Source organism: Sphingomonas sp. FW306-05-A (genome assembly GCF_058782275.1).
Genome location: NZ_JBYSXN010000001.1, coordinates 1141519 through 1255123, shown reverse-complemented (window position 1 = coordinate 1255123; position 113605 = coordinate 1141519). Strand labels below are relative to the sequence as shown.

The following is a 113605-nucleotide window of genomic DNA, read 5'->3' as shown; positions in this document are numbered from 1 at the left end:
CCTGCGCGATCTGCGCACGCCGCGCGGCGATGTCGTTGGCGGCGGCTTCGTAATTGGTCTCGGCCTGGCGCACGACCAGCTCGGACTGAACCCCGATGCGGAATTGCGCACGGGTCAGCTGGAGCGACTGCTCGAAGCTCGCCAGCGTTTCCTGCGACACGCCGAGCAGCTCCTGATCGGACGCGAGCGTGAGATAGGCGGAGGCGATCTCCGAGATCAGGCTGATCCGGGTCGAGCGTTGCGCTTCCTCGGTCGCGAAATACTGCTGAAGCGCGCTTTCGCTGAGGTTGCGCAGGCGGCCCCACAGGTCGAGCTCGAACTGCGAGATACCGACATTCGCCGAGTAGAATTCGATGTTGGAGCTCGTGGTCGTGCCGACGCCGGTGCCGACACCAGTGCCTGTGCCGGTTCCGGTACCCGTTCCGGTTCCGGTTCCAGTGCCAGTACCGGTCCCGGTCCCCGTCCCCGTCCCGATACCACCGCCGCCAATACCGCCGCCGCCGATACCACCACCGCCGCCAGCCGTCGCCGCGCCCAGCGCATTCGAATAGAATGCCGTTCCGTTAGCAGAGATGGCGGGCAGCTGACCCGAGCGCTGGACGCGATATTGCGCGCGCGCTTGCTGCACGTTCGCCGCCGCGAGGCGCAGGTCGCGGTTGTTCTCCAGCCCCAGCGCGATCACGTCGCGCAGCTTGGGGTCGGTGAAGAACGTCCGCCAGCCGATCTTGGTCACGTCCGGCGCGTCGCTCGGCGCGACCGGATAGGGTCCGCCCTGCGGCAGCGCGACGGGTACGGCGCCCTGCGGACGGACGTAGTTCGGCGCCATGTTGCACCCTGCGAGAGCAGCCGTCGCCAGCAGCACCGCGACGGTGCGGATCGTCGTCGTCATCTTCATGCTCCCTGGGGCGCGCTATTGGGGGCGGGCGGACCCATCGGGGCGGCGTCACGATCGTCGCCAGCCCTGGGGGTCCCGTCGCTGTTCTTCTTCTTGCGACCTGCGAACACCGCGCGGACGACGACGAAGAACATCGGGATGAAGAAGATCCCGAGGATCGTCGCGGTCAGCATCCCGCCGACCACCGCGCGACCGATCGCATTCTGCCCGCCGGCACCCGCGCCGGTCGAGATCGCGAGCGGCAACACGCCGAAGATGAACGCGAGGCTGGTCATCAGGATCGGTCGCAACCGGGTCTTCGCGGCTTCGATCGCGGCGTCGAAGGCGGTCATGCCTTCGCGCATCCGTTCCTCGGCGAACTCCACGATCAGGATCGCGTTCTTCGCCGAGACGCCGATCGTGGTGATCAGGCCGACCTGCAGATAGATGTCGTTGTTGAGCCCGGTGATCAGCGCGGCAAGCAACGCACCGACCACACCGAGCGGCACCACCAGCAGCACCGAGATCGGCACCGACCAGCTTTCGTACAGCGCGGCAAGACACAGGAACACGATCAGCAGCGACAGCCCGTAGAGCGACGGTGCCTGACCGCCCGACAGCTTTTCCTCATACGACAGGCCGGTCCATTCGAGATCGGTGCCGGGCGGAAGCTTGGCGTGGATTTCCTGCATCGCTTCGAGCGCGGCACCCGTGCTGAGCCCCGGCGCCGAACCACCCTGCAATTCCATCGCGGGCTGGCCGTTGTAGCGAGTCAGCTGGACGGGTGCCTGGGTCCAGCGCAGCGTTGTGAAGGCGCTGTAGGGGACCATCGCGCCGTTCGCGCCGCGGACGTAATATTTGTCGAGATCCTCGGGCTTGAGGCGGAACGGCGCATCGGCCTGGACGAACACGCGCTTGACGCGGCCGCGGTCGATGAAGTCGTTGACATACTGGCTTCCCCAGGCGGTCGAGATCGTCTGGTTGACTTCTCCCAGGTCGAGCCCGAGCGCACGCGCCTTGTCCTGATCGACGTCGATCTTGAGCTGCGGCGCGTCCTCCAGCGACATCGGGCGGACCTGCGCGAGGCGCTTGTCCTGCATCGCCATGCCCAGCATCATGTTGCGCATCTGGACGAGCTTTTCATGCCCCATGCCGACCGTGTCGACCAGCTGGAGGTCGAAGCCGGTCGCGTTGCCCAGTTCCTGGACCGCGGGCGGCACGATCGCGAAGATCATCGCGTCGTGGAACTGCGAGAACGCGCCCATCGCGCGCCTCGCGATCGCCTGCGCCTTGTTGGCAGCACCTGAGCGGTCCTCCCAGCCCTTGAGCGGGACGAACGCGAGACCGGCGTTCTGCCCCGCACCGGCGAAGCTGAACCCGCTGATCGTGAAGACGCCTTCGACGTTCGCTTTTTCCTTGTTCATGAAATAGTCGCGGACCTGCGCGAGCCCTGCGTCGGTGCGCGCGGTGGTGGCGCCCGATGGGCCCTGCACCAGCGCGATCACGGTGCCCTGATCCTCGTCGGGCAGGAAGCCGGTCGGCAAGCGAATGAACAGGAAGGCCATCAGCCCGGCGATCGCAAGGAACGCGATCATCGACCGGCCCCAGCGGTGCGCGGTGCTGCGCACGCCCTTCTCATACTTCCTCGTGCCGCGGTCGAACGTCCGGTTGAACCAGCGGAAGAAGCGCGACAGCGGGCCGTTGCCTTCCGCCTTGTCGGGATCGTGCGGCTTGAGGATCGTCGCGCACAAAGCCGGCGTCAGGATCAACGCGACCAGCACTGACAGCGCCATCGCCGAGACGATCGTGATCGAGAACTGGCGGTAGATCACGCCCGTCGACCCGCCGAAGAAGGCCATCGGCAGGAACACCGCGGACAACACAAGGCCGATGCCGACCAGCGCGCTGCTAATCTCGTCCATCGACTTGCGGGCAGCTTCGCGTGGAGAGAGATGTTCGGTGGTGATCAGGCGTTCGACGTTCTCGACCACGACGATCGCGTCATCGACGAGCAGACCGATCGCCAGCACCATGCCGAACAAGGTCAGCGTGTTGATCGAATAGCCAGCGACCGCGAGCACGGCGAACGTGCCGAGCAACACCACCGGAACCGCGATCGTGGGGATCAGCGTCGCGCGCCAGTTCTGGAGGAACAGGTACATGACGAGGAACACGAGAACGACCGCCTCGATCAGCGTGTGGACGACCTGTTCGATCGACAGACGGACGAACGGGGTCGAATCGTACGGATAGATGACCTTGACGTCCGACGGGAAGGTCTTGGACATCTCGCCGATCCGCGCCTTGACCGCATCGACGGTGGCGAGCGCATTCGCGCCCGGCGCGAGCTTGATCCCGATCCCGGCGGCGGGCTTGCCGTTGTAGAGCGTGCTGAAGCCATAGTCGGCCGCGCCGAGTTCGACCCGCGCGACGTCGTTGAGGCGCACGACGGCTCCGGTGGCGTCGGTCTTCAGACGGATGTTGCCGAACTGTTCGGGCGTGTTGAGGCGCGACTGGATCGAGACGGTCGCGTTGAGCATCTGGCTGGCGGGCGCCGGCTGCGCGCCGAGCTGGCCTGCGGAGACCTGCGCGTTCTGCGCCTGGAGCGCGGCGGTGACGTCCGCGATCGTCAGCTGGTAGCCGTTAAGCTTGAGCGGATCGATCCACACGCGCATCGCATATTGCGCGCCGAACAACTGCGTATCGCCGACGCCGTTGATGCGGCTGAGCGGATCCTGGACCTTGGACGCGAGCAGATCGGCAAGATCGGACGCGCTATGCCGCTCGTCCTGCGAATAGACGCCGATGATCAGCAGGAAGTTCGACGTCGCCTTGGCGACCTGGATGCCCTGTTGCTGGACTTCCTGCGGCAGCAGCGGAGTCGCGGCCTGAAGCTTGTTCTGGACCTGGACCTGCGCGATGTCGGGGTCGGTGCCCTGTTCGAAGGTCAGCGTGATCGTGACGGTGCCCGCCGAGCTCGACGACGACGAGAAGTAGCGAAGGTCGTCGATGCCCTTCATCTGCTGCTCGATGATCTGCGTCGTCGTATTCTCGAGCGTCTGCGCGTCGGCACCCGGATAGGTCGCGGTGATGCTGACCGACGGTGGCGCGATCGAGGGGAACTGCGCGATCGGCAGGCTGCGGATCGCGATGAACCCACCGACCATCAGGATGATCGCGATGACCCATGCGAAGATGGGTCGTTCGATGAAAAAACGCGACATGGGCGTTACTGTCCCTTGCCGGCGGCCGAAGCGTTGGCGGGTTGCTGGGCACCGGGCTTGGCGGCCTTGTCGGTCCACTGGACCGGCTTGACCGGGGTGCCGGGCTGGAGGTTCTGCGCGCCCTCGACGATCACGCGGTCACCCGCGGCGAGCCCTGCCGTCACCAGCCAGTTGTCGCCGATCGTGCGCGGTGCGGTCAGCGTCTTGGGCACGATCTTATTGCCCGGGCCGACGACCATGACGACCGCATTGCCCTTTTCATCACGGCTCACCGCGCGCTGCGGCACGAGCAAGGCGTTTGCCTGCGTGCCCTCGACGAACTGCGCGGTCACGTACATGCCGGGCAGCAGCAAGCGGTTGGGGTTGGAGAATTGCGCGCGGATCGTCTGGCTGCCCGTCGCCGGATCGACCGTGACGTCGGCGAACTTGACGATGCCCTCGACCGGATAGAGCGTGCCATCCTCGAGCTTCAGGCGGATCCGCGCGGCGTTGGCACCACGCGAAAGATTGCCTTCAAGCAATTGCTTACGAAGCCGCAACTGATCGACACTCGATTGCGTGATATCGACGTAAATCGGATCGAGACGCTGGATGGTGCTGAGCGCGGTGGTCTGCGACGCGGTGACCAGACCGCCCGTCGTCACGGCCGAGCGCCCGATCCGCCCGGAGATCGGCGCCTTGACCGTGGTGCGGCCGAGATCGATCGTCGCGGTGCGGAGTGCCGCCTCCTGCGCGGCAACGTCGGCGTGTGCCTGCTGTGCGGTGGTGATCGCGTTCTCGTAATCCTGCCGCGCGATCGCGTTGATCTTGACGAGTTCGCCATACCGGCGAGCCAGCGCGTCGTTCGAGGCAATCGCCGCCTTGGCGCGAGCGAGAGCAGCCCGCGCGCTCGCGACCTGTGCCTGATATGGCTGCGGGTCGATCCGGTAGAGCGGCTGGCCCGCGCGGACCTCGTCGCCTTCCTGGAACAGGCGCGCGGTGATCAGCCCGTTGACCTGCGGCCGGATCTCCGACGTCTCATAAGCGGCGGTGCGCGCCGCGAGTTCGGTGCTGAGCGTGACCGACTGTGGCGAGACTGTCACGAAACCCACCTGGGGTGTCGGCGGTGCCGGGGGTTGCTGCTGCTTTCCGCTGCCGCACCCGGCCAGAACAACCGCTGTGAGCACGATCAGAGGGGAGGATTTGCGCACGCTGCTTCCAATGTCTAATGTGTGAGCGATCGATCACTCACGTTTCGCTCGCGCCGCCTAGCTATCAAAAACGCGAAAAACAAGTTCTAAGGACAGGATGACAATGACAGCAGATCTCTTGGAATACGTTAAACCGCTGGAAAATCGTGCTTCCAAGGCAGACGAGCGTCGCGAACGAATTTTGGCCGCAGCACGAAACCTGTTCATGCGGCACGGTTTTCACGGCACCGGCGTCGCGCAGATCGCGCACGACTCGGGGGTGAAGGTCGGCCAGTTGTACCGCGACTTCGCGTGCAAGGAGGATATCGTCGCTGCACTCGTCGAGGCCGACGTCATCAGTTTCCTCGAACACCGAGCGTTGAGCGACGCGGTCGCGGCGCGCGACTTCGCGATGGTCCGCCGCTGGATCGAACGGTTCATGGAAGACGATCCCGAACTCGAGGACGATTGTGCGCTGATCGCGGAGACCATCTCCGAGGCAACACGCAACCCGCGGGTCGCCGAGATCGTCCGCGGGATCGACAAGCGCGTGCGCGACAGCATCCTGACCGCGCTCGACTTCCTCGCTCCCGGCGAGTCGAAAGCGCAGCGGCGGCGTCAGCTGGCCGATTTCATCATGGCGGTCGGGCACGGCGTATGGCTGCGCAAGATCTCCGACCCGCAGCTGGATTACGAACGGCTTGCAACCTATGTCGGTGATCTGATCGATGCCGAGCTGTCAAAGATCATCGCCGCCGACGCCTGATTCGGCGGATCCGGGCCGGGCGATCGATCGCCCCGGCCCCTGCCCCGTCCGCTCATCCGATGATGGGTTTATCGATCGTGCTGATCGAGACGATTTGTTACAGAAACGGGAACGCGGATCGCTATCGTTGCGTTCTGGCATTTGGAACACTGCGCGTACGCGGGCTCCGGGAGCATTTCACCTATTTCCGCCGTCCCTTCAGGACTGGCAGACATCATCTATTATCAGCAGCCGGGACATGGGTTCCGGCGCACGGACGGAGCTTTGCAATGAAGGATAGCGGATCACCCGAGATCTCGCGCCGGGGTATTCTTGCCGGTGGAGCGGCCGCTGTGGTGGTAACGCAGGTTCCCCTCGCCGAGGCACAGACCGCAGCACGCGCCGCGCAGGCACCGACTATTGCCAAGGTCGCAATGACCGTCAACGGCAAGCGCCAGACGATGGAGCTCGACACCCGAACGACGCTGCTCGATGCATTGCGTGAGCATCTGCACCTGATCGGCACCAAGAAGGGTTGCGATCACGGCCAGTGCGGTGCTTGCACCGTGATGGTCGATGGCAAGCGCATCAATTCGTGCCTCAGCCTCGCGGTCATGCACCAGGGCGACAAGATCACGACGATCGAGGGTCTCGGCACCCCCGACAAGCTGCATCCGATGCAGGCGGCCTTCATCAAGCATGACGGCTATCAGTGCGGTTACTGCACGCCGGGGCAGATCTGCTCGGCGGTTGCGGTGATCGAGGAAATCCGTGCGGGCGTTCCCAGCCATGTGACGGGCGACCTCAACGCCAAGACGCCGATCTCGAACGCAGAGATGCGCGAGCGGATGAGCGGCAACATCTGCCGTTGCGGTGCCTATTCGAACATCCTCGAAGCGATGACCGAAGTTGCGGAGACGCGCGCATGAAGCCCTTTACCTACGAACGCGCCACCTCCCCCGCCGCTGCTGCGGCTGCGGTCGCGCGCACCCCCGGCGCGAAGTTCATCGCGGGCGGGACCAACCTGCTTGATCTGATGAAGCTCGAGATCGAGACGCCGACGCATCTGATCGACGTGCAGGAGTTGAAGCTCGACAAGATCGAACCGACGCAGGACGGCGGCCTCCGCGTTGGGGCGTTCGTGTCGAACACCGCGCTTGCCTCCGACGCACGCGTGCGGCGCGATTACGGCGTGCTCAGCCGCGCGATCGTCGCGGGGGCCTCGGGCCAGTTGCGCAACAAGGCGACGACCGCGGGCAACCTGCTCCAGCGGACGCGTTGCCCGTATTTCTACGACACCAACCAGGCGTGCAACAAGCGCAAGCCCGGTTCGGGGTGTGCTGCACTTGGCGGCTATAGCCGCCAGCTCGGCATCATCGGGACGAGCGATGCGTGCATCGCGACCTATCCGGGTGACATGGCGGTCGCGATGCGGCTGCTCGATGCGCAGATCGAGACGATCAACCCGACCGGCCAGGCGCGGACGATCCCGATCGCCGACTTCCACAAGCTGCCCGGCACCACCCCGCACGTCGAGAACGCGTTGCAGCGTGGCGAGCTGATCACTGCGGTGACCTTGCCCAAGCCGCTCGGCGGGACGCATGTGTATCGCAAGGTGCGGGACCGTGCGTCCTACGCCTATGCGCTCGTCTCGGTCGCGGCGATCGTCCAGCCGGACGGCAGCGGTCGCGTCGCGATCGGCGGGATCGCGCCGCGTCCGTGGCGAATCGATGCCGCCGATGCGCAGTTGCGCAACGGATCGAAGGCAGTGGTCGCCCCGCTGCTGGCGGGCGCACGGCCGACCGAAGACAATGCATTCAAGGTCCCGCTGGTCGAGCGTACGCTCGCCGCGGTGCTGGCGGAGACACGCGCATGAAGTTCACGACCCCCGCAGGCCAGAATCCGATCGACCAGGGCAAGGTCGTCGGCAAGCCGCACGACCGCATCGACGGCAAGTTCAAGACCACCGGCACCGCGCCTTATGCCTATGAACGGCATGATGTCGTCGCCAACCCGGCCTATGGCTACATCGTCCACGCGGCGATCGCCAAGGGGCGGATCGGCGCGATGCATTTGGCGGAGGCGAAGGCCGCGCCCGGTGTCATCACGATCGTCACCGCTGCCGAAGCGGGCAAGCTGACCAAGGGCGATTTCAACACCGCGATGCTGCTCGGCGGGCCGGAGATCCAGCATTACCACCAGGCGATCGCGATCGTCGTTGCCGAGACGTTCGAGCAGGCGCGCACCGCGGCCAACCTCGTCCGGGTGGATTATGAGCGCGGCAAGGGTCGCTTCGACCTCGACGAGGCGCTCAAGACGGCGCCGCTCAAGGGCAATGACAGCGGCGAAGGCAGCAAAGCGCCGCCAGTCGACCGGGTCGGCGACTTCGAGGGTGCGTTTGCCAAGGCGGCGGTCAAGCTCGACGCGCGCTACACCACGCCCGATCACAGCCATGCGATGATGGAGCCGCATGCTTCGTTGGCGCGCTGGGACGGCGACAAGCTGACGGTGTGGACGTCGAACCAGATGATCGCCTGGGGCAAGGGCGACGTCGCCAAGACGCTCGGCATCCCCAAGGAGAACGTCCGGCTGATCTCGCCCTATGTCGGCGGTGGTTTCGGCGGCAAGCTGTTCGTCCGCACCGATGCGATCATGGCGGCACTTGGCGCACGCGCGGCGGGCCGTCCGGTCAAGGTCGCGCTCGCGCGGCCGATGATGTTCAACAACACGACGCACCGCCCTGCCACGACGCAGCGGATCCGCATCGGCACCGACCGCAGCGGCAAGATCACCGCGATCGCGCACGAGAGCGGTTCGGGCGATCTCCCCGGTGGCGGGCCCGAGACGGCGGTCTCGCAGACCAAGCTGCTGTACGCGGGCGCGAACCGGATGACATCGATGCGTCTCGCCGTGCTCGACTTGCCCGAGGGCAATGCAATGCGTGCGCCGGGTGAGGCTCCGGGGCTGATGGCGCTCGAAATCGCGATGGACGAAATGGCCGAGAAGCTCGGCATGGACCCGATCGCGTTCCGCATCGCCAACGATACGCAAGTCGACCCCGAGAAGCCCGAGCGGCGTTTCTCGCAGCGGCAGTTGATCAAGGCGTTGCAGGACGGCGCGAAGGCGTTCGGCTGGGACAAGCGCAACGCTAAACCAGCGCAGGTGCGCGATGGGAAATGGCTGGTCGGCATGGGCGTGGCTGCGGGCTTTCGCAACAACATGAACATGAAGTCCGGCGCCAAGGTCTCGATCGATCGCAAGGGGATCGTCACGGTTTACACCGACATGACCGACATCGGCACCGGCTCCTACACGATCATCGCGCAGACCGCTGCAGAGATGATGGGAGTGGATATGGACCGCGTCGTGGTGCGGCTCGGTGATTCGGACTCGCCGGTTTCGTCGGGTTCGGGTGGCCAATGGGGCGCGAACAGCTCCACCGCGGGTGTCTATGCGGCGTGCGTCAAGTTGCGGGAGGCGGTTGCGCAGAAGCTCGGGTTCAACTCGGGCGACGTCGAATTCGCCAACGGTAAGGTGCGTTCGGGCAACCGCAGCGTTGCGCTCGCCGAGGCGGCGGGCGACGCCGGACTGACCGCCGAAGACACGATCGACTATGGCGATCTGGCCAAGACGTATCAGCAGTCGACCTTCGCGGGGCATTTCGTCGAAGTGGGCGTCGACATGTATACGGGCGAAGTCCGCATCCGCCGGATGCTCGCGGTCTGTGCGGCGGGCCGCATCCTCAACCCCAAGTCTGCGCGCAGCCAGGTGATCGGCGCAATGACGATGGGTGTGGGTTCCGCGCTGATGGAGGAACTCGCGGTCGACAAGCGCTTCGGCTTCTTCGTCAACCACGACCTCGCGCAATATGAAGTGCCGGTGCATGCCGACATTCCGCATCAGGACGTGATCTTCCTCGAGGAGACCGACCCGACCACCTCGCCGATGAAGGCGAAGGGCGTGGGCGAGCTTGGGTTGTGCGGCGTCGGCGCGGCGATTGCGAACGCGGCGTATAACGCGACGGGTATCCGCATCCGCGACTATCCTGTCACGCTCGACAAGATGCTCGACAAGATGCCGCCGGTCGCCTGACTTCAGGCGTTCGGTTCGTGGCGAGCGGGTATGACGTGGTCATCGTGGGCGGCGGCGCGGCGGGGATCGCTGCCGCCCGCACGCTCGCCGGTGTCGGGCTGAGCGCGGTCCTGCTCGAGGCGGGACCGCGCCTTGGCGGGCGTGCGCATAGCGAGACGCATGATGGACATGCGCTCGATCTCGGGTGCGGATGGCTGCATTCGGGCGAGCGCAACGCCTGGACCGCGATTGCGGAGGAAGCGGGGGTTGCGATCGACCGCCGCCCGCCCGCCTGGGGGCAACAGTTCCACGACCTCGGCTTCGCACCTTCGGATCAACGCGCTGCGCGGGCCGCGTTCGAGGCGTGGATCGGACGGATGGAGGCATCGCCGCCACCGAGTGACCGTGCTTCCGACGCCTTGCTGCCGGACTGCGCGTGGAACGGTCACATCGCCGTGATGACCGGCTTTATCAGCGGGGTCGGGCCCGACCGGATCTCGGTCGCAGACTATCTGGCGTATGAGGCCGCCGCGAGTGAGTGCAACTGGCGGTTGCCCGATGGGTACGGCACGTTGGTGACGGACAGTTTGCCGCAAGGGTTTGCCGTTTTCCTGTCGACGCCGGTGGAGCGTCTGGCGCTGACGGCGGACGGCGTCACGCTGACGACGGCTTCGGGGGACATTTCGGCGCGGGCGGTAATCCTGACCGTTTCCACCGCGGTGCTGGCGGGCGAGACGATCGCCCTCCCCGCCGCGCTCGATCCGTGGCGCGGGGCGGCGGCGTGTCTACCGCTCGGGCGCAACGAGAAGCTGTTCCTTGCCATCTCCGGCAAAGGGCCGTTCGAGGACGAGACGCAGGTCCTGGGACGGCCGGGCGATCCTACCAGTGGGTCGCATTATATCCGGCCATTGGGTTGGCCGGTCATCGAATCCTTCCTTGGCGGGGACGGTGCGCGGATTGCCGAAGCGGAGGGGGCGGACGCGGCCTTTGCGCATGTGGTCGACGATCTAGTTGCACTGTTCGGGTCGGATGTGCGGCGGATGTTGCGCCCGCTGGCTGCTTCGGCGTGGAGTGCGGACGTTCGGATCGGCGGCGCGTATAGTTGCGCTTTGCCGGGGCACGCGGCGGCGCGGGGGTTGCTCGCGCTACCTTATGACGACCGCGTCTTCTTCGCAGGCGAGGCGACCAATCCGACCGACTTCAGCACCGCGCACGGTGCGCACGACAGCGGCGTGCGCGCGGCTCGGGAAACGATCGCGATGCTGGGATGCGGGGACTAGAAGATCGCCAACGTTCCCTTGACTGCGCTTCCCCGGCGAAGGCCGGGGCCCAGGAGTAGGGCCATGATTGGTTGCGCAGCGCGCAGTTTCAAAAACCTGTCCTCTTAGGCCCCGGCCTTCGCCGGGGAAGCGGCCAGAAGGACGGTTCGCCCAGCCTAAGCCGCGTCGGTAGGCTCCGGCAGCGCCGCCGTCTCGCCATAGCGCGCGAGCGCCTCGACCGGAGGAACGTCGTCGATCTCCCGCGCGGTGGTTTCGATGTTGAGATCGCGGAACTTGCGTCCGCTGACCAGCACGCGACTTTCAAAACTGGACACGAACGTGTTGTAATTGTTGACCGCGCTCGTCAGCCCACTGCCGACCTTGCGCAAGTCGCCCGCCGCCTTGGCGATCCGTTCGTACAATTCCTTGCCCAGTTCACCAATCTGCCGTGCTTCCTTGGCAAGCCGCTCCTGCCGCCACACCGCCGCCACCGTCCGCGCAATCGCGATAAGATTGGTCGGCGTCGCGAGCAGCACGCGCTTGTCGAACGCAAAGTCCCACAGCGTCGGATCCTGTTCGAGCGCCGCGGTCAGGAAATGCTCGCCGGGGACGAACATGATGACATAGTCGGGCGCATCGGCGAACTGGCTCCAATACGCCTTGTTGCCCAAACCGTTGACGTGCGCGCGCATTGCGGCGGCGTGCATCGCCAGCCCCTTGTTGCGCTCCGTCTCGTCGACCGCGCCGAACGCATCCTGATAGGCGTTGAGCGAGACCTTGGCGTCGATCACCAGGCTCCGCCCGCCCGGCACGGTGACGATCGCATCCGGCCGCAACCGCGCGCCTTCGTCGCCGACCGCTACCGATACTTCCGTCTGGAAATCGGTATGTTCTGATAACCCACAGGTTTCCAACACATTCTTCAGCTGCTGCTCGCCCCAGCGGCCGCGCGACTTGGGGGCGTTGCGAAGCGAATTGACGAGCTTGGCGGCTTCGGTCGACACCTTCTCCTGCCCGACCCGCAAGCCCTCGAGCTGCCCCTTCAACTGGTCGAACGCGCTCAGCCGTTCGCCCTCGACACGAGTCACCGCTTCCTCATATTTGAGCAGGCGATCGCTGACCGGCTGGAGCATCGACTTGAGGTTGTGCCCGGCGGTTTCCTCGGACTGGCGGAAACGTTCGTCTGCACGCTTGAGGAACACCTCCTGCGCATCATTAAGCAGCTTGTTCGAGACCTCGGCGAATTGCGTCGCGAGCAGGTCCTTCGCGTGGAGCAGTTCCGCCACGCGCGTGGCGTGCGCGTCGCCGACCATCTTCTCGCGCGCCGCCGTGGTCTGGTGGAGTTCGACGATCCGCGCTTCATAGGCATCACGATCCGCCTTCTGCCGCGCGTCGGCACTGGCCTGCAACTCGGCGAGACGGTTTTCAAACGCGACGCTCTGCGTCCTGAGCGCACTGTTTTCCAGCCGCGCGCCGTCGCGCTCGTCGCGGATGACGATGAGTTCGGCGCGCAGTTGATCGGCATCGCGCGCGCGCTGTTCGGCCCCGGCGAGATCGGTAATCGCACGGCGGAAGTCCGCCTCACGCGCAGTCGCATCCGCCCGCGCGGCGGCGACCGGGCGATTGCCGAGCACCCAGCCGATCGCAAGTCCGACCAGCATCGCGCCGATCGCAAGCAGAGAAATCATCAGGCCATTCATAACGGGTCTCGCTGGAACATTTCACGAACCTTACCCGCCGTGGCGCGTGCGGACAAGCGCACCCCGTCGCAAAGCGGGGCTGGTTCCGCCAGCTTTGTCCGCGCGTGCTCCTGCGAAGGCAGGAGCCCAGGGTTGCACGCGCCACCCAACGTTGGCTCGCGCGGCTCTGGGTTCCTGCCTGCGCAGGAACACGGCATCGCATTCGATCGCTGCTTACCCCTCCCCCTCGCCCACTTCTCCCGCTAAAGGCGCGATCATGCTCTCCGATATCGCGATCTCGCGCGCCGCCACCCTGCAACCCATCGGCGCCATCGCCAGCACGGCGGGCATTCCCGCCGAGGCGGTCGAGCCCTATGGCCATCACAAGGCGAAGATCGACCTAGCGCGCCTTCCGTCACCGACCAAGACCGGCAAGCTGGTCCTCGTCACCGCCATCAACCCGACGCCCGCAGGCGAAGGTAAGTCGACCACCTCGGTTGGCCTCGCCGACGCGCTCAACCGAACCGGGCGGCAGACGATGCTGGCGTTGCGCGAACCCTCGCTCGGACCCTGCTTCGGCACCAAGGGCGGCGCGACCGGGGGCGGCTATGCGCAGGTCGTGCCGATGGAGGACATCAACCTCCACTTCACCGGCGATTTCCACGCGATTACCTCGGCGCACAATCTGCTCGCGGCGATGATCGACAACCACGTTCATTGGGGCAACACGCTCGATATCGACGTACGGCGGATCGTGTGGCGGCGCGTGCTCGACATGAACGACCGCGCCTTGCGCGACATCGCGCAATCGCTCGGCGGCCCCGCGAACGGATATCCGCGCGAAAGCGGGTTCGACATCACCGTCGCGTCCGAAGTGATGGCGATCCTGTGCCTGGCGTCCGACCTCCACGATCTCGAAGCGCGGCTGGGACGGATCGTCGTTGCGTATACGCGCGACCGGCAGCCGGTGACCGCGAAGGACCTCAAGGCCGACGGCGCGATGGCAGTGCTGCTCGCGCAGGCGATCAAGCCCAACCTCGTCCAGACGCTCGAGGGCACGCCCGCGCTCATTCACGGCGGGCCGTTCGCCAATATCGCGCATGGCTGCAACTCGGTGATCGCGACGCGCACCGCGCTCGGGCTCGCCGATTATGTCGTGACCGAAGCGGGCTTCGGCGCGGATCTGGGGGCGGAGAAGTTCTTCGATATCAAATGCCGCCAGGCAGGGCTGAAGCCGGACGCGACCGTCATCGTCGTGACGGTACGCGCGCTCAAGATGAACGGCGGCGTGGCAAAGGGCGATCTGTCCGCGCCCGACGTCGATGCGGTGCGGCGCGGCGGGGTGAACCTTGCGCGTCATATCGAGAATGTCCGCGCGTTCGGGGTTCCCGTGGTGGTCGCGGTCAACCGCTTCGACAGCGACACGCCCGAGGAATTCGCGGCAATCCGCGAGATTGCGACCGCGCAAGGCTGCGAGGCGGTGCTGTGCACGCATTGGGCGGACGGTGGCGCGGGGGCCGAGGCGCTGGCGGACGCGGTCGTCGGTTTGTGCGATCGTTCGGTCGGGCAGTTCGCGCCGCTCTATGCCGACGATCTGTCGCTGTTCGACAAGATCAACACCGTCGCGACGCGGATCTATCGCGCCGAGGAAGCGATTGCCGATCCGTTGGTGCTCGCGCAACTCGCACGGTGGGAGGAAGCGGGGTTCGGCCATCTGCCGGTATGCATGGCGAAGACGCAGTACAGCTTTACCACCGACCCGTCGAAGCTCGGCGCGCCGACCGGGCATGTCGTGCCGGTGCGCGAAGTGCGGTTGAGCGCGGGCGCAGGGTTCGTCGTCGCGATCTGCGGGGAGATCATGACGATGCCGGGTCTCCCGCGCGTGCCGGCGGCGGAAGCGATTCGCTTCGGGGCCGGGGGCGAGATCGAGGGGCTGTTTTAAGGGCCTCGTAGGGCGCCCCTTCCCCCCACTGTTCTCCTGCGAAAGCAGGAGTCCAGGGTTACGAGTGCTGGTCTATGCAACTCTGGGCTCCTGCCTTCGCAGGAGCACTCAGAAGGCGGGTTTCAGCCCGCCTTGCGCATCTTGGTCAGCTTCTTCATCAACATGTCGCGCTTGAGCTTCGAGATGTGATCGATGAACAGCACGCCGTTCAAATGATCGATCTCATGCTGGAACGCGGTCGCGAGCAGCCCGTCCATATCGCCTTCCTGCACTCCCCCCTGTTCGTCGAGCCACGTCGCGCGGCAGCGCGCGGGGCGCTCGACATCGGCATATTGCTCGGGGATCGACAGGCACCCTTCGGCATAGACCGACATTTCGTCGCTCACCGACAGCAGCTCGGGATTGATGAAGACGAGCGGCTTGCGCACCGGCTTGGCGTCTTCGCCCTCGCCTTCGGGCTCCTGCAAATCGATCACGACGATCCGCTGCTCGATCGCGACCTGAGTCGCGGCGAGGCCGATGCCACGCGCGTCGTACATAGTGTCGAACATGTCGCGGACGATCGCGCGCACGGAATCATCCACGTGCTCGACCGGTTCGGCAACGGCGCGGAGACCGGGATGCGGTACTTCAAGAATTTCTAGGACAGCCATTCTCGCGAGCTAGGAAAGCCCGCGCGGTGCGTCAAGGTGGTGCCCTTCCTTCTTCGTGGCTTTGTGGCTTCGTGCGAGAAAGCTTTTTGCGCACAAAGGCACGAAGTCACAAAGATAAGAACGAGTTAGCCCTGAAAGCATAGTTCAGGCGACAGGCCGCCTTGCTCGCAGCGCCTGTGCCAGTGTGCCCTCGTCGAGATAGTCGAGTTCGCCGCCGACGGGCAGTCCGTGCGCAAGCTGGGTGATCCGCACCGGGAACCGCTCGATCCGCTCGGCGATGTAATGCGCGGTGGTCTGCCCCTCGAGCGTCGCATTCATCGCGAGCACGACCTCGTCGATCCCGCCATCCGCAATCCGCCGCACCAGCGAGTCGATTGCGAGATCCTCGGGGCGCACCCCCTCCAGCGCCGACAGCCGCCCGCCGAGCACATGGAAGCGTCCCGGAAACAGCCGCGAGCGATCGAGCGCCCATAGATCGGCGACCTCCTCCACGACGCAGAGGGCGCGCGGATCGCGGCGTTGGTCGGCGCACACGCCGCACGGGTCGGTTGTATCGACATTGCCACAAATTGAACAGGTTGCGAGGTTCTCCTCGACCGCCATCAAAGCATTGAGCAACGGCCCGAGCGCCGCCTCGCGCTTCTTGAGCAAATGCAGCACCGCGCGCCGCGCCGAGCGCGGACCAAGCCCGGGGAGCTTGGCAAGCGCCTGGGTCAGCGCGTCGATTTCGGGAGAGGCCATCGAGAACAGATAGGGGGTTGCCTTGCGCCTGCGCAAGCGGCCAGAGCATCGGGCTATGCGTATCATCTTCATGGGCACGCCCGACTTCTCGGTCCCGATCCTTCAGGCGCTGGTCGATGCGGGCCACGACGTCGTCGCATCGTACAGCCAGCCGCCGCGTCGATCGGGGCGCGGCAAGGCGTTGACGCCTACTCCTGTGCATGCCCGCGCGGAGTCGCTTGGGATCGCGGTGCGTACGCCCGTGACCCTGCGCGACCCCGAGGCACAGGCGGAATTCGCCGGTTTCGGTGCGGAGATCGCGGTGGTCGCCGCTTATGGCTTGATCCTCCCGCGCGCGGTGCTCGACGCGCCGACGCACGGGTGCCTCAACGTCCATGCCTCGCTCCTGCCCCGCTGGCGCGGCGCTGCGCCGATCCAGCGCGCGATCCTCGCCGGGGATGCCGCCACCGGCGTGTGCATCATGCAGATGGAGGCCGGGCTCGACACCGGGCCGGTCCTGTTGCGCGACGAGACGTCGATCGATCGCAAGACCGCAGGCGCGCTGACCGACGAACTGAGCGCGATGGGCGCGCGGCTGATGATCGCCACGCTCGCCGATCTCGCCGCGTTTGCGCCCGAACCGCAGCCGGACGACGGCGTCACCTATGCCGCGAAGATCGACAAGCCCGAGGCGCGGATCGACCTGACGCAGGATGCCGCCGCGGTCGAGCGGCAGGTCCGCGCGTTCAATCCGGTCCCCGGCGCGTTCGTCGAGATTGCGGGCGAGCGGATCAAGCTGTTGTCGGTGGAGGTGCTGCCGGAGGTTTCGGGCGCGCCCGGGACGGTGCTCGACGATCGGCTGACGATCGCGTGCGCGGACGGAGCGATCCGGCCGGTGGTGCTCCAGCGGGCCGGGCGTGGCGCGATGGCTGCCTCCGAACTGCTCCGCGGCTTCTCCGTCCCGGTTGGAACGGTGCTTTGAAACGCTTTGCTATTACAGTGGAATTCGACGGACGTCCGTTCATGGGGTGGCAGCGTCAGCACCACGGCCCGACCGTTCAGGCGTCGATCGAACGCGCGGTGAAGGCGATCACCGGGGAAACGGTCGCGGTCCATGCCGCGGGGCGGACCGACGCGGGGGTTCATGGCATCGCGATGCGCGCGCATCTCGATCTGGAACGCGATCTGACGCCGTTCCGGCTGATGGAAGCGCTCAATGCCAAACTGCGCCCCGACCCGGTCGCGATCACCGCGTGCGAGATCGTGGGCGACGATTGGCATGCGCGCTTCTCGTGCGTCGGGCGGCATTACGAATATCGCATCGTCCTTCGCCGCGCGCCGTTGACGTTCGAACGCGGGCTTGCGTGGCGGATCCCCAACGCCGTGGATGCGGGCGCGATGGCCGAGGGGGCCGCGCGGCTGGTCGGGCGGCACGACTTCACCACCTTTCGCTCGGCGCATTGCCAGGCGGACAGCCCGCTGCGGACGCTCGACCGGCTTGATGTGGTTGCGGACGGGGACCGGATCAGCGTGTTCGCCTCGGCGCGGTCGTTCCTGCATCATCAGGTGCGCTCGATGGTCGGGTGCCTGGCACTGGTCGGCGAAGGGAAATGGTCGCCGGACGATCTTTCGGCTGCGCTGGAGGCGCGCGACCGGACCGCGCTGGGGTTCAATGCGCCGCCTGATGGACTGTTTTTCCTGCGGGCGGATTATCCGTAGCGGCGGCATGGTTCGCACAGCGTGCCACAACCGCCGCGTAAGTTTCTGGTGCTAATCACTTTCTAACACCGTCACCCTAACTCGTTTCAGGGTCCACCGCGCGACAATGCGGACCGGGCTAGTTGAGCGGTGGATGCTGAAACAAGTTCAGCATGACGGCGTGTGGTGGTGGGGCGGCGGCGGCGACCCCCACCCCTCCAATCAAATCAGCCCCGCCAGCGGGCTCGACGGATCGGCGTAGCGCCGCATCCCCATCCGCCCCGCGCGATACGACAAACGCCCCGCCTCGACCGCGGACTTCATCGCTGCCGCCATCATGATCGGGTCCTTCGCTTCGGCGATCGCGGTGTTCATCAGCACCCCGTCGCAGCCAAGCTCCATCGCGACCGCGGCATCCGACGCCGACCCGACACCCGCATCGACCAGCACCGGGACGCTCGCGCCCTCGACGATCAGGCGGATCGTGACGCGGTTCTGGATCCCCAGCCCCGATCCGATCGGCGCGCCAAGCGGCATGATCGCGACTGCACCCGCATTCTCCAGCCGCTTCGCCGCGATGGGATCGTCGACGCAGTACACCATCGGCAGGAATCCCTCATTTGCGAGCACTTCGGTCGCGCGCAAAGTCTCGACCATGTCGGGATACAGCGTCCGGGCCTCGCCCAGCACCTCGAGCTTCACCAGATCCCAACCGCCAGCCTCGCGCGCTAGCCGCAGCGTGCGAATCGCCGATTCGGCATCGAAACAACCTGCGGTGTTCGGCAGATAGGTGACCTTCCTGGGATCGATGAAATCGGTCAACATCGGCGCGTTCGGATCGCTGACGTTGACGCGCCGCACCGCGACGGTGACGATCTCCGCGCCGGATGCCTCGAGCGCGGCGGCGTTTTGCGCGAAATCCTTGTACTTGCCCGTCCCGACGATCAGCCGCGACCGGAACGTGCGCCCCGCGACGGTCCAGGTATCCGCCGTAATCGCAGGCGCGTGATCGCCACCCCCGACGAAATGCACGATCTCCAGCTCGTCGCCATCCTCGACCATGACCTCCGCCAGCGTCGAACGCGGCACCACCGCCAGATTGCGCTCGACCGCGACCTTTTCCGGCATCAGCCCGAGATCCGCGGCGAGATCGGCGAGGCTCAGCCCCGCACGGACGCGGCGGTGCTCGCCATTGACCTGAATGCTGACAGTTCCATCGGTGTGCACGTGACAAAAACCTTCCGTTGCGCCGCTCTTGCCGCTCGCCTTGGCACCGATGTCTCGACTTCGCTCGGCACGAACGGGTAAGAACGGGTCACAGGGCGATATAAGCCCGGCCGCGCGACCCGCAACCGAAAGCCTGCTCCCGATGCCCGAAACGATTTTCGTCCTGAACGGCCCCAACCTGAATCTGCTCGGCACGCGCGAGCCGGAAATCTATGGCGACACCACGCTCGACGACATCGCGGGTCAGATGGAGGATCGCGCCCGCGAACTCGGCCTGGCGATTGATCTGCGGCAATCGAACCATGAAGGCCATCTGGTTGACTGGATCCACGAGGCGCAGGCATTGCCGGCCAAGGCGGTGATTCTCAACGCTGCGGCGTTCACGCATACGTCGGTCGCCGTGCTTGACGCGATCAAGGCGGTGCGCACGCCGGTGATCGAGGTCCATCTGTCCAACCCGCACGCGCGCGAGGCTTTTCGCCACGTCAGCCGTATCTCGCCTGGGGTAAAAGGGACGATCAGCGGGTTCGGCGCGTTATCCTATCTGCTGGCGCTTGAAGCCGCGGCGCGTCTCTGACAGGACGCACGCACGAAAAACTGGGAGCATAGGGGACTTATGCCCGACGATATTACTGCCGACGCAATGCGGATCGACGTCGATCTGGTTCGTCAGCTCGCACAATTGCTCGACGACACCTCGCTGACCGAGATCGAGGTCGAGGACGGCGGTCGCAAGATCCGCATCGCGCGCAAGGCGGCTGCCGCCGCTGCCGCACCGGTGCACTACGCGCCCGCACCCGCACCGACGCCCGCCGTGCCCAACAGCGCGCCGTCCGCCGAGATCGTCGCGGCTCCGCCGTCGATGGTCAATGCGGTCAAGTCGCCGATGGTTGGCACCGCCTATCTGTCGCCCAACCCCGAAGCGAAGGCGTTCGTCAACGTCGGCCATACGGTCGCAGCCGGTGATACGCTGCTGATCGTCGAGGCGATGAAGGTGATGAACCCCATTCTCGCGCCGAGCGCAGGCCGTGTATCGGCGGTGCTGGTGACGAGCGGGCAGCCGGTCGAGTTCGACCAGCCGCTGGTGGTCGTCGAATAATCATGGCCGACATCAAGAAGCTGTTGATCGCCAACCGCGGCGAGATCGCGCTCCGAATCCACCGCGCCTGCCACGAAATGGGCATTCAGACGGTTGCGGTCCATTCGACTGCGGATGCGGACGCGATGCACGTGCGGCTTGCCGATCAGGCGATCTGCATCGGCCCGCCGTCGGCGACCGAAAGCTATCTCAACATCCCGAACATCATCTCGGCGGCCGAAATCTCGGGCGCCGACGCGATCCATCCGGGTTACGGTTTCCTGAGCGAAAACGCCAAGTTCGCCGAGATTGTTGAAGCGCACGACATCATCTTCGTGGGCCCCAAACCCGAACACATCCGCACAATGGGGGACAAGATCGAGGCCAAGCGCACCGCTGGTGCCCTGGGTCTTCCGCTCGTTCCCGGGTCGGCCGGGCCGATCAGCGACCTCGCCGAAGCCAAGGAGATTGCGGCGGCGGCGGGTTATCCCGTCATCATCAAGGCGGCATCGGGCGGCGGCGGCCGGGGCATGAAGGTTTGCACCTCCGAGGACCAGCTCGAGACGCTGATGCAGCAGGCCGGGAGCGAGGCGAAGGCCGCGTTCGGCGATGCCACGGTCTATCTCGAAAAGTACCTCGGCAACCCGCGCCACATCGAATTCCAGGTATTCGGCGACGGCGAAGGCAATGCGATCCATCTGGGCGAGCGCGACTGCTCGCTCCAGCGCCGCCACCAGAAAGTGCTCGAGGAGGCCCCTTCGCCCGTGCTCGGTGCGGAAGACCGTGCGCGGATGGGTGGGATCTGCGCCAAGGCGATGGCAGACATGGGCTATCGTGGTGCGGGCACGATCGAATTCCTGTGGGAAAACGGCGAGTTCTATTTCATCGAAATGAACACGCGGCTGCAGGTCGAGCATCCCGTGACCGAGGCGATCACCGGGCTTGATCTGGTGCGCGAACAGATCCGCATCGCCGAGGGCCACGGCCTCACGCTGCGGCAGGAAGACGTGCAGTTCCGCGGTCATGCGATCGAATGCCGCATCAACGCCGAGGACCCACGTACCTTCGCGCCGTCGCCGGGGCTGGTGAAGGCCTATCACGCGCCGGGCGGGATGAACGTCCGCGTCGATAGCGGTCTGTACGCGGGTTACCGCGTCCCGCCGTATTACGATTCGATGATCGCCAAGCTGATCGTCTACGGCACCACCCGCGCCGGCGCGATCCGACGGTTGCGCCGTGCGCTCGAGGAAATGGTGATCGAGGGACCGACGACGACGATCCCGCTGCATCAGGCACTGATCGAGGATCCCGAGTTCCAGGCGGGCGACTATACGATCAAGTGGCTCGAGGAATGGCTCGCGCGCGAGGCGTGACGGCAGAAACAGGAGTTCAGGATTGCGCGGGCTGCCTCGCGTAACCCTGAACTCCTCCCTTCTCGAGCCCTGTGCGAAAATCGGTCTGGGACCCTTCGTCTGCTGTTTTCCCGCGAAGGCGGGAATCCAGGGTCAAGCAAGACAACGGCGTATAGTTCTCGAGCCCCCTGGACTCCCGCCTTCGCGGGAGAACAGCTTGGTTTCGCAGTGGCCAAGCCCGGAATGATGGAGGGTGCGACGGCACGCGTCAGATGCCCGCACCGCATCGCTTGCCAGCGGCTGTGAAACCGGCAATCTTTCCCCCGACATCGCCCGGACACAGGGCGGACACCGAAAGGGGGGCAAAGCAATGGTCTGGCGCATCATCGGCTATGGCGTGCTCGCCGTCGGCGCGCTGCTCACCACCCTGTTCTTCCATTATCGCACCCCCGATACCGACCCAGCCACAATGCGCGCCAAATACGGTGCGCCGCCCTCGCAGTTCGTCGACCTCGGCGAAGGCCTAAACGTCCACCTGCGCGACACCGGCCCCCGCGATGCGCCGGTGCTTATGCTGATCCATGGCTCGAATGCGTCGCTCCAAACGTGGGAGCCATGGGCGGAGCGGCTGGGCGCGCGGTATCGCATCATCCGCATGGATTTGCCGGGGCACGGCCTGACCGGACCCAGCCCACAGCGCGCCTATGACAACGCCGCCTATGCCGCGGTGGTTGAGCGACTTCGCGTGAAACTCGGCGTCGATCACATTGTGTTGGCAGGTAATTCTATGGGCGGCGGGGTGGCATGGCATTATGCGCTGGCGCATTCCGATCATGTCCGTTCGCTCGTCCTGATCGATTCGGTCGGCCAGCCCGAGCCGGGCAACAGCAAGCCGCCGCTCGCCTTCCGCATCGCACGCCTGCCCGTGCTACGCGACATCGCCGCCGCAATTACCCCGCGCAGCCTGATCGCGGACAGCCTGCCGGGCGTGTTCGGCAACCCGAAGCTTGCGGATGCCGCGATGGTCGATCGCTATTGGGAGTTGCTCCGCTATCCGGGTAATCGCGCCGCGACGCTCGACCGGTTCGCACTGCCGCCTGACAGCGCGACGGCGGCGCAACTGGCAGCGCTCAAGCTCCCCGTGCTGATCCTGTGGGGTGCCAAGGACCAGTTGATCCCGCGCAATTCAGGCGACTGGCTCCACGCGCGCATTCCGGGTAGCAAGCTGATCGTCTATCCCGGCACCGGGCATCTGCCGATGGAGGAACGCCCCGACGACAGCACGCGCGACCTGGACGCCTTCTTACAGGGTCTTCCGTTCAGAACAGGAGAAGCCCACAACCCGCGCCCAACTGGATCGCTGCGATGAGCATCAGCTCGGTCGAAAAAGGCTCCTTGCGCGTCTTGTGGCGAAAGAGCTTGCGCGCAGCGAACGCTCCCGGGGAGCCACCCATCAGGGCGAGGCCGAGCAGATTGGCTTCGGGTATGCGACGGGAACCGGCAATGGCGCGCTGCTTATCCTGCCAGAACCGTAGAACGGTCCAGCCATTTATCGCGACAATCCAGCAGAGCACGAGAGCGATCATTACCCTGTTGTGCGCAGCAGAGGTTAACGAGTGATGGCCACGAGCGGAACGGCCCCATGCGTTCTACCGGAAAAATGCGGTAACCCTATACGCGAGCGCCACGCGATGAGGTGACGGCGCCGCACCACCGCGTTAAAGGCTCAGGCCATGACCGACATCACCCCCGAGATCGTCGCCCAGCACGGGCTTTCCACCGAAGAATATGACCGCGTCCTCCACGCGCTCGGCCGCGAGCCCAATCTGACCGAGCTCGGCATTTTCTCGGTGATGTGGTCCGAGCATTGCTCGTACAAATCCTCGCGTATCCATCTGAAAAAGCTCCCCACCACCGGCCCGCAAGTGATCTGCGGCCCCGGCGAGAATGCCGGCGTCGTCGACATCGGCGATGGCCAGGCGGCGATCTTCAAGATGGAGAGCCACAACCACCCCTCCTACATCGAACCCTATCAGGGGGCCGCGACCGGCGTCGGCGGAATCCTGCGCGACGTCTTCACGATGGGCGCGCGCCCGGTCGCCAACCTCAACGCGCTGCGCTTCGGGCGGCCCGATCATCCCAAGATGCGTCACCTGATCTCGGGCGTGGTCCACGGGATCGGCGGCTACGGCAATTGCGTCGGCGTGCCCACGGTCGGCGGCGAGGTGAACTTCCACCCCGCCTATGACGGCAACATCCTCGTCAACGCGATGACGGTCGGCGTCGCCGAGACCGACAAGATCTTCTATTCCGCCGCCTCCGGGATCGGCAATTCGATCGTCTATGTCGGCTCCAAGACCGGCCGCGACGGGATCCACGGCGCGACGATGGCGTCTGCAGACTTCGGCGAGGATTCGGAGTCGAAGCGCCCGACCGTCCAGGTCGGCGATCCCTTCACCGAGAAGCTGCTGATCGAGGCGTGCCTCGAGCTGATGGCGTCGGACGCGATCGTCGCGATTCAGGACATGGGTGCGGCAGGCCTCACCTCCTCCGCGGTCGAGATGGCGTCCAAGGGCGGGGTCGGGATCGAGCTCAACATGAATGCGGTGCCGCAGCGCGAAACCGGCATGACGCCCTATGAGATGATGCTGAGCGAAAGCCAGGAGCGGATGCTCATGGTGCTCAAGCCCGGCCGCGAGGATTTCGCCGAAGCGATCTTCCACAAATGGGAGCTGGATTTCGCGGTGATCGGGCAGGTGACCGACACGGGCCACATGGTGCTCAAGTTCCACGGCGAAACGGTGTGCGACATCCCGCTCGCCCCGCTCGCCGACGAAGCCCCTTTGTACGACCGCCCGGCTGCGACGAAGAAAGAATATCGGGCCTGGGCCAAGGTCGCGCCGCTCGGCGAGATCCCGCAGACGCCGAACGTCGCCGCCGACTTGCTGACGCTGATGGCCTCCCCCGACGTCGCCTCGCGCCGCTGGATCTGGGAGCAATATGACACGCAGGTCGGCGCGGACACGATCCAGCGCCCCGGTGGCGACGCCGCGGTCGTGCGCGTCCACGGCACGCAGAAGGGGCTGGCGATGAGCACCGATTGCACCCCGCGCTATTGCTATGCCGACCCCTATGAAGGCGGCAAGCAGGCGATTGCAGAGTGTTATCGCAACCTCTCGGCAGTCGGTGCGACCCCGCTTGCCGTCACCAACTGCCTCAACTTCGCCAACCCGCAGCGCCCCGAAATCATGGCGCAGTTCGTCGGCTGTCTCGACGGCATGGGCGACGCCTGCCGCGCGCTCGACTTCCCGATCGTGTCGGGCAACGTCTCGCTGTATAACGAGAGCAAGGCGACTGGCGGTGGCTCGGCGATCCTGCCCACGCCGGCAATCGGCGCGATCGGCTTGCTTGCCGATTGGTCCAAGTCCGCGACGATCGCATTCAAGGGCACTGGCGACGTGATCGTGCTGATCGGTGAGCGCTCGGGGCATCTCGGGCAATCGCTGTGGCTGCGCGAAGTCCATGGCCGCGAGGAAGGCGCCCCGCCCCCGGTCGATCTCGAAGCCGAGCGCCGCAACAGCGAATTCGTCCGCGCGCATATCGCGACCGGCGCGCTGACCGCGGTGCATGACGTGTCCGACGGCGGCATCGCGGTGACGATCGCCGAGATGGCGCTCGCCGGGAATGTCGGCGCAATGATGCATGCGCCGCTGCCATGCGGCATCGCCTGCGCGTTGTTCGGCGAGGATCAGGGGCTGTACGTCGCGACCGTTGCGGATCACCTGCTGCTCGAGACGCTGACTGCGGCGGACGCCGCCGGGGTCGAGATCGAGCGGATCGGCCGGACGATCGCCAACCGGCTGATCTTCGAGCTGCCCGACGACGATCATGTCGTGACGCTGACCGAGCTGCGTACCGCCCACGAGGGCTTCTTCCCCAAGCTGATGGGCGACGTGGCGCCGGTCGAGAACTGATATTTTGAGAATGGGTCGCATTAATGCTTGCGACCCATTCTCATTAGCGATAGATCATCGGCATCCGAAGGGAGTGCTTATGGTCGTCTGCATCTGCAATGCTATCCGCGAACGCGACGTCCGCACCGCTGCCCGCAACGGGTCCCGCACGGCCTGCCAGGCCTATCGTACGATGGGCTGCGAGGCGAAATGTGGCCAATGCGTGCCCGTCGCCCGCGCCATCATCGACGAAGAGCGCGCAGTCGCCTAAGGTCGCCCGACGATTTCAATGTGAGGGGCGTTCCATGCAGGGCGATATCAAGGTCATCGAATACCTCAATCTGGCACTCAAGAACGAGCTGACCGCGGTTAACCAATATTGGCTGCATTACCGGCTGTACGACCATTGGGGCGTGCGCAAGCTAGCGGCGTTCGAGCGCGAGGAATCGATCGACGAAATGAAGCATGCCGACTGGCTGTCGGAGCGGATCCTGTTCCTCGACGGTCTGCCCAACTTCCAGCTGCTCGGGCGGTTGCGGATCGGCGAGACGGTCGAGGAAGTGCTGAAGGCCGATCTCGCGCTCGAGATGGAGGCGCTTCCGCCGCTGCGCGACGCGATCGAACATTGCGAGAAGGTCCGCGACTATGTCAGCCGCGATCTGTTCCGCCGCATCCTCGACAGCGAGGAAGAGCATGTCGATACGCTGGAACGCCAGTTCGAGATGATCGCGCGGATGGGGATCGAGAATTACGTTCAGCTGCAGAGCCGGCCTGCCGACGCGGAGGGGTAAGGGGTTTCCTTCCCCTACTGGCGCTTCCCCCTACTGCCCCTTCCCCGGCGAAGGCCGGGGCCCAGTAGCGAGGCAGACGTTTGCTGACCGCTGCGCCAAGTTACCTCGGCCATCGCTACTGGGCCCCGGCCTTCGCCGGGGTAGGCAAATATAAGGGGAAGCGCCGTTACAAAGGGAAGCGCGGTAAAAGGGAGCAAGCGCCCCTACTCCACGTCCTTCCACGCCCCCCAGAAATCCAGCATCTTCGGCGTCAGCCAGCCGTAGGTGAAGTTGAGCATATAAAGCCCCCACAACACGGTCGCCACGATCGTCACCCGCAGCGCGATCCGCCCCGCGCGAAACTCGTGCGGCGCGCTGTCGGCCTGGCCGGGCACGCGCTCGACGCCTGCCTCGTCGGCGGTCTTGACCCCGAACGGCAGGACGAAGAACACCGAAAACGCCCAGAACAGGAAGTAGATCGCCAGCGCCGAAGTCCACCGCATGCCGTTCTCCTTCCCGTCCCAGCGCCTGAGGTCAGGCTTCGATCAGCAACACGTCGACGATCGGCTTCTTGCCGGTCCAGCGCGTCGCGACCTTGCGGGTCGCCAGACGGATCTGCTCGCGCATCTTGTCGCGGTCACGCCCGCCCTGCTTGACCGCCGCGATCACCGCGCCGATCGTCTCGTCGAGGAACGGCTCGCGGTCTTCCTCGACCGGGATGCCCTGAATGCGGACCTGCGGCTGGCCGATCATCCCGCGCTGCCCGACCGCGACCGCGACCGAGATCTGACCGAACAGGCCGAGCTTGCGGCGCTCGTTGATCGTCGAGCCGTCGCCCGGCAGGATCACGTCGCCATCGAGCACGAGACGACCGACCGCGGCATTGCCGATCTTGGTCGGGTTGCCCGGCGCAAGGCGGATGATGTCGCCGTTGGTCTGCACCACGGCGCGCGGCACGCCCTCGGACAAGGCAAAGCGCGCCTGCTCCATCAAATGGCGCATTTCACCATGCACCGGCATCAGGATCTCGGGCTTCATCCACTTGTACATCTGGAGCAGCTCGGGGCGACCCGGATGGCCCGACACATGGACATGCGCCTGGCGGTCGGTGATCATGATCACGCCCTTGGCCGCTAGCTGATTCTGGATCCGCCCGATCGCGACTTCGTTGCCCGGGATCTGCTTGGACGAGAAGACAACCGTATCGCCCTGGTCGAGCGAAATCGGATGCTGGCCGTTCGCGACACGCGCGAGCGCCGCGCGGTCCTCGCCCTGCCCGCCGGTCGCGATGACCAGCACCTTGTCGCGCGGCAGCCGCATCGCTGCCTCTGCGTCGATCGTATCGGGGAAGTCCTTGAGATAGCCCGTCGCACGCGCGACCTTGAGGATGCGGTCGAGCGACCGCCCCTGGACCGACAATTTCCGCCCGGTCTCGATCGCGACCTTGCCGAGCGTGTGGAGACGCGCGGCGTTGGACGCGAACGACGTCACCAGCACGCGGCCCTTGGCCTTGCCGATCACGTCCATCAGGCCCGCCAGCACGTCGCTCTCGGAACCCGACGCGTCGTTATTGAACACGTTGGTCGAATCGCACACCAGCGCGAGCACGCCATCCTTGCCGATCGCCGCAAGCTGGTCGGGGGTCGCGGGGCTGCCGATGACCGGCCGCGCATCGAGCTTCCAGTCGCCGGTGTGGAAGATACGGCCGTACGGCGTATCGATCAGCAGTGCGCTCGCTTCGGGGATCGAATGCGACATCGGCACGAAGGTGATGCCGAACGGCCCGAGGTCGAACGGCGCATCCGGCTGGATCACGCGTAGCTTGACGCGGCTGGCGTTGCCTTCTTCCTCGAGCTTGCCGCGGATCAGGCCCGCGGTGAATGGCGTCGCATACAGCGGCACGCCGAGGTCCTCGGCAAGATACGGCAGCGCGCCGATATGATCCTCGTGACCATGAGTCAGCACGATCCCGATCAGATCGTCGAGGCGTTCCTCGATGAATTGCAGGTCGGGCAGGATGACGTCGATGCCCGGATATTGCGGATCGGCGAAGGTGATGCCGCAATCGACCATCAGCCACTTGCCGTTGCAGCCGTACAGATTGACGTTCATGCCAATCTCGCCCGACCCACCGAGAGCCAGGAACAGCAGTTCTTTCTTAGGAGTAGTCACTAACGCTTTGTTCTTTCAATTGGACGCCGCCAGCTTCACAAGCGGCGCAGGGAGGGTGCGCTGGTGAGGCGCGATGAATATCGTAGAGGTCTGGGAAGCGGGGCACCGAGGTCGGCGCACGCACGCATGGACTCTAGGCCTGTATATGGGCGCGTTCCCACAAAATCGCCAGCCCCTGAATGGTGAGATCGGGTTCGATCGCGTCGAACGCGTCGGTATGCTGTTCGAACAGCACCGCGAGCCCGCCGGTCGCAACCACGGTGCACGGGCGACTGACCTCCGCCTTCATCCGCGCGACCAGCCCCTCGATCATCGCGACATAGCCCCAGTAGATGCCGATGTGCATTTGCGTGACCGTATCGCGCCCGATAACGCTGGTGTCGCTGGGCGCCTCGATCGCGATGCGCGGGAGCTTGGCGGCGGCGGTAACGAGCGCGTCGAGCGACAGGTTGATGCCGGGGGCAATGATCCCGCCCTTATACGCGCCGGTATAGTCCACCACGTCGAAGGTCGCGGCGGTGCCGAAGTCGATCACGATCAGGTCGCCGGAATGCCGCGCGTGCGCCGCGATCATCGTGACGGCGCGGTCCGCCCCGACGCTCTTGGGCTCGAGCACGTCGAGCTGCATGCCCCATTCCACCGGGGCCTGGCCCGCGATCAGCGGCTCGCTGTCGAAATATTTGCGCGCGAGCGTCTGGAGGTTGTGGAGTGCGCGCGGGACGACGGTCGCGATGATGACGCCCGTCACTTGCTTGCGGTCATAACCTTCGAGGTTGAGCAACTGGCTGAGCCATACCGCATATTCGTCAGCGGTGCGGCGCGGATCGGTGGCGATGCGCCAGCGTGCCTTGATCGTCGTGCCTTCGAGCAAAGCGAAGACGATGTTGGTGTTCCCGGCGTCGATGGCGAGCAGCATGGCTGGAGAGAAGCCCTTCAGAGGAGGAACACGTCGCCCGCGTGAATGACACGCGCGGTGCCATCCGCCAAGCGCAGGATGAGCGCGCCGTCACTGTCGAGCCCGTTGAACAGGCCATCGGTCGCACTGCCGTCGGGGAGCCGCGCGGTGAGCGCAGTGCCGATCGGGTGCGCGCGTTCGAGCCAGCGGGTGCGTATTGGCGCGATGCCCTGCCCGCGCCAGATGCTCACCCAGCGGGCGAAGGTGTCCGCGAGAGTTTCGGCGAAGTCGGCCGGGTCGGGGGTTGCGCCGTGTATGGCGAGGCTGGTGGCGATGCGGTCTGTGTCGGTCGGGTGGTGCGCGAGGTTGACGCCGATCCCGACGACGATCGCATCGCCGGTGCGCTCTAGAAGGATGCCGGAAATCTTCGCGCCATCGATGAGGAGGTCGTTGGGCCATTTCAGGACCAACCCCTCCCCATTACCGCTTCCTCGGCGAAGGCCGGGGCCCTGGAGTGGAACGTTGGAAGGTCGATCGCTTCGGTCCGTTACATCGGCCAGCGCGACTGGGCCCCGGCCTTCGCCGGGGAAGCGTCGAGGAAGTGGGAAGTGCGAAGAGAGTGGGGAGTGCGGAGGGAGGTACGCCCGGACCACCTCTTCCAGCGCAACCGCAGCCACCAGCGCGAGTGTAGCCGCCGCAGGATCCCCGCCCCGCACGCGCACAACGCTAGACCCGTAGAAATTCCCGACCGGAGAAACCCAGAGCCGCCCTTGCCGCCCGCGTCCGCCGGTCTGCCGCTCGGCGCGCAGCCAGATCCCCTCGGGGATCCCGCTGCGCGCCAGCGCTAGCATGTCGGCATTGGTAGATCCCGTCTCCGCGACGGTACGAACCCGCTCGCTCAGAACAGCGCCTTTGCCGCAACCATCGTCGCGCCACCGAGGCTGGCGAGGCCAAGCCAGCCGAGCGGCGAGATCGCTGCCGCCATCACCGCGATCAGCCCGCCCTCAACCGGGTCGGTCCGCACTGCGAGTGGTGCGCCCTCAACCGTCTCAGCAGGCGCATCGATGTACATCACCTTGACGACGCGCAGGTAATAGAAGGCACCGATCACCGAAGCGACGAAGCCAACCACCGCCAGCGGGTACAGCCCGGCAACGATCGCCGCCTGGAACACCGCGACCTTGGCGTTAAAGCCGAGCATCGGCGGGATGCCTGCGAGCGAGAACATGAAGATCGCCATCGCCAGGGCCAGACCAGGCCGAGTCCGCGACAGGCCAGCGAGCGCGGTGATGCTCTCAACCGGCTGCCCGGCTGCATCCTTCATCTGAAGGACGATCAGGAAGCTGCCCAGCGTCATCACGACATAGACGGTCAGGTAGAACAGCACCGCCGCAACACCCGCCTGCGTGCCGGCCGCGAGACCGATCAGCACGAAGCCGACGTTGTTGATCGACGAATAAGCCAGCAGCCGCTTGATGTTGGTCTGCCCGATCGCCGCGACCGCCCCGAAGATGATCGACGCGAGGGCCGCGAAGATCACGATCTGCCGCCACTGGTCGGTCGCCGGACCCATCGCCTCGACTGCGACGCGGACCGACAAAGCGACCGCTGCCACCTTGGGGGCGGAGGCGAAGAAGGTCGTCACCGGGGTCGGCGCGCCTTCGTACACATCCGGGGTCCACATGTGGAACGGAACGACGCTCATCTTGAACGCGAGGCCAGCGAAGACGAACACGAGGCCGAAGGTCAGCCCAAGCGAACGGCCAGCGCCATAAGCGGTCGCGATCGACGAGAACATCGTCGTGCCGCTGAACCCGTACACCAGCGAGATGCCGTACAGCAGGATTCCGCTCGCGAGCGCGCCGAGCACGAAATACTTCAGGCCTGCCTCAGCCGAACGCGTGTCGCGCCGCATGAAGCTTGCGAGCACATAGGCGGCAAGGCTCTGCAGCTCGAGACCGACATACAGCGTCAGAAGGTCACCCGCCGACACCATCATGCTCATGCCTGCTGCGGAGAGCAGGATCAGCACCGGATATTCCGGACGGAGATCGTCGCCCCGGCCAGCCGCGAAGAAGCGCGGCGCGATCAGGATCGCAATGGCCGAAGCGCCGAAGATCAGGACCTTGGCAAACGCGCCGAACGCATCGGCGTTCACCAGCCCGCCGAATGCCGCACCGCCATAAGAGGCAGGCCCGGTCAGCGCGATCATCGCGCCCACAAGGACCGCAACCGCCGCGATCGACACCATCCTGGTCGATGCCTGGCCACCCCAAGCCGACACCAGCATCAGAGCAATCGCGCCCAAGGCGAGAATCGCCTCGGGAAGAACCATCAGCATCGACGAGTTCATGGCCGTGCCTCCGCATGATGGACGGGCAGCGCAATAGCCTTGCCCGGCGTCGGCAGCGAATCACCCGCCGGGGTGGCAAGCGAGATGCGCGCTTCCAGCGTGGCGACATCCTTGCGCATCGGCGCGAGGAAGCTCTCGGGATACACGCCCATCCACAGCGCTACCGCTGCAATCGGGGCAAGCAGCGCAATTTCACGCAGCGAAAGATCGGGCATTGCGCGCACATCGTCCTTGGTCAGATCGCCGAATACGACACGGCGGTAGAGGTAAAGCATATAAGCAGCCCCGAGGATGATCCCGGTGGTGCACAGTAGCGTGATAGCGGTCGAAACCTGATACGTCCCCGCCAGGCTGAGGAACTCGCCAACGAACCCGCTCGTGCCCGGAAGCCCGATTGATGCCATCGTGAAGAACAGGAACAGCAGAGCGTAGCGTGGCATGTTGATCGCGAGACCACCATAACGCGAGATCTCGCGGGTATGGAGCCGGTCGTAGATCACGCCGACGCACAGAAACAACGCGGCCGAAACGAGGCCATGCGACAGCATGACGATCATCGCGCCCTCGATCCCCTGGCGGTTGAACGCGAACAGTCCGATCGTCACGATCGCCATATGCGCGACCGAGGAATAAGCGATCAGCTTCTTCATGTCCGACTGCACGAGGGCCACCAGCGAGGTGTAGATCACTGCGATCGCCGACAGGCCGAGCACCAGCCACGTCAGCTGCGCCGACGCTTCGGGGAACATCGGTAGCGAGAAGCGCAGGAAGCCGTATCCGCCGAGCTTGAGCAGAACGCCCGCAAGGATCACCGAGCCAGCGGTCGGCGCCTGGACGTGCGCGTCGGGAAGCCAGGTATGGAACGGCCACATCGGCATCTTGACTGCGAACGACGCGAAGAACGCGAGCCACAGGAAGGTCTGCGCACGGACCGGGAAGTCGGTCTGGAGCAGCGTCGGGATGTCGCTGGTGCCTGCGAAATTCGCCATCCACAGCATCGCCACCAGCATCAGCACAGAGCCGAGCAGCGTGTAGAGGAAGAATTTGTACGAGGCGTAGATGCGGTTCACGCCACCCCAGATGCCGATGATCAAATACATCGGGATCAGGCCGGCTTCGAAGAAGATGTAGAACAGGAACAGGTCCTGTGCCGCAAAGGTGCCGATCATCAGCACTTCGGTGAACAGGAACGCCGCCATATATTCCTGGACGCGATTGGTCACCGCGACCCAGCTCGCCCCGATGCACACCGGCATCAGGAACACGCTGAGCATCACCAGCAGAAGCGCGAAGCCATCGAGGCCGAGCTTCCAGCTAAAGATGCCGAGGTTACCGGCATTCTCGACGAACTGCCACTGCGCCCCGCCGATATCGTAGCTGGTCCACAGCCCGATCCCGAGGACGAGATCGATCAGTGTCGCGATCAGCGCGATCCAGCGCGCGCCCTGCGCGCTGGTGAAGAGACAGGCCACGGCCGCGATCGCAGGGATCGCGAGCATGATCGAAAGGATAGGAAAGCCGCTCACTTGCTCGTCGCCCAGATGTTGATCGCCCAGGTCACGGCTCCGGTCAGACCGAGCAGCATGACGAACGCATAAGTGTAGACATATCCCGACTGGATCCGACCAGCGACACGCGAACTCCGCTCGACGATCCATGCCGAACCGTTCGGCCCGAAGCGATCGATCGTCTTCTCGTCACCACGGTGCCAGAAAAGGCGGCCGATAGCGAACGCCGGCTTCACGAACAGCAGATCGTACAATTCGTCGAAATACCATTTGTGGAGCAGGAAATCGTAGATCGGCGCGTAGGTCTCGGCGAGTTTCTGCGAAACACCCGGCGAGCGGATGTAGAAGATGTACGCACCGATCAGACCCGTCAGCATAGCGATCGTTGCCGACAGCTTCACCAGCAGCGGGACCTCATGCATTTCGTGCATCAGGTGCTCGCGGAAGGCGATCGCACCACGCCAATATTCCTCGCCGGCAGTGGGTTCGATGAACGCGCCGTGGAAGACGAACCCTGCCGCGATCGCGCCGATCGACAGGACAATCAGCGGGATCAGGATCGGGAACGGGCTCTCGTGCGGATGATAGCCACCCGTGCCGTCGCCCTTGGTCGTGAACACCGGGTGCAGCGGAACGGCATGACCGTGTGCACCGTGCGTATCGGGCTCGCTGCCCTGCCCTTCCTCTGCGGCTTCCCCGTGATGCGCGTGCGCAGCAGTGGTGCCGTGATCGTCATGGCCAGCATGGACCGCGTCATGGCCGTGGCCATGGGCGTCATGAATGGCGTGCTGGATATGCTCGGATTGCTCCCAGCGCGGCTTGCCCCAGAAGGTGAGGAACATCAGCCGCCACGAGTAGAAGCTCGTCAGTAGCGCAACGATGATCCCGACGATCGACGCGCCGTGATTGCCCGAAGCCCAGGCCGCCTCGATGATCGCGTCCTTCGAGTGGAAGCCTGCGAAACCGATCGCGAGCGTGTTGCCGAACACCGCGGGGATACCGACGCCGGTGATGGCCAGCGTGCCCATCATCATCCCCCAGAAGGTAATCGGGATGCTTTTCCGCAGGCCGCCATAATAGCGCATGTCCTGCTCGTGATGCATCGAATGGATCACCGAACCGGCACCAAGGAACAACAGCGCCTTGAAGAAGGCGTGCGTGAACAGGTGGAACATCGCCGCGCCATAGGCACCGCACCCCGCCGCGAAGAACATGTAGCCGAGCTGCGAGCAGGTCGAATAAGCGATGACGCGCTTAATGTCGGTCTGCACCAGCCCAACGGTTGCCGCGAACAGGCAGGTCGCAGCTCCGACCGTCATTACGACCGTCAGCGCGAACGGCGACGTCTCGAACATCGGCGACAGGCGGCAGACCATGAACACGCCCGCAGTGACCATCGTCGCCGCGTGGATCAGCGCCGACACCGGGGTCGGGCCTTCCATCGCGTCCGGCAACCACGTGTGGAGGCCGAGCTGTGCGGACTTGCCCATCGCGCCGACGAACAGCAGCAGGCACAGCACCGTCATCGTGTCGAAGCGGCCGCCGAAGAAGCCGATCGTCGAACCGGCCATCCCGGGCGCGAGCCGCAGGATTTCGGGGATCGAGACGGTGTTGAACACCAAGTAGGTGCCGAAGATGCCGAGCATGAACCCGAGATCGCCGACGCGGTTGACGACGAACGCCTTGATGGCTGCCGCATTGGCGCTGGGCTTGCGGAACCAGAACCCGATCAGGAGGTAGGATGCGAGACCCACGCCTTCCCAGCCGAAGAACATCTGAACAAGGTTGTCCGCGGTCACCAGCATCAGCATCGCGAAGGTGAACAGCGACAGATACGCGAAGAAGCGCGGCTGGTCCGGGTCTTCCTCCATATAGCCCCAGCTATACAGATGGACGAGTGCAGACACCGACGTGATGACAACGAGCATGACCGCGGTCAGCGCGTCGACGCGCAGCGACCAATCGATCACCATGTCGCCGGAATGGATCCAGTCGAGCACCGGCACGACCGTCGCTTCGCCACCACCGAGATAGTGGATGAAGATCGGCCAGCTCAGTGCGCACGACGCAAACAGCGCGCCGGTCGTGACGATCTTGGGAAGCGCGGTGCCGAAGCCCTTATTCGCAAACCCTGCGATCAGCGACGCGAGCAGCGGCAGGAAGACGATGAGAAGAATCGAATGCACGTAACTTACCCCTGCATCCGGTTGGCGTCGTCGACCGAGATCGTCCCGCGGCTACGGAAATAGATAACGAGGATGGCAAGCCCGATGGCCGCCTCACCCGCCGCGACCGTCAGCACGAACATCGCGAACACCTGGCCGACGAGATCGTGGAGATAGCCCGAGAAGGCGACGAAGTTGAGGTTCACCGCGAGCAGGATCAGCTCGACCGCCATCAGCATGACGATGAGGTTCTTGCGGTTGGCGATGATGCCAAGCACGCCGAGCGCGAACAGGATCGCCCCGACCACGAGATAATGGCCCAGGCCAATCACAGGTCGATCCCCTTACCGACGGTTGGTTGCATGTTGCGCGTGGCATCCTGCGGACGCCGCGCGTTCTGGCGCGAGACGTTCTGGGCGCGGGCACCCTTGCGTTCACGGTGCGTCAGTACGATCGCGCCGATCATGGCGACCAGCAGGACGAGGCCAGCCCCTTCGAACACGAACAGATAGCGCGTGTAGAGTACCATGCCGAGCGCCTGGATGTTCGAGATCGTCGTCGGCGTGGGTGCAGCCCGGCGCGCGAGTTCGATCGTGCCGGCACTCCAGGCACCGAAGGCGAGCATGATCTCGGCGGCAAGGCCAACCGCGAACACCGCGCCGATTGCCGCATAGCGCGCGAACCCGGCGCGCAGCTCGGCGAAATCAATGTTGAGCATCATCACGACGAACAGGAACAGCACAGCGACTGCACCGACGTACACGATGACGAGCAGCATCGCGATGAACTCGGCGCCGACGATCACCATCAGCCCGGCTGCGTTGAAGAAGGCCAGAATCAGCCACAACACGGCATGAACCGGGTTGCGCGAGGTGATGGTCAGCGCGGCTGACACGATCACGATCGCTGCGAAGAGATAAAAGGCGAGTGCCTGGATCACGGTTTTCTACGGCCCCTCAGAGTCGGTGCGGCGCTTAACGGTACGGTGCGTCGGCGGCAAGGTTTGCCGCAATGGCACTTTCCCACCGATCGCCGTTCGCGAGCAGCTTCGCCTTGTCATAAATCAGTTCTTCGCGCGTCTCGGTCGAATATTCGAAGTTCGGACCCTCAACCACCGCGTCGACCGGGCAGGCTTCCTGGCACAGGCCGCAGAAGATGCACTTGGTCATGTCGATGTCGTAGCGCGTCGTGCGGCGCGAGCCGTCGTCCCGCGGTTCGGCCTCGATCGTGATCGCCTGCGCGGGGCATACGGCCTCGCACAGCTTGCACGCGATGCAGCGTTCCTCGCCGTTCGGGTAACGACGAAGCACGTGCTCGCCGCGGAACCGCGGGCTGATCGGGTTCTTCTCGAACGGGTAGTTGATCGTCGCTTTCGCCTTGAAAAAGTATTTCAGGGTCAAGGCGTGCGCCTTGACGAATTCCCAAAGCGTATAGGACTTGATGATCTGGGCGACGCTCACGAGCGCTTCTCCATCTGGTTCACGGACGCGGCCTGGCACACGCCATCGGTTGGATAGCGCGGACGGCCATCATCGTAGAGATATTGCTTGGTATAGACCCGGTTCTCGGGAGCGCAGTCGGTACCGACGCGCGTGAACATCAGCACGCCCGACACCATGAACACCCAGAACAGCGACAGCGGGAGGAAAATCTTCCAACCCAGCCGCATTAGCTGGTCATAGCGATAACGCGGGACGGTCGCCTTCACCCAACTGAACAGGAAGAAGAAGAACAGCATCTTGGCGAACAGCCAGAGGATCCCCGGAACGACGTACAGCGGTGCCCAATCGAACGGCGGCAGATACCCGCCCCAGAACAACGTCGCATTGAGTGCGCACATCAGGATGACGTTGGCATATTCGCCAAGCCAGTAGAGTGCGAACGACATCGACGAATATTCGGTCTGGTACCCGGCGACCAGCTCGCTCTCCGCCTCGGTCAGATCGAACGGTGCCCGCTGCGTTTCCGCCAGCGACGAGATGAAGAACACCACCGCCATCGGGAACAGCAACGGGTTGAGGAAGAAGCCGTTGACCGGCGTCCCCAGCACGCTTTTCTGCGCTTCGACGATGTTGGTCAGGTTGAAGCTGCCGCTCCACAGCACGATCGAGATGAGCACGAAGCCGATCGCGACTTCGTACGACACCATCTGCGCCGCAGCGCGGATTGCCGAATAGAACGGGTACTTCGAGTTGGAAGACCAGCCGGCGAGGATGATGCCGTAAACGCCCAGCGACGACGCCGCGAGCACGTAGAGCAGCCCGACGTTGATGTCAGCAAGCGCCGCGCGCGCGTCGAACGGCACGACCGCCCAGACGATCAGCGCGACCGTAAAGGTGATGATCGGCGCGATCAGGAACAGCGTCCTGTTCGCTGCCGACGGGATGATGGTTTCCTGAAGGAAGACCTTGAGGCCGTCAGCGAACGACTGAAGCAGCCCGAGCGGACCGACGACGTTCGGGCCACGACGCAGCGCCATCGCAGCCCAGATCTTGCGATCGGCGTAGATGATCATCGCGACCGCGAGCATGAGCGGCAACGCGATCAGCAGGATGTCCATGAGCGTGGCGAGCGTCCACGCCCAGCCGTAGGGCAGGCCGAAGCGATAGGTGAAGAAAGAGGTCATGCTGCCAATTCCCCTTCCCCGACGCGGGCCGGGGCCCGGTCGGGAAGGTTGTCGTTACCGCGCGCTGTGTCCAGCCGATCGGCTGCCCACAATTGGGCCCCGGCCTTCGCCGGAGAAGAAGAAAGCGAAGTAGCAAAAGTCATTCCGCTGCCTCCGCGAATTCCTGCCCATGAACCAGTTCCGCCGAACACCGCTGCATCGTCGGGCTTGCCCGGCAGATCGCGTTGGTGAGGTAGAAGTCCTTGATGGGATAGCCGGTAAGCATGCCCGAGGCCGCTGCGTTGAGCGCAGGCGGTGCCCAGTCGAACGTGGCCAGGCCGAGCGTCGCAAGGGCGGGCGTATCGGTCGCCATGTTCGCGCGAAGCTGCTCGATCGTGTCGAAGGGCAGCGTTTTGCCCATCATGCCCGACAAGGCGCGCAGGATCGTCCAGTCCTCGCGCGCGTCGCCCGGCGGGAACACCGCACGTTCGCCACGCTGAACGCGACCCTCGAGGTTGACGTAGGTCCCCGACTTCTCGGCATAGCTAGCACCCGGCAAAACGACGTCGGCAGACGCCGCGCCCTTGTCGCCATGATGGCCGATGTACACCTTGAACGTGCCTTCGAACGCGCCAAAATCGACCTCGTCCGCGCCCAGGAAGAAGGCGAGCTTGGGCTTGGCAGCGACAACATCCGCGATGCCGCCCTTCTGCGCATAACCGAGCATCAACCCGCCCATGCGGCTCGCCGCCATGTGGAGCACGTTGAAGCCGTTCCACCCGTCCTTGACCAGACCCAGCGGCGAAACCAGCGCGAGCGCCGCACCCAGCGACTTGAGTGCCGCCCCGCCGACGATCATCATCGGACGCTCGGCCTTGGCGAACGCCTCGGTCACGGCCTCCGGCAGATTACCGAGCACGCCGAGATCCTCGCCGAGCCATTCGACCTTATAGGTCAGCTCGGTTTCCGGCCCGATCGCGAAGACCTTGGCCCCGCGCTTGATGGCTTTCCGAATCCGCGTGTTTACCAGCGGCGCTTCCCAGCGCACGTTGCTGCCCACGATCAGGATCACGTCGGCCTGTTCGGTGCCTGCGATCGTCGTGTTGAAATTGACCGCGGCCAGATTGGTCGTGTCGTAATCCATGCCGGTCTGGCGGCCTTCGAGCAGGGTCGACCCCAAGCTGCCCAGCAGCGCCTTGGCGGCATACATCGTCTCGCAATCGACCAGATCACCCGCGATCGCCGCAATGCTCGAACCCGCATCGACCTGCGAAATCGCGAGGAACGCGGCATCCCACGAGGCTTCGGTCAGGCGGCCGCCTTTACGGATATATGGCTTGTCGAGACGGCGACGGACCAGGCCGTCAACCGCATGGCGCGTCTTGTCGCTCGCCCATTCTTCGTTCACGTCCTCGTTGATCCGCGGCACGGCGCGAAGCACCTGGCGACCCCGGCTGTCGAGCCGGATGTTGGTGCCGACCGCGTCCATCACGTCGATCGTCAGCGTCTTGCGCAGTTCCCACGGACGCGCCTCGAACGCGTACGGCTTGGAGGTCAGCGCACCGACCGGGCAGAGATCGACGACGTTGCCCGACAGTTCGCTCGTCACGGCATGTTCGAGATAGGACACGATCTGCATGTCCTCGCCACGACCGATCGCGCCGATTTCCTCGACGCCCGCGACTTCCTCGGCAAAACGAATGCAGCGCGTGCACTGGATGCACCGCGTCATCACCGTCTTGACGATCGGCCCCATGTACTTCTCGGTGACCGCGCGCTTGTTCTCGTCATAGCGCGACTGGCCGCGCCCATAAGCGAGGCTCTGGTCCTGCAGGTCGCATTCGCCACCCTGATCGCAGATCGGGCAATCGAGCGGATGGTTGATCAGGAGGAACTCCATCACCCCTTCGCGCGCGTTCTTGACCATCGGCGAGTTGGTGAAGATCTCCTGCTTGTCCGCCGCCGGCAGCGCGCACGATGCCTGCGGCTTCGGCGGTCCGGGCTTCACCTCGACCAGGCACATGCGGCAATTGCCCGCAATGCTCAGGCGCTCATGATAGCAGAAGCGCGGGATTTCCTTGCCGGCGATCTCGCACGCCTGGAGCACGGTGGCACCAGCGGGCACTTCGACTTCGACGCCGTCGACTTTGACAATAGGCATTATTCAGCCGCTTCCATCATCGGGCTCAGCCCGCCGCCACGCTTCTCGGTGATCCGCCGCTCCATCTCGGGGCGGAAGTGCTTGATCAGGCCTTGGATCGGCCATGCCGCCGCATCGCCGAGCGCACAGATCGTGTGGCCCTCGACCTGCTTGGTCACCTGATACAGCGTATCGATCTCGGAAATGTCCGCGTCGCCGGTGCGCATCCGCTCCATCACGCGCCACATCCAGCCGGTGCCCTCGCGGCACGGCGTGCACTGGCCGCAGCTCTCATGCTTGTAGAAGTAAGAGAGACGGCTGATCGCGCGGACGATGTCGGTCGACTTGTCCATGACGATGATCGCCGCGGTGCCCAGACCCGAACCGACCTTCTTGAGGCCGTCGAAGTCCATCGGGCAGTCCATGATCTCGGCAGCCGGAACGAGCGGCACCGACGACCCGCCCGGGATGACCGCGAGCAGATTGTCCCACCCGCCACGGATCCCACCGCAATGCGTCTCGATCAGTTCGCGGAAGGTGATGCTCATCGCCTCCTCGACCACGCACGGCTTGTTCACATGCCCGCTGATCTGGAACAGCTTGGTGCCGCGATTGCCCTCGGCGCCGAAGCTCGCGAACCACTCGGGCGAGCGGCGCAGGATCGTCGGGACGACCGCGATCGACTCGACATTGTTGACCGTGGTCGGGCAGCCATAGAGCCCTGCCCCAGCCGGGAACGGCGGCTTGAGCCGCGGCTGGCCCTTCTTGCCCTCGAGGCTCTCGAGCATCGCGGTTTCTTCGCCGCAGATGTAGGCGCCCGCGCCGCGGTGGACGAAGACGTCGAAGTCATAGCCCGACCCGCTGGCATTCTTGCCGATCAGGCCCTTGTCATACGCCTCTGCGACCGCGGCGAAAAGGACTTCGGCCTCGCGGATGTATTCGCCGCGGATGTAGATGTACGCGGCGCGCGCGCGCATCGCATAGCCGGCGATCAGCGCGCCCTCGATGAGCTTGTGCGGATCGTGGCGAATGATCTCGCGGTCCTTGCACGAGCCCGGCTCGGATTCATCGGCGTTGATGACGAGGAAGTTCGGCCGGTCAGGCTTGGGCTCCTTCGGCATGAACGACCATTTGGTGCCGGTCGGGAAACCAGCACCACCACGGCCGCGCAAGCCCGATGCCTTGACCGCGTCGATCAGAGCATCCTGCCCGCGCGCCATCAGGCCCTTGGTGTCGTCCCAATCGCCACGCTTGATCGCGGCCTGGAGGTTCCACGGCTGGAAGCCGTAGACGTTGGTGAAAATGCGGTCCTTATCGGCGAGCATCAGGCCCACTCCCCCCGATAGTCATGGTTCTCGTCGACCATCGCGACGAGGTTGGTCGGGCCGCCTGCCGCGCAGCTGTCGCGCCGCCCGGTCTGCGATCCAGGCGTGACCGGCGTGCCGTTGGCAAGCGCCTCGAGCAAGGCGCTCGTCCGGTCGTAATCGAGATCTTCGAAATTATCGTCGTTGATCTGGACCATCGGCGCATTGGCGCAGGCGCCCAGGCACTCGACTTCGGTCAGCGTGAACATGCCGTCCGGGGTCGTGCGCCCCTTGATCAGCCCCTTGTTCTTGCAAGCCGCCAGAACATCGTCGCTGCCGCCGAGCAGGCATGGCGTCGTGCCGCAGACCTGGACGTGGAAGCGGCCAACCGGCGCCATGTTGAACATCGTGTAGAAGGTCGCGACCTCATAGACGCGCATGTACGGCACGCCGATCTGGCGCGCGACGAACTCGATCACCGGAACGGGCAACCAGCCCTGCGTCTGCGTCTCTTCGCCGACCTGACGCTGCGCCAGATCGAGGAACGGGATCGACGCGGATTGCTCGCGGCCCTTAGGATAGCGACCGAGGATCTCGTTCGCCTTCTTCTGGTTCTCGTCGTTCCACGCGAACGCGCCCCAGCGGGCGCGGGTCTCGGCTTCGTCGGGGATCTTGGGGGCTTCAGCCATTATCGGTCACATTCACCAAAAACGATATCCATCGCGCCGAGGATCGCCGTCGTATCCGCGAGCATGTGGCCCTTCGACATGAAGTCCATCGCCTGCAGATGCGAGAACGCCGTCGGGCGGATCTTGCAGCGGTACGGCTTGTTGCTGCCATCGGCGACCAGATACACGCCGAACTCGCCCTTGGGGCTTTCGGTCGCGACATAGACGTCACCCGCCGGCACGTGGAAGCCTTCGGTGTACAGCTTGAAGTGATGGATCAGCGCTTCCATCGACCGCTTCATTTCGGCACGCTTGGGGGGCACGACCTTGCGATCGAGCGACGCAATCGGCCCCTCGGGCATGTCGCGGAGGCACTGCTTCATGATCTTCGCGGACTGACGGACTTCTTCGACGCGCACCATGAACCGGTCATAGCAATCGCCCCGCGTACCGACCGGCACGTCAAACTCCATCCGGTCGTACACGTCATACGGCTGCGACTTGCGCAGATCCCAGGCGATGCCCGAACCGCGGATCATCGGGCCGGAGAAGCCCCATTTGATCGCATCGTCACGGCTGACCACCGCGATATCGACGTTGCGCTGCTTGAAGATGCGGTTGTCCGCGACGAGCGAAATCGCATCCTCGAACAAACGCGGCAGGCGCGTGTCGAGCCAGTCAGCGATGTCGGCGAGCAGCTTGACCGGTGCGTCCTGATGAACGCCGCCCGGCCGGAACCACGCCGCATGCATCCGCGCGCCCGAAATCCGCTCGTAGAAGTTCATGCAATCCTCGCGGATCTCGAACAGCCACAGGTTCGGGGTCATCGCGCCGACGTCCATGACGTGCGAGCCCAAGTTGAGCATGTGGTTCGAAATGCGCGTCAGTTCAGCAAACAGCACGCGAAGATACTGTGCGCGGATCGGCACTTCGAGATCGAGCAGCTTCTCGACCGCGAGCACATAGCTGTGCTCCATGCAGAGCGGCGAGCAATAGTCGAGCCGGTCGAAATACGGCAGCGCCTGCATGTAGGTCTTATATTCGATCAGCTTCTCAGTGCCGCGATGGAGCAGCCCGACGTGCGGATCGACGCGTTCGACGATTTCGCCGTCAAGCTCCATCACGAGACGAAGAACGCCGTGCGCGGCGGGATGCTGCGGTCCGAAGTTGATCGTGTAATTCTGGATCTCGACGTCGCCGACCTCGGGCTTTTCGCCGTCGGTGTGACGTTCGAGCTGATCGAGATACTCGCTCACTGGTTCTGTCCTCCACCAGATCCGCCGCCGCTGCCGGGGCTCGGCATGACGGCTGGATCGGCCGGCTTTTCACCTGCTCCGGGGCCGGACTTACCCGCGCCGGATTGGCTGGTGTTTTCGGTAACCTTCGGGTCGCTCGGCGCCTGAGTCGGCGATGATGCCGCATCGGCCTTGACGATGTCGTCAGCCTTTAGCGGCGTCGGGGCGCCCTTGGCCTCCGGAACCTTCGCCTTCTCGTCGCCCGGGAGCACGTATTCGGCGCCCTCCCACGGGCTCATGAAGTCGAAGCTGCGGAAATCCTGCGCCAGTGCAACAGGTTCATAGACCACGCGCTTGGCTTCCTCGGAGTAGCGCAGTTCGACATAGCCCGTCAGCGGGAAGTCCTTGCGCTGCGGATGCCCACGGAATCCGTAATCGGTCAGGATTCGACGCAAGTCCGAATTGCCCGAGAACAGCACGCCGTACATGTCGTACACTTCACGCTCGAGCCAGCCCGCGACCGGCCAGATGCCCGTGACGGAAGGCACAGGCTTCTCATCGTCGGTCTGGACGTGCACGCGGATGCGGTGGTTGCGCGTCAGCGACAACAGGCAATAGACGACCTCGAACCGCTCGACACCGCGGTCGGGATAATCGACGCCCGCGATTTCCATGAGCTGCTGATATTCAAGCCCCGGCGTGTCGCGCAGCGCGATCATCGTCTCGACCAGCGAGACGCGATCGACGTGCAGCGCGACTTCGCCAACCGCATCGAGCGAATGCAGCAGACGGCCACCAAGCGCCGCAGCCGCCGCATCGATCACGCCGTCATTGGCGACATAGGCAGGTGCCGGCGCCTTCATCGTTCGATCGTCCCGACGCGACGGATCTTCCGTTGCAACTGCATGATCCCATACAGCAACGCTTCCGCGGTCGGCGGGCAGCCGGGAACATAGATGTCGACCGGAACGATCCGGTCACAGCCACGAACGACAGAATAGCTGTAGTGGTAATAGCCGCCACCATTGGCACACGAGCCCATCGAGATGACGTACTTCGGCTCGGACATCTGGTCATAGACCTTGCGAAGCGCCGGGGCCATCTTGTTGCACAGCGTGCCCGCGACGATCATCACGTCCGACTGGCGCGGTGACGCGCGTGGCGCGGCGCCGAAGCGTTCGAGATCGTAGCGCGGCATGTTGACGTGGATCATCTCGACCGCGCAGCACGCGAGCCCGAAGGTCATCCACCACAGCGAGCCCGTACGCGCCCACTGGAACAGGTCCTCGGTCGACGTGACGAGGAAACCCTTGTCGCCAAGCTCGCCGTTCAGATCGTTGAAGAACGCGGCGTCGGGCTTGACCAGATCCTGGCCCGGCAGGCCAGTCGTCGGATGAGTGAGTTCTACTCCCATTCGAGAGCTCCCTTCTTCCACGCGTAAACAAGGCCGAGCGCGAGTTCGGCAATAAACAGCATCATCGAGCCCCACGCGACCCAGCCGAGCTGGAACACGCTGACCGCCCACGGGTATAGAAACGCCGCTTCGAGATCGAAGATGATGAACAGGATCGCGACCAGATAGAACCGAACGTCGAACTGGCTGCGCGGATCTTCGAATGCGGGAAAGCCGCATTCATATTCGGACAGTTTCTCCGCGGTCGGTTTGTGCGCCCCGGTCAGGCGCGCAACGAGCATCGGCAGAAACACGAACGCGCTGGACAGCACGAGCGCGACGCCGAGGAACAGCAGGATCGGCAGATATTGTGACAGGTCAACCAAGGGTGTTCTCGCATGTGCGAAGGGATGCCGAGGGCTTTAGGACCATGGGCTTTTAGGGGCAAGGGTTGCGGGTGTGAGAATGAATCGCAACAGGCGTTTGGAAGGGGTTTCTAACAGCGCCGTAACACCGCCGACTAACTTCCGTCATTCTCGCGCAGGCGGAAATCTCTTGATGCAGCGGCGGCAAGGGCGACCGAGGCCAGCGAGTATGGATCCCCGCCTGCGCGGGGATGACGGAGTCGGGGAGCGCAACCGCACCCCCGCCCCTCAGCGCAGCGCGCCGGCCAGCAGTTTGTGGAGCCGGGTTTGCAACCCGTCGTTCGCCGCGAGGAACTCGCTGCGTTCCATCATCTTCTCACCGCCGCGGAAGTCGGTGACGAATCCGCCCGCTTCCTTGACCAGCAACAAGCCGGCCGCAGCATCCCACGCCTTGAGACCCGATTCCCAATAGCCGTCGTACCGTCCGGCCGCGACCCAGGCGAGATCGAGCGCGGCCGATCCCATCCGCCGGATCCCGGCGACTTCAGGCGCGATCGCGCCGAAGATGCGCGACCATTCGGCGAAATTGCCGTGGCCGAGGAACGGGATTCCCGTCGCGATCAGCGAGTCGGCAAGGTCACGCCGTGCCGAAACGCGCAACCGCTGTTCCTGCACCCACGCGCCCCGGCCCTTCTCGGCCCAGAACGCTTCGTCTGTGATCGGCTGATAGACCATCGCCGAGGTGATCTCGCGCTTGCCGTTGGGCATCGGCTCCTCGACCGCAATCGAGATCGCGAAATGCGGGATGCCGTGGAGGAAGTTGGTCGTGCCATCGAGCGGATCGACGATGAAGCGCGGCTTGTTGGGGTCGCCGGCGACTTCGCCGCGCTCTTCCATCAGGAAGCCCCAGTCGGGGCGTGCGCGCGACAGTTCCTCGTAGAGCGTCTGCTCGGCGCGCTGGTCGGCGATCGTCACGAAATCGGCCGGGCCCTTGCGGCTGACCTGCAGCTGCTGAACCTCGTTGAAATCGCGGCGCAAGCGCGGGCCGGCCTTGCGGGCGGCGCGATCGATGACGGTCATCAGACCGGAATGGGAGGGCATATCTTTTTCTTTCTTCTCCCTCTCCCCGCTTGCGGGGAGAGGGTCGGGGAGAGGGGCAGTACAGTGCGGGGCGCTACGATACTGCCCCTCTCCCGTCCTCGCTTCGTTCGGCCACCCTCTCCCCGCATGCGCGGAGAGGGAGAAGCGTTATTCGGCGCGCTTCACATAAGTCTGTTCGTAGACATCGACGACGATCCGCGTCCCTGCGCCGATATGCGGCGGGACCATCACGCGGACGCCATTCTCAAGGATCGCGGGCTTGTAGCTCGACGAGGCGGTCTGCCCCTTCACCACCGCATCCGCCTCGACGATCAACGCCTCGATGGTGTCGGGGAGCTGCACCGAGATCGGGCGCTCCTCCCACAATTCCATCACGACATCCATGCCGTCCTGCAGGAATGCCGCCGCGTCCCCGAGAATGTCCGCGTCGAGCGTGATCTGCTCGTAATTGATCTTGTCCATAAAGGTCAGCGTGTCGCCCTCGCGGAACAGGAACTGGAAGTCGACCGTGTCGAGCCGGACCTTCTCGAGGCTCTCGGCCGAGCGGAAGCGGACGTTGTTCTTGCGGCCGTCGATCAGGTTTTTCAGCTCGACCTGCATATAAGCGCCGCCCTTGCCGGGCTGGGTGTGCTGGATCTTCACCGCACGCCAGATGCCGCCTTCATATTCGAGAATGTTGCCGGGACGGATTTCGACCGCGTTGATCTTCATGGGGTGAGCCTGCGTTGCAAAGAGCCAAAGAGGAGACGCATTTATGCGCCTCCGTGGCGCGAGGCCTTAGCCGGGCAGCGGCTTCCCGGCAAGATAGGGGAACGGATCGACGTCGGTCCCCTCGTACCAATTTTGCGCGGGATCGGTTCGGGTCAGGCCGAAATGAAGATGATAATTCCCTGCCCCCGCGTTGCCGGTATCCCCGACATATCCCAGCAGCTGACCGTTGGCGATCGACTGCCCCTCGTGCAATCCGGGCGCATATGCGGCGAGGTGCGCATAATAATGCGTCCACGTCCGTGCCGGGGATCGAACATAGACGGTGATGCCCCCTGCACCACTATTCCACAATTTCTCGACCACCCCCGGCGCGGCTGCAACCACTGGCGTATTAGCAGCAGCCATCACGTCGGTGCCATGATGCTCGCGTGCGCCGTCTTCGCGCGCGTCGCCCCAGGAATCGTGAATGTCGCTCCGCGCAACACCCGACACCGGCATACCGAGCAGGATTGCCCTGCCCCGCCCCGCGCCAATATCAACCGGTTGCGGCTGCCATCGTACTGCCAGCCGCAACCGCGCGAGTGGCCCTTGCGCAGTTTCAGGCATTCCCGCCGGCGCGTCCGGCAACAGGACCAGCGCGCCAATCCAGAGCCCGACGACCGCAACCAGCAGCCCGAGCGCGAGCAAACCGAACCGCCGCATACCGAAGCCCGATCAGCTCTGGAACACGGCCGGCGTACCGGGCTTGACCATCATCGCGAGTCGCGCGGCATCCCAGTTGGTCAACCGGATGCAACCGTGGCTTTCCGCCCGCCCGATCGTCTCGGGAGAAGGCGTGCCGTGTATGCCGTAATGCGGCTTGGACAAATCAAGCCAGACAACACCGACCGGACCATTCGGCCCCGGGGGAAGGAGCGCCTGCTTGGCGCTCTTCTTCGCGTCCCAGAACAGGTCCGGGTTGAAGTGGAACTCGGGGTTATACGACGCGCCCTTCACCTTCCACGTCCCGATTGGAAGCGGATCATGCGTGCTCCCCATGGTCGCCATGAACTGCGCGACCAGCTTTCCGTCCTTGTCGAGTACGCGCAGAACTTCCTTCGACTTCGAAACGACGATTTTTGCCCCGACCGGCTGGGTCGAGTCGACGTTGAGGTCCGTGAGTGTCTTGCGCCATGCCTCGGGCAGCTTGGCGTCGTAGGCGCGCCCCGTCGTGATGGCGTTGGGAACGACGATCTGCGTTCCGGCGGTCAGCTTCGTATTTGGGCTGTTGAGTTCGAGCAGCACCGCAGGGGTCGTGTGGAACATCTCGCCCAGCTTCTCCATCACGGTCTTGTATCCGAGCGCGGGGAGCTTCGACTGGAGTGCCGGGTCCTTCGGCAACGGGTTGGTGTAGGGCCCTGCAAGGATTGCATCATTCAGCGTGATCCGCTGCGTCGGGCGAAACGCCCGATGCGGATACAGCGCCTGCAGCGTTTTCTGATCAAGCTTGCCAGTCTTGGGCAACCCCTGCACTTCCTGAAAACCGTTCAGCGCCGCCGCGAGCGACTTGCCTTCGCGTCCGTCGAGGACCCCCGGCGAAAACCCTAGATGGTCGAGAATCACCTGCGCGTGAAGGATCGACAGATCGAGCCGGGTCGGGGTCGACGGATTGGCCTGAGGCGCATTTGTTCCTGCCGCGGTGGCACTCATGAGACCAACCGGGGCCAAGGCCAGACAAGCCAATCCGGTGAAGGTTTTTAGCACGGTTTCAGTCCCCTACATGCAACGCCATGGACATAACGACAGATCGACCACTTGGCTCCGTTACGAATACGAAATGTCTGGAGCCGCTTTCCCGGCGCGCTGTTCTGGGCGGCGCGATCATGGGCGCTACGGCCATGGCGCTGCCCCTACCCGCCATGGCCAAGGGGATCGAATGGCGGCTTGCGATCCGCAACGTCCACACCAACGAGACGGTTGATGCGGTGTTTGCACGATCGGGTCAGTTCGTGGCCGCGGGACTTGCCGAACTGAACCACGGCCTGCGCGATTGGCGCACCGGCGAAACGATCGGAATGGACCGCCGCCTGCTCGCTCTGCTGGTCTCGCTTCGACAGAAGCTGGAACTCAGTGGCAATCGCAAGATCGACCTGATCTCCGGCTATCGGTCACCCAAGACCAATGCCCGGCTCCGGTCTGCGGGTGGCAAGCACACCGGCGTCGCCCATATGAGCCAGCACATGCTCGGCAAGGCGACCGACATCGTCGTGCCGGGCGTTTCGCTCGACCGCCTGCGGGGCGCAGCGCTTGCCCTGGGTGGCGGGGGTGTCGGCTATTATCCGCGCGATGGTTTCGTCCACGTCGACACCGGACGGGTACGGCACTGGTAGGCTGTCCATCCCGTTTGCCCTGAACGCCGTCGAGAGGTCGACCCTGCTCAGCGCAAACGGAGGGATCCGTAGCCAGCTGGCACCGGTTCGTTACCGGGCCAGTGCCGCCTCGAATGCTTGCACTGCGGCGGCTTCATCCCCGCCCCAGACGGCGTGTGACACGGCGAGGAAGTCCGCTCCCGCCGTGACGAGGGCCGGCGCAGTAACCGGCGTGATCCCGCCGATCGCGACGCACGGGATTTCGAACACGGTCGACCACCAGCTGAGCAAAACGGGATCAGCGACATGTTCGGTCGTTTTCGTCACCGTCGGATGGAACGCGCCGAACGCAACATAGTCCGCCCCCGCCTCGCCGGCTTCCATCGCAAGATGGCGGCTGGCGTGACACGTAACGCCGATCTGCGCCGCCGCACCCAGTTCGCTGCGGGCTTCCTGCGGATCACCGTCCCCCTGCCCGAGGTGCACGCCGTCCGCACCAAGGCGCTTGGCCAATGCGATGCTGTCGTTGACGATGAACGCGACGTCGGCATCCGCGCATATCCGCTGCAACGGCTCGGCAAGCGCAGCCGCGCTGTGCTGGTCGATGTCCTTCACGCGGAACTGGAACGCGGCGACAGGCCCCGCCTCGAGCGCGCGCTTCAGCCGATCGGGAAACGCGCCGCCGACGTCCAGCGGCGAGACGAGATACAGCTGACACGGTGGGCGCCGGTAGTCGCGCTGGAATTGCGCACCGAAATTGGGGTCGAGCGGGCCGAGCGGGTCTTCAATGTCCATGCGCTGCCGATAGCGCCGCGATCGCGGCATGGAAAGCCACGGGATCATCAAGCTTGTGCGCAATCGCCGATACAGGCGTGCCGCGACGATGCTGGACCGGCGGGTCGAGGTCGAGCCAGACATTCGGCCAACCGATCAGTGCGAAGTTGACGACGCCCCGCTGCTTAAGTGTGGCGGCATCCCAAGTCCGGCCTTTCCCGGCGATCTGCGCGACGGGACCGTCAGCGATTTCAGGAACCCCGTCCGCATCATCAGCACGTCAGCCGTCAAAACGACCGGCAACCGTTTGAACGACCGCAACAGCAACGTGAGATCAAGAACCGCGGCAACGTCGACGACGCCGACGAGGATCGCGACGGTCCACCCGAACGCCGCGACCAGCACTAGATGCACGACGAGCATCTCGACCACCGCGATCCCGAGCAGCACGCCTATCATCGGACCGAGGCTCCGATGATAGGCGAACGCCGCTGTGTCTTACGCCTCGCCCTTGTAGATCGCGATGATCTTGGCGAGCATTTCCAGTGCCTCCGCGCGCGGGCGCTGGAAGGTGTTGCGGCCGATGATCGACCCGTTGCCACCGCCTGCGAGAATGTCGCGCGCATCCTGATAGACCGCATCCGACCCCTTGGACGCACCACCCGAGAAGACGACGATCCGGCGTCCGGCGAAGCTCGACTGCACGACGTGACGGACACGGTCCGCCTGGTTGGACCAGTCGGTGCCCTCGTACATCGGCTTGGCGTCCTTCTGCTCGATATGATCGCTCGGCAGCTTCACCTTGATGATGTGCGCGCCCAGCAATGCCGCCATGTGCGCGGCATAGGCACCGACATCGAGCGCGAGCTCGCCCGACTTGGGCAGCATCCCGCCGCGCGGATAGGACCAGATGACGGTTGCGATGCCGACCGACTTGGCCTCGGCGGACATTTCGCGGATCTGGCCGATCATGTCGAACAGATCGTCCGACCCCGGATAGATGGTAAAGCCGATCGCGGCACAACCCAGGCGGACCGCATCCTCGACCGAGGCGGTTACGGCCTGATTGGCACCCTGCGCCCAGCTGTTCGAGCTGTTGACCTTGAGGATCGTCGGGATCTGCCCAGCGAACGTCCCTGCGCCTGCTTCGAGCATCCCGAGCGGCGCGGCATAGGCCGAAAGCCCTGCGTCGATCGCGAGCTGATAGTGGTAATGGGGGTCGTATGCAGCGGGGTTGACCGCGAAACTGCGCGCCGGGCCATGTTCGAAGCCCTGGTCGACAGGCAGGATAACGAGCTTGCCGGTCCCGCCCAGCTTGCCCTGCATCAGGATGCGGCCAAGGTTGGTCTTGGTTGCGGGACTGTCCGATTCGTACTTGTCGAGAATGGCTTGGACGGCTGGCGTCATGGTTTGGGTCCTCCACGAGAATGTTTGGCGGCGTGATACCCAGCCGCCCGCGCGACTGCAACGCGCCATTCCCTCAGCGAGGCCAATTCAGCGGCTTAGCTCTTGCTATTTCAGGCGGGGCAGCGTTTTCGCGCTCCGATGAGCCAAGCCGACACCCACGATCTCTCACCCGCAGTAACGCTGCTCATGGCGGTCGCCTGCGGGGCGATGGTTGCCAACCTGTATTACGCACAGACGCTGATCGAACAGATCGGGGTCGACATCGGCCTGTCCGCGGGATTGGCGGGGACGATCGTGACGCTGACGCAGTTGGGCTACGGACTGGGGCTCGCGTTCATCGTGCCATTGTCGGATCTGGTCGAGAACAAACGCCTTATTCTCATTTCGACCGCGGGCGCAGTGCTCGGCTCGCTCGGGATCGCGCTCGCGAAAGGCCCGGTGACGTTCCTCGCCGCAGCCTTGGTGACGGGGGTTTGCTCAGTCGGCGTACAGGTCCTCGTGCCGCTCGCCGCGAAGCTCAGCAGCCAGGCGCGGCAAGGCCGCACGATCGGACTGGTGATGAGCGGCCTGTTGACCGGCATCATGCTCGCGCGCCCGATCGCCAGCTTCGTCGCCGGATTGGCAGGGTGGCGCGCGATGTTCTTCCTGTCCGCCGGGATCACCGCACTGGTCGGCGTCGCGCTGCTGACGATGCTGCCTGCGCGACGCCCCGACAGCACATTGCGTTATGGTGCGCTGCTGGCATCGTCGGTCGACCTGCTGCGACGCTATCCCGTGCTGCGGTTGCGCGCCGCCTATCAGGCGTTGCTGTTCATCGCGTTCAACATGTTCTGGACCGCAGCGCCGATCGTGCTGACCCAGCGGTTCGGGCTTGGCGCGAACGGCGTCGCGCTGTTCGCGCTAGCCGGTGCAGGCGGCGCGCTGATCGCCCCCGTCGCCGGATGGCTGGCGGACCACGGGCTGTCGCGCAGCACGACGTTCGGGGGGCTCATGCTGTTGACGTTGTCGTTCCTCGGATCCGACATGGTCGTCGCCGCGGGTAGCCTGATCGCATTCGGGGTCAGCGCGGTGCTCATCGATGCGGCGGTGCAACTCAACCAGATCTCGGGGCAGCGGATCATCTTCGGGCTGGACCCCAATGCCGGCGGACGGATCAACGCTGCTTATATGACGATCGTCTTCGTCTTCGGTGCGACGGGATCGGTGATTGGCAGCGCCAGCGTGGCGTCGGGCGGATGGGGCCTGACCAGTGTGATCGGCGCTGCGATCGGCGGAGTCGGATTGACCTTGTTCCTGCTGTTCGATCGGCGACGGCCCGAAAACCCATAAGCAGTCGCGCTGCCCGGTATCGTGATGACCGCGGTCTCGGCAAACCCCCTTGGAACGCGCTCGCTTCCTGCTAAACGCTGGCGCGATGACCCTGCTTTCCGACACCACCCCGCCGCTCGCGCAGGCCAACAGCCTGCGCCAGCAACCCGATGACAACGGGCATTTCGGCCAGTTCGGTGGCCGCTACGTCGCCGAGACGCTGATGCCGCTCGTGCTAGAGCTCGACCAAGCGTATCGCGCGGCCAAGGCCGACCCGGCTTTTCAGGCGCAGTTCGACGATCTGCTGGAACATTATGTCGGCCGCCCGAGCCCGCTGTACTATGCCGAACGCCTGACCGAGACGCTGCGCGAGTCCGCAGCCGAGGGGAAAGGCGCGCAGATCTGGTTCAAGCGCGACGAACTCAACCACACCGGCGCGCACAAAATCAACAATTGCATCGGGCAGATCCTGCTTGCGATGCGGATGGGCAAGACGCGGATCATCGCCGAGACCGGCGCGGGTCAGCACGGTGTCGCCACCGCAACGGTCTGTGCGCGCTTCGGTCTGCCGTGCGTGATCTACATGGGTGCAAAGGACATTGCGCGGCAGGCCCCCAACGTGTTCCGCATGAAGCTGCTCGGCGCGGAAGTGCGCCCGGTGACGAGCGGCTCGCATTCGCTCAAGGACGCGATGAACGAAGGGATGCGCGACTGGGTCGCGAACGTCCACGACACCTTCTACATAATCGGCACCGCCGCAGGGCCCCATCCCTATCCGGAACTCGTTCGCGACTTCCAGAGCGTAATCGGCAAGGAAGCGCGCGCGCAGATGCTGTCGCGGATCGACCGCCTGCCCGACCTGCTCGTCGCGGCGATCGGTGGCGGGTCGAACGCGATCGGGCTGTTCCACCCGTTCCTCGACGACGCAGACGTCAAAATGCTGGGCGTCGAAGCGGCGGGTCGCGGGCTCGACAAGGAACATGCGGCATCGCTTGCCGGCGGCGCGCCGGGCATCCTTCACGGCAACAAGACCTATTTGCTGCAGGACGAGGACGGCCAGATCACCGAGGCGCATTCGATCTCGGCGGGTCTCGACTATCCGGGCATCGGCCCCGAGCATAGCTGGCTGCACGAGATCGGGCGGGTCGAATATACCGCGATCGGCGACACCGAGGCGCTGGATGCGTTCCAGCTGCTGTGCCGCACCGAAGGCATCATCCCCGCGCTCGAACCGGCCCACGCGATCGCCGCAGTCGCCAAGCGCGCGCGCGATATGGATCGCGACCAGATCATCCTCGCCAATCTGTGCGGGCGTGGCGACAAGGACATCTTCACCGTCGCGGAAGCGCTCGGGGTGGCGATTTGAGCGCGCGTGGGAGCGGCCTTTCGGACGTCGTCACCGCTGCGGTGGTCGGTGCGGTCGTCGCGCTGATCGTGCGTGAGGTCAGTGCGTTCGGCATCGACGTCCAGCGCTGGACGCTGCACGTCCCACGTGCGCTGGACTCGGCGAAGATTGGTGCGATTGCGGGAGCCGCGAGCAACCTCTTCGGCAACTGGAGGTCGGGACGATGACTCCAGTTGCTGGAACCCGCCTTTCCGCCGCCTTTGCCAAGGGCCACCCCGCGCTTGTCGCGTTCGTCACTGCGGGCGACCCCACCCCCGCCGCCACCGGCGCGATCCTCGACGCGCTTGTCGAGGGTGGTGCCGACGTGATCGAGCTCGGCATGCCGTTCACCGATCCGATGGCCGATGGTCCCGCGATCCAGGCCGCGAACATCCGCAGCCTGCTCGCGGGCACGCGCACCGCAGATATCCTCGGCATCGCCAAGGCTTTCCGTACACGGCACCCGGATACGCCGCTGGTGCTGATGGGCTATGCCAACCCGATGACGATCCGCGGTGGCGACTGGTTCGCTGCCGCCGCGCGTGATGCGGGCGTGGACGGCGTGATTTGCGTCGATATCCCACCCGAGGAAGACGCCGAACTCGGGCCATCGCTTCGCGCCGCCGGGATCGATCCGATCCGGCTCGCCACCCCGACGACCGACGCGGCGCGCCTGCCCGCGGTGCTCGATGGCGCGAGCGGCTTCGTCTATTACGTCTCGGTCGCCGGGATCACCGGTCTGCAACAGGCAGTCCAAGGATCGATCGAAGCCGCCGTCGCGCGTCTGAAAGCATCGACCGACTTGCCGATCGCGGTCGGCTTCGGCGTTCGTACGCCGGATCAGGCGGCGGCCATCGCGAAGGTCGCGGACGGCGTCGTCGTTGGCTCGGCGATCGTAGAACTGGTCGCGCAGCATGGCGCGGCTGCGCCCGACGCGGTGCGCAGCTATATCCAATCCCTGTCGACGGCCGTCCACGCCGCCCGCAAAGGAGTTCCCGCATGACCTGGATCACCAGCGTCCGCAACGCGCTCTCGCTCGTCGTCCCGATCAAGAAGGAGACGCCCGACACGCTCTGGCACAAGTGCAAGGGCTGCGGACAGATGCTGTTCGTCAAGGAGCTGGAAGACAATCTCCACGTCTGCCCGCATTGCGACCACCACGAACGGATCGGGCCGATCCTGCGCTTCCAATATGTCTTTGATGCTGGCTCTTACACGATCGTCCCGCTCCCCAAGGTCCCCGACGACCCACTCAAGTTCCGCGATACCAAACGCTATGTCGACCGGATCAAGGCGGCGCGCGCAGCAACGTCCGAGGGCGATGCGCTGATCACCGCGCGCGGGACGATCGATGGCCGTCGTGCGGTCATCGGTGTCCAGGACTTCGCATTCATGGGCGGATCGATGGGTCTGGCGGTCGGCGAGGCGTTCGTGCGCGGGGTCGAGACCGCGATCCAGGACAATTGCCCGTACATCATCTTCACCGCTGCCGGCGGTGCGCGGATGCAGGAGGGCATTCTCTCACTGATGCAGATGCCGCGCGCGACGGTGGCGATCCAGATGCTGCACGATGCGGGGCTGCCCTATATCGTCGTGCTGACCGATCCGACCACGGGTGGCGTGACCGCCAGCTATGCGATGCTGGGCGACGTTCAGATCGCCGAACCGGGCGCGTTGATCGGCTTTGCCGGGCAACGCGTGATCGAGCAGACGATCCGCGAGAAACTGCCCGACGGGTTCCAGCGCGCCGAATATCTGCTCGAACACGGCATGATCGACATGGTGAAGCACCGCCGCGACCTGCGCACGACGCTCGCGAGCCTGATCGACTATCTCGGCAGCAAGAGCGCAGCGGCGTAAATCTCCCTCTCCCCGCTTGCGGGGAGAGGGCAAGCGAGGCGAAGCCGAAGCGAGGGAAAGGGGCAGTACGGTTGGGGTGGCGTGCTGGACCGCCCCTCTCCCCGGCCCTCTCCCCGCAAGCGGGGAGAGGGAGAAGAAGATGGACCACGCCGTCTCCACTGACACCGCCGTTCAGGCACAGCTCGACCGGTTGTGGGCGCTGTCCCCCGGTGCCGACATCCTCGGTCTCGAACGGATCACGCTCCTGCTCGACCGACTTGGCAACCCGCAGGACCGCTTGCCGCCGGTGTTCCACGTCGCCGGCACCAACGGCAAGGGATCGACCTGTGCGTTCCTGCGCAGTGCGCTCGAAGCCGCGGGATACACGGTCCACGCCTACACCAGCCCACACCTCGTCCGCTTCAACGAACGCATTCGCGTCGCGGGGCAACTGATCGACGATGCGATGCTTGCCGCACTCCTCGCCGAAGTCCTCGATGCGGGCGGCGACATCGGCGCAAGCTTCTTCGAAGTCACCACCGCCGTCGCGTTTCTCGCCTTCGCACGCACCCCGGCGGATGCGTGCGTGATCGAGGTCGGCCTTGGGGGACGGCTTGACGCGACCAATGTCATTGCGCACCCGCTCGTGACCGGTATCGCCCAACTCGGGATCGATCACCAAAGCTTCCTCGGCGACAGTGCGGTCGGGATCGCAGGCGAGAAAGCGGGAATCGCCAAATCCGGTGCGGCGCTCGTCACGATGCATTACGAACCCGACCTTGCGGCGCGTGTTGCGCAGGTTGCGATGCAGGCGGACGCGCCGGTGGTCGCCCTCGGTACGTCCTGGCACATGTCGACCGACGCGACGACCCTGCGGTACGAAGACGCCGTCGGGAGCGTCCATATTCCGCTCCCCGCGATGGCCGGGCCGCATCAACCGGGCAATTTGGCGTTGGCGATCGCGATGATACGCCACCAGAAGCTGTTACCGGTGCCGGAGGAAGCCTTTGCCCACGCCGCGCGTAAGACACATTGGCCCGCCCGCATGCAACGGCTCCACCCCGGGCCCCTCGTCAATCTGCTCCCGCCCGGTAGCCAGCTGTGGCTGGACGGCGGGCACAACCCCGCGGCAGCGGGAGCGATCGCTGCAACGATGCGGGAGATCGCCACACCCGGCATCGGACGAAGCGACGTCCATCTTGTTCTCGGGATGCTGTCGAACAAAGATCCGGCCGGGTTACTGAGCCCGTTCGCGGAGATCGCAACGACGCTTCACGCGGTCCCGATCGCGAACCACGAACACCACGCGCCGCACGCACTCGCGACGGTCGCACATACGCTCGGGATCGCGGCGCACACCGCCGACGGCATCGCCGATGCCTTACGCGATATCGTCGAGATCGCCGATGTGGCCGAGCCGCCGATCGTGCTGATCTTGGGTTCGCTCTACCTCGCGGGTGAAGTGCTCCGCGCGAACGGCGAACTGCCGGACTGACCGATATTATTGCGATTGACTTGCAATAGCGACTGGAAGAGGATGCTTCCACCCCCACGGAGCATCCCCTTATGACTGCGAATCATTCCGCTGCGCTCGCCCTGCCTGCTGCCCTCCCGCACCTGCTGCCGGAGGATCCAAACGCGCGACTGTTGTTGTTCGCCTTCCGACGGATGGGCGCGCACGGCCTCAAGGACGCGCATGCCGCGCAGGCGTTGATGCAGGCGTTCGGCACCGAGTTCCGCCGTCCGCTGACGCTGCTGCGCGCGATGATGGCGGACATTGCCGGCGGTGCATCCTGCGCGATCTCGATCGCACCGTGCTGCTGCCGCCGGATGACGCATGCCGAACACGCGATGCTGACGATCGTCGCGCGCGCGGAAACCGCACCCGACAGCGCGCACCTGTTGCTCGCCGACCTGATCGGCGCGCGCCAGCCCGATGGCGTGCTGGCGAGCATCACGGTCGTCGCACAAGCCTTCGCCGACGCGGGACGGCCGATTACCGCGGAGTGACGTCGCCCTCCGTCGCACCGATCGACGCATCGATCAGCCCGGCCCGGCTCATCCACCAGAACAGCAGCACCCCCGGCAGCGCAGCGAGCGTCGTGAGTAGGTAGAAGTTCACATAGCCCATAGAGTCGATCAGCCCGCCCGCGGTGGTCCCCGTCACGAAGCGCCCGACGATGCTCGCAGCCGCCGAAATCAGCGCATATTGCGCGGCGGTAAAGCGCGAATTGGTCAGCGCGGAGAAATAGGCGACCACGGTCACGCCGCCGATCCCGCTCGAGAAATTCTCGAACCCGATCGCGCTCGCCATGCCGAGGTTCGAATGCCCTGCCGCAGCAAGCCCGGCGAAGCTCAGGTTGGAAAGCATCATCAGCACCAACGATGCCAGCACCGAACGCTTGAGCCCGAGCCGCGTGTACAACATGCCGCCGACGAAGATGCCCACCATGAAGGCGAGAAACCCGACCCACACGTCGTAGAAAGCGATCTCGTCATTGGTGAACTGGAGCGAATCGAACAACAGCCGGAAAGTCAGGTTCGCCAGCGTGTCGCCAATCTTGTGAATCAGGATGAACAACAGCACCAGCACTGCGCCACGCCGCTGGAAGAACTGCAGGAACGGCCCGAGGATAGACGTGCCAAGGCTGGCGAGGCCGGGACGACGCTTCTCCGGCGCACGCCGGTTCGTCGGTTCGCCGCAGATCAGCCCCGCAAGCATGGCAGGCAAGGCGAAGGCCGCGCACACGAGATAGGCATTGGCCCAGCCGAACCGCGCTGCCACGACCAGCGCGACCGCCCCCGCCCCTGCCGACCCGAGCCGCCAGCCATATTGCGACATGCCCGATCCAATGCCCAACTGGCGTGGCTCGAGCAGTTCGATGCGATAGGCGTCGATCACGATGTCGAAGGTCGCGCCCGCTGCGCCGACCAGGATTGCGGCAACCGCGGTTGCAAAGATGTCCGCCTTCGGATCGATCAGCGCGAGATGCGCGACCGCCGCAATCACCAGCGTCCCCGCAACGAGCAGCCACGATACACGCTGGCCGAGCGCGCCGATCAGCGGCAACCGCACGCCATCGACGATCCACGCCCACAGCCATTTTAGATTATAGACGAGGAACGCCAGGCTGAATGCCGTGACGGTCGACTTGGTGATCCCGCTCTGCGCGAGGCGCGTCGTCAGCGTCGCGCCAATCATCGCGAACGGAAAGCCCGACGAAATCCCGAGCGCCAGTGCCGCCAACGGCGCTTTTTCGAAATACGGGCGGATGCCATCCGACCAGCTCGGGTCGCGCCCGCTCGTGCCATCCATGCGTATCGTGCCCCTGCCGCGTAAGTCGGTTGCCGTCGCGGGCGACCCTAACGTCTAAAACGCGCAGCGGAAGAGCGGACCGGATCGCGCCGTCCGCCGACGCGTCAGGCGGCCTTCGCGAACAGACTGAAGCCCGACGGCATGCGCTTGGGTGCCTTGCCGTCCAGCACCGCCTCGATCGCAGAGATCGACGCGAGCAGATCGCGTTGCGCATAGGGCTTGGCGAGACAGCCATTGGCGACCTCGCGCGCACCTTGCGGGCACTGACCCGTGACGAACAGGACTGCGATGCCCTTAGCATGCGCTGCATGGGCGACATCCACGCCGCTACCGTCCGCAAGACTGATGTCGAGAAGTACCAAGTCGAGTTCGACGCCGGAATCGATCACCGCCATTGCATCCGTGACGCGGTCGACCGTCGCAACGATCTCATATTCTGCATCCCGCAGACAATGTTCAGTATCGAACGCGACCAGCGGCTCGTCCTCGACGAGCAGCAGCTTGCAGATCCGCCGCTTTTTACGTCCGAACAGCATGTTCGGTGCCCCACCTTCTGTACCGCGCCGAAAATGGCGTCGTGCGTACCGCCCTCGTTACGCACCCGTGCCTTAACGCTCGACTACAAGATCGGGCGCAAATCTTTTTGTTCAACACACGAGGACGAATTTGGGTATCAGGGCGACGTGTCAAAATACCGTCCCCCAAAAACTGCCGCGCCGGGCGCCGCAACCACCCCTCGCGAGCGCGCCGAAGACGAGCAACGGATCGCCAAGCTGCTGGCCCGCGCGGGCATAGCTTCGCGCCGTGAAGTCGAACGCATGATCGCCGAGGGACGCGTCGCGCGCCACGGCGTCGTCATTGATACGCCCGCGACGATCCTCGCTTCGCTCGACGGCGTGACGGTCGACGGCAACCCCGTCGCCGCGCCAGCCGATGCGCGCCTGTTCCTCTACCACAAGCCGTCCGGGCTGCTCGTGACCGAGCGCGATCCCGCGGGCCGTCCGACGATCTACGATCGCTTGCCGCAGGATCTGCCGCGGCTGGTCCCGGTCGGTCGGCTAGATCTCAACACGGAGGGGCTGTTGCTTCTCACCACCGACGGCGAATTGAAGCGCCAGCTCGAACTGCCCGCGACCGGCGTGGAGCGTGCGTATCGTGCGCGCGCCTATGGCCAGGTGACGCAGGAGCAGCTCGAGGAACTGATCCACGGGATCGAGATCGAAGGTGTTCGCTACGGGTCGATCAACGCCAATCTCGAACGCCGCACCGGCGCGAACGTGTGGATCGAGATGATCCTGACCGAGGGCAAGAACCGCGAAGTTCGCCGTGTCTTGGAATTCCTCGGGCTCAAGGTCTCGCGCCTCATTCGCACGCGCTACGGGCCGTTCCTGCTCGGTGACCTGTCGCCCGGCGCGATCGGCGAGGTCCGCGCGCATGATGTTGCCGCGTTCCGTAAAGATCCCAAGCGGATGCTCCAGCCCGAGCGGATCAAGGGTCCGTCGGGGGATCGTCCCAAACCCCAGGCAACGCCTGTGCCCGAGCGTCCGCAGCGCAGCGCCCGCCCCGCGTCCCGCCCGAGCGCGACACGGATCACGCGCGCCGTTGCGAACGACAGCGATCGCGCAGCGTTCGCCGAGCCCCGCCGGGCGTCGGCCGACCCGCGGCGCGAGGGGATCGTCGTGACCAAGGCGCCCAAGGTAAAGCGCTTCTACGACGCCAAACCCAAGGCGGGTGCCCCCGCCGCGACAACCCCGGCGCGAACGCCCGACGGGCGCCCCGCGCGCGTGTTCAATCCCGAACTCGGCCGCAACGTCCGCGCCAAGACCCCACGCGGTGCCAGCAGCGACGCTTCGGCCCGACCATCTGCGCGTCCTGTCGGTGTACGTCCTAATGCTGCGCGGCCCGGTGCTGCCGGACCAGGGGCTGCTCGGCCCGGAACCGCGCGGCCGACCGGCGATCGCTCGACCCCTCGCCCGACCAACCCACGCCCACCACGGACTCGTAAGTAATGCGCATTATCGCCGGAGCATGGCGCGGCCGCCCGCTCGTCGCCCCCAAGGGAGACGCGACGCGTCCGACCGCGGACCGGGTTCGCGAGGCCCTGTTCTCGATGCTGGCAAGCCGTTTGGGCAGTTTCGAGGACCTGAGCGTTGCGGATCTCTTTGCGGGATCGGGCGCGCTGGGTCTCGAAGCGCTGTCGCGCGGTGCCGCGTCGTGCGTTTTCGTTGAACAGGACAAGCCAGCGCTCGACGCGCTCCGCACCAACATCGCCAAATTGTCCGCCAAGGCGGACGTCCGTGCGCAGTCGGTACTTGCGCTCGGCCATGCGGTCGCGCCGCTCGACCTGATTTTGATGGACCCGCCCTATGACAGCAATGCGGGCGCGGTCGCGCTCGACAAGCTCGCGCGGCTTGGCTGGGTCGGCGATGCGACGTGGATCAGCATCGAGACCGCCAAGCCCGACCGGATCGAAGTGGCAGGGTTCGTCGAGGACGTGACACGAGTCCACGGCAAGGCACGGCTGACGCTCCTGCGGCGGGGGTGAAGCCTTTAGGCAGGGCATTCAATACCCCTGCTGTTTCCCGCCAAAGCATGGCCGCTGCGAAACACACCTGTTCTCCCGCAAAGGCGGGAGTCCAGGAGTCGCGCGCACTGTAAGCCGCTGTTCTGCTCGACTCTGGATTCCCGCCTTCGCGGGGGAACGTCCGATGGCGAGGCTACCCGATCCGTCTCGCCAGACGACCCGCCCGAACGGGCGAAGACCACCTGCGAAGAGACCGCAGACAGCCCCCATCGCAATCACATTTTCGTGATCGCCACGAACAGGACGTACAGCCCGCCGGACAGCGCCATCGCCACCGGCAGCGTCAGCACCCACGCCAGTGCCATGTTGATGACGGTGCGTCCCTGCAGCCCGGCCCCGTTGGCGACCGAGGCACCGGCCACGCCTGACGACAGGATATGCGTTGTCGAAACCGGCAGGCCATAGACTTCCGCCGCCATGATCGTCCCTGCCGCGACGAGCTCAGCGGACGCGCCCATGCCGTACGTCAGGTGGGTCTTGCCGATCTTCTCGCCGACCGTGATGACGATCCGCCGCCAGCCGACCATCGTCCCCAACCCCAAGGCGAGCGCGACGGTGATCTTCACCCAGGTCGGGATGTAGCGCGTGCCCTTCTCGAGATTGGTCTGATAACCGGTAATCGCTTTGAGTTCGGGCTCGCTGAAGATCGCGGCCGCGGCCTTCTTGTCCTTGGTGGCGAGACGCGTGGTATCAAGCACCAAATACATGTCGTTGCGCAGATTGGGGGTCGCCGCCGCCGAGACCTTGTTGAGCGACCCGAACGCGCCGATCCGCTGGCCAAGATCGCGCGACAGCGACGACGCCGCCGCATATACGCGTGGGGTCGATGCCTTGCGTTCCTTGAGCGCGCCGGTCAGCACGTCGCGCGCCTCGTCTACCGTCGTCATGGTCGCGCCCGCGGCATGGACCGAGAACGCATTGGACGCAGCATTCGCGCTTGCGACGAACGCCGGCGTCTGGCTTTCGGGCATCGTGCGGTTGAGCGCGTAGGCGGTGGGTGCGCAGCCGATCAGGATCAGCATGATCAGCCCCATGCCCTTCTGCCCGTCATTGCCGCCATGCGCAAAGCTGACGGCGGTGCAGGTAAAGATCAGCAACGCCCGAACGCCCTTGGGCGGCGGGGCGTTGCCCTCCGGCTCCTTGTACAGTTTCGGGTTCTTGAGCACGAACTTCATCACGACCAGCAACAGGGCCGCTGCACCAAAGCCGATCAGCGGTGCCATCCACAGCCCGGTCAGCACCTTGGTCGCCTGGCTCCAGTCGACGCCCGACGTGCCGCCGGTACCCGACGACATCAGCTGATTCGCGAAGCCCACGCCGAGGATCGACCCGATCAACGCGTGGCTCGACGAGTTCGGCAATCCGACGAACCACGTCGCAAGGTTCCACAACACCGCTGCAAGCAACAACGCGAAGATCATCGCGAACCCGGCGCTGCTTCCTACGTGCAGGATGAGGTCGACCGGCAGCAGCGTGATGATCGAATACGCAACCGCCCCGCTCGACGCCATGACGCCGAGGAAGTTGAAGAAGCCCGACCATACCACTGCGAGCGGCGCCGGCATCGCGTGCGTGTAGATGACGGTGGCGACGGCATTGGCGGTGTCATGGAACCCGTTAACGAATTCGAAACCAAGCGCGATCAACAAGGCAAGTGCAAGGAACGCGAACGTACCGACCGCGAGTCCCTCGCCGACCTGCTTGGTATCGGTAAAGATGCTGAAGCCTGCGAAGGCCAGCCCCGCCACCATGATTCCCAGGAACAGCCAACGCCCCGCAGGGAACAGTTGATGATCCAACCGGGGGCCGCTCGCGACCTCGGATTCGAGAGGCGCCGACAAGGTAGTAGCCATGGCTGTGAAAGGCCTTCACTCGGTTGGTTACGGGTGGTTCAGATGTACAGGTGTTGCGCGCCGATAGCGGTGTCCGACGCCAAAGACCAGCCCGAACCATTCGGAAGGTAGGGACGCGGCGGCATTCGTTCCATAGTCGGGACACGCGACCGTGTCGCAATTGACGACCGTCTGGGCTTGCACCTTGCCGTAGAACACAGGCTGGTTGCTCGCCTCGCAGCCGCGGCGTAGGACGGTCGTGACGCCGAGGGGGGCGTCGGGGGGAGCTTTATACGATGCCGGTCGCGTCTGGGACGCGTGGCGCTGTTGCGGAGCCGTCGGCAGCGACGGCGATCGCAAACGGCTGTCCGCCAGTTAAGATCGTTACGATGCTGTACGGATTCGCGCCGGGGGGAGTCGAACGCATCGCCGCGCGCCTGCATGCCGCATGGGTCGATCTGGGCGTGCGATCCGAAATCGTCGTCGCCGATTCGCGCACGCCGCCGCCGCTTGCGCTCTCATATGTCACCCGCGCCGGTAATCGGTCGCATTCGCGCGGACTGATCGCCTTTGCGCTGCTGGTGCTCGCTTTGCGTCGCCGGGTGCGGGACGACCGCCCCGATGCGGTGTTTTGCGCCGGCAACACCTACACATCGGTTGCAGTCATGTTGCGGTTGCTGGTCGGCCCCACCTGCCCGCCGATCATCGCAAAGATCAGCAACTGCCTGGTCCGGAACGACATGCCGCCGTTGTTGCGGTGGTTCTATCGCGCGTGGTTGCGGCTGCAGGGGCGCTGGATCGATCACTTCGTCGGCCTTGCCCCTGCGATGCGTGACGAGATCGCAGGGTTGATCGGCGTACCGCATGACCGGATCAGCGTGATCGAGGACCCGGCGCTGGGGGCGGACGACCTCGAGCGGCTCGCGAGCCTGCGCGATACCAGCCCGAGGGACCGTCGCGGGCGGCACTATCTGGCGGTCGGGCGTCTCGCGCCGCAGAAGAACTTTTCGCTGCTAATCGATGCGTTTGCGCGATTCTCCACCCCCGACGACCAACTAACTATTCTAGGGGAAGGTGCCGAACGCGCGATGCTCGAAACGAAGGCGTGGTCGCTCGGCATCGCCGGTCGTGTCCGTTTGCCGGGGCATGTTGCGACGACCGAGGCATGGCTGGCGGACGCCGATGCGCTGGTGCTCTCGTCGGATTATGAGGGTGTTCCGGCGGTCCTGATCGAGGCGTTGGCCGCCGGCATTCCGATCGTCTCGACCCGTTGCTGCGTTTCGATGGACGATCTGGTCGGGCACGGCGCCTACGGGCGAATCGTCCCGGTTGGCGATCCCGCCGCGCTGGCGGAGGCGATGGCGGTGGCGGTCTTGCCCGAGCCGGCATCCGTGATCGCGGCCCGCCGCACCGCCGCCGCACAGTATACGGTCGATCGCGCCAGTGTGCTCTACATAGCTTTGGTGCGCCAACTTACCGAGGCACGGTCCGTCGATATGTCCCGGGAAACGCTTGCAATCTACCCCGCACCGGTTGCCACCGCCGCGCGTTGACCGCACTGGCGCGAAACCCCGTGCTTGCCCCGATCGCTCGCGTTCCCTACCTGTTCACCGATGAGTCTTCCCGTTTCCCAGCACGCGCCAGCGCCCGCCGATCCGCCTTATCTGCGCGGACTGAATGATCCGCAGCGCGATGCGGTGTTGACCACCGAGGGTCCGGTTCTGGTGCTGGCGGGGGCAGGCACCGGCAAGACCGCCGCGCTGACCGCGCGACTCGCGCATTTGCTCAATACTAGAAAGGCTTGGCCGAGCGAGATCCTCAGCGTCACCTTCACGAACAAGGCCGCGCGGGAGATGCGGGAGCGAGTCGGGCGGCTCGTGGGCGATGTGGTCGAGGGGATGCCGTGGCTCGGCACGTTCCACGCGATCGGCGCCAAGATGCTCAGGCGGCATGCCGAACTCGTTGGTTTGCAAAGCAATTTCACGATCCTCGATACCGACGACCAGTTGCGGTTGCTCAAGCAGCTGATCCAGGCGGCCGATCTCGACGAGAAACGCTGGCCTGCGCGGCAACTCGCGGGGCTGATCGACGGGTGGAAAAACAAGGGTTTGACGCCCGCGCAGATCGATGCGGGCGAAAGCGAACTCTACGCCAATGGCCGCGGACAGGAGCTTTACGCCGCCTACCAGACTCGCCTTGCGGCGCTCAACGCGTGCGATTTTGGAGACCTTTTGCTCCATATGTTAGTCATTTTGCAGCGCGATCGAGACGTTCTGGCCGAGTATCAGCGCCGATTTAAGTACATTATGGTCGACGAATATCAGGATACCAACAGTGTCCAGTATCTTTGGCTCCGGCTGCTCGCGCAGGAGCGCAAGAACATCGCGTGCGTCGGCGACGACGACCAGTCGATTTATTCGTGGCGTGGCGCGCAGGTCGAAAACATCCTGAAATTCGAAAAGGACTTTCCGGGCGCGAAGATCATCCGGCTCGAACAGAATTACCGCTCGACCCCGCACATCCTGGGCGCGGCCTCGGGCGTGATCGCCAACAACAGCGGGCGGCTCGGCAAGCAGCTGTGGACCGAGCTCGACGTCGGCGAGAAGGTCAAGGTGCTCGGCGTCTGGGATGGCCCCGAGGAAGCACGCCGCGTCAGCGAGGAAATCGAATCGGCGCAGCGCGCGGGCACGTCGCTCGACGAGGTCGCGATCCTCGTTCGCGCACAGCACCAGACCCGCGAGTTCGAGGACCGCTTCATCGCGACCGGGATCAACTACCGCATCGTCGGCGGCTTCCGTTTCTACGAACGCGCCGAGATCCGCGATGCGCTGGCGTACCTTCGAGTCGTCGCGCAGCCTGCGGACGACCTGGCGTTCGACCGGATCGTCAACGTCCCCAAGCGCGGGCTCGGCGACAAGGCGGTGTCCAAGGTCCACCAGCTTGCCCGCGCGCAGGGCATCCCGCTCGTCACCGCCGCGGCGCGGCTGCTCGACACTGATGAGCTGACGGGCGCCGCGCGGAAATCGCTCAGCAATCTCGTCATCGACATGGCGCGGTGGCGGGCGCAGGTGACCGAGCTGTCGCATGGCGATCTTGCGCGGATCATCCTCGACGAAAGCGGTTATACGGGAATGCTCCAGGCCGAGAAATCGGTGGAAGCAGCCGGCAGGCTCGAGAACCTGACCGAACTTGTCCGCGCGATGGAGGAATATGAGACGCTCGGCGCGTTCCTCGAGCATGTCAGCCTCGTCATGGACAATGAGGCCGCCGCCGAGGACCCCAAGGTCACGATCATGACGATCCACGCCGCCAAGGGACTCGAATATGACACCGTCTTCCTGGTCGGCTGGGAAGAAGGACTGTTCCCCTCGCAGCGATCGCTCGATGAGGGCGGGACCGCAAGCCTGGAGGAGGAACGCCGTCTCGCTTATGTCGCGATCACGCGCGCACGCCGCCGCGCGACGATCCTCCACGCTGCCAACCGCCGCATCTACGGTCAGTGGACCAGCAGCATCCCGAGCCGGTTCGTGGGCGAACTGCCGCCCGAACATGTCGAGGCGGAGAGCAGCATGGCGGGCGGCGAAAGCCTGTGGCGCGCCAACTGGTCCGAACGCGCCGACCCCTTCGCCGACGTCGCGCGCGGCACCGGGCGCGGCCCCGGCTGGCAGCGTGCGGCGGGAGTCGGCGCTGCGTCGGGGAAGCCCGGCGGGGAGTTCACCAGCCGGACCTTCTCGCGCGAACCCAGCCGCGTGCAGGAGTCGCGGTCTTCCGCGATCAGCCTCGGCAACAAGGGGCGGAGCGACGTCGCGATCGGGATGCGCGTGTTCCACCAGAAGTTCGGCTATGGCCTGATTGCCGAGATCGAGGGCAACAAGCTCGAGATCGACTTCGAGAGCGCGGGGCGCAAGCGCGTGATGGACAGTTTCGTGACCATTGGCTGATCCGCGCCGCATGGCGACGCTCCCGAATATCGGATGACCGAACGATGCTTTTCCTCGCGCTCAAAGCCCTGATTTCCGGGATCCTGATCGCGGCAGCCTCGACGCTCGCCAAACGCTACCCGGGGTTCGGCGCACTGGTCGCTTCGTTGCCGCTGGTGTCGGTACTGGGGATGATCTGGCTGTGGGGCGAGAAACCGGACGCGGCCAACATGGCAAGCCACGTCGGCGCGACCTTCTGGTACATCCTGCCGTCCTTGCCGATGTTTATCGTGATGCCGGCGCTGTTGCGGAGCGGGGTGGGGTTCTGGCCGACGCTGGGGCTTGGCTGTGCGCTGACGATCGCGCTGTACGCCGGGATGGTCGCGATCGCGCCGCGCTTCGGCATCGGGTTGTAAATCGGGCGGTCCTTCGGCGACGTCTTCGGGCCACGGCAAATATGTACGCGCGCTGTCGGTCGTGTTCAGCATCGATACCGGCGCTGCGTCCCATAGCGGTGATCAAGCCCGATCGACGGGCCGAAAGGACAGATTATGAAGATCGCGCACATTCTCGCTGCCGCAAGCCTGATCGCCGGCATCGGCGTCTCGACCACCGCATCGGCACAGGATTATCGCGGCGATCGTGGTCGGTACGATCACCGCTATGACGATCGCCGTGGCGATCATCGCGGCGATCACCGGAACTGGCGTGGCGACCGTCGGGGCGGCGACCGCTATTATGGCCGCAATCGCCGGCACGATGGATACAACAACCGCGGACGCAACTGCCGGACCGACTGGCGTAACCATCGCCGCGTGCAGATCTGCCGCTGATCCGGCAAGGAAGGGGCGCCCGAGCGCCCCTTCCACTCTACTCGGCGCGCCGGGAGCGATGTAACCTTTACGTCATAAAGTCTTCACGGCATGGATGAGCACGATCGGGTATTGGACCCGATCCTGCGGCGATCGGGTCCATCGTCCTTTCCAGGCGCAGCCGTTTGTTCAATTCCACCGTCTTCCCCTTTGCGCCGCCGGCGCCGGTCTATCCCGTCGGACGGTCGCACGCCGGCCTGATCCCGGGTAGCTGGCTGGTCGTCGGCGCTGCGATGAGTGCCGCCTGCCTTGCCGCATTGTTGTTCGACACCGGCATCACGATCGATCCCACCGCGCCGCGCACGCTGATCTATCTCGGGGTGTTTGCGCTTGCCCTCAGCCTGCGGATCATCTTCCGCGCCCCGAACAACCCGGCACAACGCGTCATCCGCGACGTCGGTGAAACCTTTGGCCTGTTCACCGCCGTGTCGCTGATGGGTGCGGTCGCAACCTATCCGATCGCGGCGGAGACCAACGGGACGATCGACGGGGTTCTTCAACAGATCGACGTCGCGCTCCATTTCGACTGGCTCGCCTGGTATCAAGTGGTTGCAGACCACCGTGCGCTGCAGATCCTCGGTGCGGCGGCGTATCAGAGCATCTATGTCAGCCCGGCGATCATTCTCGGATATTGTGCCTGGGCGGACAAGCGGGCGGCGGCCCGCGGGCTGATCGCAAGTTTTTGGGTGGCGGCGGTCATCGCGCTCTGCCTGTTCCGCTGCTGGCCGGCTTATGGCCCGTTTGCGATGCTATGGCATGGCCCTGCCCCGTACATGACCGAGAGCGGTCTGTATGAATCGCAACTGGTACCATTGCTGCGCGCGCATGTGATGCGCGAGGTCGATCTGGGTGCGTTGCGTGGACTGGTCGAGGCACCGAGCTTCCATACGGCCAGCGCTGTCCTGTACATCGTCGCGGCGTGGCCGTTCGCACGGATCCGCAAGCCGATCGTGATCGTCAATGTGGCGATGCTGCTGGCGACCCCAGTGGAGGGCACGCATTATCTGGCGGATATGCTTGCCGGTGCGTCGGTTGCGCTGATAGCGCTGGCAATCGTCACCGTAGTGCGGCGGCGGCTGCCCGGTTCGATGACCAGACAGCCCGCCCGGCGTTAGGCGTGCTCGACCGCCATCAGCGCGTTGTCGGCATATTTGGGATCGCTCGGCGAGAACAGCTCGCTGACCTGAAAATTGCGGTCCACGAGTGCTAGATCAACGAGGCCGATCAGCTTGAAGGTCCCGACCTTGAACTCGCGCGGCGGCTTGCCCTCGCGCTCCAGCACCACGCCGTCGACGTACATTTCCCCGTGCCGGGTGAAGATGATGTGCGGCGCCAGCACGATCGGCAACTTGTTGTAGGTCGCGGTCAGGCACTTCTTGCGAACGATCGCCTCGAAGACCGTTGGGACAGGCCCGGTCGGCATTGCGGTTTCGCCCTGTTCGTCGGGATATTTCATGACAACGTTGTACCAAAAATGGTGCGTTGCAGCAAGTAACGTTCGGATCTCGAAATGGGATCCGCGCCGAACGGAATTTGGCATGCGCCCGGTTGCCTATGTCCGCCATCTGCGCCGCGACGCACCGGACCGGAACCGCCGCGCATACTACCCGTTGCGCGTGGGAAGGAGATTGGCATGACGGATCAGGTCGAAATCGAACGCAAGTTCTGGAAAGCGCTGCGGTCGGACATGACGATGATGCTCGGGCTTGTCGGGGTCGACGAGGGGCACACCCGCCCGATGACCGCGCAGCTGGACGGCGATGAGGATCGTGGCCCGATCTACTTCTTCTCGTCGAAGGAAACCGAACTGGTCGCGGACCTGAGGAATGGCGCACGCGCGGTCGCGACGTTCGCATCGAAGGGCAATGATATCTTCGCGGCGGTTCACGGTACGCTCACGCTGGATGACGATCGCGCGACGATCGACCGGTTGTGGAATCGCTTCGTCGCGGCGTGGTTCGAAGGCGGCAAGGATGACCCCAAGCTGCAACTGATCCGGCTGGACGCCGAACGCGCGCAGATCTGGGTCGACGCCTCCAGCATGGTCGCGGGCGTCAAGCTCCTGCTCGGGATCGATCCCAAGGAGGATTACAAGGACAAGGTCGCCGAGGTGTCGCTCGGTTGACACGACAGACAACGCGCGTCGCATCGCCAGACACGGCGCCAATGACGGACGGCCTGCCCCTCCCCCGCCGCTATGCCGCGATCGCGACGCTGTGTCTCGGCACGGCGCTGATCATCATCGACGGCGGGGTGGCCAACATCGCGCTGCCGACGATCGCGCGCGATCTGGGGATCGACCGGTCTGCGGTCGTGTCGGTCGTGACGATCTACCAGTTGATGCTGGTGATGCTGTTGCTGCCGTTCGCCGGTCTTGGCGAGCGGATCGGGCTCAAGCGTATGTACCAGATCGGGCAGCTCGTCTTTGCGGTCGCGACGCTGTTGTGCTTCTTTGCGAAGAGCCTTCCGTTCCTGCTGATCGTCCGCGCCGTGCAGGCGATCGGGGCGGCGGCGGCATTGAGCGTGTCCTCCGCGCTGATCCGGTCGACCTATCCGTCCAACCAGTTGGGCAGCGGGCTCGGCATCAACAGCGCGATCGTTTCCGCAGGCGCGGCGCTCGCGCCGTCGTTGGGCGGGTTCATTCTCGGGGTCGCGCCGTGGCCGTGGGTGTTCGCCAGTGCGGTGCCTTTCGCGATCGGATCGCTGCTGCTCGGACGTGCGCTTCCCGATACGCCGCCACGCGATACGCCGTTCGACGTCATCGGCGCGGTGATGTGCGCGGCGATGTTCGGTCTCGTCATCGGCGGGCTCGAAAGCGCGGTGCATGGCGATAGTCCGGTCGTTTCCGCCGCGATCGTGCTGACGGGCGTCGCGGTCGGCATATTGTTCGTTCGTCGCGAGAAAGGCGAACGCGATCCGATCCTGCCGATCGACCTGCTTGCGCGCCCCGTGCTGCGGTTGTCGGTGGTGGGAGCCTATACCGCGTTCATCGCATCGATGACGCTGATCATCTCAATGCCTTTCCGGCTGCAGAGCGAGTTCGGCTTCACGCCGACCGAGATGGGGCTGCTGATGGCCCCCTGGCCGCTGACCAACATCGTCGTCGCGCCGCTGTCGGGCTGGCTGTCGAGCCGTATCCCGGCGGGCGTGCTTGGCGGGATCGGAATGGCGATCTCGATCGTCGCGCTGGTGCTGATCGCCTATATGCCACCGCACCCAAGCCATTTCGACGTCGTGTGGCGGATGGCGCTGTGCGGCGCGGGGTTCGGGACGTTCCTGCCGCCCAACGCACGGCTCATCATCGGCAGTGCGCCGCGCGAACGCGCCGCGGCGGCGGGTGGCCTCGTCTCGACCACGCGATTGCTCGGCCAGACGACGGGTGCGACGCTGGTCGCGGCATTGCTCGCGCTCGGGATCGGCGGCGGGGCGACCCCGCCGCTGGTCGCCGCCGGGCTCGCCTTCGTCGCGGGGCTGTGCAGTCTTGCGCGGTTGCGTCCGTCGATCAGGACGCCCGCGACCGTTGAAGCAGCCGACGTCCAGCCCGCCAGTTCGGTTCGCTAAAGACCGTTCAGCGACGCATTGTCGCCCGGGATTACACCTCCGACTGCGTTAACCAACTAAATCACTGTGATCACGATTTGGCACGCCTCATGCTAAGAGGAAGATGCTCGGAGTATTGAGTTAGTATCTTGATACTAAAGAATGATTTCCATTCCGAGTAAACAGGGAAAGGAAATGCCATGCGTATTACCAACACACTTAAGGCCGTTGCCGTCGCTGCAGTACTGACCGCCGCAACCCCGGTCCTTGCAGCCACGACGTTCAGCACGAACTTCGACAGCACCAATTTCGGCCCCGGGGCCGGGTTCACGACGCTGTCCTCGTACGAAGGCTGGACGGGCGGCGCCAACGGGATCGAAGTTCAGTATAACAACGTTGCCGGCGCACCATTCTCGGGCGCGAACTTCGTCGAGCTCGATACCAATGCCAACAGCTCGATGAGCCGGATGATCGACGCCGGCAGCTACATCCTGCGCTACTGGTATTCGGATCGCCCCAATGTCCCGGCGAATTCCAACGGCATCAGCGTCCTGCTCAACGGGTCGTCGGTGTTCACGTCGGCGGGTGGCGCTGGCGGTGCCAACACCAACTGGTCGTTGCAGACCTTTGCCTTCACCGCCGCTGCACCGACCACGCTGACCTTCGCAGCGCTGGGCAGGAGCGACTCGCTCGGCGGGTATATCGACAGCGTGTCGCTGTCCGCGGTGCCGGAACCGATGACCTGGGCGATGATGATCACGGGCTTCGGCATGATGGGCGTCGCGCTCCGCAATCGCCGGGCCGCGGCCAAGGTCACCTACGCCTGATCGATCGACGCATTTGAAAGCAGGGCCGTCAGCCACCAGGCTGGCGGCCCTGCCGATTCTGGCGTCAGAACACCGCCTTGCCGTCGCCGCCGAGCATCGCCTTGCGGACGAGCGGGATCGGCGGGCCACCGAAGCTTAGCAACTGGTCGTGGAACGCCTTCCACCCTGCCCGCCCGCCATGCGTCGCGGTCCAGTCGGTGCGGAGCTTGCGGATCATCAGCTTGCCCATCGTGTAGTTGAGATACGCCGGATCATAGGTGCCGCGCGCGGACTGCTGTTTCGCGTTGCCCTCGTCCTGGTAGCATTGCTCGACGAACATCTTGCGCGACTGTTCCTGCGTCATCCCCTGTGCGTGGAGCCCGATTGCGGAGAGATACCGACAATCGCGCAGCAGCGCGTTGGACAACTGCCCGACATGCGTCTCAGGGTCACCGTCGTGGAGCCCGGCTTCCCACATCATTTCCTCGGCATAATGCGCCCAGCCCTCGGCGAAGGCGTAGCCGACGAACAGCCGCCCGAACAAAGAGGGTGACGCGTTGGCGTGGCGGAACTGGAGGAAATGCCCGGGCATGACTTCATGCACCGAGGTGAACAGCAGGTCGTTCTTGCCGGGGATGAACCCGTCCTGCTCGGCCTTGCTCCACGAGGGGTCCGGCGGCGAGATGTAATAGACCGAGGGGATGCCCTTCTCGAACGGCCCGGGCGGGTCGATATAGGCGGAGTTCTGTCGGTTGTACGGCGGGCTTTCCTCGACCAGCGCCTGTTCCTGGTCGGGGATGGTGACCACGTCGCTCTTGAGCACGAACGCGCGCAGTTCGGGGATCTGCTTGCGCGCCTCCGCAACCGGATCGTCGTTGATCGGCTTGTTGGCGTTCATCTTGGCCATGCACGCGGGCACACTCGCGCCCGGGGCGAACTTGGCGCACGCCGCGACCAGCGCCTGCTGGTTGCGCAGCATGTCCGCGCGCCCGGCGGCTTCAAGCGTTGCGAGCGGCACGTCGACGCCCTCGGTTTGCTTGATCATCCGCGAGAACTTGTCCGCGCCGAGCGCAAAGTCCTGCGTCGCCGATCCGCGCTGGCCTTCCAGCCATGTGCCGAGATCGTGCATCGATTTGGACGCCGCGGTCGCCGCCTTGTCGAACTCTTCCTGCAAGGCGGGGCTCTTCACGTCGGCGAACGCCTTCTTGGCGTCGCCGGTGTAATAGTCCCCGAACCCGTTGAACGCCGCGACCCCGAAGTTGATGTAGCTGAGCGGCAGCGGTGCCTTGAGGTTCTCGCGGATCTGCGCGGTGGCGGTGGGGATCTTGCGCAGGAACGACACCATTGCGCGCATCCGCGTCGGCGCATCCGCGTAATTGCGCGCGATATAGACGTTGGGGTCGAGCCCGGCGTTGACGTACCAGGACGGATTGCGATGCGGGAAATCGGCATCCTCGAGCCAGAACAGCTTCCCCGAGGCGACCGTCACCAGATAATCGCGCTCGAACGCGGCCTGCTTGTCGAGCTTGGCGGGATCGAACGCCTTGGCCTTGGCGATCGCGTCACGCAGGAAGTCGCCCTGGCGTTTCAGGCCAGCGGGAGACCAGTCACCGAGGCCGCCATCGTAATCGTGGCGGCCCTGATAGACGGCATCGGCGGGCGAGACCTTGAACCAGTCCTCGATGAAGGTATCGCGAAAGCTCTTCCAGTCGGTCGTCGGCAACGCGGTCAGTGCGATCGCCGTCGATTTCGGGGCCGGAGCCTCCGCGGTACAGGATGCGACAGCGAGCGCCGCTATGCCTGTCAGCCAAATATTCCGCATTCCAGCTCCTTGATCGGTCTTCGGGGCGGATTCGTCCGCGGCGGCAAGCTGACAGTTTGGAACGTCCGGCGCCACCCCTGCGACGGAACGCGGCGCGCCACGCGTCGTTCTGATACCCGTCATCAAAGCTGAGGATGTTCCCATGCCCTATATCAAGACACGCGACGGCACCGACCTTTACGTCAAGGATTGGGGCAGCGGACGTCCGGTCGTCCTCGTGCACGGCTGGCCGCTCAATGCCGACAGTTGGGACGCGCAGGCAATGGCGCTCGCCGACGCGGGTTTCCGTGTGATCGCCTACGATCGCCGCGGGTTCGGCCGGTCAGGCCAGCCGTGGAGCGGTTATGACTATGACACGCTGACCGACGATCTCGCGGACGTGCTGGAGCAGACGGGTGCCGCGGATGCCACCATCGTCGGCTTCTCGATGGGCGGCGGCGAAGTCGCGCGCTACATGAGCCGGCATGAGGGCAAGGGTGTCGTCGCAGCCGGTCTGATCGCATCGGTGGTGCCCTACATGCTCCAGACCGAGGACAATCCGCACGGCGTTCCGGAGGAAAAGCTTGCAGCGATTGCCGAGGGGATCGGGAAGGATCGCTACGGTTTCTTCCAGACGTTCATGAAGCAGTTCCTCGGCGTCGGGTTCATTTCCTCGCCGGTCAGCAGTGAGACGGTCGATTGGGCGTGGTCGCAGACCAATCTGGCGGGGTTGAAGCCGATCCTGGCGTGTGCGCAGTCGTTTGGCCACACCGACTTCCGGCCTGATCTTCCTGCGTTCCGCGTGCCGACGCTGATTATTCACGGGACGAGCGACCAGACCGTCCCGATCGATGCAACCGCGCGTCGGGCGGCTGAGGGCATCGCGAGTGCGCAACTGGTTGAGTATGAGGGCGCGCCGCATGGTCTTACGATTACTGACAGCGACCGGTTCACGAATGATCTGCTGACGTTCCTGGGGCGGTAAGCTCCCTTTATCGCCCCTCCCCTTCAGGGGAGGGGATGGGGGTGGGGGGAGCCTCGCAGAGACCCTGCCGGATGGCGGGCGTGCTGCACGGCCCCACTTCAACCCCTCCCCTGAAGGGGAGGGGCTTTTAGGTTGCGATTACCCATCTTTGGCGACGGCTCCTGGCGCTTCCGTGCCTCGCCCCTCCCCTGAGGGGGAGGGGTTTTTAGGTGGCGGTTACCCATCTCCGTCGAGATGCTCCCGCCGCTTCTGTTCTTCGCCCCTCCCCTTCAGGGGAGGGGTTGGGGGTGGGGGAAGCCTCGCAGAGACCCTGCCGGATGGCGGGCGTGCTGCACGGCCCCACTCCAACCCCTCCCCTGAAGGGGAGGGGCTTCTAAGTAACACATGGCGTCAGTTAAGTGGGACGATCACTTCGTCCTGATGCACGACACCCAAATCCTTGCGCGCGAGTTCGTCGGCCAAGTCAGGATCGGCATGGCGCGGGTCGAGCAACGCGACCCGGTTCTTCAATTCATTGCGATTGCGGTCAAGCGACGCCAGTTGCCGCTGCTTGACCGCAAGCTGCCGCTCGACATCGCCATACGCCAGCGCGCCGTTCGGGCCAAAGATTGCGTAACCGCCGAAAAACAGCCCGACGATCATCAACGCCGCCGGCGCGACGGCGCGGCGGAGCATCATTCGGACATTGGAGCGGCGCTTGATCACGGTCGCGATTCTCGCGCATCGCGACTCGTGGATCAAGGTGTATTTTCAGGAAATTTTATACCCGCAGGATCGACCGCCCGGCATAGAGCGCAGCACCCTCCAGCTCCTCTTCAATGCGGATCAGCTGGTTATACTTCGCGAGCCGGTCCGAGCGTGCTAGGCTGCCCGTCTTGATCTGACCGCAGTTGGTGGCGACCGCGAGATCCGCGATCGTCGAATCCTCGGTTTCACCCGAACGATGCGACATCACCGCGGTGTAGCCCGCACGGTTGGCCATCGACACCGCCTCGAGCGTCTCGGTCAGCGTGCCGATCTGGTTGACCTTGACCAGCAGCGAGTTGGCGAGACCGTCCTTGATCCCCTGCCCGAGCCGCTTTGGGTTGGTTACAAACAGATCGTCGCCGACCAGCTGGACCTTGTCGCCGCACAGGTCGGTGAGCGCCTTCCAGCCCTCGAAATCGTCCTCGCCCATGCCGTCCTCGATCGAGAAGATCGGGTAGCGCCGCGCGAGATCGGCGAGATACTCGGCCATTTCATGGCTGCTCAGGCTCTTGCCCTCACCCGAAATCTCATACTTGCCGTTCTTGTAGAATTCGGTCGCCGCGCAATCGAGCGCGAGCATCACGTCTTCGCCGGGCTTGTACCCGGCGGTCTCGATCGAGCGCAGGATGAATTCGATCGCCTCGTCGTTCGACGCGATGTTGGGCGCGAAGCCGCCCTCGTCGCCGACCGAGGTCGACAGACCCTTGTCGTGCAGGCCCTTCTTGAGCGTGTGGAAGATTTCCGACCCGCAGCGCACCGCCTCGAAAATCGTCGATGCGCCCACGGGCACGATCATGAATTCCTGAAAATCAATAGGATTGTCAGCGTGTTCGCCGCCGTTGATGATGTTCATCATCGGCACCGGCAGGACATGAGCGGCAACCCCGCCGACATAGCGGTACAGCGGCAGGCTGCGCGCATCCGCCGATGCCTTGGCCACCGCAAGCGAGACGCCGAGGATCGCATTCGCGCCCAGACGGCTCTTGTTGTCGGTCCCGTCGAGCTCGATCATCGTGTGGTCGACGTCGCGCTGGTCCTCGGCTTCGAGCCCGAGTACCGCGTCGGCGATTTCGCGATTGACCGCCTCGACCGCCTGATCGACGCCCTTGCCGCCCCAGCGGCTCTTGTCACCGTCGCGCTTCTCGACCGCCTCATGCGCGCCGGTGGAGGCGCCCGAGGGAACCGCGGCGCGGCCGAAGCTGCCGTCCTCGAGCATCACATCGACTTCGACGGTGGGATTGCCGCGGCTGTCGATGATCGTGCGAGCATGAATGTCGATGATTGCGGTCACGGAACGATCCTTCTACCGATTTGGGAATGGGGTCGCGGCTGCCTCTATCGCCTAAGCCGGGTATCGGCAAATCGTGTGTGCGCGATGGAACTAGGCGCGGCCCGGACCGCTTTATTGTCGAAGTGCAACTATTGGAGGGCATATACGATGGCCACGACCCCGAATTCGCCGAACGGCAACCCTGGCGCGACCAGCAGCGAGAAGATCGACGCAGCGACCGGTGCCGCCAAGGACGCCGCAGCGTCGGTGCGCGATGAGGCCGGCAAGATCGGCAGCGGCGCCGCACAGATGTTCAAGGACAGCACCGACAAGCTCGGCAAGGAAGTCGTCGACCGTGCGAAGACCTACGCCGCCGACGGCAAGGAACGCGCCGGGACCGCACTCGACGAGATCGTCCAGATGATCAACGATGCCGCTGGTACCGTCGATGAAAAGCTCGGCTCGCAATATGGCCAATATGCCCGCACCGCAGCCGACAAGGTCCAGGGGTTCTCGGAAGGCTTGAAGGCCAAGGAACTCGACGATCTGATCGAGGACGCGCGCGGCTTCGTCCAGAAGAGCCCTGCGATCGCGATCGGTACTGCCGCCGCGCTCGGGTTCGTGCTCGTTCGCCTGATCCAGTCGGGTCTGGCGGTCGACAGCGACACCAAGGCCTGATCGCAGCGTGACGGAGCCCGCGATGAGGGATTTCGTGAACGAAGCCAGCCCTGCCCCGGCGGATGATGGCATCATGAGCTTGCTGTCGCGGGTCGTGTCCGACGCCGAGCAGGTTGCGCGTGCCGAGATCGACCTGCGCAAGGCGAAGCTGTTCGCCAAGGTAGGTGCCGCGAAGGCGGGGGTCGTGATGATCCTCGTCGCCGCGGTGTTGGGGTTGCTCGCGCTCATTGCCCTGGTGGTGGGCGTGCTGATGATCCTGACGCCGCTGGTTGGGCCGATCTGGGCGACGGTGATCGTCGTCGGCGTATTGCTCGTGCTGGCCGGGGTGTTCGCGATGATCGGGATCGGGCGGTTCAAGACGATGTCGGCCCCTGCCGGAGACGCAGCATGACCACCGACGAAAGCCCGGCGGTCATCGCCGCACAAGCCCGCGCCGCGGCGGCGCGCGCGCAGCTTTCGAGCACGTTCAGCGCGCTGCAACGGCGCACGAACCCGCAGACCTTGGCATCGGATCTCGCTGCCAATCTGAAGGTTCGTGGCACGGATGCGGTCCACGGCGCGGTCGGTACCGCACGCGAGAACCCGGTCGCTGCCGGGATCGGGGTCGTGCTGACCGGGCTGTTCCTTGCACGCGGGCCGATCTTCCGGCTGTTCCGCCGCAAACCCGACCGAATGAAACGCTAATTGTATTCAGGAGAAGATGAAGTGACTGTAGCAGAAACCCTCCACTCCGGTGCCACCGCTGCCTCGGACAAGGCACGTCATGCGCTCGAAACCGCCCGTGACGGTGCGGGCAAGGCGCTCGAAACCGCACGCGATGGTACCGAGCGTGCGGTCGAGACCGTGCGTGACAGCACCGGCAAGGCCGTCGAGGCCGTGCGCGAAGGCGCTGGCAAGGCGATCGACACCACGTCGCACGCAGCGCACGATCTTGGCGAGCGTGCCGCCGCCGCAATCGAGAAAAGCCCGCTGGGCGTGCTTGTCGGTGGTCTAGCGCTCGGGATGCTGACCGGCTCGTTGCTGCCGCGCACGTCGGGCGAAGCACGCCTGCTCGCTCCAGTCGGACGTCGCCTGACGGACACGGCCAAGGGTGCCGTGGATGCGGCCAAGGACACCGCCCGGTCCGAATTCGACGGTCTCGGCCTTTCGCGCCATGCGGCGAAGGACCAGGTCGGCAAGTTGCTCGGCGGCGTGATCAACGCACTGGCCGCAGCGGGCACCGCCGCAATGACCGCGAATGCCGCCCAGGCAGAAACGGCCAAGGCTGATGCGACCAAGTCCGGACAGGGTTCGACGCCATCGGGCAACACGTCTGCAACGTCGACGCAAGCGAAGCCGCAGGGCGACGCGAAATCGGGTACGTCCACCAATTAATCCGCGATCGAAGGTTCCCGAAGCGGCAGCGCGTGCCTATGAGAAGCGCGACCCTGCTGTCTTCGGGAACCTGATATCATGAGCAAGCTTCACCTAGTCTTCGGCGGCCGCGTCCGTGATCCGCGCGGAGTCGACTTTGTCGATACCGCGTCGATCGAAATCGTCGGTGTCTATCCGGATTATGCGAGTGCCGAGAAGGCGTGGCGCGCCGCGGCGCAGCGCACGGTCGATGATGCAGAGATGAAATTCGTCGTGGTGCACCTGCACCGTCTGCTGGAGCCAGATCTGCTCAAGCCAGGCACCGCTGCCTGAATCAAAAAAGGCCCGCCATGCATCTGCACGGCGGGCCTTTTTGTTAGATGAACTCGATCTTCGAGACGACGTAGTAGCGATCGCCCGACGGAACGGTCACTTCGACCTCGTCATCGAGCTTCCGCCCGATCAGCGCACGCCCGAGCGGCGAATTGTACGAGATGCGACCGCCCTTGGCGTTCGCCTCGGTCTGGCCGACGATCTGGTAGGTGACGGGCTTGTCGTCCTCGTCCATCAGCGTGACGGTCGCGCCGAACACGACCTTGTCGCCCGACAGGTCGCGCGGATCGATGACCTGTGCCCGCGCCAGCTTGTCCTCGATATCGCTGATCGACGCCTCGATCTGGCCCTGACGCTCCTTGGCGGCGTGATATTCGGCGTTTTCCGAAAGGTCGCCATGCGCGCGCGCCTCTTCGATCGCATCCACGATCGTCGGGCGTTCCGCCTTCAGCCGTTTCAGGTCTGCATTCAGCGTTTCATAGCCTTCCTGCAGCATCGGCATCTTTTCGACGGTAGCCATCCCTTAAACCCTTTGTCTTCGAACAATCCCTTATCAAGCGAACCCTCCGGAGAGGGCCCGCCCGCACTGTTTCAATATGTCGGGATCAATGGTGCGAAGAGGAATAATAGGATTGTAACGGTCGCACTTCAAGACTGCGCGTCGAAAGCGCGACGATTGCCTGTGCCGCCTCGACGCTTGCGGGCGCCGTGGTGAAGTAGGGAATCTTCAACTGCAGCGCCGAGGCGCGGATCGGTTGCGAGTCCTTGAGGCTCTGCCAGCCTTCCGTCGTGTTGAAGATCAGCGCGATCCCGCCGTCCTTGATCCGGTCGACGATATGCGGCCGCCCCTGCGCGACCTTGTTGACGCGCTCGACCGGCACGCCCTGCCCCGCGAGATAATCCGCGGTGCCGCCGGTCGCGACGATCGTAAAGCCATGCTCGGCCAGCGCGCGCACGCCCGGCAGGATCACCGGCTTGTCGGTATCCTTGACGCTGACGAACACCGCGCCCGCCTTGGGCAGGATCGTCCCCGCGCCAAGCTGCGACTTGGCGAAGGCGAGCGTGAAATCGGGGTCGATCCCCATCACCTCGCCCGTGCTCTTCATTTCGGGCGACAGCACCGGATCGACGCCGGGGAAGCGGTTGAACGGGAACACCGCTTCCTTGACCGCGTAATAATCGATGTGGCGATCGATCAGCGGCAGGTTGGCGAGCTTCTCCCCCGCCATCACGCGCGCGGCGATCTTGGCGATCGGCGCGCCGATCGCTTTGGCGACGAACGGCACGGTGCGGCTGGCACGCGGGTTGACCTCGATGAGATAGACCTGCCCGCCCTTGACCGCGAACTGGATATTCATGAGCCCGACGACCGACAGCGCCTTGGCGAGCGCGGCGGTCTGCTTCTCGATCTCGGCAATGATCGCGGGCGTCAGGCTGTACGGCGGGATCGAGCAGGCGCTGTCGCCCGAATGGACCCCGGCTTCCTCGATATGCTGGAGCACGCCAGCTACGACGACATCGGTGCCGTCCGAGATGGCGTCGACATCGACTTCGATCGCATCGCGGAGATACTGGTCGATCAGCACCGGCGAATCGCCAGACACCTGGACCGCGGTCTGGATATAGTCGTCGAGCTGAAGCGGCCCGTCGACGATCTCCATCGCGCGCCCGCCGAGCACGTAGCTCGGGCGCATCAGCACGGGGTAGCCGATCCGCTCGGCGACCGCGATCGCCTCGTCACGGCTGCGCGCGATGCCGTTGGCGGGCTGGAGCAGGCCGAGCTTGTTGATGAGGGCCGCGAACCGCTCGCGGTCCTCCGCCAGGTCGATCGCGTCGGGTGAGGTGCCGAGGATCGGGATCCCCGCGTCCTGGAGCGCCTGCGCGAGGTTGAGCGGGGTCTGCCCGCCGAACTGGACGATCACGCCGACCAGCGTGCCGTTCTGCTGTTCGACGTGGAGGATCTCGAGCACGTCCTCGGCGGTCAGCGGTTCGAAGTAGAGGCGGTCGGACGTGTCATAGTCGGTCGACACCGTCTCCGGGTTGCAGTTGACCATGATCGTCTCATAGCCCGCATCCGCAAGCGCGAAGCACGCATGGCAGCAGCAATAATCGAACTCGATCCCCTGCCCGATCCGGTTCGGCCCGCCACCGAGGATGACGATCTTGCGCCGGTCGGTCGGCTGGCTCTCGCACTCGGGCTCGCCGAAGCTCGGGGCTTCGTAGGTCGAGTACATGTACGGCGTCTTGGCGTTGAATTCCGCCGCGCAGGTGTCGATCCGCTTGAACACAGGGCGCACGCCAAGGCGGTGCCGCAGCGCGCGCACTTCGGCCTCGGTCACGCCGCCGGTCATCGCGACGATCGCATCGTGGACCAGCCCCGACCCACGCGCGATGCCGCGGGCGTTTCCCCGCAAATTCGCTGATTTCAGAGCGAGATAGGCGAGACGCTTGTCACTGAACCCCATCGACTTGAGGCGGCGCATGCCCGCAGCGTCGATCGGCAGGCCGTTGCCGCAGATCTGCTCCTCGGCTGCGACGATCTCGGCGATGCGTTCGATGAACCACGGGTCGAACTTCGCCAGCGCATGCACTTCGGCGACGGTGAAGCCTTCGCGCAGCGCCTGGGCTGCGACGAGCAACCGGTCCGGCGTCGCGATCGCGAGCGCGGCCTCGATCTCGGCGCGCGGGGCACCTTCGAGGCGGTCGATCATGTTGAAGCCCGACAGCCCGGTCTCGAGCCCGCGGAGCGCCTTCTGCAGGCTCTCGTGGATGTTGCGGCCGATCGCCATGACTTCGCCGACCGACTTCATCGCGGTCGACAGCACGGCTTCGGCACCCTTGAACTTCTCGAATGCGAAACGCGGGATCTTGGTGACGACGTAATCGATCGTCGGCTCGAACGACGCAGGGGTCGCGCCGGTGATGTCGTTCATGATCTCGTCGAGCGTATAGCCGACCGCCAGCTTGGCGGCGACCTTGGCGATCGGGAAACCGGTCGCCTTGGACGCGAGCGCCGACGACCGCGACACGCGCGGGTTCATCTCGATCACGATCAGGCGGCCGTCCTTGGGGTTAACCGCGAACTGAACGTTCGAACCACCTGTTTCGACACCGATTTCACGCAGGCAAGCGATGCTCGCGTTGCGCATGATCTGATATTCCTTGTCGGTCAGCGTCAGCGCGGGCGCGACGGTGATCGAATCGCCCGTGTGGACGCCCATCGGATCGATGTTCTCAATGGAGCAGATGATGATGGCGTTGTCGGCGCGGTCGCGCACGACTTCCATCTCATATTCCTTCCAGCCGATCAGCGATTCCTCGATCAGCACTTCGGTCGTCGGCGAGGCGTCGAGCCCCGAGCGGACGATCGTCTCGAATTCCTCGCGATTGTACGCGATCCCGCCGCCGGTGCCGCCCATCGTGAAGCTCGGCCGGATGATCGACGGAAGTCCTGTCCGTTCAAGCACTTCGAACGCTTCGGTGAGGCTGTGTGCGATGCCGGAGCGCGCGCTTTCGAGACCGATCTTGGTCATCGCGTCGCGGAACTTCATCCGGTCCTCGGCCTTGTCGATCGCCTCGGCATCCGCCCCGATCATCTCGACGCCGTACTTTTCTAGCGTGCCGTCGTTGAACAAGGCGAGCGCGGTGTTGAGCGCGGTCTGCCCGCCCATCGTCGGCAGGATCGCGTCGGGGCGCTCCTTCTCGATGATCTTGGCGACGATCTCGGGCGTGATCGGCTCGACATAGGTCGCGTCCGCCAGCTCGGGATCGGTCATGATCGTGGCGGGGTTCGAGTTCACCAGGATGATGCGATAGCCATCTTCCTTGAGCGCCTTGATCGCCTGCGTGCCCGAATAATCGAACTCGCACGCCTGCCCGATAACGATCGGCCCCGCGCCGACGACGAGGATCGAGGAGATGTCGGTACGTTTTGGCATTAGTGTGCTTGTCCGGTTTCTTCGGTGTCTTCTTCGTCGTCGGTGCCGTCCTCGGACGTGCAGCCCCAGCCGTCATATTCGACGCCGTAGGCCATTTCGATCTGGACGCACTTGCGCGTCAGCGCGCGGATCGAGGTTTCGTCCGCCGCCTGTTCGCGACCGAGGAACAGGCACATTTCGCCGTCCTCATCCTCTTCGCGCTCGATCACTTCGAAGCCGAGTTCCTCGGCATCCGCCTCGAGCTTGTCGAGCGCAGCGTCATCGCCGCGGAAACTTACGTCGACCGGGCGGACGAGATGCGCGATGTCGCCGCTTTCCTTGAGGTTGGCGAGCACGTCCTTGTCGGCGGCCCATTCTTCTTCGAGCCGGGCGGGCGGGACTTCTGGGAGGTTCATCATGCCGGTGCTTTCAGAGATGAGACGAATTTCTCGAACAGATACAGGCTGTCCTGCGGGCCGGGGCTCGCTTCGGGGTGGTATTGCACGCTGAACGCGGGGCGGTCGGTGAGTTCGATCCCGGCGTTCGAGCCGTCGAACAGCGAGACGTGCGTCTCGCGCGCGGTCGGCGGCAGGGTGGCGCGCTCGACCGCGAAGCCGTGGTTCATCGAAGTGATCTCGACTGCGCCGTCGCTGAGGCGCTGGACCGGGTGGTTGGCGCCGCGGTGGCCCTGGAACATCTTGGTCGTGCTCGCGCCGACCGCGAGCGCGAGGAGCTGGTGGCCGAGGCAGATGCCGAACAGCGGCTTGCCGGTGTCGAGCAGCTGGCGGATCACGGGTACGGCGTATTCGCCGGTCGCGGCGGGGTCGCCCGGGCCGTTCGACAGGAAGATGCCGTCGGGCGCGAGCGCCATGATCTCGTCGAAGCTTGCCTGCGCGGGGACGACCGAGACGTTCGCTCCGGCGTGCGCTAGGTTGCGGAAGATGTTGCGCTTCGAGCCGTAATCGATCGCGACGACGTGGGGGCGCGTCTTCTTAAGCCCCTCCCCTTCAGGGGAGGGGTTTGGGGTGGGGCTGTCCTGTGCAATCGCGGGGTCGGTTGGCTGCACGGCCCCACCCCCGGCCCCTCCCCTGAAGGGGAGGGGAGAAGAAGTGTCATAGCCTGCGCCGAGCTTCCACACGCCGCCATCCCAGCCATAATGCATCTCGGTGCTCACCCCGAGCGCGAGGTCCATGCCCTCGAGCCCCGGCCACGCGCGCGCCATCTCGAGCAGCTTGGCAACGTCGAACACGCCGTCCGGCGCATGCGCGATCACGCCATTGGGTGCGCCGCCGTTACGGATCCGGCGCGTCAGCGCGCGCGTGTCGACGCCCGACAGGCCGATTCGCCCGTGCTTCGCCATCCACGCGTCGAGTCGCTCGGTGCTGCGAAAATTGCTCGGCTCGGTCACGTCCTCGCGCACGATCATGCCCAAGGCGTGCGGATCGTTCGCCTCGACGTCGTCGGCATTCGCGCCGACGTTGCCGATATGCGGGAAGGTGAAGGTGATCATCTGGCCCGCAAAGCTCGGGTCGGTCATGATTTCCTGGTAACCGGTCATCGCGGTGTGGAAGCAGACTTCGCCGACGGCGACGCCTGCCGCGCCGAAGCCCCTGCCCCACACGCATTCGCCGGTGGACAGCACCAATACGCCGGTAGCTCCGTCGGGCACAGTCATGGGATTGGCGTCGGCCATTGCGGCGGGCACTCCGTTTTTCGTTTCGATGTCGCTAAGCGCCGGGAGCTAGAGGGGGATGGGCAGTGCGTCAATCGGATAAACCCGCTACCCTCCTGCCCCAGCAAAAGGACGACACATGATTCGAGACGACATCAAGGCTGCATTGATCACCGCGATGAAGGGCGGCGACAAGGCTGGCACCGCGACCCTCCGGCTGGTGCAGTCCTCGATCAAGAACCGCGACATCGAGGCGCGCGCGCCGCAATCGCGCGAGGGCAAGGCCCCGGACGACGACAATGTGCTCGTGGTCGAGGTGTTGCAGAAGATGATCAAGCAGCGCCGCGAGTCGATCGAGATGTACGTGAAGGGCGGACGCCAGGAACTGGCGGATGCCGAGAGCGCGGAAATCGCGGTGATCGAGCAGTTCCTGCCCGCACAACTGGACGAAGCGCAGACCGCGGCGGCGATCGAGGCGATCAAGTCCGAGCTTGGGGCTACGGGCATGAAGGACATGGGCCGCGTGATGGCGGAGCTAAAGGCGCGCCATGCGAGCGAGATCGACATGAGCAAGGCGAGCGCTGCGGTGAAGGCTGCGCTGGCGTAATGGACGAGGGCGCGCCCCTTCTTCCTCCCCTCCCGCTCGCGGGAGGGGACCGAGGGGTGGGCGCGCGGTTCAAACTAAGCCGACCGACTGCCGAAGCGCGTGCCCTGCGTAATGCGGCGACGGTGCACGAAGTTTTGCTATGGCGTCATCTGCAGGGGCGGCGTTTGAACGGGCTGAAGTTCATTCGGCAAATGCCGATCGCAGGGTATAAGGCTGACTTCGTATGTCGCGCGGCCAAGCTGGTCGTCGAAGTTGACGGGAGCCAGCACGCGGACGCTATGCCCTATGATGAAGCCCGGACCCGTGCGATCGAACGCGCGGGATACCGGGTTATCCGGTTCTGGAACAATGATCTGACTTCGAACATGACGGGCGTATTGGAAATGATTGCTGACGCTGCGCTTCGCGGAGAGCGCGCGCCCACCCCCTACCCCCTCCCGCGGGCGGGAGGGGAGGATTCGGGGCCGATCGATCCCGATACGGGGACGGCGGACGCATGACCCTATCCCCCCAATTCCTCGACGAACTCCGCAGCCGCACGCTCCTGTCCGGCCTGATCGGCAAGACCACCAAGCTCCAGAAGGCGGGCCGCGAATGGCGGGCGTGCTGCCCGTTCCACAATGAGAAGACCCCGAGCTTCTACGTCAACGACGACAAGGGCTTCTACCATTGCTTCGGCTGTTCGGCGCATGGCGACGCGATCCGCTGGATGACCGAGCAGCGCGGGTTGCCGTTCATGGATGCGGTCAAGGAACTCGCCCAGACCGCAGGCATGGAGCTCCCCGCAATGGACCCGCGCGCCGCGGAGAAAGCGGAAGCCGCCAAGGGCCTCCACGAAGCATGCAGCGATGCCGCGACCTGGTTCACCGAGCAGCTCGACGGTCTCGCCGGCGCGACTGCGCGCGGGGTGCTCGCCAAGCGTGGGATCAAGCCCGAGACCGCGCGGACCTTCGGGCTCGGCTTCTCCCCCGATTCGCGCGGGGGACTCAAGACCGCGCTCAAGGACTATGGCGATCCGCTGCTGATCGAGGCCGGGTTGCTGATCAAGGTCGACGACAAGGTCCCGTACGATCGCTTTCGTGGGCGACTGATGATCCCGATCCGCGATCCACGCGGGCGCACGATCGCGTTCGGTGGCCGCATCATCGGCGACGGCGAGCCCAAATACCTCAATTCCCCCGAAACCCCTTTGTTCGACAAGGGCCGCACGCTCTACAATCTCGATCGTGCCGCGCCCGCCTCGCGCAAGACGGGGCGCGTGCTGGTGGTCGAGGGGTATATGGACGTGATCGCGCTCGCGCAGGCGGGGTTCGGCGAGGCGGTCGCGCCGCTCGGCACCGCGCTGACCGAGCCGCAGCTCGAGCGGCTGTGGCGGTTGTGCGAAGTGCCGATCCTGTGTTTCGACGGCGACAGCGCGGGGCAGAAGGCGGCTTTGCGTGCCGCACACCGCGCGCTGCCGCTGCTCCAGCCGGGTCGGAGTCTTGCCTTCGTCACCCTGCCCGCGGGTCAGGATCCCGACGATCTCGTCCGCGCGCACGGCCCGGGCGCGTTCGAGGCGTTGCTCCAACAGACCGAACCGCTGGTCGACCGGCTGTGGAAAAGCGAACTCGCCGCCGAACCGCTCGACACGCCCGAGCAGAAGGCTGGCCTCAAGGCGCGGCTCGCCGAGCTCGCCAAGACGATCGCCGACAGCAACGTCGCGCACGAATATCAGGCCGAGTTCCGCACCCGCTTCGACGAAGCGTTCCGCCCCCAGCGAAAGGCGTTCGAACCCCGCGCGCCGTTCCAGCCATTCCAGCGCGGCAAGCCCGGCAAACCGTATAAGGCGCCGCATCTTCCCGTCGGCGATGGTGTCAAAGCGGTACGGACCCGCGGGATCGACCCGATCCTCGCCAAGGCGGTGTTGGCCGGGCTGATCCGCCATCCGGCGGAAATCGCACGGCATATGGAAGTGCTTGGCAGCCTCAAACTCGCCGACGACGCGCTCGGGCGGTTGTTCGAAGCCGTCGTCGATCTCGCGGTCGAAGACCATGTGCTTGATAGTGACCGGTTGCTCACCATATTGGCTTCATCCGGATTTGACAGTATCGCGCATGATCTGCTGCGACCCGACCGATTGTCGTGTTCGTTCACGCAGAAGGATGCCGAGCCGGCCCGGGCGCGCGAGGACCTCGATGAGGCGATCGCGATCCTGGTGGCGCGACCCGAAGTCGACGCCGCGCTGGCTGAGGCGACCGCTGCCATGCAGTCGGACTATTCGGATGAGGCCTTTGCCCGCCAGGTGGCGTTGGTGAAGGAAAAACAGACGCTCGACGCGCGACTTGCAAATCTGGTGCAGTCGAACGAAGACGCAAGAAGCTTTATGACCGAGGGCAGTTGATGGCGAAGACGGATATGGCGGACGTTGCGGATACGACCGAGTCGAGCGACGCACCGCTGATCGATTTGAACGATGCTTCGATCAAGAAGGTCATCGCTCGTGCCAAGAAGCGCGGGTACATCACCTATGAGCAGCTCAACGAAGCGCTGCCGCAGGGCGAGATGTCGTCCGACCAGATCGAGGACATCAGTGCCGCGCTCAGCGAGATGGGCATCAACATCGTCGAGAATGACGAGCAAGGCGAGGACGGCGACGAGCCGGCCAAGGCCGAGGACGACGATGATGCGGAGCCGGTAGACGCGTCCGAAGATGCGGGCCCCGCGCTCGACGTCAAGAAAAAGGAAGTCGTCGACCGTACCGACGACCCCGTCCGCATGTACCTGCGCGAGATGGGTGCGGTCGAGTTGCTCAGCCGTGAGGGCGAAATCGCCATCGCCAAGCGGATCGAAGCCGGTCGCGACACGATGATCCTGGGTCTGTGCGAATCGCCGATCACCTTCAACGCGATCATCGACTGGTCGACCGCGCTCAACGAAGGCACGATGCAGCTGCGCGAGATCATGGATCTCGACGCGATGCTGTCGAAGGACCCGGCACCCGAAGCAATGGCCGAAGCCGAGGATGGCGACGGCGAGATTTCGGAAAAGAACGCAGGCCCCTCGTTCAAGGAAGAAGCCGAGCCCGAGGAACCGTCGGTCGACGATGACGAGGACGGCGAGCGCCGTACCCCGCGCGCTTCGGACGATGAGGAAGAGGATAACACCCTCAGCCTCGCGCAGATGGAAGAGCAGCTTAAGCCGATCGCGCTCGAACGCTTCGCCAACATCACCGCGCTCTACAAGAAGTTCTCCAAGGTCCAGCAAGCGCGTCTCGACGCGATGGCGGGCGGCGGCGAGCTGTCGAATGCGGACGAGAAGAAGTATCACAAGCTTCGCGAGGAACTCACGGCGGAAGTCGAGAGCGTCCAGTTCCACAACGCCAAGATCGAATATCTGGTCGACCAGCTCTATGCCTTCAACCGTCGCCTGACCGCGCTGGGGGGCCAGATGCTGCGCCTCGCCGAGCGTCACAAGGTGCCGCGCAAGGACTTCCTCGACCGCTACATCGGCCATGAGCTCGATGAGCAGTTCCTGCCGAGCGTCGCCAAGCTCGACAAGAAGTGGACCGCGTTCGTCACCAACGAGGGCGAGGCAGTCGATCGCATCCGCGTCGAGATCAGCGAGATCAGCCAGGCGACCGGCATGGCGCTCGGCGAGTTCCGCCGGATCGTCAACATGGTCCAGAAGGGCGAGCGCGAGGCGCGTATCGCCAAGAAGGAAATGGTCGAGGCGAACCTGCGGCTCGTCATCTCGATCGCCAAGAAATACACCAACCGCGGTCTGCAGTTCCTGGATCTCATCCAGGAGGGCAACATCGGCCTGATGAAGGCGGTCGACAAGTTCGAGTATCGCCGCGGTTACAAGTTCTCGACCTATGCGACCTGGTGGATCCGTCAGGCAATCACCCGCTCGATCGCGGATCAGGCGCGGACGATCCGTATCCCGGTCCACATGATCGAGACGATCAACAAGCTGGTCCGCACCAGCCGCCAGTTCCTCCACGAGCAAGGCCGCGAGCCCACGCCCGAGGAAATGGCCGAGCGTCTGTCGATGCCGCTCGAGAAGGTCCGCAAGGTGATGAAGATCGCCAAGGAGCCGATCTCGCTCGAAACGCCGATCGGCGACGAGGAGGATTCGCATCTCGGAGATTTCATCGAGGACAAGAACGCGATCATCCCGGTGGATGCCGCGATCCAGGCGAACCTCAAGGAGACGGTCACGCGCGTGCTGGCGTCGCTGACGCCGCGCGAGGAGCGCGTGTTGCGCATGCGCTTCGGGATCGGGATGAACACCGATCACACGCTCGAGGAAGTCGGCCAGCAATTCTCGGTGACGCGCGAGCGTATTCGCCAGATCGAAGCCAAGGCGCTGCGCAAGCTGAAGCACCCGAGCCGCAGCCGCAAGATGCGGTCGTTCCTCGACCAGTAAGCACCGTCCGACGACGACAAGAGCGGCGACGATGGAGCAAACGCCATCGTCGCCGTTTCTGTAATTGCATCCATTCTGGCGGCAATCGATGGCGCCGGCGGCGTGAACCAGCGATCACCGCGCAATGCGTGCACCGCCGTCCTTCTTCGCTGATCCTGCCGAGCCCTGGGCCGGTCAGGACATCGTAACATCCTCCATATTGGTCCGGCATTTTGGCGTGTGGGGACAACGCGCCTTGCACGCGCCGGTCACGATCGTGCAGCATAACCGACCGCGGCATGTTCTCGTGTCGATCGATCACTGGAATGCGCTGCTTGCACGGGCCGCATCGGGGATGGCTTCAATGGCCGGCGCGGACGATATGATCGATGCGGTTTCCGATCTCGTGATAGCGGCGGACGCAGCAGGCATCATCGCCGCCACGAGCCGGACCGCGCGCGCGCAATTCGGCACCCTCATTCAGTGCGGCCAACGATTGGAGGGTATTCTGGCCGCGAACGACTATGCGCTGGTGCGGGACGTTCTACGCGAGGGACCGGCTGCGGGACTGGAAGTCGTGGTTCGCCTGTCTTCCCTCACACCTCCTGGCAGAACGATCGGTTGGACGATCGTTCGGTATGATGACGGGGTAGCGCTGATCGGGCGGGACGATGGTGCGGCCATCCCCTGATTTGCAGCTCGTCGGAGATCCGCTGTCCCCGGGGTCCCGAAGTGCAAATTGGCCGAACCCATGTCTGGTCCTGTGAAGATCATGACCTTTCGGGTTCTGGCCAAGCGGATCCACCAAAGTATTTCGTCGACGATCGCGTGCTTGGCAGCCGCAGTTCCTGTTCGGTGCAACTCAACGCCGGAACCACCTTAAGTCTCTGTTGCGCATGACAATTTTATATACTCTCGGGTCCTCTGGCATTTATGCTTTTCGGTACCGTTCATGGCCGTGCGTTGGCTCGTCGGGTCTACGCCAAGTCCTGCAAGTCGCTTTAAACAAAGTGTTTACGATCTTTGGTTTAGTTGTTCCTCCACAGATGTGCCGCAGCACGCGTGAACTGCCCACGCGGAACCGGCACGAGGACTTGTCAGGACCCATGCCAACCCGATCGCCAGACACGCCGACACAGGATGAAGGTGCGCTTGGTATCGCTCAGCTCGCCGCAAACGACGGATGTGCGGGCCACCCGTTCCTGGTTCGCCTGAGCGACGCGACCGCCTGGGCGTCCGCGCGCGACCTTGCCGATGCCATCCACTGCATCTGTGCAGCGCACGGCGGCGCTACCGCGCTCTTCCTGTCTGCCACCCGCTGTCCCATCCCCGGTGCCGACCAGTCCTGGCTGGTCGCTGCGGCAACCGCGTTCGCGGACGAGCGGGCGTATCTCGCCGCGCTGACCGCCGCGGTCGGTCCCCTGCCCTCCACGCCGGGTCAGGCGCAAAGCGATGGCGCGTTTGCGGCCATCCGCCACGCGTTCGACATGCTCGCGACATCACAGCGCACCGGATGTGCCACCGGCGCGGCGATTGCTTTGCTGATCGACTGGAAAGCCTTTCGACGAATTTTCGACACCGCAGCCGAACGGCTCGGCATCGCCGCTGCGGTCAGCGCGCTGCCCGACGAAACCGTGGTCATCGCGGCCTATGCCTCGCCCGACACCCCCGCAGCGGCGCTCCGCGCGATCCGCTTCGGTGCGCAACAGGCCTTCGCGCAACATCGCGGGCTGCTCGATCTGATCGAGGCCCGCGCCGCGGCACGCGATCGCCAGTAGCGGCTTGCACTTCAGCGGGCTTTGCCTCTATCGCCGTACCCGGAATTCAAACGGACGGGATCGACCGCAATGAAGCGCTTCGAAGGCACGCAAGGCTATGTCGCCACCGCTGACCTCAAGGTCGCGGTCAACGCTGCGGTTACGCTCCGCCGCCCTTTGCTGGTCAAGGGCGAACCGGGTACCGGCAAGACCGTGCTCGCCTATGAGATTGCCAAGGCGCTCGATGCCGAGCTGATCGAGTGGAACATCAAGTCGACCACCAAGGCGCAGCAAGGGCTGTACGAATATGATGCGGTCGCCCGCCTGCGCGACGGCCAACTGGGCGACGAGCGCGTCCACGACATCGGCAATTACATCCGTCGCGGCAAATTGTGGGAGGCGTTCACGCGTCCCAAGCCGCCCGTCCTGCTGATCGACGAGATCGACAAGGCCGACATCGAATTTCCCAACGATCTGTTGCAGGAACTCGATCGGATGGAGTTCCATGTCTACGAAACGCGCGAGACGGTGCGCGCGGTCGAACGGCCGATCGTCATCATCACGTCGAACAACGAGAAGGAACTCCCCGACGCCTTCCTGCGCCGGTGCTTCTTCCACTATATCAAGTTTCCCGACCGCGACACGATGCAGGCGATCGTCGACGTCCATTTCCCCGGCATTCAGAAGATCCTGGTCAACCGCGCAATGGACATCTTCTACGACGTTCGCGACGTGCCGGGGCTTAAGAAGAAGCCGAGCACGAGCGAATTGCTCGACTGGCTGAAGTTGCTGCTCCACGAGGACATGCCGCTCGACGTGCTGCAGAACCGCGATCCGACCAAGGCAATCCCGCCGCTTCATGGCGCGCTGCTCAAGAACGAACAGGACGTGATGCTGTTCGAACGCCTCGCCTTCATGGCGAAGCGGCAGCAGAACAAGGGCTGACTTTCGAGCCGGCGCAGCCTGCGATGCATCGGCTGGAATTGCCAAACGCCCCACGGTCGGGGTAACCTTTCGTTATCGACTGGCCGTTACGGAACCCTTGGGGGCATCCGTTGGGATACGAGATGCGTAGAGCGACATTCATCTTTGCAGGATTGAGCGCGGTCGCGATGGCGGTGCCGGCGTCTGCATCGTCGTTGCTCGACTATATCGGTCAGTGCGTCCCGTTCGCGCGTGCGGCTTCCGGCATCCAGCTGTTCGGTGATGCGTGGACGTGGTGGAGCCAGGCGGAAGGTCGCTACCGCCGCGGCGAACGCCCGCAGCCGGGCGCGGTGCTCGTCTTCGCGCGGACGGGTCGCCTGCCGCTGGGGCATGTCGCCGTGATCAGCCGCGTCGTCGATTCACGCGTCGCGATGGTCACGCACGCCAATTGGTCACGCATGAACGGCGAACGCGGCCATGCCGAACAGGACGTCACCTTGACCGACGTCTCCGCGTCGAACGACTGGAGCCAGGTTAAGGTGTGGTTCCGCGATAATTCGGGGCTCGGCGGATCAGTCTTTCCGACCTACGGCTTTATTTACGGAACGCGGACGACCCCCGGGGCGCGCGTCCAGACCGCCGCCGAGCTGACGGGGCGCAGTCCCGACTATGTCGGCGCGCTGATCGATTCCTACGCGCACTGATACGAGCATCCGAACGGGCACCGCCGCATCATCATCGCAGGCGGTGTCGCCGGAACCCACTGGACACCGAGCGAGCGCCGGTCCTAGCATGCCGTCATGTTTCTCACCTTTCTCGATGAGCTCCGCACGGCGGGGATCCCCGCAAGCCTGAAGGAGCATCTGCTGCTGCTTGAGGCGCTCGACGCCGAGGTGATCGAGCGGACGCCCGAGGATTTCTATTACCTCTCCCGCGCGGTGTACGTGAAGGATGAGGGCCTGCTCGACCGGTTCGACCAAGTGTTCGCCAAGGTGTTCAAGGGCATCGCCACCACCTTCGGCCAACCCGCCGCCGACATCCCCGAGGACTGGCTGCGCGCGGTTGCCGAGAAGTATCTCAGCCCGGAGGAGATGGCCGCGATCAAGGCGCTTGGATCGTGGGACGAGATCATGGAGACGCTCAAGAAACGGCTCGACGAGCAGAAGGAGCGCCACCAGGGCGGCAACAAATGGGTCGGGACCGGCGGCACCTCCCCCTATGGCAATAGCGGCTACAATCCCGAAGGCGTCCGCATCGGCGGCGAGAGCACGCACCAACGTGCGGTAAAGGTGTGGGACCAGCGCGAGTTCCGTAACCTCGACAGCACCCGCGAACTCGGCACGCGCAACATCAAGGTGGCGCTCCGCCGTCTGCGCAAGTTCGCACGCGAAGGGGCCGCCGACGAACTCGACATCGACGCGACGATCGCGGGGACTGCGCGGCAGGGCTGGCTCGACGTCGTGATGCGCGCGGAACGGCGCAATGCGGTCAAGCTGTTGCTGTTTCTCGACGTCGGCGGATCAATGGATCCGTGGGTCAAGCTGTGCGAGGAATTGTTCTCGGCGGCGACGACCGAGTTCAAGAACCTCGAGTTCTTCTACTTCCACAATTGCCCGTATGAAGGCGTGTGGAAGGACAACACCCGCCGCTTTGCCGAACGCACCCCGATGTGGGACGTGCTCCACAAGTTCGGGCACGATTATAAACTCGTGTTCGTCGGCGACGCGTCGATGAGCCCGTATGAGATCAGCCACCCCGGCGGATCGGTCGAGCATTTCAACGAGGAATCCGGCGCGGTGTGGATGCAGCGGCTGACCACGACCTATCCGGCCGCAGTCTGGCTCAACCCGATCCCCGAACAACAATGGGGCTATTCGCAGAGCATGCGAATCCTTCGCGAGTTGATGACCGACCGCATGTATCCGCTCACGCTCGCCGGACTCGACGAAGCGATGCGGGAACTGACCCGCAAACGCTAGATCAGGCGACCGTCAAATCGGTCGACAATGCCTGCAACTTGTCGAGATAAGATCGCACCAGAACCAGGCGCCGGTCGCGTGCCTCGACGGTAATGGCGCGGGCGGCGGCGAGACGTTCTGCCGTCACCCGGCGCTGATAAAAAAGACGGTCCGATTCCACGTGATCTACCCTCCGTAGCGACGCAACAGCCCCCCAGCCATCGCGAATCGCCTCGTTACTGCATGACCCATGGTACTGCATCGCACCATCGCCAATCACAGGTGTAGCCTTGAATGGTTACTCAATTACGACCAATGGAGTAATACTACGGGCGTCCGGATTGCGCCGTTCAATATAGCAGCGATTTTTGGCGCTGTTCGGACCAATGCGCTTCGTCCGTCGCCGTTATCGCTTCGAGATCACGCGGGGTCGCAGCGCTGTCATCGACCCAGGTGCGCAAGCCAGGACCGCCGTTGATCACGTCGATCGGCAACTTGCCGAACGCATATTCGTACGGGAAATCCCGCCACAGCGGATAATCGGGATACAGCCGGCGGATCGCCTTGAACGCCAGCGCCTGAAGTCGCCACGGCTTGAACGCTGCGTGGCGATAGGACGGACCTTCGGCGTGGATCTGCACGCCGTTGCACAAGTGATGGACATGCTTGTGGAAGGTCGGTTCGAACCAGATTTCGCGCAGGCGGCAGCCCTCGGTCCATTCGGGTGCCAGTTGGTGCATGTCGGCGATCACGGCGCGCGCGGCGATATCGGGGGCGCCGAACAATTCGAGCGGCCGCGTCGTCCCGCGCCCTTCCGACAATGACGTGCCTTCCAGCATCACCGTCCCCGGATAGGCACGCGCCATCATCACATTGGGGGCGTTGGGACTGGGGTTGATCCAGGTCCGCTCGGTCGGCCAGCCGAAGCCGGGCGCTGCATCAGGCTGCCAGCCTTCCATCGTCACGACCTGATAGTCGACGTCGAGCTTGAGCAGATCGACGAACCAGTGTCCGAGTTCGCCCATCGTCAGCCCGTGCCGCATCGGCATCGGCCCCGCGCCCACGAAGCTTTCCCAACCGGGGAGCAGGGTCAGCCCCTCAACCGGTCGGCCAACGGGGTTGGGGCGATCAAGCACCCACACCGCCTTGCGATGCTCGGCGGCGGCTTCGAGCACGTAGCGCAGCGTGGTGATGAAGGTATAGATCCGCGTACCGAGATCCTGCAGGTCGACCAGCATCACGTCGAACAACTCCATCGATTCCGCGGTCGGGCGGCGGACTTCGCCATACAGGCTGAACACCGGCATCCCGTAGGTCGGATCGGTGAAGTCGGGCGACTCCATCATATTGTCCTGCAGGTCGCCGCGCACGCCGTGCTGCGGGCCGAACATTGCGGTGACGTTCAGCCCGACTGCGATCAACGCATCGACCGAATGCGTCAGGTCGGCGGTGACGGAGGCGGGGTGCGCGAGGAGCGCGATGCGCTTGCCTTCGAGCGGCTTGCGCAAGGCGGGGTCAGCGAGGAGGCGATCGATACCGAAGTTCATGGGGCAAAATTCCCAAAAGTCTTGCTTCCCCGGCGAAGGCCGGGGCCCAGTCGCAAAGGTGGTCGTTGCCGCGCGCTGCGCCATGCGTTCGACCGGCTCACTCCTGGGCCCCGGCCTTCGCCGGGGAAGCAGAGCAGGTCAAGGGTGCGCTGGCACCGGCAGGGTTGCGATGAACGACGCGCGGTTGTGGAAATCAGGCGGGCCGGGGGCATGGGCAAGCGCCCAATAGGATTTGGTGCCGTCGGTTTCCTCGATCACCGCGGTGAGGCTCATCTGGAGCGGGCCCGGCGGGAGGTCGGACAGGTTTTGGCGAACCTCGGCAAGATTAGCGGACTCGCGATCAACATTTGGCGCGACCGACAACGGAAGATCGCAACCGCCCGCCCGGTAGGACTCGAACCGATACGCCGCCCATTGCGTCGAGGGGGAATAGTTGAACTCGAAATAAGCGTCCGACCCCGAAGGCGTGAGGAACAGCTCGCAGCAGGTGGTCTTCCACAGGCCGTCGGTGCGCGAGGGAGCCGCTCGGTCCGGAAGCGTCACGTGGTCAAGACCCTCGACGGTGAAGGTCAAAAGCAGTTCGTCGCCGTCCCGACGCACTTCCGCGCTGACCGATCGCACCACACTGGCCGGCCGGTCCGGATGCACGACCAACCTATATTCCTTCCCCGGCGAAGGCCGGGGCCCAGTAGCGGTGTCCGTCATGGCTGCGCGATCCGGTCGTACAGGTCTTCCCACTCCGCGTTGAGACCTTCAATCTCGCGGATTTTCCACGCCCGTTTCCACGACTTCATTTGAAACTCCCGCAAACGCGCTGATTCAATCACGCCATGAAGCTCGTACCAGACCAGCAGCTTGCAGCCATATTGCTTCGTGAAACCCGCAACGACACCTTCCCGATGCTCCCATGCACGCCGTGCGAGAGCGTTCGTCGAGCCAAGGTATAGCGTGCCGTTTCGCTCGCTCGCCATGATGTAAACATAGGCCTGCTCATCCATGACGACCGCCACCGCTCCTGGGCCCCGGCCTTCGCCGGGGAAGCGGGAGAGTTGCGGGGAATTCACACGGAAGCAACCGGCTGGCAAATTCGCCTCAAGATCGCTACATGCCGCCGTTCCCATGGCAACAACACTCCCCTCCCCGCCGAAGATCGGCATGGTCTCGCTTGGCTGTCCCAAGAATCTGGTCGATAGCGAGCGGATCCTGACCAAGCTGCGCTCCGATGGCTATGCCATGTCCCCCGATTATGCGGGCGCGGACGTCGTGCTGGTCAACACCTGCGGCTTCCTCGATTCCGCCAAGGAAGAATCGCTCGAGGCGATCGGCGAGGCGATCGCCGAGAACGGTCGCGTCATCGTCACCGGCTGCATGGGCAAGGAAGCGGAGATGATCCGCGCGAAGTTCCCGGGCATCCTCGCAGTCACGGGCGCGCATCAGTACGAAGAGGTCGTCGGCGCGGTCCACACCGCCGCCCCGATGCCGCCGAGCGCGTTCCTCAATCTCGTCCCCGAAAGCGGGCTCAAGCTCACCCCGCGGCATTACAGCTATCTCAAGATTTCGGAGGGCTGCAACCACCGCTGCGCCTTCTGCATCATCCCGAGCTTGCGTGGCGACCTCGTCAGCCGTCGTCCCGACGCGATCCTGCGCGAAGCCGAGAAATTGATCGAGGCGGGCACGCGCGAATTGCTCGTGATCAGCCAGGACACCTCGGCCTACGGCGTCGACATCCGCCACCAGCCGCGCATGTGGCACGGGCAGGAAGTCCGCGCGCACATGACCGACCTGTCGCGCGAACTCGGCAAGCTCGGCGCGTGGGTGCGGCTGCACTATGTCTACCCTTACCCGCACGTCGACCAGGTCATCCCGTTGATGGCCGAGGGGCTGATCCTCCCCTATCTCGACATTCCGTTCCAGCATGCCAGCCGCAACGTGCTCAAGCTGATGAAGCGCCCGGCGAACGAGACCAAGGTGCTCGAGCGGATCAAGAACTGGCGCACGATCGCCCCCGACATCGCGATCCGCTCGACCTTCGTCGTCGGCTTCCCCGGTGAGACCGAGGACGATTTCGCCTATCTGATGGACTGGCTGGAAGAAGCGCAGCTCGACCGCGTCGGCGCGTTCCGGTTCGAGCCGGTCGAGGGCGCGGCCGCCAACGATTTGCCCAACCATGTGCCCGAAGCGATCAAGGAAGAGCGCTATGCCCGCCTGATGGAACTGACCGCACGGATTTCGGCGGACAAGCTCCAGGCCAAGGTCGGTCGCACGCTCGACGTCATCATCGACGCCGTCGATGAAGAGGGCGGCGCGACCGGTCGGTCAAAGGCGGATGCGCCCGAGATCGACGGCGAGGTGTTCCTGCGTGACGCCGGGCATCTGTCCGTGGGCGATATCGTCGCGGTCGCGATCGAAGATGCCGACGAGCATGATCTTTACGGCGTCCCGACCGTTTGAGGGCAGCGCCCCCTTCCCTTGAGCGGCAGGACGGTGACATATCGTCGTTCCATCGCTCGAGGACCGTGCCTTCGTGAAGCTCTTCCATTATAGTCTGGCGGCAGGTTTGCTGTCCGTCTCTGCCCCGGCGTTGGCGCAATCGCTGACGTCGGCGGAAACTGCCCAGGTCGACAAGACCGTCACCGATGCGCTCGCCAAATCGGGGGTGCCCTCGGCCTCGGTCGCGATCGTCCGCGGTGGCCGGATCGTCTACACCAAGGCTTACGGCAAACAGGCCGAAACCGGAACGACCCGCGACGACGCCCCCTATCAGATCGCATCCGTCTCCAAGCAGTTCACCGCCGCCGCGATCCTGCTGCTACAACGCGAGGGCAAGCTGAGCCTCGACGATCACGTCTCCAAATATGTCCCTGGCATCACCGACGGCGACACGATCACGATCCGCCAGTTGCTCAGCCACACCGCTGGCCTGCGCGATTACTGGCCACAGGATTACAGCTTCAAGGCGATGGCGACTCCGGTCACGCCGCAGCAGATCGTCGATCGCTGGGCGAAGAAGCCGCTCGATTTCAAGCCCGGCACGCAGTGGCAATATTCCAACACCGGCTATGTCGTCGCCGGGATGATCGTCGAGAAGGTGTCGGGGCAGAAGCTGCTCGATTTCCTGAAAGCCCGGATCTTCAAGCCGCTCGGCGTCACCGTCTACGATCAGGATCTCGCAGTCGGCCCGGGCTTTCCGCAAGGCTATGGTCGCGCAGCGCTCGGTCCGGTCCGGCCGGTCCAACCGCCGGCGCGCGGGTGGCTCTATGCGGCGGGCGAACTGGCGATGAGCGCGCGGGCGCTCGCGACGTGGGACGTGGCGCGGCTTGATCGCGCGGTACTGACGCCGGAGGATTGGGCGACGCAGGAAACCCCGGTCAAGCTCGCCGACGGGAGCAGCAACGGCTACGGGCTGGGCGTCAGCACAGGGACCGCCAACGGTCGCCGCACGATCGAACATAGCGGCGAAGCGGTCGGTTTCCTGTCCGAGAACATCGTCTATCCGGACCAGAAGGCCGCGATCGTGGTGCTCATCAACAGCTGGTCGAGCGATGCCTATCAGACGATCGCGCAGAAGCTAGCCGGGATCGTGCTGAGCCCTGACACGGTCGATCCGGCGGATGCCGCCGCACTGGCGCGGGTCCGCACTGCGTTCGATCAGCTGCGCGACGGCACGCTCGACCGCAGCCAACTCACCGAAGACGCCAGTTACTACTTCACCCCGACGACGCTGGGCGATTACCGCACCAGCCTCGCGCCGCTCGGCACCCCGACCGCCTTCGTCCAGACCGGCAAGCCGCGATTGCGCGGCGGCTTCGTCAACCGCTCCTACCGTGTCACCTATCCCGGCACGACGCTGTCGGTCAGCACCTACGCCGAACCCGGCCCCAACGGAAAGCTCGAGCAATTGCTCGTGACCCCCACCCAGCCATGATCGATTTCACCACCTGTCTCCAACCCGATCGCGGCCAAAGCGCCCGGACGATCCATGTTGTCCATCCCGATCAATGGGATAGCTGGCTTTCCACCCAGCCGACGCGAACCCGCGCCGCGGTCGCCGCTCACGGGCTGACCGGCAAGCCGGGCAACCGCGCGGTCCTGCCGGGAGACGCGGCCGACGACTGGGCGATGCTCCTCGTGTGCAACGAAAGCCACGTTTCGCCGTGGCGGATCGCCTCACTCGGCGCGCAGCTGCCCGCGGGCACCTACCGCCTTGCCGAAGGCGAACCGGGTGCCGCGATGCTGGGCTGGTGCCTCGCCCAGCATCGTTTCGATCGCTACCGCAAGGACCCCGCGCCCATCGGCCCGAGCGTCCTGCTGACCGGCGAGCCCGCGCGGATCGACGAAACGATCCGCATCGCCCGCGCGGTCGCCAAGGTGCGCGACCTCGTCAACACCCCCGCCGCCGATCTCGGCCCCGCGGACCTGGAGGCCGAAGCCGCCGCGCTCGCCAAGACGCACGATGCGTCGCTGACCGTCACCAAGGGTGAGCCGCTCGTGACGGGCTACCCGATGATCCACGCGGTCGGCCAGGCCGCGGCCAAGGGGCGCGAGCCACGGCTGATCGAGCTCGAATGGGGCAACCCGGCGCATCCGCGGATCGCGGTGATCGGCAAGGGCGTGTGCTTCGATTCGGGCGGGCTCGATATCAAGCCGTCGTCGGGGATGCGCCTGATGAAGAAGGACATGGGCGGCGCGGCGCATGCGCTGTCGCTCGCCGGGCTGATCATGGGCGCGCGGCTGCCGGTGCGGCTGCATCTGCTGATCCCGGCGGTCGAGAACAGCATCGCGGGCAACGCCTTCCGCCCGGGCGACGTGCTCGCGACGCGCAAGGGCGTGACGGTTGAGAACACCAACACCGATGCCGAGGGTCGCCTCGTCCTCGCCGACGCGATCACGCGCGCTGGCGAGGAAGCGCCGACGCTGATCCTCGATTTCGCGACGCTCACCGGTGCCGCCCGCGTCGCGCTGGGGCCGGACCTTCCTGCAACCTTCGCCAATGACGATGCGCTGGCGGCGGCGCTGCTGGAGGCCGGGACCGCGACGGGCGACCCACTGTGGCGGCTGCCATTGTGGGACGGGTATGACGACATGCTCGCCTCGGACATCGCCGACATGGTGAATGCGCCCGACGGCGGGTTCGCCGGGTCGGTGACCGCCGCCCTCTTCCTGCGCCGGTTCATCCCCGCCGATACGCCCTGGGCGCATTTCGATACCTTCGCGTGGCGGCCGACGTCCAAGCCGGGGCGTCCCAAGGGCGGCGAGGCGCTCGGCTTGCGTGCCGCATGGGCGATGCTCAAGGCACGGTATCCGGCATGATCTACATCCTGATCAACGTTGCCCCGATCCTCGTGGCGACCGCGATCGGCTTGCTGCTCGGCGCGGCGTATCGCGCGACGTTCGACCGGGGCGCACCTCAGTTGAACGTACTGACGCTGGTGATCGCCACGCTCGGGCTGTTCTGGTTCGCGTCGATCCTCGCGGGCGCACTGATCCTCGCGCCGCCCAAGGCGGCACCGTGGATCATGGCGGTGGGCAGCGCGGTCGTGATCTGGGCGGGGTTCGTCCTGCCGGTCGTTGCGATCACGCAAAGCTATCGCGGCGCGCGCGGCGGGCAGATCGCGCGCGATGCAGCGTTCTGGCTGGTGGCGATGGTGATACAGGCGGTCGTGATGAAGCTGATCGGCCTGGCCCCGCCGCCTGCCTAGGCGCGGATGATCTCGATCGTGGTGTAAGGCGCAACCACGCGCCACCCCATCGTCTCGTACAGCGCCCGCCCGGCATCGGTCGCCGCCAACATCCGGAGCGTCTCCGGCGCCTGACGTTGCCCCAGCACGCTCATGATCGCACGCCCGAGACCGCGGCGGCGATGTTCGGGCTGGGTGACGATCCGGTCGTAACAGAACACCCCGCCAGCCATCGCCCCATAGCCGCTCGCCGCCAGGGTCCCGGCGGCATCCGCGATCACCGCGGACGCCACGTCGCGCTGCGTCGTCAGGTCCAGCGTATAGCCCTGCGGGAGCGACACCGGATCATCGCAATGCGGGTCCTGCACCATCATCCAGGCGACCGACTGCACCGTCCAGCGAGGCGGCACGATCGAGAGAACGTCCGCCGCCGGGGCGCACGCCTTGAGGAAGACGCGGGGCGAATCGATTGCGTCGGCGGCAGCCCGGAAGGCCGCATCGGCCTCCAGAAAGACATAGCGGCACAGTTCCGCCGCGCTCCCGGTATCGACGCGCCAACCGCCGCGGTCCCGAACCGGCGCAGGGACGCCACGCGCGATCGAGCGCGCGGACAGCCACGCTTCCAGCCGCTGCGGCGTGAGATCCGCCGTCATCCCCGCCCCTGCCCGGTCATGCCGCCTCGATGATCGGCACGAACTTCGCCGCGGTCAAACTGGCACCACCGACCAGTGCGCCATCGACGTCCTCGGTCTCGAGGATCGCGGCGGCGTTCGCCCCCGTGACCGACCCGCCGTAAATGATGCGGATCCCGTCCGCCGCATCCCCGACCAGCGTCCGCAGCTTGGCGCGCGCAATCGAATGGACTTCGGCGATCTCGTCGAGCGTCGGCGTGCGCCCGGTGCCGATCGCCCAGCGCGGCTCATAGGCGATCGTCAGCCAGTCGCCATTCGCCAGATCGGGCACCGACTTCTCGATCTGCGCCTGCACGACCCGCGCCGCGCGACCGGCGTCGCGCTCGGCATCGGTTTCGCCAACGCACAGGATGACGCTCAGCCCGTGCCGATGCGCGGCGCTCGCCTTGGCCCAGGCGTCCTGGCTGGTTTCGCCCTGATCGGTGCGGCGTTCGCTGTGGCCGACGATCGTGAACCGCGCGCCTGCCTCGACCAGCATCGACGCCGACAGGCACCCGGTATGCGCACCGCTTTCGGCAGCATGAACATCCTGCCCGCCGATCGCGAACCCGGGCACCAGTGCCACCGCCGGCGCAATCAGCGTGGCGGGCAAGGCGATCGACACGTCGACCGCACTCGCGGCATCCGCGGCAGCCGCGATCGTCGTCAGCTCGGCAAGCGCCGATCGACTGCCGTTCATCTTCCAATTGCCCGCCACAAGCTTGCGTCGCATCATCCCGCGTCTCTCCGTTTCTGTCTTGCGGACAGCGATAGCGTCACGGGCGTGCTGCACAAGCTTGATGCAGCCCCGACCTGCCCGTAAAGCAACCCTTCTTCGTCCCTTACCACGACAGATCGGCCGCCCCCGACCATGATGAGTTTTTTCCGCCGAATGATCCGCCACCCGCTTGGTGGCGCGGTTGCGCTCGGCTTCGTTGGCCTGCTCGGACTCGCGTTCGTGCTTTCTGATCATTCGGGAACGGCGACCGGTGCTTCGGTCAATGCCGCCGATGTCGCGGTCAAGGTCGGCAACAAGACGATCACGATCAGCGAACTGCGCGCTGCGGTCGCGCGGGACGTCGACACTTATCGCCAGCAGCAGCCGACGCTCGACACGCAGCAATTCGTGGCAGGCGGGGGATATGAGGCGACGCTGGAGCGGCTGATCGATTCGACCGCGTTCCGCCAGTTCGCGCAGAAGCAGGGCATGGTCGTCAGCAAGCGCGCGGTCGACGGCCTGATCGCGAGCCAGCCGGGCCTCGCCGGGCTCGACGGCAAGTTCAGCCAGGAAAAGTACGAGCAGGTGCTCCGCCAGATCGGGATGACCGACGCGGAAGTCCGCCTCCAGACGACCGACCAGGTGCTGACGCGGCAATTGCTGCTGTCGCCGATCCAGGCGAAACAGGTCCCGGCTGGCCTCGCCACGCCCTATGCCAATCTGTTGCTCGAAAAGCGCAGCGGTCAGATCGGCTTCATCCCCGCCGCCGCGATGCCGACGGGCGCAGCCCCGACCGATGCCGAACTCGCGACCTATTATGCGCGTAACCTTGGCAAGTACCGCCTGCCCGAGCGCCGCGTAGTGCGCTACGCTACGCTCAGCCCAGCATCGCTTGCGGCACAGGCCGCTCCGAGCGACGCGGAAATTGCTGCTGCCTACAAGGCACAGGCACAGAAGTTCGCCGCCGCCGAGCTGCGCACGATCGTCCAGGTCGTCGTCGGTGACCAGGCGTCGGCCAATGCGCTGGCCGCCAAGGTGCGGGGCGGTGCGTCGATCGAGCAGGTTGCCCGCGCTGCCGGGCTCGAGCCCGCGACGGTCAAGGACACGCAGAAAGCGGCGTTCGCCGGACAGTCCTCGCCAGAGATTGCCAACGCGGTATTTGCCGCCAAGACCGGCGACGTCGTCGGACCGCTCCGCGCACCACTCGGTTTCGTTGTTGCCAAGGTAGCATCGGTCCGCACGCAGGCCGCCAAGTCGCTTGCCGAAGCAACGCCTGAACTGAAGGCCTCGCTCGCGCCACAGAAGACCACCGCGTTGCTGACCGAGAAGCGCAATGCGTTCGACGATGCGTTGGGCAAGACCAGCTTCGAGGGTCTTGTCACCAAGAACCAGCTGACCGCGCAGACCACGCCGGCGCTGACCGCAGCTGGCCAGAACCTCGACACGCCGACCGCCAAGCCGGACCCTGCACTCACCCCGATCCTGGCCGCTGCGTTTGCCGCATCGCCGGGCGATCAGCCGCAGACCGTACCGCTGGGTCAGGACGGGAGCTTCGCGCTCGTCACGCTCGACAAGGTCCTGCCCGCGGCACCGCGTCCGCTCGCGCAGATCCGGGATACCGTCGTCCGCGACTTCCAGCTCGATCGGGCGCAGCGTGCGGCCCATGACGTCGCCGCCAAGGTCGTTGCTGCTGCCAACGGCGGCACCGCGCTGCCGCAGGCGCTGTCGGCAACCGGTCTCAAGCTGCCGCCGTTGCAGCCTGTCACCGGCCCGCGTGCGGCGCTGATCGGCAACCCACAGCGCGTTCCGCCGCCGCTCGCGTTGATGTTCGCGATGCCTGCCAAGACGACCAAGCTGCTGGAGGCACCCGACAAGTCGGGCTGGGTCATCGTCCACCTCGACACCATCACGCCGGGCAACGCGCAAGGGAACGCCAAGGTCATCGCCGGAACGCAAAGCGACATCGGCAACGTTGTCGGGCGCGAATATGTCGCGCAGTTCGGCAAGGCGGTGCAGAATGCGATCGGCACGACGCGCAATGCGAAGGCGATTGCGTCGTTGAAGGCAGAACTTCTGGGTCTCGCCAGTGCCGATCAGCCCTGATCGCGCAGGCGCCGCCGCGGCGCGGATCGCGCTCGCGGCGGGGCGTCCGGCGCTGCTGTGGCAACGCCAGATCGCCGACACTGAAACCCCCGTCGCCGCCGCGCTCAAGCTGATCGAGCCCGGCCGCGGGGATTTCCTGCTGGAGTCGGTCGAGGGCGGCGAGACGCGCGGGCGGCACAGCCTGATCGGGCTAGCACCCGATCTGGTCTTTCGAGCGCACGGGGCACAGGCCGAGATCAACGCCGGGTGGCTGCACGATCGCGACACGTTCGCCCCCTGCGAAGAACCGACGCTGGACGCGTTGCGCACGCTGGTCGCGTCATGCCGGATGGATGTACCGGCAGAGCTCCCGCGCGCGCTCGCCTGCCTCGTCGGCTATTTCGGCTATGAGACGATCGGCCTCGTCGAGCGCCTCCCGCGCCCGACGAACGATGCGCTCAGCCTGCCGGACATGATCTTCGTGCGTCCGACCGTGATCCTGATCTTCGACCGGCTGGCGGATGCGTTGTTCCTCGTGTCCCCGGTCTGGCCGGATGCGGCGCGGGAACCGGACGCGATCGTTGCCGACGGACTCGACCGGATCGATTCCGTAGCGGCCCGGTTGGCAACGGCATCCCTCCCCGCCCCGGTGCGCGCCGATGCCGCCGACGAGATCGCGCTGACTTCGACGCTCGCGCCGGGTCGCTATGCCGAGATGGTCGCCCGTGCGAAGGACTATATCGTCGCGGGCGATATCTTTCAGGTCGTGCTGGCGCAGCGGTTCACCGCGCCCTTCACCCTGCCGCCGTTCGAATTGTATCGTGCGTTGCGCCGGATCAATCCGTCGCCGTTCCTGTACCACCTCGACCTGCCGGGCTTTACGCTCACCGGTTCTTCGCCCGAAATCCTGGTGCGCGTCCGCGACGGCGAAGTGACGATCCGCCCGATCGCGGGCACCCGTCCGCGTGGCAAGACCGCCGCCGAGGACGAAGCCAACCGCACGAGCCTGCTCGCCGACCCCAAGGAACGCGCCGAGCATCTGATGTTGCTGGATCTGGGCCGCAACGACGTGGGTCGCGTGGCAGAGGCGGGGAGCGTCACCGTGACGGCCAGCTACACGACCGAATTCTACAGCCACGTGATGCACATCGTGTCCAACGTGGTCGGGCGACTCGCCCCCGACAAGGACGCGCTCGATGCGTTGTTTGCGGGTTTCCCCGCAGGCACGGTATCGGGGGCTCCCAAGGTCCGCGCGTGCGAAATCATCGCCGAACTCGAGGATGCCGTGCGCGGGGCCTATGCCGGTGGCGTCGGCTATTTTTCACCCGATGGTTCGATGGATTCGTGCATCGTGCTGCGGACCGCGGTGTTGAAGGATGGGGTGATGCACGTTCAGGCCGGGGCGGGCATCGTCGCGGATAGCGAGGCAGCGTACGAACAGCGCGAATGTGAGGCCAAGGCGGGCGCCCTGCTTGCGGCTGCACGCGAGGCGATCGCGCGTGCCGTGGACAGCAATTACGGTCAGTGAATTCAGGGTTTGCCCTCCCCGGGCCAATGCCGAGGGAGGGCTAATCCGGTCACGGGATGATGTCAGCCTGACGACGCGCTTCGGCACGTTCCGCTGCAAACTGCTCGGCCCGAAGCTTCCCGCAGCCGGTTTGTCCGCCCGATCCGACCGGCGAACACGTATCTGGCAATCCACCGGCGCGACGACCGGCATCATCGGCGACCGCAGTGCGATTGACCCAACTCTGGTTCTGCGCCGCGATCGGCTTGTCGTCGCGCAATTCCTTCGGAATGCGATACGGCTCGCCCTGGCGTGCGCATACGACGATCTCGGCATCGGGATCGCTCGACTTGGGACACGCCTGATTGCCGGTAATGGTGACGGAGCGGATTCGCTGCGGCGGCTTCCCCGACTCGGCCTGCTGTTGCGCCGCCGCTGGCGAGGACTGGGCGACTGCAGGACCTGCGACTGGCGCGGCGGCCAGCAGTCCGATCAAGGCAAAAGTGCGCAACATGTTCATTTCTCCCAAGGTTCATCAACGTGTGGCGCGCGAGGTTGATCCACCCTGAACCATACGTTCGACGTCCCTAGCTGCGTAAACGTTGTGGTATATGTCCAAACACGGTAGCGGCGCGAGGATGATCCTCGTCATCGACAATTACGACAGCTTCACCTGGAACCTGGTCCATTATCTGATGGAGTTGGGGACCGAAGTGAAGGTCGTCCGCAACGACGCGCTGACCGCTGCCGAGGCGATGGCCAGCAACGCGCAAGGGTTCCTCATCTCGCCCGGTCCCAAGACCCCGACCGAAGCCGGCGTGTCGCTCGACCTCGTCGCGGCATGCGCGGACTCGGGGCGTCCGTTGCTCGGTGTGTGTCTCGGGCATCAGGCGATCGGCCAGCATTTCGGCGGATCTGTCGTGCGCGGCGGCCTGATGCACGGCAAGACCTCCCCCGTCACGCATGACGGCAGCGGTGTGTTTGCTGGCCTCCCCTCGCCGTTCACCGCGACGCGCTACCATTCGCTGATTGTCGAAGACATGCCCGACACGCTCCTCGCCAACGCGCACGCCGATGACGGTTCGGTCATGGGCGTCCGCCACCGCACGCTGCCGATCCACGGCGTCCAGTTCCATCCCGAAAGCATCGCGACCGAGCACGGCCACGCGATGCTCGCCAACTTCCTCGCCGACGCCGGGATCACCGCCAAGGCTCCCGCGTGAGCACGCTCGCCCTGCTTCCCGATCCGACCAGCCCGCTCAGCCGTGAAACCGCGGCACAGGCGTTCGCCGACCTGCTCGACGGGCATGTCCCCGACGAGGCGATCGCCACGTTCCTTATCGGCCTGACCGAACGCGGCGAGACCAGCATCGAGATCGCCGAGGCGGCGCGCGCGCTCCGCAATCGGTTGATCCCGATTGCCGCTCCGGCCGGCGCGATCGACGTGTGCGGCACGGGCGGCGACGGGCATCATACGCTCAACGTGTCGACCGCGGTGTCGCTCGTCGTCGCAAGCACTGGCGTTCCCGTCGCCAAGCACGGCAATCGCGCGGCATCGTCGAAGGCGGGCGCCGCCGATACGCTGGAGGTGCTCGGGCTCGACATGGACCGGGCGGGCGCGAACGCCGAGGCGAGCCTGCACGAGATCGGCATCGCCTTCCTGTTCGCGGCCAACCATCACCCCGCAATGCGTCGCATCACCCCGATCCGGCAGAAGATCGGACGCCGTACGATCTTCAACCTGATGGGGCCGCTCGCCAATCCGGCGGGGGTCACGCGGCAGTTGATCGGGATTGCACGTCCTGACTACGCCACAACCTACGCCGCCGCGCTCGAACAACTGGGCACCGAGGCCGCGATCGTCGTTTCAGGCGACGAGGGGCTCGATGAGATTTCCTGCGCTGGCCCGACGCTCGCCGTCAGCATCGGCAGCGCCAGCGTTCCCGATCGCATCAGCCCCGAGGATGCGGGACTGCCGCGCCATCCGATCAGCGCGATCGTCGGCGGAGACCCCGCGTACAACGCCGCTGCATTGCGCCGCCTGCTGGGCGGTGAGACCGGCGCATATCGCGACGCGGTGCTGCTCAACGCCGCTGCCGCGCTGATCGTCGCCGGAACCGTGCAAACCTTACCGGAAGGCGCACAAATCGCTGCCGAAGCGCTGGATTCCGGCGCTGCAAACGCCCTGCTTGATCGCTGGATCGCTTACCCATGACCGATATCCTCAACCGCATCCTCGAAACCAAGCGCGCCGACGTCGCCGCGCGTAAAGCGACGATCCCGATGGCCGAACTCGACGCGCGCATCGCCGCGCAGACCAAACCGCGCGGTTTCCGTGCGGCGCTCGACGCGCGCGCAAAGACGGGCTTCGCGCTGATCGCTGAAATCAAGAAGGCCAGCCCCTCCAAGGGCCTGATCCGCGAGGATTTCGATCCGCCGGCGCATGCCGCTGCTTACGCAGCGGGGGGTGCCACCTGCCTGTCGGTGCTGACCGACGAAGCGTGGTTCCAGGGTTCGGACGCCTATCTGCTCGCGGCGCGCGGCGCGTGCGACCTGCCGGTGTTGCGCAAGGACTTCATGGTCGACCCGTGGCAAGTGCCCGAGTCGCGCGGGATCGGCGCGGATGCGATCCTGCTGATCATGGCGGCGCTCGACGACACGCTCCTTGCCGAAATCGAGGCGAGCGCGATCGAGTGCGGGATGGACGTGCTGGTCGAAGTGCACACGCAGGACGAGATGGAGCGCGCGATGAAGCTCAAGTCGCGCCTGATCGGGGTCAATAACCGCGACCTGCGCACCTTCACGGTGGATTTCGCCCGGACCTACGAACTGGTTTCGAAGGCTCCCAAGGATTGCACTTTTGTCGCGGAAAGCGGGCTGACGACACGCGCCGACCTCGACGCGATGGCCGAACATGACATCCGCTGCTTCCTGATCGGCGAGGCGCTGATGCGCCAGCCCGACGTCGAGGCCGCGACGCGGAGCCTCGTCGGATGAGCGGCCTGACGCATCTGGACGAAGCCGGCGCGGCGCATATGGTCGACGTCGGCGGCAAGACGCCGACTCGCCGCGAGGCCGTTGCGCGCGGGCGGATCGACATGGTGCCCGAGGCGGTCCGCGCGATCCGTGACGGCAGCGCGATCAAGGGCGACGTGCTTGCGGTCGCGCGCGTTGCGGGGATCATGGGGGCGAAGAAGACGAGCGACCTGATCCCGCTGTGCCACCCGTTGCCGCTGACGCGCGTCGCGATCGATCTTGTGGTCGACGACGAAGGCGTGGTGGCGACCGCGACGGCCGCGACCGAGGGCAAGACCGGCGTCGAGATGGAGGCACTAACCGCGGCAACGGTCGCGCTGCTGACGATCTACGACATGGCCAAGGCGATCGACAAGGGCATGACGATCCGGGATATCCAGTTGCTTACGAAGCTGGGTGGCAAGTCGGGCGACTGGGCGCGCTAGCCGGCGCACGGTCCTCATCCCCCCTATTGCTTCCCCGGCGAAGGCCGGGGCCCAGTAGCGCAGGTGGACGTAACGGAGCGATGCAGCCAGCATTCTACTGCTTCGCTACTGGGCCCCGGCCTTCGCCGGGGAAGCGCGAAGTGTTGGGCAGCTTAGCAATCAAAAAGAAAGGAGAGGCAGCCTAAGCCGCCTCCCCCCGTCGCTCTCACCCGAACAGCTTCGCCGCGGTCTCCGCGATACGCTTGCCCTGATACCGTGCACCGTCCAGTTCTTCCTGCGCAGGCTGGCGGCTGCCGTCGCCGTCGGCGATCGTCGTCGCGCCATACGGCGTACCACCAAGCACCTTCTCGACGCCCATCTGCCCCTTGAACCCATAGTCCAGGCCGACGATCGTCATGCCGTGGTGCAGCAGGTTGGTGATGATCGAGAACAACGTCGTCTCCTGACCGCCATGCTGGCTTGCGGTCGAGGTGAAAGCCCCGCCGACCTTGCCGATCAGCTTGCCGCCGAACCACAGCCCGCCGGTCGTATCCCAGAACTGGGCCATCTGCGCGGGCATCCGGCCATAGCGCGTCGGCGCACCGACGATGATCGCGTCGTAATTGGCCAGCGCGTCGGGGCCTTCGATCAGCGGGTGCGCAGTGTCGGTCTTGAAGTGGGCGGCTTCAACGACGTCCTGCGGTGCGGTTTCGGCGACGCGGCGAATGTCAACTTCGGCACCAGCCGAGCGCGCGCCCTCTGCAACCGCATCGGCCATCTGCTCGACATGACCGTAGGACGAATAATAGAGCACGAGAACCTTAGCCATGATAGCTTCCTTCTGTTTGAATTGAGAGACTTGAGAACGCTTACTGAGAGTCGACGAGAACCAGTTCGGCGTCCTCGATCGCGGTGATCGTCACGGTCTGGCCGCCGTCCATCGCAGCGCCATCGCGTGCCTTGAACGTCTCGCCAGCGATTTCGATCACCCCGGTCGCCGGAACGAGATAGGCATGCCGCCCCGGCAGGACTTCATGCGTGATCGTCTCGCCAGCGCGGACCATCGCCGCAAGCACGCGTGCCTCGGCGCGGATCGGCAGCGCGTCCTTGTCTTCCGAGAACCCGCTCGCCAGCGTAACGAACTGGCCCGAACGATCGTCCTTGGGGAAAGGCTTAGCCCCCCAGGAGGGCGACCCGCCGGTACGGCTCGGCTCGATCCAGATCTGGAAGATCGTGGTCTGTTCGCTCTCGAGATTATATTCGGCATGCCGGACGCCCGTGCCCGCGCTCATCACCTGAACGTCGCCCGCACCCGTGCGGCCTTCGTTGCCAAGCGAGTCCTTGTGCGTGATCGCGCCTTTGCGGACATAGGTGATGATTTCCATGTCGCGGTGCGGATGCGGGGGAAAGCCGCTGTTGGCGGCGATCTCGTCGTCGTTCCACACGCGGATCGCACCCCAGCCCATCCGGGCGGGCTCGTAATAGTTCGCGAAGGAAAAGTGATGGCGCGCATTGAGCCAACCGTGGTTGGCGTGCCCCAGGCTTTCAAAAGACCGTTTCTCGATCATGCTACATCTCCGGGAGGAACCCAGTGTTCCGTTGCAACCAAGATAGGCGTTTCGATCACGCCGTAAATGGAAACACTGGAAACCGATCGTTTCCACAGCTACAGATTTCGGGGTCATTGCGGGAGTAGGTCACGATGCGTCTGCCCGATCTTGAAGCATGGGCGATCTTCGCGAGCGTGGTGGAACACCGTTCCTTCAGCGGTGCCGCGGATGCGATCGGCGTCTCCAAGGCGACCGTGTCGAAGGCGGTGACCCGGCTGGAGGCGCATCTCGGCCAGTCGCTATTCCATCGCACCTCCCGACGGCTGACGCTGACCGAGAACGGCAAGGGCCTGGCGGAACATGCCGCGCGGATCCTTGCCGAGGCCAATGCCGCGGAGGAAGCCGCGCTGGACGCGGCGAACGCTCCGACCGGCCTTGTCCGGGTCGCCGCGCCGATGTCGCTCGGCCTGCTCGCGATCGCGCCGGTCATCGCGGACTTTCTCGTGCTCAATCCCGGGATCCAGATCGACCTGCATCTCTCCGATGCGCGCGTCGATATCGTCGCGGAAGGGTTCGACATCGCGCTGCGAATCGCGACATTGCCGGACAGTTCACTGCGCTCGCGCAAGCTCGCGGACATGCGGATGCACGTGGTCGCCGCCCCTGCCTATCTCGCCCTGCATGGACGCCCGACGCATCCCGGGCAACTCGGTGAGCACCGCTGCTTCGCCTATACAAACGTCACCGCGCCGTGGCGGTTCGTCGGGGCCGACGGCACCGAAGTCTCGGTCCGGCTCAACGGGCCGCTCGCGACCAACAGTGGGGAAGCGATGCTTCCGGCGCTGCGTCGCGGGCTCGGGATCGCGATGCTGCCCGAATTCATCGTCGCGGAGGATCTCAAGGCGGGCCGAATCGAGATCATCCTGGCGGATTGGGCACCGCATACCGGCGCGTTGCATCTGATGACGCCCCCGGGCACGCTGCGACCTGCCCGGGTGGAGGGATTGATCGCTTTCCTTACCGACCGGCTCAAACAGATCTGTGTCCAGCCGTGACTCGAAACGC

112 protein-coding genes (1 of these 112 cut by a window edge) are annotated in these 113605 nt (G+C 65.0%); 59 read left to right on the top strand and 53 right to left on the bottom strand.

Going from position 1 to position 113605, the window contains the following annotated elements; translation table 11 throughout:
• The 3 genes in view from AC3WJR_RS05820 to AC3WJR_RS05810 are tightly spaced (at most 5 nt apart) and all read right to left on the bottom strand, a layout consistent with a single transcriptional unit that may run on beyond the window.
• Positions 1 to 889 carry the 5' portion of an efflux transporter outer membrane subunit gene (locus tag AC3WJR_RS05820; protein ID WP_492723063.1) on the bottom strand. Its footprint begins 671 nt before the window's first position, so the window shows 889 of its 1560 coding nt (coding positions 1–889); its start codon is at positions 887 to 889; the stop codon falls past the left edge of the window.
• Positions 890 to 891: 2 nt separating this feature from the next.
• A complete protein-coding gene (locus AC3WJR_RS05815; protein WP_492723062.1) occupies positions 892 to 4098 on the bottom strand; it encodes an efflux RND transporter permease subunit in 3207 nt (1068 codons plus the stop codon).
• A 5-nt stretch (positions 4099 to 4103) separates the two neighbouring features.
• A complete protein-coding gene (locus tag AC3WJR_RS05810; RefSeq protein WP_492723060.1) occupies positions 4104 to 5288 on the bottom strand; it encodes an efflux RND transporter periplasmic adaptor subunit in 1185 nt (394 codons plus the stop codon).
• A 97-nt stretch (positions 5289 to 5385) separates the two neighbouring features.
• On the opposite strand from AC3WJR_RS05810, the gene AC3WJR_RS05805 reads away from it, so the two are divergent.
• The 5 genes from AC3WJR_RS05805 (at position 5386) to AC3WJR_RS05785 (ending at position 11363) form a co-directional block, all read left to right on the top strand.
• On the top strand, positions 5386 to 6033 hold the full coding sequence (locus AC3WJR_RS05805; RefSeq protein ID WP_492723058.1) for a TetR/AcrR family transcriptional regulator: 648 nt from the start codon (positions 5386 to 5388) through the stop codon (positions 6031 to 6033).
• A 269-nt stretch (positions 6034 to 6302) separates the two neighbouring features.
• On the top strand, positions 6303 to 6941 hold the full coding sequence (gene paoA / locus AC3WJR_RS05800; protein WP_492723056.1) for an aldehyde dehydrogenase iron-sulfur subunit PaoA: 639 nt from the start codon (positions 6303 to 6305) through the stop codon (positions 6939 to 6941).
• Complete coding sequence (locus AC3WJR_RS05795) at positions 6938 to 7888, top strand: FAD binding domain-containing protein (protein ID WP_492723054.1); 951 nt, start codon at positions 6938 to 6940, stop codon at positions 7886 to 7888. Before paoA ends, AC3WJR_RS05795 begins: the two co-directional genes overlap by 4 nt.
• Positions 7885 to 10104, top strand: a complete 2220-nt coding sequence (paoC, locus tag AC3WJR_RS05790; protein WP_492723052.1) for an aldehyde oxidoreductase molybdenum-binding subunit PaoC — start codon at positions 7885 to 7887, stop codon at positions 10102 to 10104. Before AC3WJR_RS05795 ends, paoC begins: the two co-directional genes overlap by 4 nt.
• Before the next feature lie 17 nt (positions 10105 to 10121).
• On the top strand, positions 10122 to 11363 hold the full coding sequence (locus AC3WJR_RS05785; protein WP_492723050.1) for a flavin monoamine oxidase family protein: 1242 nt from the start codon (positions 10122 to 10124) through the stop codon (positions 11361 to 11363).
• A gap of 155 nt (positions 11364 to 11518) precedes the next feature.
• Here the strand turns inward: AC3WJR_RS05785 and AC3WJR_RS05780 are convergent, their stop codons facing one another.
• On the bottom strand, positions 11519 to 13042 hold the full coding sequence (locus AC3WJR_RS05780; RefSeq protein ID WP_492723048.1) for a DNA recombination protein RmuC: 1524 nt from the start codon (positions 13040 to 13042) through the stop codon (positions 11519 to 11521).
• A 256-nt stretch (positions 13043 to 13298) separates the two neighbouring features.
• Here AC3WJR_RS05780 and AC3WJR_RS05775 point away from each other — a divergent pair, with 256 nt between their 5' ends.
• Positions 13299 to 14963, top strand: a complete 1665-nt coding sequence (locus AC3WJR_RS05775) for a formate--tetrahydrofolate ligase (protein WP_492723046.1) — start codon at positions 13299 to 13301, stop codon at positions 14961 to 14963.
• Positions 14964 to 15085: 122 nt separating this feature from the next.
• On the opposite strand, the gene def is transcribed toward AC3WJR_RS05775, so the two are convergent.
• Both def and recR read right to left on the bottom strand, forming a co-directional pair.
• On the bottom strand, positions 15086 to 15616 hold the full coding sequence (def, locus tag AC3WJR_RS05770; RefSeq protein WP_492723044.1) for a peptide deformylase: 531 nt from the start codon (positions 15614 to 15616) through the stop codon (positions 15086 to 15088).
• A 144-nt stretch (positions 15617 to 15760) separates the two neighbouring features.
• A complete protein-coding gene (recR, locus tag AC3WJR_RS05765; RefSeq protein WP_492723042.1) occupies positions 15761 to 16357 on the bottom strand; it encodes a recombination mediator RecR in 597 nt (198 codons plus the stop codon).
• Positions 16358 to 16412: 55 nt separating this feature from the next.
• Here recR and fmt point away from each other — a divergent pair, with 55 nt between their 5' ends.
• On the top strand, positions 16413 to 17318 hold the full coding sequence (gene fmt, locus AC3WJR_RS05760; protein WP_492723040.1) for a methionyl-tRNA formyltransferase: 906 nt from the start codon (positions 16413 to 16415) through the stop codon (positions 17316 to 17318).
• Positions 17315 to 18055, top strand: coding sequence for a tRNA pseudouridine(38-40) synthase TruA (gene truA, locus AC3WJR_RS05755; protein ID WP_492723038.1), 741 nt, complete (start codon positions 17315 to 17317; stop codon positions 18053 to 18055). The genes fmt and truA overlap by 4 nt, the downstream gene beginning before the upstream one ends.
• A gap of 201 nt (positions 18056 to 18256) precedes the next feature.
• On the opposite strand, the gene thiS is transcribed toward truA, so the two are convergent.
• Positions 18257 to 19261 carry a sulfur carrier protein ThiS gene (gene thiS, locus AC3WJR_RS05750; RefSeq protein WP_492723037.1) on the bottom strand — a complete coding sequence of 335 codons (1005 nt, stop codon included), beginning with the start codon at positions 19259 to 19261 and terminating at the stop codon, positions 18257 to 18259.
• Between the two features lie 142 nt (positions 19262 to 19403).
• Between thiS and aroQ the strand changes: the two genes are divergently transcribed.
• The 4 genes from aroQ (at position 19404) to AC3WJR_RS05730 (ending at position 23060) form a co-directional block, all read left to right on the top strand.
• Positions 19404 to 19838, top strand: coding sequence for a type II 3-dehydroquinate dehydratase (aroQ, locus tag AC3WJR_RS05745; RefSeq protein WP_492723035.1), 435 nt, complete (start codon positions 19404 to 19406; stop codon positions 19836 to 19838).
• 39 nt (positions 19839 to 19877) lie between these two features.
• The gene (gene accB, locus AC3WJR_RS05740) at positions 19878 to 20360 is read left to right on the top strand and encodes an acetyl-CoA carboxylase biotin carboxyl carrier protein (RefSeq protein WP_492723033.1); all 483 of its coding nucleotides are present in this window, start codon (positions 19878 to 19880) and stop codon (positions 20358 to 20360) included.
• A gap of 2 nt (positions 20361 to 20362) precedes the next feature.
• Positions 20363 to 21712, top strand: coding sequence for an acetyl-CoA carboxylase biotin carboxylase subunit (accC, locus tag AC3WJR_RS05735; RefSeq protein WP_354281453.1), 1350 nt, complete (start codon positions 20363 to 20365; stop codon positions 21710 to 21712).
• Positions 21713 to 22061: 349 nt separating this feature from the next.
• The gene (locus AC3WJR_RS05730; protein WP_492723031.1) at positions 22062 to 23060 is read left to right on the top strand and encodes an alpha/beta fold hydrolase; all 999 of its coding nucleotides are present in this window, start codon (positions 22062 to 22064) and stop codon (positions 23058 to 23060) included.
• Here the strand turns inward: AC3WJR_RS05730 and AC3WJR_RS05725 are convergent.
• A complete protein-coding gene (locus AC3WJR_RS05725) occupies positions 23011 to 23277 on the bottom strand; it encodes a DUF1294 domain-containing protein (protein ID WP_354281457.1) in 267 nt (88 codons plus the stop codon). The two genes, AC3WJR_RS05730 and AC3WJR_RS05725, sit on opposite strands and share 50 nt — an antisense overlap.
• Before the next feature lie 147 nt (positions 23278 to 23424).
• Between AC3WJR_RS05725 and purL the strand changes: the two genes are divergently transcribed.
• The 3 genes from purL (at position 23425) to bfr (ending at position 26435) form a co-directional block, all read left to right on the top strand.
• Positions 23425 to 25665 (top strand): phosphoribosylformylglycinamidine synthase subunit PurL, encoded by a 2241-nt coding sequence (gene purL / locus AC3WJR_RS05720; protein WP_492723029.1) that lies wholly within the window; start codon positions 23425 to 23427, stop codon positions 25663 to 25665.
• Positions 25666 to 25744: 79 nt separating this feature from the next.
• Positions 25745 to 25915 carry a (2Fe-2S)-binding protein gene (locus tag AC3WJR_RS05715; protein ID WP_131528471.1) on the top strand — a complete coding sequence of 57 codons (171 nt, stop codon included), beginning with the start codon at positions 25745 to 25747 and terminating at the stop codon, positions 25913 to 25915.
• A gap of 34 nt (positions 25916 to 25949) precedes the next feature.
• A complete protein-coding gene (bfr, locus tag AC3WJR_RS05710; RefSeq protein WP_354281463.1) occupies positions 25950 to 26435 on the top strand; it encodes a bacterioferritin in 486 nt (161 codons plus the stop codon).
• A gap of 203 nt (positions 26436 to 26638) precedes the next feature.
• On the opposite strand, the gene AC3WJR_RS05705 is transcribed toward bfr, so the two are convergent.
• From AC3WJR_RS05705 to AC3WJR_RS05600, 22 genes are all read right to left on the bottom strand, one after another.
• On the bottom strand, positions 26639 to 26917 hold the full coding sequence (locus tag AC3WJR_RS05705; protein ID WP_131528475.1) for a DUF1467 family protein: 279 nt from the start codon (positions 26915 to 26917) through the stop codon (positions 26639 to 26641).
• A gap of 31 nt (positions 26918 to 26948) precedes the next feature.
• Positions 26949 to 28526: a ribonuclease J gene (locus tag AC3WJR_RS05700; protein ID WP_492724177.1), complete on the bottom strand. Its 1578-nt coding sequence runs from the start codon at positions 28524 to 28526 to the stop codon at positions 26949 to 26951.
• 193 nt (positions 28527 to 28719) lie between these two features.
• Positions 28720 to 29502 carry a type III pantothenate kinase gene (locus AC3WJR_RS05695; RefSeq protein ID WP_492723026.1) on the bottom strand — a complete coding sequence of 261 codons (783 nt, stop codon included), beginning with the start codon at positions 29500 to 29502 and terminating at the stop codon, positions 28720 to 28722.
• 17 nt (positions 29503 to 29519) lie between these two features.
• Positions 29520 to 30332: a biotin--[acetyl-CoA-carboxylase] ligase gene (locus AC3WJR_RS05690; RefSeq protein WP_492723024.1), complete on the bottom strand. Its 813-nt coding sequence runs from the start codon at positions 30330 to 30332 to the stop codon at positions 29520 to 29522.
• Positions 30333 to 30379: 47 nt separating this feature from the next.
• Positions 30380 to 31834, bottom strand: coding sequence for an NADH-quinone oxidoreductase subunit NuoN (gene nuoN, locus AC3WJR_RS05685; protein WP_354281470.1), 1455 nt, complete (start codon positions 31832 to 31834; stop codon positions 30380 to 30382).
• The gene (locus AC3WJR_RS05680; RefSeq protein WP_492723022.1) at positions 31831 to 33360 is read right to left on the bottom strand and encodes an NADH-quinone oxidoreductase subunit M; all 1530 of its coding nucleotides are present in this window, start codon (positions 33358 to 33360) and stop codon (positions 31831 to 31833) included. Before AC3WJR_RS05680 ends, nuoN begins: the two co-directional genes overlap by 4 nt.
• A complete protein-coding gene (gene nuoL / locus AC3WJR_RS05675; protein WP_492723020.1) occupies positions 33357 to 35528 on the bottom strand; it encodes an NADH-quinone oxidoreductase subunit L in 2172 nt (723 codons plus the stop codon). The genes AC3WJR_RS05680 and nuoL overlap by 4 nt, the downstream gene beginning before the upstream one ends.
• A gap of 5 nt (positions 35529 to 35533) precedes the next feature.
• On the bottom strand, positions 35534 to 35839 hold the full coding sequence (gene nuoK, locus AC3WJR_RS05670) for an NADH-quinone oxidoreductase subunit NuoK (protein ID WP_010187224.1): 306 nt from the start codon (positions 35837 to 35839) through the stop codon (positions 35534 to 35536).
• Positions 35836 to 36447, bottom strand: coding sequence for an NADH-quinone oxidoreductase subunit J (locus AC3WJR_RS05665; RefSeq protein ID WP_354281476.1), 612 nt, complete (start codon positions 36445 to 36447; stop codon positions 35836 to 35838). The genes nuoK and AC3WJR_RS05665 overlap by 4 nt, the downstream gene beginning before the upstream one ends.
• A 34-nt stretch (positions 36448 to 36481) precedes the next feature.
• Positions 36482 to 36967, bottom strand: a complete 486-nt coding sequence (gene nuoI, locus AC3WJR_RS05660; RefSeq protein ID WP_354281478.1) for an NADH-quinone oxidoreductase subunit NuoI — start codon at positions 36965 to 36967, stop codon at positions 36482 to 36484.
• The gene (nuoH, locus tag AC3WJR_RS05655; protein WP_492723017.1) at positions 36964 to 38133 is read right to left on the bottom strand and encodes an NADH-quinone oxidoreductase subunit NuoH; all 1170 of its coding nucleotides are present in this window, start codon (positions 38131 to 38133) and stop codon (positions 36964 to 36966) included. Before nuoH ends, nuoI begins: the two co-directional genes overlap by 4 nt.
• Before the next feature lie 139 nt (positions 38134 to 38272).
• Positions 38273 to 40273 (bottom strand): NADH-quinone oxidoreductase subunit NuoG, encoded by a 2001-nt coding sequence (nuoG, locus tag AC3WJR_RS05650; protein ID WP_492723015.1) that lies wholly within the window; start codon positions 40271 to 40273, stop codon positions 38273 to 38275.
• The gene (nuoF, locus tag AC3WJR_RS05645; RefSeq protein WP_492723013.1) at positions 40273 to 41577 is read right to left on the bottom strand and encodes an NADH-quinone oxidoreductase subunit NuoF; all 1305 of its coding nucleotides are present in this window, start codon (positions 41575 to 41577) and stop codon (positions 40273 to 40275) included. Before nuoF ends, nuoG begins: the two co-directional genes overlap by 1 nt.
• Positions 41577 to 42245: a complex I 24 kDa subunit family protein gene (locus AC3WJR_RS05640; protein ID WP_492723010.1), complete on the bottom strand. Its 669-nt coding sequence runs from the start codon at positions 42243 to 42245 to the stop codon at positions 41577 to 41579. Before AC3WJR_RS05640 ends, nuoF begins: the two co-directional genes overlap by 1 nt.
• Complete coding sequence (locus tag AC3WJR_RS05635; protein WP_354281486.1) at positions 42245 to 43480, bottom strand: NADH-quinone oxidoreductase subunit D; 1236 nt, start codon at positions 43478 to 43480, stop codon at positions 42245 to 42247. The genes AC3WJR_RS05640 and AC3WJR_RS05635 overlap by 1 nt, the downstream gene beginning before the upstream one ends.
• Positions 43477 to 44322, bottom strand: a complete 846-nt coding sequence (locus AC3WJR_RS05630; protein WP_492723004.1) for an NADH-quinone oxidoreductase subunit C — start codon at positions 44320 to 44322, stop codon at positions 43477 to 43479. Before AC3WJR_RS05630 ends, AC3WJR_RS05635 begins: the two co-directional genes overlap by 4 nt.
• On the bottom strand, positions 44319 to 44873 hold the full coding sequence (locus tag AC3WJR_RS05625) for a NuoB/complex I 20 kDa subunit family protein (protein WP_492723002.1): 555 nt from the start codon (positions 44871 to 44873) through the stop codon (positions 44319 to 44321). Before AC3WJR_RS05625 ends, AC3WJR_RS05630 begins: the two co-directional genes overlap by 4 nt.
• Complete coding sequence (gene ndhC, locus AC3WJR_RS05620; protein WP_354281492.1) at positions 44864 to 45238, bottom strand: NADH-quinone oxidoreductase subunit A; 375 nt, start codon at positions 45236 to 45238, stop codon at positions 44864 to 44866. Before ndhC ends, AC3WJR_RS05625 begins: the two co-directional genes overlap by 10 nt.
• 267 nt (positions 45239 to 45505) lie before the next feature.
• Positions 45506 to 46318 (bottom strand): inositol monophosphatase family protein, encoded by an 813-nt coding sequence (locus AC3WJR_RS05615; protein WP_354281493.1) that lies wholly within the window; start codon positions 46316 to 46318, stop codon positions 45506 to 45508.
• Between the two features lie 147 nt (positions 46319 to 46465).
• A complete protein-coding gene (gene efp, locus AC3WJR_RS05610) occupies positions 46466 to 47029 on the bottom strand; it encodes an elongation factor P (protein WP_010216636.1) in 564 nt (187 codons plus the stop codon).
• A gap of 66 nt (positions 47030 to 47095) precedes the next feature.
• Entirely contained in the window at positions 47096 to 47731 is a 636-nt protein-coding gene (locus tag AC3WJR_RS05605; RefSeq protein ID WP_492722999.1) for a M23 family metallopeptidase, read from the bottom strand.
• 12 nt (positions 47732 to 47743) lie between these two features.
• Positions 47744 to 48718 carry a L,D-transpeptidase family protein gene (locus AC3WJR_RS05600; protein ID WP_492722996.1) on the bottom strand — a complete coding sequence of 325 codons (975 nt, stop codon included), beginning with the start codon at positions 48716 to 48718 and terminating at the stop codon, positions 47744 to 47746.
• A 188-nt stretch (positions 48719 to 48906) separates the two neighbouring features.
• On the opposite strand from AC3WJR_RS05600, the gene AC3WJR_RS05595 reads away from it, so the two are divergent.
• Entirely contained in the window at positions 48907 to 49398 is a 492-nt protein-coding gene (locus AC3WJR_RS05595) for a peptidoglycan L,D-endopeptidase MepK (protein WP_354281499.1), read from the top strand.
• A gap of 90 nt (positions 49399 to 49488) precedes the next feature.
• Here the strand turns inward: AC3WJR_RS05595 and thiE are convergent, their stop codons facing one another.
• The 3 genes from thiE to AC3WJR_RS05580 all read right to left on the bottom strand — a co-directional run bounded on the left by thiE (position 49489) and on the right by AC3WJR_RS05580 (position 51558).
• Positions 49489 to 50172: a thiamine phosphate synthase gene (gene thiE, locus AC3WJR_RS05590; protein ID WP_492722993.1), complete on the bottom strand. Its 684-nt coding sequence runs from the start codon at positions 50170 to 50172 to the stop codon at positions 49489 to 49491.
• A gap of 135 nt (positions 50173 to 50307) precedes the next feature.
• Entirely contained in the window at positions 50308 to 50610 is a 303-nt protein-coding gene (locus tag AC3WJR_RS05585; protein ID WP_492722991.1) for a hypothetical protein, read from the bottom strand.
• A 39-nt stretch (positions 50611 to 50649) separates the two neighbouring features.
• Entirely contained in the window at positions 50650 to 51558 is a 909-nt protein-coding gene (locus tag AC3WJR_RS05580) for a class I fructose-bisphosphate aldolase (protein ID WP_354281504.1), read from the bottom strand.
• Positions 51559 to 51696: 138 nt separating this feature from the next.
• Here AC3WJR_RS05580 and AC3WJR_RS05575 point away from each other — a divergent pair, with 138 nt between their 5' ends.
• The 7 genes from AC3WJR_RS05575 (at position 51697) to AC3WJR_RS05545 (ending at position 58099) form a co-directional block, all read left to right on the top strand.
• Positions 51697 to 52887 carry an MFS transporter gene (locus tag AC3WJR_RS05575; RefSeq protein ID WP_492722989.1) on the top strand — a complete coding sequence of 397 codons (1191 nt, stop codon included), beginning with the start codon at positions 51697 to 51699 and terminating at the stop codon, positions 52885 to 52887.
• 85 nt (positions 52888 to 52972) lie between these two features.
• Positions 52973 to 54232 carry a tryptophan synthase subunit beta gene (gene trpB, locus AC3WJR_RS05570; RefSeq protein ID WP_492722987.1) on the top strand — a complete coding sequence of 420 codons (1260 nt, stop codon included), beginning with the start codon at positions 52973 to 52975 and terminating at the stop codon, positions 54230 to 54232.
• The gene (locus tag AC3WJR_RS05565; protein ID WP_492722985.1) at positions 54229 to 54438 is read left to right on the top strand and encodes a hypothetical protein; all 210 of its coding nucleotides are present in this window, start codon (positions 54229 to 54231) and stop codon (positions 54436 to 54438) included. The genes trpB and AC3WJR_RS05565 overlap by 4 nt, the downstream gene beginning before the upstream one ends.
• The gene (gene trpA / locus AC3WJR_RS05560) at positions 54435 to 55253 is read left to right on the top strand and encodes a tryptophan synthase subunit alpha (RefSeq protein ID WP_492722983.1); all 819 of its coding nucleotides are present in this window, start codon (positions 54435 to 54437) and stop codon (positions 55251 to 55253) included. Before AC3WJR_RS05565 ends, trpA begins: the two co-directional genes overlap by 4 nt.
• On the top strand, positions 55250 to 56110 hold the full coding sequence (accD, locus tag AC3WJR_RS05555; RefSeq protein ID WP_492722981.1) for an acetyl-CoA carboxylase, carboxyltransferase subunit beta: 861 nt from the start codon (positions 55250 to 55252) through the stop codon (positions 56108 to 56110). Before trpA ends, accD begins: the two co-directional genes overlap by 4 nt.
• Before the next feature lie 139 nt (positions 56111 to 56249).
• A complete protein-coding gene (locus AC3WJR_RS05550; RefSeq protein WP_492722979.1) occupies positions 56250 to 57584 on the top strand; it encodes a bifunctional folylpolyglutamate synthase/dihydrofolate synthase in 1335 nt (444 codons plus the stop codon).
• A gap of 71 nt (positions 57585 to 57655) precedes the next feature.
• On the top strand, positions 57656 to 58099 hold the full coding sequence (locus tag AC3WJR_RS05545; RefSeq protein ID WP_492722977.1) for a DUF6628 family protein: 444 nt from the start codon (positions 57656 to 57658) through the stop codon (positions 58097 to 58099).
• On the opposite strand, the gene AC3WJR_RS05540 is transcribed toward AC3WJR_RS05545, so the two are convergent.
• Both AC3WJR_RS05540 and AC3WJR_RS05535 read right to left on the bottom strand, forming a co-directional pair.
• Positions 58086 to 59405 (bottom strand): AmpG family muropeptide MFS transporter, encoded by a 1320-nt coding sequence (locus AC3WJR_RS05540; RefSeq protein WP_492722975.1) that lies wholly within the window; start codon positions 59403 to 59405, stop codon positions 58086 to 58088. The two genes, AC3WJR_RS05545 and AC3WJR_RS05540, sit on opposite strands and share 14 nt — an antisense overlap.
• A gap of 104 nt (positions 59406 to 59509) precedes the next feature.
• Entirely contained in the window at positions 59510 to 59941 is a 432-nt protein-coding gene (locus AC3WJR_RS05535; protein WP_354281521.1) for a response regulator, read from the bottom strand.
• Positions 59942 to 60088: 147 nt separating this feature from the next.
• Between AC3WJR_RS05535 and AC3WJR_RS05530 the strand changes: the two genes are divergently transcribed.
• Positions 60089 to 61414 (top strand): pseudouridine synthase, encoded by a 1326-nt coding sequence (locus tag AC3WJR_RS05530; protein ID WP_492722973.1) that lies wholly within the window; start codon positions 60089 to 60091, stop codon positions 61412 to 61414.
• A complete protein-coding gene (gene rsmD, locus AC3WJR_RS05525) occupies positions 61414 to 61950 on the top strand; it encodes a 16S rRNA (guanine(966)-N(2))-methyltransferase RsmD (RefSeq protein ID WP_354281524.1) in 537 nt (178 codons plus the stop codon). The genes AC3WJR_RS05530 and rsmD overlap by 1 nt, the downstream gene beginning before the upstream one ends.
• Before the next feature lie 254 nt (positions 61951 to 62204).
• Here rsmD and AC3WJR_RS05520 read toward each other — a convergent pair whose 3' ends face one another.
• Complete coding sequence (locus AC3WJR_RS05520) at positions 62205 to 63842, bottom strand: inorganic phosphate transporter (protein ID WP_492722970.1); 1638 nt, start codon at positions 63840 to 63842, stop codon at positions 62205 to 62207.
• Between the two features lie 368 nt (positions 63843 to 64210).
• Here AC3WJR_RS05520 and AC3WJR_RS05515 point away from each other — a divergent pair, with 368 nt between their 5' ends.
• From AC3WJR_RS05515 to AC3WJR_RS05495, 5 genes are all read left to right on the top strand, one after another.
• Complete coding sequence (locus AC3WJR_RS05515) at positions 64211 to 65374, top strand: glycosyltransferase (RefSeq protein ID WP_492722968.1); 1164 nt, start codon at positions 64211 to 64213, stop codon at positions 65372 to 65374.
• Between the two features lie 60 nt (positions 65375 to 65434).
• The gene (locus tag AC3WJR_RS05510; protein WP_492722966.1) at positions 65435 to 67762 is read left to right on the top strand and encodes an ATP-dependent helicase; all 2328 of its coding nucleotides are present in this window, start codon (positions 65435 to 65437) and stop codon (positions 67760 to 67762) included.
• A gap of 44 nt (positions 67763 to 67806) precedes the next feature.
• Positions 67807 to 68157, top strand: a complete 351-nt coding sequence (locus AC3WJR_RS05505) for a DUF3147 family protein (protein ID WP_492722964.1) — start codon at positions 67807 to 67809, stop codon at positions 68155 to 68157.
• Between the two features lie 135 nt (positions 68158 to 68292).
• Positions 68293 to 68574: a hypothetical protein gene (locus AC3WJR_RS05500; protein WP_354281533.1), complete on the top strand. Its 282-nt coding sequence runs from the start codon at positions 68293 to 68295 to the stop codon at positions 68572 to 68574.
• A 164-nt stretch (positions 68575 to 68738) separates the two neighbouring features.
• The gene (locus AC3WJR_RS05495; protein ID WP_492722962.1) at positions 68739 to 69728 is read left to right on the top strand and encodes a phosphatase PAP2 family protein; all 990 of its coding nucleotides are present in this window, start codon (positions 68739 to 68741) and stop codon (positions 69726 to 69728) included.
• On the opposite strand, the gene AC3WJR_RS05490 is transcribed toward AC3WJR_RS05495, so the two are convergent.
• Positions 69725 to 70069, bottom strand: a complete 345-nt coding sequence (locus tag AC3WJR_RS05490; RefSeq protein WP_354281537.1) for a hypothetical protein — start codon at positions 70067 to 70069, stop codon at positions 69725 to 69727. The two genes, AC3WJR_RS05495 and AC3WJR_RS05490, sit on opposite strands and share 4 nt — an antisense overlap.
• Before the next feature lie 177 nt (positions 70070 to 70246).
• Between AC3WJR_RS05490 and AC3WJR_RS05485 the strand changes: the two genes are divergently transcribed.
• From AC3WJR_RS05485 to AC3WJR_RS05475, 3 genes are all read left to right on the top strand, one after another.
• Positions 70247 to 70738 carry a pyridoxamine 5'-phosphate oxidase family protein gene (locus AC3WJR_RS05485; protein ID WP_492722960.1) on the top strand — a complete coding sequence of 164 codons (492 nt, stop codon included), beginning with the start codon at positions 70247 to 70249 and terminating at the stop codon, positions 70736 to 70738.
• Positions 70739 to 70779: 41 nt separating this feature from the next.
• On the top strand, positions 70780 to 72174 hold the full coding sequence (locus tag AC3WJR_RS05480) for an MFS transporter (protein WP_492722958.1): 1395 nt from the start codon (positions 70780 to 70782) through the stop codon (positions 72172 to 72174).
• 179 nt (positions 72175 to 72353) lie between these two features.
• Entirely contained in the window at positions 72354 to 72980 is a 627-nt protein-coding gene (locus AC3WJR_RS05475; RefSeq protein WP_492722956.1) for a PEPxxWA-CTERM sorting domain-containing protein, read from the top strand.
• Between the two features lie 64 nt (positions 72981 to 73044).
• On the opposite strand, the gene AC3WJR_RS05470 is transcribed toward AC3WJR_RS05475, so the two are convergent.
• Positions 73045 to 74781, bottom strand: a complete 1737-nt coding sequence (locus tag AC3WJR_RS05470) for a DUF885 domain-containing protein (protein WP_492722954.1) — start codon at positions 74779 to 74781, stop codon at positions 73045 to 73047.
• Between the two features lie 142 nt (positions 74782 to 74923).
• Between AC3WJR_RS05470 and AC3WJR_RS05465 the strand changes: the two genes are divergently transcribed.
• Positions 74924 to 75745, top strand: coding sequence for an alpha/beta fold hydrolase (locus AC3WJR_RS05465; protein ID WP_492722952.1), 822 nt, complete (start codon positions 74924 to 74926; stop codon positions 75743 to 75745).
• Between the two features lie 390 nt (positions 75746 to 76135).
• Here AC3WJR_RS05465 and AC3WJR_RS05460 read toward each other — a convergent pair whose 3' ends face one another.
• Both AC3WJR_RS05460 and eno read right to left on the bottom strand, forming a co-directional pair.
• Positions 76136 to 76423, bottom strand: coding sequence for an FtsB family cell division protein (locus tag AC3WJR_RS05460; RefSeq protein WP_492722950.1), 288 nt, complete (start codon positions 76421 to 76423; stop codon positions 76136 to 76138).
• 82 nt (positions 76424 to 76505) lie between these two features.
• Positions 76506 to 77783 (bottom strand): phosphopyruvate hydratase, encoded by a 1278-nt coding sequence (eno, locus tag AC3WJR_RS05455; RefSeq protein WP_354281551.1) that lies wholly within the window; start codon positions 77781 to 77783, stop codon positions 76506 to 76508.
• Between the two features lie 147 nt (positions 77784 to 77930).
• Between eno and AC3WJR_RS05450 the strand changes: the two genes are divergently transcribed.
• The 5 genes from AC3WJR_RS05450 to AC3WJR_RS05430 all read left to right on the top strand — a co-directional run bounded on the left by AC3WJR_RS05450 (position 77931) and on the right by AC3WJR_RS05430 (position 80126).
• Positions 77931 to 78440 (top strand): hypothetical protein, encoded by a 510-nt coding sequence (locus AC3WJR_RS05450; RefSeq protein WP_354281553.1) that lies wholly within the window; start codon positions 77931 to 77933, stop codon positions 78438 to 78440.
• 34 nt (positions 78441 to 78474) lie between these two features.
• Entirely contained in the window at positions 78475 to 78831 is a 357-nt protein-coding gene (locus AC3WJR_RS05445; protein ID WP_492722947.1) for a phage holin family protein, read from the top strand.
• A complete protein-coding gene (locus AC3WJR_RS05440) occupies positions 78828 to 79124 on the top strand; it encodes a DUF3618 domain-containing protein (protein ID WP_492722945.1) in 297 nt (98 codons plus the stop codon). The genes AC3WJR_RS05445 and AC3WJR_RS05440 overlap by 4 nt, the downstream gene beginning before the upstream one ends.
• Before the next feature lie 21 nt (positions 79125 to 79145).
• Positions 79146 to 79814, top strand: a complete 669-nt coding sequence (locus AC3WJR_RS05435) for a hypothetical protein (protein ID WP_492722943.1) — start codon at positions 79146 to 79148, stop codon at positions 79812 to 79814.
• 78 nt (positions 79815 to 79892) lie between these two features.
• A complete protein-coding gene (locus tag AC3WJR_RS05430; protein ID WP_010163956.1) occupies positions 79893 to 80126 on the top strand; it encodes a DUF4170 domain-containing protein in 234 nt (77 codons plus the stop codon).
• Between the two features lie 43 nt (positions 80127 to 80169).
• On the opposite strand, the gene greA is transcribed toward AC3WJR_RS05430, so the two are convergent.
• The 4 genes from greA to carA form a co-directional block, all read right to left on the bottom strand.
• On the bottom strand, positions 80170 to 80646 hold the full coding sequence (greA, locus tag AC3WJR_RS05425; RefSeq protein WP_242186948.1) for a transcription elongation factor GreA: 477 nt from the start codon (positions 80644 to 80646) through the stop codon (positions 80170 to 80172).
• A gap of 85 nt (positions 80647 to 80731) precedes the next feature.
• Entirely contained in the window at positions 80732 to 84064 is a 3333-nt protein-coding gene (gene carB / locus AC3WJR_RS05420) for a carbamoyl-phosphate synthase large subunit (protein ID WP_492722940.1), read from the bottom strand.
• A complete protein-coding gene (locus AC3WJR_RS05415; RefSeq protein WP_492724175.1) occupies positions 84064 to 84459 on the bottom strand; it encodes a ribonuclease E inhibitor RraB in 396 nt (131 codons plus the stop codon). The genes carB and AC3WJR_RS05415 overlap by 1 nt, the downstream gene beginning before the upstream one ends.
• Positions 84459 to 85736 (bottom strand): glutamine-hydrolyzing carbamoyl-phosphate synthase small subunit, encoded by a 1278-nt coding sequence (gene carA, locus AC3WJR_RS05410; protein WP_492722938.1) that lies wholly within the window; start codon positions 85734 to 85736, stop codon positions 84459 to 84461. The genes AC3WJR_RS05415 and carA overlap by 1 nt, the downstream gene beginning before the upstream one ends.
• 118 nt (positions 85737 to 85854) lie before the next feature.
• Here carA and AC3WJR_RS05405 point away from each other — a divergent pair, with 118 nt between their 5' ends.
• The 9 genes from AC3WJR_RS05405 (at position 85855) to AC3WJR_RS05365 (ending at position 95368) form a co-directional block, all read left to right on the top strand.
• Entirely contained in the window at positions 85855 to 86322 is a 468-nt protein-coding gene (locus AC3WJR_RS05405) for a GatB/YqeY domain-containing protein (RefSeq protein ID WP_354281566.1), read from the top strand.
• The gene (locus AC3WJR_RS05400) at positions 86322 to 86822 is read left to right on the top strand and encodes an endonuclease domain-containing protein (RefSeq protein ID WP_492722936.1); all 501 of its coding nucleotides are present in this window, start codon (positions 86322 to 86324) and stop codon (positions 86820 to 86822) included. Before AC3WJR_RS05405 ends, AC3WJR_RS05400 begins: the two co-directional genes overlap by 1 nt.
• Positions 86819 to 88702: a DNA primase gene (gene dnaG / locus AC3WJR_RS05395; protein WP_492722934.1), complete on the top strand. Its 1884-nt coding sequence runs from the start codon at positions 86819 to 86821 to the stop codon at positions 88700 to 88702. The genes AC3WJR_RS05400 and dnaG overlap by 4 nt, the downstream gene beginning before the upstream one ends.
• Positions 88702 to 90729, top strand: a complete 2028-nt coding sequence (gene rpoD, locus AC3WJR_RS05390) for an RNA polymerase sigma factor RpoD (RefSeq protein ID WP_492722931.1) — start codon at positions 88702 to 88704, stop codon at positions 90727 to 90729. The genes dnaG and rpoD overlap by 1 nt, the downstream gene beginning before the upstream one ends.
• 124 nt (positions 90730 to 90853) lie before the next feature.
• The gene (locus AC3WJR_RS05385) at positions 90854 to 91399 is read left to right on the top strand and encodes a hypothetical protein (RefSeq protein WP_492722929.1); all 546 of its coding nucleotides are present in this window, start codon (positions 90854 to 90856) and stop codon (positions 91397 to 91399) included.
• 415 nt (positions 91400 to 91814) lie between these two features.
• Positions 91815 to 92486, top strand: coding sequence for a DUF6975 family protein (locus tag AC3WJR_RS05380; protein ID WP_354281576.1), 672 nt, complete (start codon positions 91815 to 91817; stop codon positions 92484 to 92486).
• 69 nt (positions 92487 to 92555) lie between these two features.
• Complete coding sequence (locus AC3WJR_RS05375; RefSeq protein ID WP_354281578.1) at positions 92556 to 93410, top strand: AAA family ATPase; 855 nt, start codon at positions 92556 to 92558, stop codon at positions 93408 to 93410.
• Positions 93411 to 93532: 122 nt separating this feature from the next.
• Positions 93533 to 94093, top strand: a complete 561-nt coding sequence (locus AC3WJR_RS05370; protein WP_492722926.1) for a CHAP domain-containing protein — start codon at positions 93533 to 93535, stop codon at positions 94091 to 94093.
• 96 nt (positions 94094 to 94189) lie between these two features.
• Complete coding sequence (locus AC3WJR_RS05365; protein ID WP_492722924.1) at positions 94190 to 95368, top strand: vWA domain-containing protein; 1179 nt, start codon at positions 94190 to 94192, stop codon at positions 95366 to 95368.
• Between the two features lies 1 nt (position 95369).
• Here AC3WJR_RS05365 and AC3WJR_RS05360 read toward each other — a convergent pair whose 3' ends face one another.
• The 4 genes from AC3WJR_RS05360 to AC3WJR_RS05345 all read right to left on the bottom strand — a co-directional run bounded on the left by AC3WJR_RS05360 (position 95370) and on the right by AC3WJR_RS05345 (position 98051).
• Positions 95370 to 95528: a hypothetical protein gene (locus AC3WJR_RS05360; RefSeq protein WP_354281584.1), complete on the bottom strand. Its 159-nt coding sequence runs from the start codon at positions 95526 to 95528 to the stop codon at positions 95370 to 95372.
• A 169-nt stretch (positions 95529 to 95697) separates the two neighbouring features.
• A complete protein-coding gene (locus AC3WJR_RS05355; protein WP_492722922.1) occupies positions 95698 to 96894 on the bottom strand; it encodes an exo-beta-N-acetylmuramidase NamZ family protein in 1197 nt (398 codons plus the stop codon).
• 138 nt (positions 96895 to 97032) lie between these two features.
• Positions 97033 to 97599 (bottom strand): DOMON-like domain-containing protein, encoded by a 567-nt coding sequence (locus AC3WJR_RS05350; protein ID WP_492722920.1) that lies wholly within the window; start codon positions 97597 to 97599, stop codon positions 97033 to 97035.
• Positions 97596 to 98051: a GIY-YIG nuclease family protein gene (locus AC3WJR_RS05345; protein ID WP_492722918.1), complete on the bottom strand. Its 456-nt coding sequence runs from the start codon at positions 98049 to 98051 to the stop codon at positions 97596 to 97598. The genes AC3WJR_RS05350 and AC3WJR_RS05345 overlap by 4 nt, the downstream gene beginning before the upstream one ends.
• On the opposite strand from AC3WJR_RS05345, the gene rimO reads away from it, so the two are divergent.
• The 4 genes from rimO to AC3WJR_RS05325 all read left to right on the top strand — a co-directional run bounded on the left by rimO (position 98014) and on the right by AC3WJR_RS05325 (position 102593).
• Positions 98014 to 99345, top strand: coding sequence for a 30S ribosomal protein S12 methylthiotransferase RimO (gene rimO / locus AC3WJR_RS05340; protein ID WP_492722916.1), 1332 nt, complete (start codon positions 98014 to 98016; stop codon positions 99343 to 99345). The genes AC3WJR_RS05345 and rimO overlap by 38 nt on opposite strands.
• 73 nt (positions 99346 to 99418) lie before the next feature.
• Positions 99419 to 100819: a serine hydrolase domain-containing protein gene (locus tag AC3WJR_RS05335; RefSeq protein WP_492722914.1), complete on the top strand. Its 1401-nt coding sequence runs from the start codon at positions 99419 to 99421 to the stop codon at positions 100817 to 100819.
• On the top strand, positions 100816 to 102204 hold the full coding sequence (locus AC3WJR_RS05330) for a leucyl aminopeptidase family protein (RefSeq protein WP_492722912.1): 1389 nt from the start codon (positions 100816 to 100818) through the stop codon (positions 102202 to 102204). Before AC3WJR_RS05335 ends, AC3WJR_RS05330 begins: the two co-directional genes overlap by 4 nt.
• On the top strand, positions 102171 to 102593 hold the full coding sequence (locus tag AC3WJR_RS05325) for a hypothetical protein (RefSeq protein WP_492722910.1): 423 nt from the start codon (positions 102171 to 102173) through the stop codon (positions 102591 to 102593). The genes AC3WJR_RS05330 and AC3WJR_RS05325 overlap by 34 nt, the downstream gene beginning before the upstream one ends.
• Here AC3WJR_RS05325 and AC3WJR_RS05320 read toward each other — a convergent pair.
• Positions 102590 to 103225, bottom strand: a complete 636-nt coding sequence (locus AC3WJR_RS05320; RefSeq protein WP_492722908.1) for a GNAT family N-acetyltransferase — start codon at positions 103223 to 103225, stop codon at positions 102590 to 102592. The two genes, AC3WJR_RS05325 and AC3WJR_RS05320, sit on opposite strands and share 4 nt — an antisense overlap.
• A 16-nt stretch (positions 103226 to 103241) precedes the next feature.
• Positions 103242 to 103979 (bottom strand): triose-phosphate isomerase, encoded by a 738-nt coding sequence (gene tpiA, locus AC3WJR_RS05315; RefSeq protein WP_354281599.1) that lies wholly within the window; start codon positions 103977 to 103979, stop codon positions 103242 to 103244.
• Positions 103980 to 104114: 135 nt separating this feature from the next.
• Between tpiA and AC3WJR_RS05310 the strand changes: the two genes are divergently transcribed.
• Complete coding sequence (locus tag AC3WJR_RS05310; RefSeq protein WP_492722905.1) at positions 104115 to 106064, top strand: peptidylprolyl isomerase; 1950 nt, start codon at positions 104115 to 104117, stop codon at positions 106062 to 106064.
• Positions 106048 to 107571 carry an anthranilate synthase component I gene (trpE, locus tag AC3WJR_RS05305; RefSeq protein ID WP_492722903.1) on the top strand — a complete coding sequence of 508 codons (1524 nt, stop codon included), beginning with the start codon at positions 106048 to 106050 and terminating at the stop codon, positions 107569 to 107571. Before AC3WJR_RS05310 ends, trpE begins: the two co-directional genes overlap by 17 nt.
• Before the next feature lie 49 nt (positions 107572 to 107620).
• Here trpE and AC3WJR_RS05300 read toward each other — a convergent pair whose 3' ends face one another.
• On the bottom strand, positions 107621 to 108064 hold the full coding sequence (locus AC3WJR_RS05300; protein WP_354281604.1) for a hypothetical protein: 444 nt from the start codon (positions 108062 to 108064) through the stop codon (positions 107621 to 107623).
• 124 nt (positions 108065 to 108188) lie between these two features.
• On the opposite strand from AC3WJR_RS05300, the gene AC3WJR_RS05295 reads away from it, so the two are divergent.
• The 4 genes from AC3WJR_RS05295 to moaC are packed head-to-tail and all read left to right on the top strand — an operon-like array spanning position 108189 to position 111011.
• Positions 108189 to 108773 (top strand): anthranilate synthase component II, encoded by a 585-nt coding sequence (locus tag AC3WJR_RS05295; RefSeq protein ID WP_492722900.1) that lies wholly within the window; start codon positions 108189 to 108191, stop codon positions 108771 to 108773.
• Positions 108770 to 109765, top strand: coding sequence for an anthranilate phosphoribosyltransferase (trpD, locus tag AC3WJR_RS05290; protein ID WP_492722898.1), 996 nt, complete (start codon positions 108770 to 108772; stop codon positions 109763 to 109765). Before AC3WJR_RS05295 ends, trpD begins: the two co-directional genes overlap by 4 nt.
• Positions 109762 to 110547, top strand: coding sequence for an indole-3-glycerol phosphate synthase TrpC (gene trpC / locus AC3WJR_RS05285; RefSeq protein ID WP_492722896.1), 786 nt, complete (start codon positions 109762 to 109764; stop codon positions 110545 to 110547). The genes trpD and trpC overlap by 4 nt, the downstream gene beginning before the upstream one ends.
• Entirely contained in the window at positions 110544 to 111011 is a 468-nt protein-coding gene (moaC, locus tag AC3WJR_RS05280; RefSeq protein ID WP_492722894.1) for a cyclic pyranopterin monophosphate synthase MoaC, read from the top strand. The genes trpC and moaC overlap by 4 nt, the downstream gene beginning before the upstream one ends.
• Positions 111012 to 111216: 205 nt before the next feature.
• Here moaC and wrbA read toward each other — a convergent pair whose 3' ends face one another.
• Positions 111217 to 111819 (bottom strand): NAD(P)H:quinone oxidoreductase, encoded by a 603-nt coding sequence (wrbA, locus tag AC3WJR_RS05275; RefSeq protein WP_354281613.1) that lies wholly within the window; start codon positions 111817 to 111819, stop codon positions 111217 to 111219.
• A 40-nt stretch (positions 111820 to 111859) separates the two neighbouring features.
• Complete coding sequence (locus AC3WJR_RS05270; protein WP_354281614.1) at positions 111860 to 112558, bottom strand: pirin family protein; 699 nt, start codon at positions 112556 to 112558, stop codon at positions 111860 to 111862.
• A gap of 134 nt (positions 112559 to 112692) precedes the next feature.
• Between AC3WJR_RS05270 and AC3WJR_RS05265 the strand changes: the two genes are divergently transcribed.
• Complete coding sequence (locus tag AC3WJR_RS05265) at positions 112693 to 113595, top strand: LysR family transcriptional regulator (RefSeq protein ID WP_354281616.1); 903 nt, start codon at positions 112693 to 112695, stop codon at positions 113593 to 113595.
• The last annotated feature ends 10 nt before the right edge of the window (positions 113596 to 113605 follow it).

Coding starts and splice junctions, on each gene's coding strand:
- AC3WJR_RS05815 (WP_492723062.1), bottom strand. CDS start 4,098: ATGTCGCGTTTTTTCATCGAACGACCCATCTTCGCATGGGTCATCGCG.
- AC3WJR_RS05805 (WP_492723058.1), top strand. CDS start 5,386: ATGACAATGACAGCAGATCTCTTGGAATACGTTAAACCGCTGGAAAAT.
- paoA (WP_492723056.1), top strand. CDS start 6,303: ATGAAGGATAGCGGATCACCCGAGATCTCGCGCCGGGGTATTCTTGCC.
- AC3WJR_RS05795 (WP_492723054.1), top strand. CDS start 6,938: ATGAAGCCCTTTACCTACGAACGCGCCACCTCCCCCGCCGCTGCTGCG.
- paoC (WP_492723052.1), top strand. CDS start 7,885: ATGAAGTTCACGACCCCCGCAGGCCAGAATCCGATCGACCAGGGCAAG.
- AC3WJR_RS05780 (WP_492723048.1), bottom strand. CDS start 13,042: ATGAATGGCCTGATGATTTCTCTGCTTGCGATCGGCGCGATGCTGGTC.
- AC3WJR_RS05775 (WP_492723046.1), top strand. CDS start 13,299: ATGCTCTCCGATATCGCGATCTCGCGCGCCGCCACCCTGCAACCCATC.
- def (WP_492723044.1), bottom strand. CDS start 15,616: ATGGCTGTCCTAGAAATTCTTGAAGTACCGCATCCCGGTCTCCGCGCC.
- recR (WP_492723042.1), bottom strand. CDS start 16,357: ATGGCCTCTCCCGAAATCGACGCGCTGACCCAGGCGCTTGCCAAGCTC.
- fmt (WP_492723040.1), top strand. CDS start 16,413: ATGCGTATCATCTTCATGGGCACGCCCGACTTCTCGGTCCCGATCCTT.
- aroQ (WP_492723035.1), top strand. CDS start 19,404: ATGCCCGAAACGATTTTCGTCCTGAACGGCCCCAACCTGAATCTGCTC.
- accB (WP_492723033.1), top strand. CDS start 19,878: ATGCCCGACGATATTACTGCCGACGCAATGCGGATCGACGTCGATCTG.
- accC (WP_354281453.1), top strand. CDS start 20,363: ATGGCCGACATCAAGAAGCTGTTGATCGCCAACCGCGGCGAGATCGCG.
- AC3WJR_RS05730 (WP_492723031.1), top strand. CDS start 22,062: ATGGTCTGGCGCATCATCGGCTATGGCGTGCTCGCCGTCGGCGCGCTG.
- AC3WJR_RS05725 (WP_354281457.1), bottom strand. CDS start 23,277: ATGATCGCTCTCGTGCTCTGCTGGATTGTCGCGATAAATGGCTGGACC.
- purL (WP_492723029.1), top strand. CDS start 23,425: ATGACCGACATCACCCCCGAGATCGTCGCCCAGCACGGGCTTTCCACC.
- AC3WJR_RS05715 (WP_131528471.1), top strand. CDS start 25,745: ATGGTCGTCTGCATCTGCAATGCTATCCGCGAACGCGACGTCCGCACC.
- bfr (WP_354281463.1), top strand. CDS start 25,950: ATGCAGGGCGATATCAAGGTCATCGAATACCTCAATCTGGCACTCAAG.
- AC3WJR_RS05705 (WP_131528475.1), bottom strand. CDS start 26,917: ATGCGGTGGACTTCGGCGCTGGCGATCTACTTCCTGTTCTGGGCGTTT.
- AC3WJR_RS05700 (WP_492724177.1), bottom strand. CDS start 28,526: ATGAACGTCAATCTGTACGGCTGCAACGGCAAGTGGCTGATGGTCGAT.
- AC3WJR_RS05695 (WP_492723026.1), bottom strand. CDS start 29,502: ATGCTGCTCGCCATCGACGCCGGGAACACCAACATCGTCTTCGCTTTG.
- AC3WJR_RS05690 (WP_492723024.1), bottom strand. CDS start 30,332: ATGCTAGCGCTGGCGCGCAGCGGGATCCCCGAGGGGATCTGGCTGCGC.
- nuoN (WP_354281470.1), bottom strand. CDS start 31,834: ATGAACTCGTCGATGCTGATGGTTCTTCCCGAGGCGATTCTCGCCTTG.
- nuoH (WP_492723017.1), bottom strand. CDS start 38,133: ATGACCTCTTTCTTCACCTATCGCTTCGGCCTGCCCTACGGCTGGGCG.
- nuoG (WP_492723015.1), bottom strand. CDS start 40,273: ATGCCTATTGTCAAAGTCGACGGCGTCGAAGTCGAAGTGCCCGCTGGT.
- nuoF (WP_492723013.1), bottom strand. CDS start 41,577: ATGCTCGCCGATAAGGACCGCATTTTCACCAACGTCTACGGCTTCCAG.
- AC3WJR_RS05640 (WP_492723010.1), bottom strand. CDS start 42,245: ATGGCTGAAGCCCCCAAGATCCCCGACGAAGCCGAGACCCGCGCCCGC.
- AC3WJR_RS05630 (WP_492723004.1), bottom strand. CDS start 44,322: ATGAAGGCGCCGGCACCTGCCTATGTCGCCAATGACGGCGTGATCGAT.
- AC3WJR_RS05625 (WP_492723002.1), bottom strand. CDS start 44,873: ATGGGAGTAGAACTCACTCATCCGACGACTGGCCTGCCGGGCCAGGAT.
- AC3WJR_RS05615 (WP_354281493.1), bottom strand. CDS start 46,318: ATGCCCTCCCATTCCGGTCTGATGACCGTCATCGATCGCGCCGCCCGC.
- efp (WP_010216636.1), bottom strand. CDS start 47,029: ATGAAGATCAACGCGGTCGAAATCCGTCCCGGCAACATTCTCGAATAT.
- AC3WJR_RS05605 (WP_492722999.1), bottom strand. CDS start 47,731: ATGCGGCGGTTCGGTTTGCTCGCGCTCGGGCTGCTGGTTGCGGTCGTC.
- AC3WJR_RS05600 (WP_492722996.1), bottom strand. CDS start 48,718: ATGAGTGCCACCGCGGCAGGAACAAATGCGCCTCAGGCCAATCCGTCG.
- AC3WJR_RS05595 (WP_354281499.1), top strand. CDS start 48,907: ATGGCGCTGCCCCTACCCGCCATGGCCAAGGGGATCGAATGGCGGCTT.
- thiE (WP_492722993.1), bottom strand. CDS start 50,172: ATGGACATTGAAGACCCGCTCGGCCCGCTCGACCCCAATTTCGGTGCG.
- AC3WJR_RS05585 (WP_492722991.1), bottom strand. CDS start 50,610: ATGATAGGCGTGCTGCTCGGGATCGCGGTGGTCGAGATGCTCGTCGTG.
- AC3WJR_RS05580 (WP_354281504.1), bottom strand. CDS start 51,558: ATGACGCCAGCCGTCCAAGCCATTCTCGACAAGTACGAATCGGACAGT.
- AC3WJR_RS05575 (WP_492722989.1), top strand. CDS start 51,697: ATGAGCCAAGCCGACACCCACGATCTCTCACCCGCAGTAACGCTGCTC.
- trpB (WP_492722987.1), top strand. CDS start 52,973: ATGACCCTGCTTTCCGACACCACCCCGCCGCTCGCGCAGGCCAACAGC.
- trpA (WP_492722983.1), top strand. CDS start 54,435: ATGACTCCAGTTGCTGGAACCCGCCTTTCCGCCGCCTTTGCCAAGGGC.
- accD (WP_492722981.1), top strand. CDS start 55,250: ATGACCTGGATCACCAGCGTCCGCAACGCGCTCTCGCTCGTCGTCCCG.
- AC3WJR_RS05550 (WP_492722979.1), top strand. CDS start 56,250: ATGGACCACGCCGTCTCCACTGACACCGCCGTTCAGGCACAGCTCGAC.
- AC3WJR_RS05545 (WP_492722977.1), top strand. CDS start 57,656: ATGACTGCGAATCATTCCGCTGCGCTCGCCCTGCCTGCTGCCCTCCCG.
- AC3WJR_RS05540 (WP_492722975.1), bottom strand. CDS start 59,405: ATGGATGGCACGAGCGGGCGCGACCCGAGCTGGTCGGATGGCATCCGC.
- AC3WJR_RS05535 (WP_354281521.1), bottom strand. CDS start 59,941: ATGCTGTTCGGACGTAAAAAGCGGCGGATCTGCAAGCTGCTGCTCGTC.
- rsmD (WP_354281524.1), top strand. CDS start 61,414: ATGCGCATTATCGCCGGAGCATGGCGCGGCCGCCCGCTCGTCGCCCCC.
- AC3WJR_RS05520 (WP_492722970.1), bottom strand. CDS start 63,842: ATGGCTACTACCTTGTCGGCGCCTCTCGAATCCGAGGTCGCGAGCGGC.
- AC3WJR_RS05515 (WP_492722968.1), top strand. CDS start 64,211: ATGCTGTACGGATTCGCGCCGGGGGGAGTCGAACGCATCGCCGCGCGC.
- AC3WJR_RS05510 (WP_492722966.1), top strand. CDS start 65,435: ATGAGTCTTCCCGTTTCCCAGCACGCGCCAGCGCCCGCCGATCCGCCT.
- AC3WJR_RS05505 (WP_492722964.1), top strand. CDS start 67,807: ATGCTTTTCCTCGCGCTCAAAGCCCTGATTTCCGGGATCCTGATCGCG.
- AC3WJR_RS05500 (WP_354281533.1), top strand. CDS start 68,293: ATGAAGATCGCGCACATTCTCGCTGCCGCAAGCCTGATCGCCGGCATC.
- AC3WJR_RS05490 (WP_354281537.1), bottom strand. CDS start 70,069: ATGAAATATCCCGACGAACAGGGCGAAACCGCAATGCCGACCGGGCCT.
- AC3WJR_RS05485 (WP_492722960.1), top strand. CDS start 70,247: ATGACGGATCAGGTCGAAATCGAACGCAAGTTCTGGAAAGCGCTGCGG.
- AC3WJR_RS05480 (WP_492722958.1), top strand. CDS start 70,780: ATGACGGACGGCCTGCCCCTCCCCCGCCGCTATGCCGCGATCGCGACG.
- AC3WJR_RS05475 (WP_492722956.1), top strand. CDS start 72,354: ATGCGTATTACCAACACACTTAAGGCCGTTGCCGTCGCTGCAGTACTG.
- AC3WJR_RS05470 (WP_492722954.1), bottom strand. CDS start 74,781: ATGCGGAATATTTGGCTGACAGGCATAGCGGCGCTCGCTGTCGCATCC.
- AC3WJR_RS05465 (WP_492722952.1), top strand. CDS start 74,924: ATGCCCTATATCAAGACACGCGACGGCACCGACCTTTACGTCAAGGAT.
- AC3WJR_RS05460 (WP_492722950.1), bottom strand. CDS start 76,423: ATGATGCTCCGCCGCGCCGTCGCGCCGGCGGCGTTGATGATCGTCGGG.
- AC3WJR_RS05450 (WP_354281553.1), top strand. CDS start 77,931: ATGGCCACGACCCCGAATTCGCCGAACGGCAACCCTGGCGCGACCAGC.
- AC3WJR_RS05440 (WP_492722945.1), top strand. CDS start 78,828: ATGACCACCGACGAAAGCCCGGCGGTCATCGCCGCACAAGCCCGCGCC.
- AC3WJR_RS05430 (WP_010163956.1), top strand. CDS start 79,893: ATGAGCAAGCTTCACCTAGTCTTCGGCGGCCGCGTCCGTGATCCGCGC.
- greA (WP_242186948.1), bottom strand. CDS start 80,646: ATGGCTACCGTCGAAAAGATGCCGATGCTGCAGGAAGGCTATGAAACG.
- carB (WP_492722940.1), bottom strand. CDS start 84,064: ATGCCAAAACGTACCGACATCTCCTCGATCCTCGTCGTCGGCGCGGGG.
- AC3WJR_RS05415 (WP_492724175.1), bottom strand. CDS start 84,459: ATGAACCTCCCAGAAGTCCCGCCCGCCCGGCTCGAAGAAGAATGGGCC.
- carA (WP_492722938.1), bottom strand. CDS start 85,736: ATGGCCGACGCCAATCCCATGACTGTGCCCGACGGAGCTACCGGCGTA.
- AC3WJR_RS05405 (WP_354281566.1), top strand. CDS start 85,855: ATGATTCGAGACGACATCAAGGCTGCATTGATCACCGCGATGAAGGGC.
- AC3WJR_RS05400 (WP_492722936.1), top strand. CDS start 86,322: ATGGACGAGGGCGCGCCCCTTCTTCCTCCCCTCCCGCTCGCGGGAGGG.
- dnaG (WP_492722934.1), top strand. CDS start 86,819: ATGACCCTATCCCCCCAATTCCTCGACGAACTCCGCAGCCGCACGCTC.
- rpoD (WP_492722931.1), top strand. CDS start 88,702: ATGGCGAAGACGGATATGGCGGACGTTGCGGATACGACCGAGTCGAGC.
- AC3WJR_RS05385 (WP_492722929.1), top strand. CDS start 90,854: ATGCGTGCACCGCCGTCCTTCTTCGCTGATCCTGCCGAGCCCTGGGCC.
- AC3WJR_RS05380 (WP_354281576.1), top strand. CDS start 91,815: ATGCCAACCCGATCGCCAGACACGCCGACACAGGATGAAGGTGCGCTT.
- AC3WJR_RS05375 (WP_354281578.1), top strand. CDS start 92,556: ATGAAGCGCTTCGAAGGCACGCAAGGCTATGTCGCCACCGCTGACCTC.
- AC3WJR_RS05370 (WP_492722926.1), top strand. CDS start 93,533: ATGCGTAGAGCGACATTCATCTTTGCAGGATTGAGCGCGGTCGCGATG.
- AC3WJR_RS05365 (WP_492722924.1), top strand. CDS start 94,190: ATGTTTCTCACCTTTCTCGATGAGCTCCGCACGGCGGGGATCCCCGCA.
- AC3WJR_RS05355 (WP_492722922.1), bottom strand. CDS start 96,894: ATGAACTTCGGTATCGATCGCCTCCTCGCTGACCCCGCCTTGCGCAAG.
- AC3WJR_RS05350 (WP_492722920.1), bottom strand. CDS start 97,599: ATGACGGACACCGCTACTGGGCCCCGGCCTTCGCCGGGGAAGGAATAT.
- rimO (WP_492722916.1), top strand. CDS start 98,014: ATGGCAACAACACTCCCCTCCCCGCCGAAGATCGGCATGGTCTCGCTT.
- AC3WJR_RS05345 (WP_492722918.1), bottom strand. CDS start 98,051: ATGCCGATCTTCGGCGGGGAGGGGAGTGTTGTTGCCATGGGAACGGCG.
- AC3WJR_RS05330 (WP_492722912.1), top strand. CDS start 100,816: ATGATCGATTTCACCACCTGTCTCCAACCCGATCGCGGCCAAAGCGCC.
- AC3WJR_RS05325 (WP_492722910.1), top strand. CDS start 102,171: ATGGGCGATGCTCAAGGCACGGTATCCGGCATGATCTACATCCTGATC.
- AC3WJR_RS05320 (WP_492722908.1), bottom strand. CDS start 103,225: ATGACGGCGGATCTCACGCCGCAGCGGCTGGAAGCGTGGCTGTCCGCG.
- tpiA (WP_354281599.1), bottom strand. CDS start 103,979: ATGATGCGACGCAAGCTTGTGGCGGGCAATTGGAAGATGAACGGCAGT.
- AC3WJR_RS05310 (WP_492722905.1), top strand. CDS start 104,115: ATGATGAGTTTTTTCCGCCGAATGATCCGCCACCCGCTTGGTGGCGCG.
- AC3WJR_RS05300 (WP_354281604.1), bottom strand. CDS start 108,064: ATGTTGCGCACTTTTGCCTTGATCGGACTGCTGGCCGCCGCGCCAGTC.
- AC3WJR_RS05295 (WP_492722900.1), top strand. CDS start 108,189: ATGATCCTCGTCATCGACAATTACGACAGCTTCACCTGGAACCTGGTC.
- trpC (WP_492722896.1), top strand. CDS start 109,762: ATGACCGATATCCTCAACCGCATCCTCGAAACCAAGCGCGCCGACGTC.
- moaC (WP_492722894.1), top strand. CDS start 110,544: ATGAGCGGCCTGACGCATCTGGACGAAGCCGGCGCGGCGCATATGGTC.
- wrbA (WP_354281613.1), bottom strand. CDS start 111,819: ATGGCTAAGGTTCTCGTGCTCTATTATTCGTCCTACGGTCATGTCGAG.
- AC3WJR_RS05270 (WP_354281614.1), bottom strand. CDS start 112,558: ATGATCGAGAAACGGTCTTTTGAAAGCCTGGGGCACGCCAACCACGGT.
- AC3WJR_RS05265 (WP_354281616.1), top strand. CDS start 112,693: ATGCGTCTGCCCGATCTTGAAGCATGGGCGATCTTCGCGAGCGTGGTG.